This window comes from Sphingobium sp. AS12, assembly GCF_019097845.1.
In the GTDB taxonomy this organism is placed as follows: Bacteria; Pseudomonadota; Alphaproteobacteria; order Sphingomonadales; family Sphingomonadaceae; genus Sphingobium.
The window spans coordinates 111225-223808 of the sequence record NZ_JAHRGM010000035.1; the positions used below are offsets into that span (position 1 = coordinate 111225).

Annotated in this window: 107 protein-coding genes, 4 tRNA genes, 2 pseudogenes and 1 riboswitch (2 of these 114 running past the window's edge); of the genes and pseudogenes, 61 read left to right on the forward strand and 52 right to left on the reverse strand. The window is 63.9% G+C overall.

Annotated elements, in window-relative coordinates:
• The 6 genes from KRZ98_RS13755 to KRZ98_RS13780 form a co-directional block, all read right to left on the reverse strand.
• A protein-coding gene (locus KRZ98_RS13755) for a S41 family peptidase (protein WP_119743568.1) crosses the window boundary here: on the reverse strand, positions 1-1294 show its 5' portion. It extends 53 nt beyond the left edge of the window; 1294 of the gene's 1347 nt are visible here — the first part of the coding sequence; the start codon lies at positions 1292-1294; its stop codon lies off the left edge, out of view.
• 121 nt (positions 1295-1415) lie between these two features.
• Positions 1416-2633, reverse strand: a complete 1218-nt coding sequence (locus KRZ98_RS13760; protein WP_217674393.1) for a murein hydrolase activator EnvC — start codon at positions 2631-2633, stop codon at positions 1416-1418.
• Positions 2634-2655: 22 nt separating this feature from the next.
• Entirely contained in the window at positions 2656-3078 is a 423-nt protein-coding gene (locus KRZ98_RS13765; protein WP_217674054.1) for a 23S rRNA (pseudouridine(1915)-N(3))-methyltransferase RlmH, read from the reverse strand.
• 133 nt (positions 3079-3211) lie between these two features.
• Positions 3212-3601, reverse strand: a complete 390-nt coding sequence (gene rsfS, locus KRZ98_RS13770) for a ribosome silencing factor (RefSeq protein WP_006962280.1) — start codon at positions 3599-3601, stop codon at positions 3212-3214.
• 12 nt (positions 3602-3613) lie between these two features.
• A complete protein-coding gene (locus tag KRZ98_RS13775; protein ID WP_368389834.1) occupies positions 3614-4279 on the reverse strand; it encodes a nicotinate-nucleotide adenylyltransferase in 666 nt (221 codons plus the stop codon).
• Between the two features lie 12 nt (positions 4280-4291).
• Positions 4292-5257: a PQQ-dependent catabolism-associated beta-propeller protein gene (locus KRZ98_RS13780; protein ID WP_217674056.1), complete on the reverse strand. Its 966-nt coding sequence runs from the start codon at positions 5255-5257 to the stop codon at positions 4292-4294.
• A 142-nt stretch (positions 5258-5399) separates the two neighbouring features.
• On the opposite strand from KRZ98_RS13780, the gene pedF reads away from it, so the two are divergent.
• The 4 genes from pedF (at position 5400) to KRZ98_RS13800 (ending at position 9322) form a co-directional block, all read left to right on the forward strand.
• Positions 5400-5825: a cytochrome c-550 PedF gene (pedF, locus tag KRZ98_RS13785; protein ID WP_217674057.1), complete on the forward strand. Its 426-nt coding sequence runs from the start codon at positions 5400-5402 to the stop codon at positions 5823-5825.
• Entirely contained in the window at positions 5815-6684 is an 870-nt protein-coding gene (locus KRZ98_RS13790) for an ABC transporter substrate-binding protein (RefSeq protein ID WP_217674058.1), read from the forward strand. The genes pedF and KRZ98_RS13790 overlap by 11 nt, the downstream gene beginning before the upstream one ends.
• Positions 6685-6783: 99 nt before the next feature.
• Positions 6784-8526 (forward strand): methanol/ethanol family PQQ-dependent dehydrogenase, encoded by a 1743-nt coding sequence (locus KRZ98_RS13795; protein WP_217674059.1) that lies wholly within the window; start codon positions 6784-6786, stop codon positions 8524-8526.
• Between the two features lie 13 nt (positions 8527-8539).
• On the forward strand, positions 8540-9322 hold the full coding sequence (locus KRZ98_RS13800) for a response regulator transcription factor (RefSeq protein ID WP_217674060.1): 783 nt from the start codon (positions 8540-8542) through the stop codon (positions 9320-9322).
• 17 nt (positions 9323-9339) lie between these two features.
• Here KRZ98_RS13800 and KRZ98_RS13805 read toward each other — a convergent pair whose 3' ends face one another.
• From KRZ98_RS13805 to KRZ98_RS13830, 6 genes are all read right to left on the reverse strand, one after another.
• On the reverse strand, positions 9340-11559 hold the full coding sequence (locus KRZ98_RS13805) for a NahK/ErcS family hybrid sensor histidine kinase/response regulator (RefSeq protein ID WP_217674061.1): 2220 nt from the start codon (positions 11557-11559) through the stop codon (positions 9340-9342).
• A complete protein-coding gene (locus KRZ98_RS13810; protein ID WP_217674062.1) occupies positions 11556-12698 on the reverse strand; it encodes an FIST N-terminal domain-containing protein in 1143 nt (380 codons plus the stop codon). Before KRZ98_RS13810 ends, KRZ98_RS13805 begins: the two co-directional genes overlap by 4 nt.
• Before the next feature lie 64 nt (positions 12699-12762).
• The gene (locus KRZ98_RS13815; protein WP_254798497.1) at positions 12763-13113 is read right to left on the reverse strand and encodes a DUF779 domain-containing protein; all 351 of its coding nucleotides are present in this window, start codon (positions 13111-13113) and stop codon (positions 12763-12765) included.
• Between the two features lie 156 nt (positions 13114-13269).
• On the reverse strand, positions 13270-14790 hold the full coding sequence (gene adh, locus KRZ98_RS13820) for an aldehyde dehydrogenase (protein ID WP_217674063.1): 1521 nt from the start codon (positions 14788-14790) through the stop codon (positions 13270-13272).
• A gap of 75 nt (positions 14791-14865) precedes the next feature.
• Positions 14866-15324 (reverse strand): pseudoazurin, encoded by a 459-nt coding sequence (locus KRZ98_RS13825; protein ID WP_217674064.1) that lies wholly within the window; start codon positions 15322-15324, stop codon positions 14866-14868.
• Between the two features lie 78 nt (positions 15325-15402).
• Positions 15403-15945, reverse strand: a complete 543-nt coding sequence (locus tag KRZ98_RS13830; RefSeq protein WP_217674065.1) for a rhodanese-like domain-containing protein — start codon at positions 15943-15945, stop codon at positions 15403-15405.
• An 80-nt stretch (positions 15946-16025) separates the two neighbouring features.
• Between KRZ98_RS13830 and KRZ98_RS13835 the strand changes: the two genes are divergently transcribed.
• Together KRZ98_RS13835 and KRZ98_RS13840 are read left to right on the forward strand one after the other, a co-directional pair.
• Positions 16026-16823: a quinoprotein dehydrogenase-associated SoxYZ-like carrier gene (locus KRZ98_RS13835; RefSeq protein WP_217674066.1), complete on the forward strand. Its 798-nt coding sequence runs from the start codon at positions 16026-16028 to the stop codon at positions 16821-16823.
• Complete coding sequence (locus KRZ98_RS13840; protein ID WP_217674067.1) at positions 16820-17770, forward strand: quinoprotein relay system zinc metallohydrolase 1; 951 nt, start codon at positions 16820-16822, stop codon at positions 17768-17770. The genes KRZ98_RS13835 and KRZ98_RS13840 overlap by 4 nt, the downstream gene beginning before the upstream one ends.
• Here KRZ98_RS13840 and KRZ98_RS13845 read toward each other — a convergent pair.
• The 4 genes from KRZ98_RS13845 to paoA all read right to left on the reverse strand — a co-directional run bounded on the left by KRZ98_RS13845 (position 17754) and on the right by paoA (position 23935).
• Positions 17754-20063 (reverse strand): TonB-dependent receptor, encoded by a 2310-nt coding sequence (locus KRZ98_RS13845; RefSeq protein WP_217674068.1) that lies wholly within the window; start codon positions 20061-20063, stop codon positions 17754-17756. The two genes, KRZ98_RS13840 and KRZ98_RS13845, sit on opposite strands and share 17 nt — an antisense overlap.
• 79 nt (positions 20064-20142) lie before the next feature.
• Entirely contained in the window at positions 20143-22350 is a 2208-nt protein-coding gene (gene paoC / locus KRZ98_RS13850; protein WP_217674069.1) for an aldehyde oxidoreductase molybdenum-binding subunit PaoC, read from the reverse strand.
• Positions 22347-23303, reverse strand: a complete 957-nt coding sequence (locus KRZ98_RS13855) for a xanthine dehydrogenase family protein subunit M (RefSeq protein ID WP_217674070.1) — start codon at positions 23301-23303, stop codon at positions 22347-22349. Before KRZ98_RS13855 ends, paoC begins: the two co-directional genes overlap by 4 nt.
• Positions 23300-23935 carry an aldehyde dehydrogenase iron-sulfur subunit PaoA gene (gene paoA / locus KRZ98_RS13860; protein ID WP_217674071.1) on the reverse strand — a complete coding sequence of 212 codons (636 nt, stop codon included), beginning with the start codon at positions 23933-23935 and terminating at the stop codon, positions 23300-23302. The genes KRZ98_RS13855 and paoA overlap by 4 nt, the downstream gene beginning before the upstream one ends.
• Before the next feature lie 361 nt (positions 23936-24296).
• On the opposite strand from paoA, the gene KRZ98_RS13865 reads away from it, so the two are divergent.
• Together KRZ98_RS13865 and KRZ98_RS13870 are read left to right on the forward strand one after the other, a co-directional pair.
• Positions 24297-24371: transfer RNA gene (locus KRZ98_RS13865), tRNA-Gly, on the forward strand.
• A 507-nt stretch (positions 24372-24878) separates the two neighbouring features.
• Complete coding sequence (locus tag KRZ98_RS13870) at positions 24879-25679, forward strand: LuxR family transcriptional regulator (protein WP_217674072.1); 801 nt, start codon at positions 24879-24881, stop codon at positions 25677-25679.
• 382 nt (positions 25680-26061) lie between these two features.
• Here the strand turns inward: KRZ98_RS13870 and KRZ98_RS13875 are convergent, their stop codons facing one another.
• Complete coding sequence (locus KRZ98_RS13875; RefSeq protein ID WP_217674073.1) at positions 26062-26472, reverse strand: hypothetical protein; 411 nt, start codon at positions 26470-26472, stop codon at positions 26062-26064.
• Positions 26473-26807: 335 nt separating this feature from the next.
• Between KRZ98_RS13875 and KRZ98_RS13880 the strand changes: the two genes are divergently transcribed.
• Positions 26808-27290, forward strand: coding sequence for a PilZ domain-containing protein (locus KRZ98_RS13880; protein WP_254798422.1), 483 nt, complete (start codon positions 26808-26810; stop codon positions 27288-27290).
• Positions 27291-27353: 63 nt separating this feature from the next.
• Here KRZ98_RS13880 and KRZ98_RS13885 read toward each other — a convergent pair whose 3' ends face one another.
• From KRZ98_RS13885 to KRZ98_RS13895, 3 genes are all read right to left on the reverse strand, one after another.
• Positions 27354-27545, reverse strand: coding sequence for a hypothetical protein (locus KRZ98_RS13885; protein ID WP_217674074.1), 192 nt, complete (start codon positions 27543-27545; stop codon positions 27354-27356).
• A 12-nt stretch (positions 27546-27557) separates the two neighbouring features.
• On the reverse strand, positions 27558-27938 hold the full coding sequence (locus KRZ98_RS13890; RefSeq protein WP_217674075.1) for an ArdC-like ssDNA-binding domain-containing protein: 381 nt from the start codon (positions 27936-27938) through the stop codon (positions 27558-27560).
• 648 nt (positions 27939-28586) lie between these two features.
• Positions 28587-28663, reverse strand: a tRNA-Pro gene (locus tag KRZ98_RS13895).
• Positions 28664-28865: 202 nt separating this feature from the next.
• On the opposite strand from KRZ98_RS13895, the gene yajC reads away from it, so the two are divergent.
• From yajC to KRZ98_RS13915, 4 genes are read left to right on the forward strand one after another with little or no spacing between them, the layout of a single operon-like run.
• Positions 28866-29201, forward strand: coding sequence for a preprotein translocase subunit YajC (gene yajC / locus KRZ98_RS13900; protein WP_119743427.1), 336 nt, complete (start codon positions 28866-28868; stop codon positions 29199-29201).
• A gap of 8 nt (positions 29202-29209) precedes the next feature.
• A complete protein-coding gene (gene secD, locus KRZ98_RS13905) occupies positions 29210-30808 on the forward strand; it encodes a protein translocase subunit SecD (protein WP_217674076.1) in 1599 nt (532 codons plus the stop codon).
• Between the two features lie 21 nt (positions 30809-30829).
• The gene (gene secF, locus KRZ98_RS13910) at positions 30830-31813 is read left to right on the forward strand and encodes a protein translocase subunit SecF (RefSeq protein ID WP_217674077.1); all 984 of its coding nucleotides are present in this window, start codon (positions 30830-30832) and stop codon (positions 31811-31813) included.
• Positions 31814-31869: 56 nt separating this feature from the next.
• Complete coding sequence (locus KRZ98_RS13915; protein ID WP_217674396.1) at positions 31870-32211, forward strand: Mth938-like domain-containing protein; 342 nt, start codon at positions 31870-31872, stop codon at positions 32209-32211.
• Here the strand turns inward: KRZ98_RS13915 and KRZ98_RS13920 are convergent.
• Together KRZ98_RS13920 and KRZ98_RS13925 are read right to left on the reverse strand one after the other, a co-directional pair.
• Positions 32208-33785, reverse strand: coding sequence for an amidase (locus tag KRZ98_RS13920; RefSeq protein ID WP_217674078.1), 1578 nt, complete (start codon positions 33783-33785; stop codon positions 32208-32210). The genes KRZ98_RS13915 and KRZ98_RS13920 overlap by 4 nt on opposite strands.
• Positions 33782-34198, reverse strand: coding sequence for a DUF1801 domain-containing protein (locus KRZ98_RS13925; RefSeq protein WP_217674079.1), 417 nt, complete (start codon positions 34196-34198; stop codon positions 33782-33784). The genes KRZ98_RS13920 and KRZ98_RS13925 overlap by 4 nt, the downstream gene beginning before the upstream one ends.
• Before the next feature lie 33 nt (positions 34199-34231).
• Positions 34232-34394, forward strand: a riboswitch (yybP-ykoY riboswitch).
• Positions 34395-34440: 46 nt separating this feature from the next.
• Between KRZ98_RS13925 and KRZ98_RS13930 the strand changes: the two genes are divergently transcribed.
• The 6 genes from KRZ98_RS13930 (at position 34441) to gltB (ending at position 43781) form a co-directional block, all read left to right on the forward strand.
• Positions 34441-35019 carry a TMEM165/GDT1 family protein gene (locus KRZ98_RS13930; protein ID WP_217674080.1) on the forward strand — a complete coding sequence of 193 codons (579 nt, stop codon included), beginning with the start codon at positions 34441-34443 and terminating at the stop codon, positions 35017-35019.
• 76 nt (positions 35020-35095) lie between these two features.
• Positions 35096-36022: a complex I NDUFA9 subunit family protein gene (locus tag KRZ98_RS13935; RefSeq protein ID WP_217674081.1), complete on the forward strand. Its 927-nt coding sequence runs from the start codon at positions 35096-35098 to the stop codon at positions 36020-36022.
• A 46-nt stretch (positions 36023-36068) separates the two neighbouring features.
• Positions 36069-36878: an undecaprenyl-diphosphate phosphatase gene (locus KRZ98_RS13940; RefSeq protein ID WP_217674082.1), complete on the forward strand. Its 810-nt coding sequence runs from the start codon at positions 36069-36071 to the stop codon at positions 36876-36878.
• 165 nt (positions 36879-37043) lie between these two features.
• Positions 37044-38495 (forward strand): NAD(P)-dependent oxidoreductase, encoded by a 1452-nt coding sequence (locus tag KRZ98_RS13945; RefSeq protein ID WP_217674083.1) that lies wholly within the window; start codon positions 37044-37046, stop codon positions 38493-38495.
• Positions 38492-39193, forward strand: a complete 702-nt coding sequence (locus KRZ98_RS13950; protein ID WP_217674084.1) for a hypothetical protein — start codon at positions 38492-38494, stop codon at positions 39191-39193. Before KRZ98_RS13945 ends, KRZ98_RS13950 begins: the two co-directional genes overlap by 4 nt.
• 49 nt (positions 39194-39242) lie before the next feature.
• Positions 39243-43781, forward strand: coding sequence for a glutamate synthase large subunit (gene gltB, locus KRZ98_RS13955; RefSeq protein ID WP_217674085.1), 4539 nt, complete (start codon positions 39243-39245; stop codon positions 43779-43781).
• 4 nt (positions 43782-43785) lie between these two features.
• Here the strand turns inward: gltB and KRZ98_RS13960 are convergent, their stop codons facing one another.
• On the reverse strand, positions 43786-44283 hold the full coding sequence (locus KRZ98_RS13960) for a hypothetical protein (protein ID WP_254798426.1): 498 nt from the start codon (positions 44281-44283) through the stop codon (positions 43786-43788).
• 166 nt (positions 44284-44449) lie between these two features.
• Between KRZ98_RS13960 and KRZ98_RS13965 the strand changes: the two genes are divergently transcribed.
• From KRZ98_RS13965 to KRZ98_RS13980, 4 genes are all read left to right on the forward strand, one after another.
• A tRNA-Leu gene (locus tag KRZ98_RS13965) sits at positions 44450-44536 on the forward strand.
• A 162-nt stretch (positions 44537-44698) separates the two neighbouring features.
• Positions 44699-44938, forward strand: coding sequence for a hypothetical protein (locus tag KRZ98_RS13970; protein WP_217674087.1), 240 nt, complete (start codon positions 44699-44701; stop codon positions 44936-44938).
• Positions 44939-45060: 122 nt separating this feature from the next.
• Positions 45061-45600 carry a glycoside hydrolase family 108 protein gene (locus tag KRZ98_RS13975; RefSeq protein WP_217674088.1) on the forward strand — a complete coding sequence of 180 codons (540 nt, stop codon included), beginning with the start codon at positions 45061-45063 and terminating at the stop codon, positions 45598-45600.
• An 85-nt stretch (positions 45601-45685) separates the two neighbouring features.
• Positions 45686-45949, forward strand: coding sequence for a 3TM-type holin (locus KRZ98_RS13980; protein WP_217674089.1), 264 nt, complete (start codon positions 45686-45688; stop codon positions 45947-45949).
• A gap of 2 nt (positions 45950-45951) precedes the next feature.
• Here the strand turns inward: KRZ98_RS13980 and arsB are convergent, their stop codons facing one another.
• The 4 genes from arsB to KRZ98_RS14000 form a co-directional block, all read right to left on the reverse strand.
• Positions 45952-46983 carry an ACR3 family arsenite efflux transporter gene (gene arsB / locus KRZ98_RS13985; RefSeq protein ID WP_217674090.1) on the reverse strand — a complete coding sequence of 344 codons (1032 nt, stop codon included), beginning with the start codon at positions 46981-46983 and terminating at the stop codon, positions 45952-45954.
• Positions 46983-47393 carry an arsenate reductase (glutaredoxin) gene (arsC, locus tag KRZ98_RS13990; protein WP_217674091.1) on the reverse strand — a complete coding sequence of 137 codons (411 nt, stop codon included), beginning with the start codon at positions 47391-47393 and terminating at the stop codon, positions 46983-46985. Before arsC ends, arsB begins: the two co-directional genes overlap by 1 nt.
• 16 nt (positions 47394-47409) lie before the next feature.
• Positions 47410-47742 carry a helix-turn-helix transcriptional regulator gene (locus tag KRZ98_RS13995; RefSeq protein WP_217674092.1) on the reverse strand — a complete coding sequence of 111 codons (333 nt, stop codon included), beginning with the start codon at positions 47740-47742 and terminating at the stop codon, positions 47410-47412.
• 464 nt (positions 47743-48206) lie between these two features.
• Positions 48207-48761 carry a hypothetical protein gene (locus KRZ98_RS14000; RefSeq protein ID WP_217674093.1) on the reverse strand — a complete coding sequence of 185 codons (555 nt, stop codon included), beginning with the start codon at positions 48759-48761 and terminating at the stop codon, positions 48207-48209.
• Between the two features lie 298 nt (positions 48762-49059).
• Here KRZ98_RS14000 and rpsM point away from each other — a divergent pair, with 298 nt between their 5' ends.
• The 12 genes and pseudogenes from rpsM (at position 49060) to rmuC (ending at position 62102) form a co-directional block, all read left to right on the forward strand.
• Positions 49060-49428: a 30S ribosomal protein S13 gene (gene rpsM / locus KRZ98_RS14005; protein WP_006967373.1), complete on the forward strand. Its 369-nt coding sequence runs from the start codon at positions 49060-49062 to the stop codon at positions 49426-49428.
• A gap of 73 nt (positions 49429-49501) precedes the next feature.
• Complete coding sequence (gene rpsK, locus KRZ98_RS14010) at positions 49502-49891, forward strand: 30S ribosomal protein S11 (protein WP_004208752.1); 390 nt, start codon at positions 49502-49504, stop codon at positions 49889-49891.
• A 119-nt stretch (positions 49892-50010) separates the two neighbouring features.
• Entirely contained in the window at positions 50011-51075 is a 1065-nt protein-coding gene (locus KRZ98_RS14015) for a DNA-directed RNA polymerase subunit alpha (RefSeq protein ID WP_006967377.1), read from the forward strand.
• 204 nt (positions 51076-51279) lie between these two features.
• Positions 51280-51705 carry a 50S ribosomal protein L17 gene (rplQ, locus tag KRZ98_RS14020; RefSeq protein WP_026002152.1) on the forward strand — a complete coding sequence of 142 codons (426 nt, stop codon included), beginning with the start codon at positions 51280-51282 and terminating at the stop codon, positions 51703-51705.
• Between the two features lie 101 nt (positions 51706-51806).
• On the forward strand, positions 51807-53978 hold the full coding sequence (locus KRZ98_RS14025; protein WP_217674094.1) for a prolyl oligopeptidase family protein: 2172 nt from the start codon (positions 51807-51809) through the stop codon (positions 53976-53978).
• Positions 53979-54039: 61 nt separating this feature from the next.
• Complete coding sequence (locus tag KRZ98_RS14030; RefSeq protein ID WP_217674095.1) at positions 54040-54627, forward strand: hypothetical protein; 588 nt, start codon at positions 54040-54042, stop codon at positions 54625-54627.
• 9 nt (positions 54628-54636) lie between these two features.
• Positions 54637-55290 (forward strand): YoaK family protein, encoded by a 654-nt coding sequence (locus tag KRZ98_RS14035; RefSeq protein ID WP_217674096.1) that lies wholly within the window; start codon positions 54637-54639, stop codon positions 55288-55290.
• Positions 55291-55317: 27 nt separating this feature from the next.
• Positions 55318-56550: a TCR/Tet family MFS transporter gene (locus KRZ98_RS14040; RefSeq protein WP_217674097.1), complete on the forward strand. Its 1233-nt coding sequence runs from the start codon at positions 55318-55320 to the stop codon at positions 56548-56550.
• A gap of 80 nt (positions 56551-56630) precedes the next feature.
• Positions 56631-58190 carry a glutamine-hydrolyzing GMP synthase gene (gene guaA / locus KRZ98_RS14045; protein WP_217674098.1) on the forward strand — a complete coding sequence of 520 codons (1560 nt, stop codon included), beginning with the start codon at positions 56631-56633 and terminating at the stop codon, positions 58188-58190.
• A 293-nt stretch (positions 58191-58483) separates the two neighbouring features.
• Positions 58484-58927, forward strand: a pseudogene (locus KRZ98_RS14050) (Arm DNA-binding domain-containing protein); the annotation flags it as partial.
• 536 nt (positions 58928-59463) lie between these two features.
• The gene (locus tag KRZ98_RS14055; protein ID WP_254798503.1) at positions 59464-60618 is read left to right on the forward strand and encodes an aminotransferase; all 1155 of its coding nucleotides are present in this window, start codon (positions 59464-59466) and stop codon (positions 60616-60618) included.
• A 29-nt stretch (positions 60619-60647) separates the two neighbouring features.
• Positions 60648-62102, forward strand: a complete 1455-nt coding sequence (rmuC, locus tag KRZ98_RS14060; protein ID WP_217674100.1) for a DNA recombination protein RmuC — start codon at positions 60648-60650, stop codon at positions 62100-62102.
• Between the two features lie 19 nt (positions 62103-62121).
• On the opposite strand, the gene KRZ98_RS14065 is transcribed toward rmuC, so the two are convergent.
• The 5 genes and pseudogenes from KRZ98_RS14065 to KRZ98_RS14085 form a co-directional block, all read right to left on the reverse strand.
• Positions 62122-62634: a sterol desaturase family protein gene (locus KRZ98_RS14065; protein ID WP_217674101.1), complete on the reverse strand. Its 513-nt coding sequence runs from the start codon at positions 62632-62634 to the stop codon at positions 62122-62124.
• A gap of 44 nt (positions 62635-62678) precedes the next feature.
• Positions 62679-63926, reverse strand: a pseudogene (locus KRZ98_RS14070) (mechanosensitive ion channel family protein).
• A 2-nt stretch (positions 63927-63928) separates the two neighbouring features.
• On the reverse strand, positions 63929-65161 hold the full coding sequence (gene metC, locus KRZ98_RS14075) for a cystathionine beta-lyase (RefSeq protein ID WP_217674102.1): 1233 nt from the start codon (positions 65159-65161) through the stop codon (positions 63929-63931).
• Positions 65158-66003: a sulfurtransferase gene (locus KRZ98_RS14080; protein ID WP_217674103.1), complete on the reverse strand. Its 846-nt coding sequence runs from the start codon at positions 66001-66003 to the stop codon at positions 65158-65160. The genes metC and KRZ98_RS14080 overlap by 4 nt, the downstream gene beginning before the upstream one ends.
• A gap of 62 nt (positions 66004-66065) precedes the next feature.
• Positions 66066-67256, reverse strand: coding sequence for a hypothetical protein (locus tag KRZ98_RS14085; RefSeq protein WP_217674104.1), 1191 nt, complete (start codon positions 67254-67256; stop codon positions 66066-66068).
• An 89-nt stretch (positions 67257-67345) separates the two neighbouring features.
• Here KRZ98_RS14085 and queF point away from each other — a divergent pair, with 89 nt between their 5' ends.
• Both queF and KRZ98_RS14095 read left to right on the forward strand, forming a co-directional pair.
• Positions 67346-67807 carry a preQ(1) synthase gene (queF, locus tag KRZ98_RS14090; protein ID WP_217674105.1) on the forward strand — a complete coding sequence of 154 codons (462 nt, stop codon included), beginning with the start codon at positions 67346-67348 and terminating at the stop codon, positions 67805-67807.
• A gap of 186 nt (positions 67808-67993) precedes the next feature.
• Complete coding sequence (locus tag KRZ98_RS14095; protein ID WP_217674106.1) at positions 67994-70633, forward strand: M1 family metallopeptidase; 2640 nt, start codon at positions 67994-67996, stop codon at positions 70631-70633.
• A gap of 89 nt (positions 70634-70722) precedes the next feature.
• Here the strand turns inward: KRZ98_RS14095 and KRZ98_RS14100 are convergent, their stop codons facing one another.
• Complete coding sequence (locus tag KRZ98_RS14100; protein ID WP_217674397.1) at positions 70723-71775, reverse strand: phytase; 1053 nt, start codon at positions 71773-71775, stop codon at positions 70723-70725.
• Positions 71776-71895: 120 nt separating this feature from the next.
• Between KRZ98_RS14100 and KRZ98_RS14105 the strand changes: the two genes are divergently transcribed.
• Positions 71896-74226, forward strand: a complete 2331-nt coding sequence (locus tag KRZ98_RS14105) for a TonB-dependent siderophore receptor (RefSeq protein WP_217674107.1) — start codon at positions 71896-71898, stop codon at positions 74224-74226.
• Between the two features lie 63 nt (positions 74227-74289).
• On the opposite strand, the gene KRZ98_RS14110 is transcribed toward KRZ98_RS14105, so the two are convergent.
• The 4 genes from KRZ98_RS14110 to hspQ all read right to left on the reverse strand — a co-directional run bounded on the left by KRZ98_RS14110 (position 74290) and on the right by hspQ (position 77838).
• Positions 74290-74472 carry a DUF3606 domain-containing protein gene (locus KRZ98_RS14110; RefSeq protein WP_217674108.1) on the reverse strand — a complete coding sequence of 61 codons (183 nt, stop codon included), beginning with the start codon at positions 74470-74472 and terminating at the stop codon, positions 74290-74292.
• 71 nt (positions 74473-74543) lie between these two features.
• Positions 74544-76511 carry an OPT family oligopeptide transporter gene (locus KRZ98_RS14115; RefSeq protein ID WP_217674109.1) on the reverse strand — a complete coding sequence of 656 codons (1968 nt, stop codon included), beginning with the start codon at positions 76509-76511 and terminating at the stop codon, positions 74544-74546.
• 88 nt (positions 76512-76599) lie between these two features.
• A complete protein-coding gene (locus KRZ98_RS14120; RefSeq protein WP_217674110.1) occupies positions 76600-77370 on the reverse strand; it encodes a GDSL-type esterase/lipase family protein in 771 nt (256 codons plus the stop codon).
• Between the two features lie 96 nt (positions 77371-77466).
• On the reverse strand, positions 77467-77838 hold the full coding sequence (gene hspQ / locus KRZ98_RS14125) for a heat shock protein HspQ (protein WP_217674111.1): 372 nt from the start codon (positions 77836-77838) through the stop codon (positions 77467-77469).
• A 148-nt stretch (positions 77839-77986) separates the two neighbouring features.
• Here hspQ and KRZ98_RS14130 point away from each other — a divergent pair.
• From KRZ98_RS14130 to KRZ98_RS14140, 3 genes are all read left to right on the forward strand, one after another.
• Positions 77987-78076, forward strand: a tRNA-Ser gene (locus tag KRZ98_RS14130).
• Positions 78077-78134: 58 nt separating this feature from the next.
• The gene (locus KRZ98_RS14135) at positions 78135-78788 is read left to right on the forward strand and encodes a glutathione S-transferase (RefSeq protein ID WP_217674112.1); all 654 of its coding nucleotides are present in this window, start codon (positions 78135-78137) and stop codon (positions 78786-78788) included.
• 191 nt (positions 78789-78979) lie between these two features.
• The gene (locus KRZ98_RS14140; RefSeq protein WP_217674113.1) at positions 78980-79240 is read left to right on the forward strand and encodes a hypothetical protein; all 261 of its coding nucleotides are present in this window, start codon (positions 78980-78982) and stop codon (positions 79238-79240) included.
• Positions 79241-79354: 114 nt separating this feature from the next.
• Here KRZ98_RS14140 and KRZ98_RS14145 read toward each other — a convergent pair whose 3' ends face one another.
• Complete coding sequence (locus KRZ98_RS14145; RefSeq protein ID WP_217674114.1) at positions 79355-80056, reverse strand: response regulator; 702 nt, start codon at positions 80054-80056, stop codon at positions 79355-79357.
• Positions 80057-80326: 270 nt separating this feature from the next.
• Between KRZ98_RS14145 and KRZ98_RS14150 the strand changes: the two genes are divergently transcribed.
• On the forward strand, positions 80327-80497 hold the full coding sequence (locus tag KRZ98_RS14150) for a hypothetical protein (protein WP_217674115.1): 171 nt from the start codon (positions 80327-80329) through the stop codon (positions 80495-80497).
• 66 nt (positions 80498-80563) lie between these two features.
• The gene (locus tag KRZ98_RS14155; protein ID WP_217674116.1) at positions 80564-81157 is read left to right on the forward strand and encodes a nitroreductase family protein; all 594 of its coding nucleotides are present in this window, start codon (positions 80564-80566) and stop codon (positions 81155-81157) included.
• A 122-nt stretch (positions 81158-81279) separates the two neighbouring features.
• Here the strand turns inward: KRZ98_RS14155 and KRZ98_RS14160 are convergent, their stop codons facing one another.
• Both KRZ98_RS14160 and folE read right to left on the reverse strand, forming a co-directional pair.
• Positions 81280-82245: an NAD(P)-binding protein gene (locus KRZ98_RS14160; protein ID WP_217674117.1), complete on the reverse strand. Its 966-nt coding sequence runs from the start codon at positions 82243-82245 to the stop codon at positions 81280-81282.
• Between the two features lie 30 nt (positions 82246-82275).
• A complete protein-coding gene (folE, locus tag KRZ98_RS14165; protein ID WP_119750327.1) occupies positions 82276-82893 on the reverse strand; it encodes a GTP cyclohydrolase I FolE in 618 nt (205 codons plus the stop codon).
• A 121-nt stretch (positions 82894-83014) separates the two neighbouring features.
• Between folE and KRZ98_RS14170 the strand changes: the two genes are divergently transcribed.
• The 4 genes from KRZ98_RS14170 to KRZ98_RS14185 are packed head-to-tail and all read left to right on the forward strand — an operon-like array spanning position 83015 to position 86201.
• On the forward strand, positions 83015-83602 hold the full coding sequence (locus KRZ98_RS14170) for a PAS domain-containing protein (RefSeq protein ID WP_254798429.1): 588 nt from the start codon (positions 83015-83017) through the stop codon (positions 83600-83602).
• Between the two features lie 12 nt (positions 83603-83614).
• On the forward strand, positions 83615-84283 hold the full coding sequence (locus KRZ98_RS14175; RefSeq protein WP_217674118.1) for a DUF969 domain-containing protein: 669 nt from the start codon (positions 83615-83617) through the stop codon (positions 84281-84283).
• Entirely contained in the window at positions 84280-85215 is a 936-nt protein-coding gene (locus KRZ98_RS14180; protein WP_217674119.1) for a DUF979 domain-containing protein, read from the forward strand. Before KRZ98_RS14175 ends, KRZ98_RS14180 begins: the two co-directional genes overlap by 4 nt.
• Positions 85212-86201, forward strand: coding sequence for a DUF2891 domain-containing protein (locus KRZ98_RS14185; protein ID WP_217674120.1), 990 nt, complete (start codon positions 85212-85214; stop codon positions 86199-86201). The genes KRZ98_RS14180 and KRZ98_RS14185 overlap by 4 nt, the downstream gene beginning before the upstream one ends.
• Before the next feature lie 75 nt (positions 86202-86276).
• On the opposite strand, the gene dapD is transcribed toward KRZ98_RS14185, so the two are convergent.
• The 4 genes from dapD to KRZ98_RS14205 form a co-directional block, all read right to left on the reverse strand.
• Entirely contained in the window at positions 86277-87113 is an 837-nt protein-coding gene (gene dapD / locus KRZ98_RS14190) for a 2,3,4,5-tetrahydropyridine-2,6-dicarboxylate N-succinyltransferase (protein ID WP_217674121.1), read from the reverse strand.
• A complete protein-coding gene (locus tag KRZ98_RS14195) occupies positions 87110-87781 on the reverse strand; it encodes a pyrimidine 5'-nucleotidase (RefSeq protein WP_217674122.1) in 672 nt (223 codons plus the stop codon). The genes dapD and KRZ98_RS14195 overlap by 4 nt, the downstream gene beginning before the upstream one ends.
• 123 nt (positions 87782-87904) lie before the next feature.
• Complete coding sequence (locus KRZ98_RS14200) at positions 87905-88780, reverse strand: TIGR00730 family Rossman fold protein (protein ID WP_217674123.1); 876 nt, start codon at positions 88778-88780, stop codon at positions 87905-87907.
• Between the two features lie 164 nt (positions 88781-88944).
• Positions 88945-89610 (reverse strand): extensin family protein, encoded by a 666-nt coding sequence (locus KRZ98_RS14205; RefSeq protein WP_217674124.1) that lies wholly within the window; start codon positions 89608-89610, stop codon positions 88945-88947.
• 174 nt (positions 89611-89784) lie between these two features.
• On the opposite strand from KRZ98_RS14205, the gene KRZ98_RS14210 reads away from it, so the two are divergent.
• The 3 genes from KRZ98_RS14210 to KRZ98_RS14220 all read left to right on the forward strand — a co-directional run bounded on the left by KRZ98_RS14210 (position 89785) and on the right by KRZ98_RS14220 (position 93933).
• Positions 89785-90948, forward strand: a complete 1164-nt coding sequence (locus KRZ98_RS14210) for a phosphoserine transaminase (RefSeq protein WP_217674125.1) — start codon at positions 89785-89787, stop codon at positions 90946-90948.
• Positions 90949-91087: 139 nt separating this feature from the next.
• On the forward strand, positions 91088-92668 hold the full coding sequence (serA, locus tag KRZ98_RS14215) for a phosphoglycerate dehydrogenase (RefSeq protein WP_217674126.1): 1581 nt from the start codon (positions 91088-91090) through the stop codon (positions 92666-92668).
• 134 nt (positions 92669-92802) lie between these two features.
• Entirely contained in the window at positions 92803-93933 is a 1131-nt protein-coding gene (locus tag KRZ98_RS14220) for an ATP phosphoribosyltransferase regulatory subunit (protein ID WP_217674127.1), read from the forward strand.
• Here the strand turns inward: KRZ98_RS14220 and KRZ98_RS14225 are convergent.
• The gene (locus tag KRZ98_RS14225; RefSeq protein WP_217674128.1) at positions 93930-94796 is read right to left on the reverse strand and encodes an alpha/beta hydrolase; all 867 of its coding nucleotides are present in this window, start codon (positions 94794-94796) and stop codon (positions 93930-93932) included. The genes KRZ98_RS14220 and KRZ98_RS14225 overlap by 4 nt on opposite strands.
• A gap of 235 nt (positions 94797-95031) precedes the next feature.
• On the opposite strand from KRZ98_RS14225, the gene KRZ98_RS14230 reads away from it, so the two are divergent.
• Both KRZ98_RS14230 and KRZ98_RS14235 read left to right on the forward strand, forming a co-directional pair.
• On the forward strand, positions 95032-96321 hold the full coding sequence (locus tag KRZ98_RS14230; RefSeq protein ID WP_217674129.1) for an adenylosuccinate synthase: 1290 nt from the start codon (positions 95032-95034) through the stop codon (positions 96319-96321).
• 131 nt (positions 96322-96452) lie between these two features.
• A complete protein-coding gene (locus KRZ98_RS14235) occupies positions 96453-96632 on the forward strand; it encodes a hypothetical protein (RefSeq protein ID WP_017181657.1) in 180 nt (59 codons plus the stop codon).
• Here KRZ98_RS14235 and KRZ98_RS14240 read toward each other — a convergent pair.
• Positions 96629-97225, reverse strand: a complete 597-nt coding sequence (locus KRZ98_RS14240) for a Pr6Pr family membrane protein (RefSeq protein WP_217674130.1) — start codon at positions 97223-97225, stop codon at positions 96629-96631. The two genes, KRZ98_RS14235 and KRZ98_RS14240, sit on opposite strands and share 4 nt — an antisense overlap.
• A complete protein-coding gene (locus KRZ98_RS14245; RefSeq protein WP_254798519.1) occupies positions 97222-98460 on the reverse strand; it encodes a dicarboxylate/amino acid:cation symporter in 1239 nt (412 codons plus the stop codon). Before KRZ98_RS14245 ends, KRZ98_RS14240 begins: the two co-directional genes overlap by 4 nt.
• A 214-nt stretch (positions 98461-98674) precedes the next feature.
• Between KRZ98_RS14245 and KRZ98_RS14250 the strand changes: the two genes are divergently transcribed.
• Positions 98675-99559 carry a bestrophin family protein gene (locus KRZ98_RS14250; RefSeq protein WP_217674132.1) on the forward strand — a complete coding sequence of 295 codons (885 nt, stop codon included), beginning with the start codon at positions 98675-98677 and terminating at the stop codon, positions 99557-99559.
• Positions 99560-99658: 99 nt separating this feature from the next.
• Here the strand turns inward: KRZ98_RS14250 and KRZ98_RS14255 are convergent, their stop codons facing one another.
• The 3 genes from KRZ98_RS14255 to KRZ98_RS14265 form a co-directional block, all read right to left on the reverse strand.
• On the reverse strand, positions 99659-100990 hold the full coding sequence (locus KRZ98_RS14255) for a dicarboxylate/amino acid:cation symporter (RefSeq protein WP_217674133.1): 1332 nt from the start codon (positions 100988-100990) through the stop codon (positions 99659-99661).
• Between the two features lie 179 nt (positions 100991-101169).
• Positions 101170-101745, reverse strand: a complete 576-nt coding sequence (pdxH, locus tag KRZ98_RS14260) for a pyridoxamine 5'-phosphate oxidase (RefSeq protein WP_217674134.1) — start codon at positions 101743-101745, stop codon at positions 101170-101172.
• A gap of 86 nt (positions 101746-101831) precedes the next feature.
• Positions 101832-103175, reverse strand: a complete 1344-nt coding sequence (locus KRZ98_RS14265) for a hypothetical protein (protein ID WP_217674135.1) — start codon at positions 103173-103175, stop codon at positions 101832-101834.
• Between the two features lie 180 nt (positions 103176-103355).
• On the opposite strand from KRZ98_RS14265, the gene KRZ98_RS14270 reads away from it, so the two are divergent.
• The 7 genes from KRZ98_RS14270 (at position 103356) to KRZ98_RS14300 (ending at position 110516) form a co-directional block, all read left to right on the forward strand.
• Positions 103356-104261 (forward strand): DnaJ C-terminal domain-containing protein, encoded by a 906-nt coding sequence (locus KRZ98_RS14270; RefSeq protein WP_217674399.1) that lies wholly within the window; start codon positions 103356-103358, stop codon positions 104259-104261.
• A gap of 15 nt (positions 104262-104276) precedes the next feature.
• A complete protein-coding gene (locus KRZ98_RS14275; protein ID WP_217674136.1) occupies positions 104277-105233 on the forward strand; it encodes a YihY/virulence factor BrkB family protein in 957 nt (318 codons plus the stop codon).
• A complete protein-coding gene (gene fabI, locus KRZ98_RS14280; RefSeq protein WP_217674137.1) occupies positions 105230-106036 on the forward strand; it encodes an enoyl-ACP reductase FabI in 807 nt (268 codons plus the stop codon). The genes KRZ98_RS14275 and fabI overlap by 4 nt, the downstream gene beginning before the upstream one ends.
• Positions 106037-106153: 117 nt before the next feature.
• The gene (locus KRZ98_RS24595; protein WP_368389835.1) at positions 106154-106519 is read left to right on the forward strand and encodes an endonuclease domain-containing protein; all 366 of its coding nucleotides are present in this window, start codon (positions 106154-106156) and stop codon (positions 106517-106519) included.
• Positions 106516-107613: a chorismate synthase gene (gene aroC / locus KRZ98_RS14290; protein ID WP_217674139.1), complete on the forward strand. Its 1098-nt coding sequence runs from the start codon at positions 106516-106518 to the stop codon at positions 107611-107613. The genes KRZ98_RS24595 and aroC overlap by 4 nt, the downstream gene beginning before the upstream one ends.
• Before the next feature lie 251 nt (positions 107614-107864).
• Positions 107865-109646 (forward strand): SLC13 family permease, encoded by a 1782-nt coding sequence (locus tag KRZ98_RS14295; RefSeq protein WP_217674140.1) that lies wholly within the window; start codon positions 107865-107867, stop codon positions 109644-109646.
• An 81-nt stretch (positions 109647-109727) separates the two neighbouring features.
• Positions 109728-110516: a PhzF family phenazine biosynthesis protein gene (locus KRZ98_RS14300; protein ID WP_217674141.1), complete on the forward strand. Its 789-nt coding sequence runs from the start codon at positions 109728-109730 to the stop codon at positions 110514-110516.
• On the opposite strand, the gene KRZ98_RS14305 is transcribed toward KRZ98_RS14300, so the two are convergent.
• Positions 110513-111637, reverse strand: coding sequence for a serine hydrolase (locus KRZ98_RS14305; protein WP_217674142.1), 1125 nt, complete (start codon positions 111635-111637; stop codon positions 110513-110515). The genes KRZ98_RS14300 and KRZ98_RS14305 overlap by 4 nt on opposite strands.
• A gap of 38 nt (positions 111638-111675) precedes the next feature.
• Here KRZ98_RS14305 and KRZ98_RS14310 point away from each other — a divergent pair, with 38 nt between their 5' ends.
• Positions 111676-111996, forward strand: coding sequence for a hypothetical protein (locus tag KRZ98_RS14310; protein WP_217674143.1), 321 nt, complete (start codon positions 111676-111678; stop codon positions 111994-111996).
• Between the two features lie 199 nt (positions 111997-112195).
• On the opposite strand, the gene KRZ98_RS14315 is transcribed toward KRZ98_RS14310, so the two are convergent.
• On the reverse strand, positions 112196-112584 hold the 3' portion of the coding sequence (locus KRZ98_RS14315) for a hypothetical protein (protein WP_217674144.1). 328 nt of this gene lie beyond the right edge of the window; 389 of the gene's 717 nt are visible here — the last part of the coding sequence; the start codon falls outside the window, past its right edge; its stop codon occupies positions 112196-112198.

The following is a 112584-nucleotide window of genomic DNA, read 5'->3' on the forward strand; positions in this document are numbered from 1 at the left end:
TGCTGGCCAGGCGGGAAATCGTCTTGAGCGCATAGTCGAGCTGGAAATCCTCCACGCCCTTCTTCTTCAGTTCCTCGGCCGACATGGCGAAGCGCGGATCGTCCTTGGCATCCTCTTCCAACGACTTGTCGTCGGTCTTGATCTCGTTGATCAAATGGCGGCGCAGGTCGCTTTCGCGATATTTGGGACGGTTCTTATAATCCGGGTCGGACAGTTGCGGAACGCGGATGTCGGGCTGGATGCCGCCTTCCTGCACGCTGCGGCCCGACGGCGTATAATAGCGTGCAGTCGTCAGCTTGAGCGCGGTCGTGTTGGACAGCGGCAACATCGTCTGCACGCTGCCCTTGCCGAAGCTGCGTTCGCCCATCACCAGCGCGCGATGCTGGTCCTGCAACGCACCCGCGACGATTTCCGACGCCGACGCCGATCCCGCGTCCACCAGCACGATCACCGGCAGACCCTTAGCGTCGTCGCCTGGCTTGGCATAATAGCGTTCGACATCGCCCTTGGCCCGGCCACGCTGCGACACGATCTCGCCACGCTCCAGAAATGCGTCGCTGACCGACACGGCTTCATCCAGCAGGCCGCCGGGGTTGGACCGCAGGTCCAGCACATAGCCGGTCGGCTTGTGGCCGAGCGACTTGTCGATGCTGCGGATCGCCTGCCGCACGTCGGCTCCGGTATTGGCCGAGAAGCTGACGATGTTGATGACGCCGATCCCGTTCTTCACTTCCCACTTCACGGGCTTCAATTGAATGATCTCGCGGGTCAGCGTCAGGTCGATCGGCTTGTCCCGGCCCGACCGCACGATGGTCAGCTTGAGCGAAGTGCCGGGCGCGCCGCGCATCTTGTCGACTGCCTCGTCCAGCGTGCCGCCGTAGATGAGCTGCCCGTCAATATGGGTGATATAGTCGCCCGCCTTGATCCCCGCGCGCCAGGCTGGCGTATCCTGCGTCGGCGCAATCACCTTGACCGCGCCATCCTCCTGCGTGACCGACAGGCCCAGGCCGCCATAGCTGCCCTCCGTCTGGGTGCGCAGATTCTGGAAATCGCGCGCGTCCAGGAAGCTGCTGTGCGGATCGAGACTGGCCAGCATCCCGTCGATCGCGCCCTTGATCAGCTTTTCATCGTCGACCTTCTCGACATAGTCGCTGCGGACCTTCTGGAACACGTCCATAAATTCGTCGAGCGCCTTGTAGCTCGATGCCTCCCCGTCGGCGAGCGCGGCCGTGGTGGCGGGAATGAGCGCAAGCGCCCCAAGCGCAAGCGCGCCCTGGAGGAAGGTAGATTTCATGGCTGTCCTTGATTCCGGCATCTGCGACCCATCATAAGCCGATTCGCGTCCCGACGCAAAAGCGCGCTTCGACCAATGTTGCGCAGGTTCGATGAGCGTCGGGTTAATGGGCGGGTGATTCTCACCCAAGTCCCACTAGCGGCACGATATCCACCGGCCGCCCGTTACGGCGCAATTCTATCGTGATGGTCGGGCGCCCCGGACCGGTGATCGCGACGGGATCGCCCTGCCGCACGCTGTCGCCCACTTGCGCGGTGACGCGGTGCAGGCCGGTGATCAGCGTGGTCCAGCCTTGGCCATGGTCGATGATCAATATCTGCCCATAGCCGCGATACGGCCCGGCAAAGGCGATTCGTCCGGCAGTCGGCGCGACGGCCTGCGCGCCAGCCTGCGTCACCAGCGTCAGCCCCCGCGACCGCACGCCGCCATCATTCACCTCGCCCATGCCCGTGACGAGCTGGCCGACCACCGGCAGGCGATAGGGTGGCGGGCCGCTCAGCGCGACCGTGCGTTCCGGGGCGGGAGCGCCGGTCTGGTCGGGCCGGGCGGGGCGCAGCAGCGGGCCGGGCAGGGCAGCCAGCTGCTCGCGCAGGTCGCCCGCTTCCTCCAGCCGGTCCATCAGGTCGACAATGTCGCGCGCCCGTTCGCCCAGCGCCAGCGCGCGTTCGCTCTCCAACCCCGCATTGGTACGATAGTCGCGCGCGGCGACCCGCTTCTGCGTCTCCAGTGCGGCGAGCTGCGCCTGCCGTTCCTTGCGCTGTTGCTGGCTGCGGGCCAGCGCGTCCGCGGCCTGTTGCGCCGTCGCGCGCAGCGCCCGGCTGCGCTCCAGTTCCGCGCGCAGCCCCGCCGTGCGCTGGCGGATCACTGGTAGCACCTGGCCCAGCACCGCGCGCATGTGGACCGCATCGGTGACCGAACCGGGCTGGACCAGCGTCAGCGCCAGCGGGCGACGCGCCATCATCTGGAGCGCGGCGGTGAGCCGCACCACCGGCTCCTGCTTAGCCGCCAGCCGCGCCGCCTGCGCCCGCTGCATCCGCGCGACGATGGCAATACGCGCCTGCGCGCCTTCTATGTCGGCTTCGGCCTGCTGGATGCGCGCGGCCATGGCGGCGGCGCGCCTGCGCGCCTGTTCCGCCTCGTCCCGCGCGGCCCCTGCCTGCTGGTCGAGCCGGACGGATCGATCGCGCGCTTCGTCCGACTGGCGACGTGCTGCCTTCAGCGCGGCCTGTTCCTGCTGCAATGTGGTTCCGGCGGTGCCTGGCAGGATGATCGCCCCGTCATCGGCGGCGGGCAGGCGGGATGCGGCCAAGGCTCCAAGGCCCGCTACCATCGCTATCATGATCCTGGCCCGCTTCACCGGGCTATCCTTCGCGATGATAGGGGTGGTTGGCAAGGATGGAGCAGGCCCGCCACAATTGTTCGGCCAGCATCGCGCGCGCCATCATGTGTGGCCAGGTCATGGCGCCAAAGGCGATCAGCAGGTCCGCATTCGCCCGGTCGGCGTCATCGAACCCGTCCGCCGCGCCGATCAGGAAACGACACTCGCGCGTCCCCGCGTCGCGCCAGCCTTCGATCCGCCGGGCAAAGTCCATGGAGGATAGCTGCTTGCCCTTTTCGTCCAGCATCACCGTGACGGTGCCGGACGCCTGCGGGGGCAGCTTGCCGCCCCGATCGGGCATTTCGGTAATCTTGTGCGGCATGGTCAGCCGCTTGACATAGCGGTCGACCAGATCGGCTTCGGGCGACCGCCCGATCTTCCCGCGCGCGATGATGTGGAGGAGCATGGCATATACCCCGTTCGTGCTGAGTAGGGACTGAGCGAAGTCGAAGGCCCGTATCGAAGCATGTGGCGCAATCCTTCGATACGCCACTTCGACAGGCTCAGCGGCTACTCAGGACGAACGGATTGTGATTTCCTTACGCCGTTCCCGCGACGGGTGCGTCGACAAAGCCCCACATCCGTTCCAGATTGTAGAAGCTGCGCACTTCGGGCCGGAACAGATGGACGATCACGTCGCCCGCGTCGATCAGCACCCAGTCGGCGACCGGCAACCCTTCGATGCGGCATGAACGACCTGTGCCTTTTTTGACCCGCTCGGCCAGATGCTGGGCGATCGCCGCGACCTGACGCGACGAACGACCGCTCGCAATCACCATATAATCGGCGATGCTGCTCTTGCCTTCGAGGGGGATGGAAATGGTTTCCTGGGCCTGGTCGTCGTCGAGCGACTGCATGACGAGGGCGTGCAGGGCAGCCACGCTATCGGCCGCTGCGGCCGTATCGTTGGCAATAAGGGGTCTGGTCAAAAAAGCTCCATTCTAGACGATCAGCCGACGCGTGAGCGGGTCCCGCACACGTGCTTGTTCATATTCGCGATGCCAGAGGGGGTTCGCCTGCCGAAACAGGGTCGCCGATCTTGGATCAGGGCGAAAGCGCAATAGCACGAGCGCCGGCGGTCTCCAATTCGTCCAGCCTGCTTTCTGGCAAGCGGGCAGGACGAAGCGCCGCAGCCAGCTCATGGCCACAGAGCCACGGGCGGCGTCATCATAGCCCGGACGGGCGATCACGGCAATGGGCATTTGCCGGGCGATGCCGCGCCAGTCCTTCCACTGGGCAAATTGCGCCAGATTATCGGCCCCCATCAACCAGATGAAGCGATTGCACCTGTAGCGACGGGTCAGCGCGCGCAGCGTATCGGCGGTGTAGCGCGTGCCCAGTTGCGTCTCGATCGCGGTGGCGCGAATCGGGGCGCGGCGCGCGACTTTGCGCGCATGGGCAAGCCGGGCGGGCAGGGGGGCCATGCCTGCGCGGGGCTTCAACGGATTGCCCGGCGACACCAGCCACCAGACTTCATCCAGCCCCAGCGCCTTGGCCGCAAACAGCGAGATGGCGCGATGCCCGCCATGGGCCGGGTTGAAGGAGCCGCCGAGCAGGCCGATGCGTGTCATCATCCCGCCATGCCATCTGGCGCACCGCGCCGCAATCTTGGCCTGAGGTCAGGGTGCCGTCACGATCCCCCAGGGTGCGGCCCCGACTGCGATGGTCGCCACAACCTGCGCGCTGGCCAGGTCGATCACGGATACCGAATCGGACAGCCCGTTGGCGGCATAGGCTTTGGCACCATCGCCGCTGACTGCGACATGCCACACCCGCTTGCCCACCGGCACATAGGCGCGGACGGTGCGGGTCGCGACATCGACCAGCGCGACATGATCGGCCCGGCCCAGCGCGACGATGGCGGTCCTGCCATCGGGCGTGAAGCGGATGCCGCACGGCAGGATGCGGTGCGGCGCGACACCCGGAATCGCAAAACGGATCGTCTCGATCACCGCACGGCTTTTCGTGTCGATAATCTGGACCGTGCCGCCAATTTCCGCCGCGACCCATAATTGCGCGCCGTCGGCGGTAAATTCGACATGGCGGGGGCGCTGGTCGGTCGGCGTTTCGGCCACCATGGCGTGCTTGGCGACATCGATCCAGTTGACGACTCCATCCTCCTCGGATGTCACTGCCACCCATTGTCCGTCCGGGCTTTGCGCCACCCCCTCCGGCTCGCCGCCCACATCGACCTGAAAGGCGACGGTGCGGCTGGCCAGGTCAATGGCGGTCAGCGCGGCATCATCCTCATTCGCGACGAACAGGGTCGCGCCGTCGCGCGAGAGGAAGAATTGCTCCGGGTCCTGCCCCGACGGCAATTCGGCGACCAGCCTGCCCGTGACGCGGTCGATCACCTGCACCGCATGATCAGCGCTGGCGCACAGATAGATGTAGCGGCCATCCTTCGACAGGGTGATTCCGCGCGGACGACCGCCCACGGCCCATGTCGCCGTCACCTGGCCCGACAGCGTATCGACCACCGACACACTGTCGCCCCGCTCGTTGGAGACATAGAGGGTTTCCCCCTGCGCCGCGACCGGCAGCGCCAGCCAGACGGCCCAGACGGCGATGCCGATGCGCTTCATAAACCCTGATCCTCTCGCCTCTTTGTCGGCCATCCTATCGGTCGCCGGGCGTGAGCGGGATTGTACCAATGGCCAATGGGCTGCGCGACCGCCTTGTCCGATATTCCGAGCCAACGAGAATCCGCTTGAGAGGATGAGGCATATGAAATTGGGACGGATCGCGCTGCTGGGTGCCATCGCCACTTTGGGCATGACCGGGGCGAGCGCGCTGCTGGCACATGGCGATGTCACGCCACAGGCAGTCGACACGACCGCGCTGCCCGAAATCGGCGAGGCCTGGCTCGAAAAAAACCCCTATAGCGGCAATGCCAAGGCGATCGAGATCGGCCAGTCGGCCTATGGCCAGAATTGCGCGCGCTGCCACGGCCTCGACGCCGAAAGCGGCGGCATCGCGCCAGACCTGCGCTATCTGGAGGCAGGCGAATCGGGCGACCAATGGTTTGCCGAACGCTATCGCCACGGGTCGAGCCATGACGGCAAGGTCTATATGCCACCCTTTGGCGACGTGCTGGGTCAGAAGGCGGGCTGGGCGATCCGCGCCTGGCTTGAAACCAAACATGAGGGATAGGGCGACGCTCAGCCGCCGCGCTCTGATCGGCGGAGCAGGCGCGGCGCTCGCGCTGGCGGCAGGCCACGGCGGCGCAGCCCCGCTGGCCAAGGTCAAGGCGCTCGGCACATTGCGGGTGGTGGTCTATCAGGACAACCGCCCCTGGTCGTGGGCGGAAGGCGGCAAGATCGTCGGCCTGGACGCCGATCTGGCACAGGCGATTGCGGCCAAGCTGGGCGTGCGCGCCGATGTGGCGCAACTGGTCGCGGACGAAAGCGTCGATGACGACCTGCGCAATGGCGTGTGGAAGGGCGGGCTGCTGGGCTTCATGCCTGGCGACCTGATGCTGCATGTCCCCTTCGACCGCAGCTTCGCGGCCCGCAACGATCAGGTCGCGATCGTCGCGCCCTATTATCGCGAAAGCTTTGCGCTGGCCGGTGTCGGCGGCGCGGTGGCGCTGGAAGGGATGCCGACGGAGTGGCGCGGCCACAAGCTCGCCGCCGAACTGGACTCCATCCCCGACTTTTATCTCATCGGCTCGTTCGGCGGCATATTGGCCAAGGACGTCGTCCATTATCCGACCGGATCGGCGGCGGTTGCGGCGGTGACGGCTGGGCAGGCGGACGCTGTCCTGGCGAGCCGCGCACAGATCGAACATGGGCTGTACCGCGCGGGGGCTGGCCGCGTTACCTTGCGCAAGGGACCGCTGCCCGCCTTCACCTCGCCCGGCTGGGACATCGGCATGGCGGTAAAGGAAAATAGCCGCACGCTGGGCGATGCGGTGGAAGAGATCGTCACCGCCATGGCGGCGAGTGGCGAGATGAAGGCGCTGTTCGCGCGCCACGGCGTCGACTGGACCCCGGCCAACGCTGCGGGCTGAGGGTCCGACCTAAGGTTCAATTGTCGCGCTGCCGCAGCGGCATAGTCTGCACATAAACCGGGGGCGTCCAATGCGCCCGAACACACAGGGAGGATGGTTATGAAGGGACCGATCATGCGGGCGCTGTCGGGCGTCGCGGCGATCACGCTGGCGATGGGGGCCGCGCCGCTGGTTGCACAGGGCGGGCCGACCGATGCGGATCTGATGAACGACGCCAAATCGACCGGCGATGTGCTGACCTATGGCATGGGACCGCAGGCGCACCGTTTCAGCAGCTTGAATGCCATCAACAGCGGCAATGTCGCCAAAATGGTGCCAGCCTTCTCCGCCTCGCTGGGCGGCGAAAAGCAGCGCGGACAGGAAGCGCAGCCGATCGTCTATGACGGCACCATCTATGTGACCGGCAGCTATTCGCGCCTGTTCGCCTTCGACGCGCGCACGGGCGAGGAAAAATGGCAATATGACGCTCGCCTGCCTGACGGGATCATGCCCTGCTGCGACGTGGTCAACCGGGGCGCGGCGATCTATGGCGACAAGATCATCTTTGCGACGCTCGACGCCCGGCTGGTGGCGCTCAACCGCAACACGGGCAAGGTGATCTGGAACAAGCAGATTGCCGACTATAAGGAAGGCTATAGCGCGACCGCCGCACCGCTGATCGTCAACGGCATGGTCATCACCGGCAATTCGGGCGGCGAATTCGGCGTCGTCGGCGCGGTCGATGCGCGCGATGTCAACACCGGCGAGCTGATCTGGCACCGCCCGGTGATCGAGGGCCATATGGGCACGCTCAAGGGCAAGGATAACGGAATTACCGGCAAGCTCAACGCGACCTGGCAGGGCGATTTGTGGAAGAGCGGCGGCGGCGCGACCTGGCTGGGCGGCACCTATGATCCCGACACCAACCTGCTCTTCTTCGGCACCGGCAACCCGGCCCCCTGGAACAGCCATCTGCGTCCCGGCGACAATCTCTACACCGCCTCCACGCTGGCGATCGATCCGGCCACCGGCGTCATCAAATGGCATTATCAGACCACGCCGCATGACGGTTGGGACTTCGACGGTGTCAATGAATTCATCCCGTTCGATGCCACGATCAACGGCAAGCCGATGAAGCTGGGGGCCAAGGCCGACCGCAACGGCTATTTCTTCGTGCTGGACCGCACCAACGGCAAGTTCATCGGCGCGCATAAATTCGTGATGCAGACGACCTGGGCCAATGGCTTCAACAAGAATGGCAAGCCCAACTATATCGTCGAAGGTCGCCCGCCAGCACCCGGCGATGCCAAGGGCAAGCCGGTATTCGCCTCGCCATCCTTCCTAGGCGGCAAGAACTGGATGCCGATGGCCTACAGTCAGGACACCGGCCTCTTCTACATCCCGTCCAACGACTGGGGCATGGACATCTGGAACGAACCGATCGCCTACAAGAAGGGCGCGGCCTATCTCGGCGCTGGCTTCACCATCAAGTCGATCGCCGACGATCATATCGGTGCGTTGCGGGCGATGGACCCCAAGACCGGCAAGATCATGTGGGAATATAAGAACAAAGCACCGCTCTGGGGCGGGGTGCTGACCACTGGCGGCAATCTGGTATTTACCGGCACACCCGAAGGCTTCCTCAAGGCATTCGACGCCAAGACCGGCCAGGAACTCTGGAAATTCCAGACCGGGTCAGGCGTGGTCGGATCGCCGGTCACCTGGGAACAGGATGGCGAACAATATGTCGCCGTCATGTCCGGCTGGGGCGGCGCTGTGCCTTTGTGGGGCGGCGAAGTCGCCAAATCATTCAAGGACATCAATCAGGGCGGCGCGCTCTGGGTGTTCAAGCTGCCGAAATAAGGGAGTTACGGTCATGATTGTCATGGGACGCGGCAGCTATGCAACGCATACTCCGGCACCGCCGCCAGCTATATTGCGGCTTGCCACGTCCCATGACTTGGCCGATCATTCGGGCCGGGGGCAGGATATGGGCCAATATATGGGCGGCGAAGCGATCATGGAGCGGGTGCTGATCGTCGATGATCATCCGCTGGTGCGCGACGGGTTACGCAGCGTGATCGCGATCAGCTTTGACAATATCGAGATATTCGAGGCTGCCAGCCTTGAAGAAGCTATCAACACACTGGAAAAACAAGATAATTTCGATCTCATCCTGCTCGACCTCCACATACCGGACGTGCGGCGGCTCGACGGCCTCAAGCTGCTGCGTGATCGTTTTCCGATCCTGCCGGTGGTGATGGTGTCGGGCGCGTTTGACCGCGCGATCGTGCAGGAGGCGCTGGCCGCAGGCGCGGCGGGGTTCATCCCCAAATCCTTGAAGCGTAGCGCTATCGTCGATGCCCTGCACCGCGTGGTGTCGGGCGAAATCTACCTGCCCGAAACCATGGGCGAGGGCGCCGCGCCTTCCGCCGACGAAGATGACATCACCCGCCGGATCGACAGCCTGACGCCGCAGCAGAAAACCGTGCTGGGCCATCTGGTCAACGGTCGCCTCAACAAGCAGATCGCCCACGACCTCAACGTGTCGATGACCACGATCAAGGCGCATGTGTCGGCGATCCTCCAGAAACTGGGCGTGCTGAGCCGCACCCAGGCGGTGATCAAGGCGAACCGGGTGCATTTCCGCGCCGACTGACCAGCGCGACAGGCGGTCTATTTCAACATTGTCCGCAGCAGCGCGCGCAACTGCGCAGGCTTCACCGGCTTGCTCAGCAGCGGAATGCCGCACGCGTCGAGCCGGACCTTCAGATCCTTGCCGCGATCGGCCGAAATCATGACCGCGGGCACTGGCCCGCCAAAATGGGCGCGCAGCCGGTCGATCACATGGTCGCCGGTCTCACCGTCGTTCAGATGATAGTCGATCAGGATGATGTCGGGCTTCGCGTCGTCGCCGAACAGCGCGGTCGCATCGGCAAAGCCGCCCCCCGCCTGCACCGTACAGCCCCAGCCTGCCAGCAGGGTCGTCATGCCGGTCTGGATCGCCCGTTCATTGTCGATCACCAGCACGTTAAGGCCGCGCATGGTGCGATCACGCCCGACTATGTCCGGCTCGCCGTCGGGATCGGCCACCGGCTCGCCCGCTGGCAGGCTGATCGCAAAGGTCGATCCGCGACCGGGCGCTGAATCGAGCGTAATCGGGTGGCCCAGCATGTCGCTCGCCCGCTTGACGATTGCCAGCCCCAGCCCTTTGCCGCTGGTGCGGGTGTCGAGCCGCCGAAACTCCTCGAATACCAATGCCTGCTTGTCGAGCGCAATGCCGGGGCCGCTGTCCACCACGCTGATGCGCACGCCATCGGGTCCGCTTGTGCATTCCACCCGCACCGACCCCTGCTGGGTATAGCGCAGCGCGTTGGACAGGAAATTTTGCAGGATACGCCGCAGAAGCCTGATGTCGGAGCGCACCCAGACCGGTTCGCTGGTGATCGCCAGCTCCAGCCCGCCCGCCCGCGCCATCGGCGCAAATTCGACGCGCAGCGTGTCGAGCAGTCGGTCGAGCCGGAAATCGCCAATCTCCGGCTGGATCGCGCCTGCGTCCAGGCGGCTGATCTCCAGCAGCGCCTCCAGCAGATTCTCGACCGAATCGAGCGCGGTCGATGTCTGGTTGACCAGCGCGCGGGTCGGCAGCGCCAGCCGCCGGTCGCCCAGCGCCGCAACGAACAGCCGGGCGGCGTTCAAGGGCTGGAGCAGGTCGTGGCTGGCGGCGGCCAGAAAGCTGGTCTTGGACAGGTTCGCCTTTTCCGCCGCCGTCTTGGCGTCACGCAACTGCGCCTCGATCGCCCGCCGTTCGGCGATTTCGCTCTCCAGTTCTGCGGTGCGCTCGGCGACCCGGCGCTCCAGCGTCTCGGCTGTTTCCTGCAAACCCGCCTGCGCGCGCACCATGGCGGTGACGTCGGTAAAGCCGATCACCTGTCCGCCGCGTTCCAGCGCGGTGCTGCGCAGTTCGAAACTGCGTGTCCCCGCATGGACCAGCGCGTGCAGCGGCTCGCCCCCCGGCCGGTCGCCGCGCCAGTCGAGGCAGCCGCCATCGGCCATGCCCAGCCGGTCGCGGCACCAGCGCACCAGCGCGCCATGGCTACCGCCCTCCTGCGCCCAGTCGCCGGGTAGATCGAGCAGATGCTGGAGCGCCTCGTTCCACGCCGCGACCCGGCCCTGCGCGTCGAACAGGCACACGCCTTCGGACAGATTATCGAGCGTCGATTGCAGGATCAGGTTGCGCTCGGCCAGTTCCAGCGCCCGGTTGCGCGCGTCCTGCGCTTTGACCTCGGTAATGTCGGTATAGATGCCGACGATGCCGCCTTCGCTGGTGCGCAGTTCGTTGATCTGGACCCAGCGTCCGTCAGCCAGCGCCTGGACATGGCCACCATCGGCGACGCTGTGGCGGGCCAGCCGGTCGGACACCCAACGGTCGGGGGCGACCAGCGATCCGGGCGTGCGGTGATGCGCGGCGGCCAGGCGCGCCAGTTCGTCAAAGGCCAGCCCTTCGCGGACCTGATCGGCAATTTCGGGCCAGAAACCCAGATAGGCCTCGTTGAACAGGACCAGCCTGTCCTCCGCATCGAACAGGACGAACCCCTCATTGATCGAATCGATCGCGTCGCGCAGCCGGGTCTGCGCCGCGTCGGCGCTGGCATGGGCCTGCGCCAGATCGGCGTTGGCGGTGGCCAGACGACCAAGCGCATCCTCCAGCTCACCCGTCCGCTCCCGCACCATCGCTTCCAGCGTAATCGCGGTCTCGAACATCGAAAAGGCGTTGCCGGCCATGTCGCTCGACCGTTCGACCCGGTCGATCAGCGCGGCATTGATCTTGCGCAGCTTGCGGTTTTCTTCCCGCAACATGTCCAGCTCGCTGTCGGGTTTAGGCGAAACGCTCATCGCCCGATCGCTAGCCCGCTGAAGGTCTGGTTGACGTGCAGCGCATGATATTGCTCACCATAGGTATTAAATCCGATGACGCGATGGCGGCCGTACAGTTCAGACACGGCCCGGCTGATCTGCCGCTGTTCGGCGTCGATCCGGTTCAGCACGCAATCGAACGCGATGATCCGGTCCACCGTGCCGACATGGGCGGCGATGTCGGCGAACATCGCCTCCATCCCTGCGATGCGCTCCACCGGCTCTCCCACGGTCAGCACGATGCCCTCGTCGATCGCGCAGTAGAAGGTCAGGCTGCCGTCCTGGTTCGCGCTCTGGATCGACCGGACATGATAGTCGCCGCCCGCCCGCACCATCGGCGGATGGGCGGCGTAAAAGGCCAGGCCCAGCGCTTCGCCGGCATGGCCCGCCAGCCGCAGATATTCCTGCGCGGCGGGTTCGGCGTTGATTTCGGTGACGATACGGTCCTGCGGGATCGCGCCGGTCACCACCATCTTAGCCGCGCCGGGTCGGTAATGCTGCCCCTTGAACACATGGAGCGGCCGGGGGGTTGAGAGGATGGCGATCACGGCGGCGCGGTGATGGAATCGGCCACCATGCAAGATCGCGGTTTCGCGGAAATCCAGCCCGTCACCCGACGATCCGCCGATCAGCGGCACGTCGCCCAGCGCATCCTGGATCGTCATCGTTAGCAATTCCTCGCGATGGGACAGGCCATCGACCAGGAACAGCGCGACATGATTGACCCGATCACCCAGATGGCGGCTGTCGCGCTCGGCCACCGCCGCGAGTGACCGGACGGCTTCCCGCGCGGCTGTGGGATCAAAGGCGTCGATATCATCGAAACAATGGGACACCATATGGAAGCTGGCGGCAGGAAAGCCGATGACGCTCAGACTATCCTCATCATAGCCTGCCTCGGTCAGTTCGCCCGAACTGGTGCAACCGATGGCGATGACCTGTTCGCCATGGCGGTTGACGGCGCGGGCCAGCGCATCGCGGTCGAAACGGTGCGAGCAAAAGAGCAGCATCCCGGCGAGCGGCGCATCGCCCAGCGCGCCGGCGACCTGCGCCATCGCGTCGGCCGGATCAGGCATGTGGCTCGACGCAAAGACAATATCCGCCGCCTCCATGCTCATCTTGCTCTCTCCCATCGCATCCCCCTTTTTCAGGGGTTATGCACTGTGCTGCGCATTTGTCACGTCAGTCGATGGCGTTGCCCCGCGGCGGATCGCCCGCCGCCTCCAGCAGCGCGTTTTCGCTGTCGGTAAAGATACGGGACCGGACGATGAAGCGCACCCCTTCGGGGCCTTCCAACGACATGCCCGCGCCCCGTCCGGGCACCATGTCGATCGTCACCTGCGTATGACGCCAATAGTCGAACTGGGCCGCGCCGATCCATACGGGAACATCGCCCGCCACATGGCCCAGCAGGACGTCCTGCGCGCCGACCCTGAACTCGCCGCGAGGGAAGCACATCGGCGCGGAACCATCGCAACAGCCGCCCGACTGGTGGAACATTAACGGCCCGTGCTTCGCAGCCAATTGCGCCATCAGCGCCAGCGCTGCGTCGGTCGCCAATATACGGGGCGGAAGCGGTGTCGTCACAGCCAGGCCTTCCATCAAAAAATGGGGCGGACGTCCCCAAAGGACGCCCGCCGGGGACGAAGGCGCTCGAAGGGGAGAGGCAAGCGCCTTCGGTGCGACCCGTTAGAAAAAGCCCAGCGCCTTTGGGCTATAGCTGACCAGCAGATTCTTGGTCTGCTGATAATGATCCAACATCATCTTGTGATTCTCGCGACCAATGCCCGACTGTTTGAACCCGCCAAATGCCGCATGGGCGGGATAGGCGTGGTAACAGTTGGTCCAGACGCGACCGGCGTGAATGCCCCGGCCCATGCGATAGGCGCGGCTGCCGTCGCGGGTCCACACGCCAGCACCCAGCCCATAGAGCGTGTCATTGGCAATGGCGAGCGCTTCGGCTTCATCCTTGAAGGTGGTGACGGCCAGTACCGGGCCGAAAATCTCTTCCTGAAAGATGCGCATCGCGTTGTGGCCCTTCAGGACCGTCGGGGTGACATAATAGCCCTCGCTCAGTTCGCCATCCAGATGGGCGCGCGCGCCGCCGGTCAGCAGTTCAGCCCCTTCGGCCAGACCGATCTCGATATAGGAGAGGATCTTTTCCAGCTGGTCGTTCGACGCCTGCGCGCCGATCATGGTGGCCGGGTCGAGCGGGCTGCCCTGCTTGATCGCCTTCACCCGCGCAATCGCGCGTTCGATGAACTTTTCGTAGATCGACTCCTGGATCAGCGCCCGGCTGGGGCAGGTGCAGACTTCGCCCTGATTGAGCGCGAACATTGCAAAGCCTTCCAGGCATTTGTCGAAATAATCGTCATCCGCATCCATCACGTCGGCAAAGAAGATGTTGGGCGATTTGCCGCCCAGCTCCAGCGTGACGGGAATCAGATTTTCCGACGCATATTGCATGATCAGGCGGCCGGTCGTCGTTTCGCCGGTGAAGGCGATCTTGCTGATCCGCTTGTTGCTGGCCAGCGGCTTGCCCGCCTCCACGCCAAAGCCGTTGACGACGTTCAGCACGCCGGGCGGCAGCAGGTCGCCGATAATGTCCAGCAGCACCAGGATCGACATCGGCGTCTGCTCGGCGGGTTTCAGGACGATGCAATTGCCCGCGGCCAGCGCCGGTGCCAGCTTCCACACAGCCATCAGGATCGGGAAATTCCACGGGATGATCTGGCCGACCACGCCCAGCGGTTCGTGAAAATGATAGGCGATCGTGTCATGATCAATCTCGCTGATCGACCCTTCCTGCGCGCGGACGCAACCGGCGAAATAGCGGAAATGGTCGATGGCGAGGGGAATGTCGGCATGGGTCGTCTCGCGGATCGGCTTGCCATTGTCGATCGTCTCGGCCATCGCGATCAGATCGAGGTTCGCTTCCATCCGGTCGGCGATCTTGAGCAGGATGTTCGACCGGTCGGTCGAGGACGTTTTGCCCCAGCCATCCTTCGCCTTGTGCGCGGCATCCAGCGCCAGCTCGATATCCTCAGCCGTACCGCGCGCGATCGTGCCGACGACTTGCCCCGTCACGGGAGAGATATTCTCGAAATAGCCGCCCTTGACCGGCGCGACCCACTGGCCGCCGATATAATTGTCATATTGGTCACGGATCAGCGTCTTGCCGGTGAACCGCTCCATCGCCTGCTGCAGCATTGCCCTACTCCTATATTGTCGAAATTGGCTGAAAGCATGGCGCGGCGACCGGGGCCGGGCCATTGCACCTTGGGTCTATTTCACTTTGGCAAGCGCCGCCGTCATGCGCTTGGCGGCAAAGGGCGGCAGCTTGACCGCCTTGGCCGCGGTCAGTTCGGCGGCGGACACCTTGCCCACCTGCACCAGCGCGACCATGCCCATCGAATAATGGGGCATACATTTGATGCCATAGAGGCCCGGCTTGGCGACGGTTAGGACCATCTCCTTGTTCACCACACCCTTTACGGGCGTCGCGCCTGCGGGCAGCATATTGGCCATCGTCTCGGCATTATGGCTGGGGTCGCTCGGCTTGAAACGGATCGTGTCTCCGGGCGCTGCCTTCACGAAGGACGGCTCGAACACCATCGCCCCGTCGGCACCCTGATTCTTCATATGGACGACAAATTCCTTCGCCGCGGCGGGCAGCGGCGAGAGGAGCAGGGCGGCAGCGGCAAGGCCACCAGACAGGCGCAGGTCGATCACATCACTCTCCATGGAATCGCACGGCTCGTGGCCGCTGGATTGAGAGGAGAGTGCCGCTGGAGCGTGACGGCGCACAATGGGCCTTTGGTCCTATGGGGCGATGCCGCCATCGGGCTGAACCGGGGCGAGCGGCAGGCCAAGGTCGCGCCAGCCATCGGTTCCCTCCGCCAGCCACCAGATGTTGCTATAGCCCATCGCGCGCAGCCTTCTGGCGGCATTCCAGCCCATCCAGCAATCGGCGCGGCAAAAAAGGATCAGCATCTGCCCGCGCTTTCGCCCGGTCAGCCGGGCCATGCCCTTGGCAAAGGCTTGCGCAATGACAGGATCGGGCTGGCCGCGCCCTGCTTCGGGGAACCAGTGCGCGCCGGGGATGGATACATGGGCGGACGCCAGCCGCCAGCGGCCATCCGGCGCGCGATGGCCACCTTCAGCGGGCAGGACGTCGATAAATATGGCGTCCCGGTTGGACATCAATTGCGCCGCCGCCGCTGGTGCGATTCGCCCGACCCCGGCGGGCGGCTGTCGCACCGGCGCGCGATAATGCGCGATGCGATAGCCTTCGGCATCGAACAACGACTCCTGCGCCAGGCTCGGCGACGCCAGCAGCAAGGCGGCTATGATGAAGCGGCGCATGATCGTCTCCTGGCCCATGACCCAAGGACCAATGGTAGCGCGTCGCGCGCGGGATTAGACCTGTCATAAGGGAGAAGGTCATGCGCAGGCCAACGAGGCTTTGGGTCGCACTCATGCTGATGCTGGCACCTGCCAGTGCCGGGGCCATACCGCCTGCCGATCCGTTGGGTTCACCGATGTGGAGCGCCCATGCCCGCACCCTATTCGGCGATGATCCGGTGCGCTTCGATCCGCGGGTGATCGTCTCCTTTCCGATGATCGCGGAAAACCAGCGCGCCTTTCCGGTCGTCATCGACTCGCGTGGCATTGTGGGGGTCAGGCGGATGATCCTGCTGGCGGATCTTAATCCCATACCCGTCGCGATCGACTATCGCCCCGCCCATGCCGCGCCCTATATCGCGACCCGGATCAAGCTGGACCAGCGCACCCCGGTGCGTGGCGCAGTGCAACTCGACAGCGGACAATGGCTGGTGTCAGGCGGCTGGGTCGATGCCGCTGGCGGGGGATGTTCCGCACCGCCGGTCAGCCGGGTCAAGGGCGACTGGGCCGATCATCTGGGCGAGATACGCGGCGAAGTCTGGCCGATGGCGAACGGCCAACGCCGGGTGCGGCTAAGTTTTCGGCATCCGATGGATACTGGCCTTGTGGAAAATATCGCCACCTATCATCTGGAGGCCTTGTCGGTGATCGACGGGGCCGGCCGTCTGCTGGGGGACATGGACATTTGGGCATCCGTCTCGGAAGATCCCGCAATCACTCTGTTGGTGGACAGCGCAGCAGATGCGACGCTGCGCGTTGCGGCGCGTGATACCAACGGGCGCGACTATCGCGCCGCGCTAACGCCGGCGCGCCAGTCCCCCATGCCAGGTGGACGATGATATTGTCGCGCCGCGCCATGCTGGGCGGAATGGCGAGCCTGGCGGCTGCACCCGCCCGCGCGGCGGACTATGTCATCACGCCAGTGGTGATCGGCGATGGCATCTGGATGGTCCGCGGCGCTGATGAGCCGATCGAGTCCCGTAATGGCGGGGCGATCGCCAATATCGCCATCATCGCAACGCCTGCCGGAACCGTGTTGTGGGAATGCGGCCCATCGCTGCGCTATGCCCGCGCCCTGCGGCAGGTGGCCGAGCGACTGACCGGCGCGCGCATCGTGCGAGTCTATGTCAGCCATCTCCATCCCGATCATGGCATGGGGCTGGCCGCCTTCGACCCGGCCATCGTTGCTGCGCTACCCGGCACGATCGCCGCGCTGGCGGCGCAAGGGCAGGGCTACGCCGATGGGATGTACCGGTTGCTGGGCGACTGGATGCGCGGTACCGACCTGATCCTGCCGGGGCGGGCGATCATGACGGCGCAGGAGGATTTTGGCGGGCGGGCGCTACGCCTGCTTGCGCTCTCGGGCCATAGTAGCGCGGATCTGGCGCTGCTGGACGAGCGGACCGGTATGCTGCTGGGTGGTGATCTGGTGTTTAACGATCGTGCGCCCAGCACGCCGACCGCAGTGCTTCCAGCCTGGCGCGCCAGCCTCGACCAGTTGCAGGTACTGCCCCATGGCGCTCTCCTGCCCGGCCATGGGCCGATCGATCCGGCCGGGATCGCAGCCATAGCCCAGACCGGCGACTGGCTTAACTGGCTGGAGGGCGCATTGACGCAAGCGGTGCGCGATGGGCTCGACATGGTGGAGGCGGGCAATCTGCCGATTCCCGACCGTTTCGCCCAAATGGCCGTTGCCCGCTACGAAATGCAGCGCAGCGTCTCGCACCTTTATCCAGGCCTTGAAGCGTCGCTGCTGCCGCGCATCGACGTCAAAAGCGCGCCCTGACCCCCACTTGCCAGCGGCGCGGCGCACCCGGCCCATAGGCGCAGGGATTGGATGCGTCCGGCACCTCCTCCAGTTCGACTTCGTCGACTTCGCTGAACGTGCCGAAGGTCGCGTAGCGCCTGCCAAGGGCGTTGCGGACCTCGCCGAACAGGCTGACGCCGCGCACCAGATCCACGCTCGCGCGCAGGTTGACGATGGCGTAGCCAGCGAGGCGCGGCGTATCATTCCCCTCGTCCCCGACCAGATATTGGCCGGTTCGCGCAATCACATCGCCGCCGACCGTCCAGCCTCTCCCGGCATAATCCAGATTCAATGTCGCGCTGTGCCGGGCGATGCCGGGCAGGCGGTCGCCGCGTTCGACCGCGATCAAACCGTCCTCGTCGGATGTCGGATTGGCCGGGCTGGAAAGGCTGAGCGGCGCGCGATAGGTCGCGTCGGTGAAGGCATAGCTCAGGCCAGCGCTCAGGCCGCCCCGGCTCGCGCGGAGCGTCGCTTCCACGCCCTGCCGCCTTGTGCTGCCGATATTGCGGAAATAGGCGCGGCCCCGAATTTCCGACGCGACATATTGAATGTCGTTGCGATTGTCCGTGCGCCAGGCCGACAGCAGCCAGTCGATCGCAAAGCCGCCAAGCTGCGCCTTGCCTTTAGCGCCCGCTTCCCAGCTTTTGGCGACCACCTGCTTTAATGGCGGATCAGCGATGAAGAAGTTGGTCAGGCTGCACGGCGCATTTTCGTCGGCGCAGGACAGTTCGGCCGGGGTCGGCACGCGGTTGCTTTGTGCATAGCCTGCGCGCAGCACCAGTGCATCGGACAGGCGATAGTCGAACTCGATGCCGGGATTGACCCTCTCGAACTTGTGTCGACCGTTAAGCGCAGTGCCGATCTGGTCCTGCAACACAACCCGCGCCTGGTTGTAGCGCAGCGCGATTTCGGCGGACAGGCGCGGGTTGATCGGCAGACGGTCCTGCACGAACACACCCCAGTAATCGGTATGGGCGACCAGCCCTACCGGCGCGATCGCGCCGTCGGGCTGGATGATGATCGGTCCCAGCCCTTCGACGCTGCGCTCATCGGTCATTGCGCCCAGCTCGGTGGACGTGTCGAAGCGGGTGCGGCTTGTGTCGTAACTCAAGCCAAGCGCCAGATGATTGTCGCCAGCACCCAAAGCGCGCTGGTCGATCAGCTGCACCAGCGCGCCCATCGCCCGCGTCGCGGTGCGCCCGCGATTAAGGACGCCATAGCCTTCACCGCCCAGCCTGTCGGTGATCGGATCACCGTTCGCGTCGGTCAGAACTGCCTGTTCTTCCTCACCGTCTGCATCGCCCACTGTCTCCAAACAGAGCAGACCCGATTGATCCTCATCCTCGCAGCCTTCAATGTCGGCAGCGTCCCCGTTGACGCTCCGTAGCGTCAGCTTCTGGGCATAGAGCGTCCCTTCGATCCGCGTTCTTTCCGACAGTGCGACCCATGGGTGCAGGCTGACCCGGCCAAAGCGGCTGGCGCTGTTGTCGGGCCAGGTAAACACGGCCCGCCGATCGACCGCGAGCAGTTCCACCGGCGACACGCCATTGCCGGTCAGGTTGGTATCGGCCCCCACCAGTTTCAGGTGCAGGCCGCCGCCAGCCGTGTCGAAGCCAAGATCGAGATAGCCATTATACAGCGTCGATGGCGAAAAGGCGCGCCAGCCATCGTCGCGTGTATATTGGAAGGCAGCAAAGGCGCTGACATCGCCACGCGCGCCTCCGGCCGCGATGCTCGCTTCGGTCATGCCGAACCGGCCGCGCGACAGGCTGGCGTCCAGCCCCGGATCGCTTACGCCTGTCTTGGTATCGATCAGCAGCGCCCCGCCGAGCGCATTGAGACCATAGACCGCGCTTTTGTCGAGCAGGCTGATCCGGGCGATCGCCGCTTCGGGCAGCAAGTCGAACTGCATCGTATCGCCAAAGGGCTGGTTGAAGCGCGCGCCGTCCAGATAGACCGCGATTCCCTGCGCCTGCCCCTGAAGCGGCGAGGCGACGAAGCCGCGATAGACGAGATTGGGCTGCCACGGGTTATTCTGCGCGTCCAGCAGGGTGACGCCCGCAAAGTTGCGGACCAGCGCGCCGAGCAGATCGGGGCTGCCACCTTTGCCGATATCGGCAGCGGACAGCGACAGGCCATCGTCGCTGTCAATGCCGCCGCCTGGCGCAGTGACGATGATCGGCTGGCGCGCCGCCTCCACATCGTCCGCCCGCGCGACCCCGCCACACAGTGCCATCGCGCTGGTTGCCAGCAGCGTTGCGATGCCCTTCATGCCGTCCTCCCTGTATGTTTGGGAAGAAGGCTAGGGGGCGGGCGGACGGTGCTCCATTAGACCTTGGGTCGGTCGCGCGTCAGCTCATTTGCGCTTTCAGCAATTTGTCGATGGTCAGCGGATAGTCGCGCAGCCGCAGCCCGGTGGCGTTGTAAATCGCATTGGCGACCGCCGCGCCCGCACCGCAAATGCCCAGCTCGCCCACGCCCTTGGCCTTCATCGGCGAGCTTTTATCGTCCAACTCGTCGATGAACAGCACATCCTGCTCCGGTATATCGGCATGAACAGGCACCGCATATTCGGCCATGTCATGATTGATGAACAGGCCAAAGCGTGTGTCGACCTCCAGCGCCTCCATCAATGCCGATCCTGCCCCCATGGTCATCGCGCCAATCACCTGGCTGCGCGCGGACTTGGGGTTGAGGATGCGCCCCGCGGCGAACGCGCCGCCCATGCGGCGAATGCGGACCTCGGCCGTGTCGATATCCACCCCGACCTCGCAAAAATGCGCGCCGAACGTCGCCTGGACATAGCGTTTGTCGAGGTCGCCAAACTCGATACTGTCCTGCGCCCACAGCCCCTCGCTTCCCGCCAGAGCGGCGAGCGTCTGCGACTGGTTGCCCATTTTCACCAGCCCGTCGTCAAACTGCGCCTGATCAATCGGATAGCCCGCTTTCTCCGCAAGCTTTGCTCGCAGCGCCATAGCGGCGGCATAGACGCCCGCAGTGGAACTGTTTGCGCCCCATTGCCCGCCAGAGCCAGCCGATGCGGGGAAGCGGCTGTCGCCCAGCCGCACGATGATGTCATCCAGCGACACGCCCAGCATTTCCGCTGCCGTCTGGCCGATGATGGTATAGCTGCCGGTGCCGATGTCGGTCATGTCGGTTTCGACGATGACCTTGCCCGTGGCATCCACCCCTATCCGTGCGCCGGATTTGCCGACCAGATTGTTGCGGAAGGCGCTTGCCACACCCATGCCGACCAGCCAGCGGCCATCGCGGACCTTGCCGGGCTTTGCATTACGCTTGCTCCAGCCGAACCGGTCGGCGCCCGCACGCAGACACTCCACCAGCTTGCGGCTGGAATAGGGGCGCTGCGCCCCGGCTTCGGGATCATATTGCACATCGTTGCGGATACGCAGTTCGACCGGATCGACGCCGCAGGCTTCCGCCAACTCGTCCATCGCCACTTCCAACGCTAACAGGCCGACCGCCTCGCCCGGCGCACGCATGGCATTGCCTTCAGGCAGATCGAGTGTCGCAAGCCGGTGCGCGGTCATCCGGTGCGCGCCACCATAGAGCAGTCGCGTCTGCATCGCAGCCGTCTCGGTGCCGCCACCAGGTAGATCGCCCGACCAGACTTCATGACCTATGGCGTCGATCACCCCATTCTTGTCCGCGCCGATGCGGATCCGCTGGATCGTCGCGGGGCGATGGGTGGTGTTGTTGGGTATCTGGCTGCGGGCGATCGCGACCTTGACCGGCCGCCCGATTTGTTTCGCTCCCAATGCCGCGAGCAGCGCGTCGGCGCGCAGGAACAGCTTGGCCCCGAAGCCACCGCCAATATAGGGCGATACCAGCCGGACATTGGCCTTGGGGATGCCCAGCGTCTTGGCGACTTCCCCCACGCTCCAGGCAATCATCTGGTTCGCGGTCCATAGCGTCAGCTTTTCACCGTTCCATGCCGCCGTGGTGGCGTGCGGTTCCAGCATGGCATGGCTATGGTCGGGGGTGGTGTAGCGCTGGTCGATCCTGACGGCGGCCTTGGCAAAGGCTCCGTCAAAATCGCCAACGGCGCTGTCGGCGGCTCCGCTGAAGCCACCGTCTGGCGGTTTGACGGCGTTATCCTGTTCGGCGGCCAGATCGAACTTTCCGTCCTGCGGCGCATAGTCAATCCGCACCAGCTTAGCGGCGGCGCGCGCATTTTCAAACGTATTGGCGATAACCAATGCCAGCGCCTGATCATAATGCTTGATCGCCGGGCCGCCGAGCAGCGGGGCGGTGTTATAATTGCCCTTGCCCAGTTTCCCGGCATTGGCATGGGTGACGATGCCCAGCACGCCGGGCGCCGCTTCGGCAGCGCGCAGGTCCATGGCCGCGATCGTCCCCTTGGCGATCGCTGATCCGACGATCCAGCCATAGGCGGCATTGGGTGCCGCATCATGCCGTTCATAGGCATAGGGCGCGCTGCCCGTGACCTTGGCCGGGCCATCGATCCGGTCATGGGCGACGCCGATGACCCGACCCTTGTCGATGGGATTTGTGATGGCGGGCGTATCGAATTTCACGACCGGGCCTCCTTGTGGCGATAGAGCGACGCCAATGTCCGTTCGACCAGCGTCTTTTTGAAATCATTATGATGGGTCGTTCGCGCACCGTTCAGCGCTGCTTCCGCTACCGCTTTGGCCCCTGAAGATGCGGCAGCGTCTGCCGCTGGCGTCCGCCATGGCTTGGCCCCGATCCCGCCTAAGGCGAAGCGGCTGCCGCCATCCTTGCCGAACACTGCCGCCACCGACACCAGCGCAAAGGCGTAGGACGCGCGGTCGCGCACCTTGCGATAGACATGGGTGCCGCCGATCGGCTTGGGCAGGGTAACCGACGTGATGATCTCGCCGCTTTTCAGCGCGGTTTCGACATGGGGGGTGTCACCGGGCAACATATGGAAATCGACAATCGGTATGGCACGCGCCACGCCGTCCGCGCCGACTGTATCGACCTGCGCATCCAGCAGCCGCATCGCCACCGCCATGTCGCTGGGATGCTGGGCGATGCAGGCATCGCTCACCCCCAATATCGCCAGGCTGCGACTGATCCCGCCGATCGCGCCGCAGCCGCTACCCGGCTTGCGCTTGTTGCACGGCATGTTGGTGTCATAAAAATAGGGGCAACGGGCGCGCTGGAGCAGATTGCCCGCCGTGGTCGCCTTGTTACGCAATTGCCCCGATGCACCCGCCAGCAGCGCGCGGCTCAGCACGCCATAGTCGCGGCGCACGACCTTGTCGGCGGCGAGATCGGTATTGCGGACCAGTGCGCCGATACGCAGGCCGCCCTCCGGCGTCGGCTCTATCCGATCGAGACCCAGATGATTGACGTCAATCAGATGGGTCGGCGTTTCGATCTGGAGCTTCATCAGGTCGAGCAAATTGGTGCCGCCTGCAATGAAGCGCGCCCCCTGCGTCGAGGCCGCGGTTTTGGCGGCATCCGCGACACTGGTCGCGCGGCTGTAGGTAAAGGACTTCATGCCTTCGTCTCCCCGGCCACATCGTTCATGGCGGCGATGATGTTGGGATAGGCGGCGCAGCGGCAGATATTGCCGCTCATCCGCTCACGCAGTTCGCTGTCGGATAGCGATACCTTGTCCAGATCAGGCGTGACATGGCTGGGGATGCCCGCTGCAATCTCGTCCAGCACCGCGACCGCCGAGCAGATCTGCCCGGGCGTGCAATATCCGCACTGATAGCCGTCATGGGTGATGAAGGCGCGCTGCATCGGGTGAAGCTTGTCGGGCGTGCCCAATCCCTCAATCGTCGTCACCTTGTCACCATCATGCATGACCGCCAGCGTCAGGCAGCTATTGATCCGCCGTCCCTCGACGATGACGGTGCAGGCACCGCACTGGCCCTGGTCGCAGCCTTTCTTGGTTCCGGTCAGATGCAGATGCTCACGCAGCGCGTCGAGCAGGGTGGTGCGAGGGTCAAGCTGCAGATGCACCTCGCGCCCGTTCACGGTCAATTCCACGGGGATCATCCCGGTTCCTTCCTTGGCTGTCGGCCGTGCGGCGGCGGCACCGGCGGGCGCCAGCGCGGGTGCCGCTGCGGCGATCGCCGCGCTACCCTGCAATAGGGAGCGGCGCGTGAGATGATCGGACGGCATGGCGGGTGCTTCCTCCTGTTCGGTCTGTCATACGAAGGGACGCGACAAATGATCCGCCGCTTGGTCGAAATATGGGATCGGATGGCAAGATTAACAGAATGACCCGGCACGCAAAGTTGCAAAATGCCACGCAGGCATTTTTGTACGACGCGAATCACCCAATCGGCCGCAATAGCGGTTTCGCGGCGACGCAGTTGCCACGGCCATCGGGCGCGGTAGGCGCAAAGCCCCGCGAAGCCGCCATCCTTGAAGGGGCCGGAAGGAATTTCACGGTCTTGGCAATTCTCCCCTTGCCCATCCCGAAAAGCGCTGCTAGTTGCCCGCCTCACCCGACGGGGACAGCGTCTCCATCAAGCGCCGAGCGGGCGTAGCTCAGGGGTAGAGCACAACCTTGCCAAGGTTGGGGTCGAGGGTTCGAATCCCTTCGCCCGCTCCAGAAATCATAGAAAAATCAATGGTTTCTGGGGCGCGATGCGATCGAAAAGTTGGAGACAAAGCTCCTTCAATTGGTCCCTGTCTCCACATTGTCTCCACCGAATTTGTAACTGTAGCGGTCCTTGGCGTTGGGTGGCGTAGCTGGGTTGCCGTTGGCATTTCGCACTCGACGATGATTCAAACTGGTGGGCGTTAAGGCTCGCTGCTGCGTTACAAAAGGTAAGAGGCGGGTTTTGGTCAGTGGCTGACTGGCAGTGATCGTATCGGCACCTCATGCCATGGCGAGAAGCGGATGTGCGGCTATCCGAGGCTAGCTGGCAGTGAACCAACCTGAAATCGACCACCTGTGTATCGAGCCTTCGGTCCAGCTGTGTGTAGACACATCAGCATGCACGGTTGGCAATCCCAAATGACCGTCATGCAATTGTCACAATGCGAAAAAGCCATAAACTGTCCGCTCATCTCGTTTCACTGATCGTTGTGAGGACGATCGGGGAGCGCATAGAATGTGAAAGGCGAATCGCGAGACCTGCGGGTTGGGAACGCCCTTGCGGTCGATTATGCTACTATCATGGGTCGTTATCGACGGTTGGATGCCCTTGCCTCTGCGTTAGCAGAAGCATCGGATATGCACATGCTCTACGAATTCCTGGCGAGGATCGCGCGGGAAATGGGTTTCGACTATTTCGCGTTGGCTGAGCACATCGATCTGAGGATGCCACAAGAGCAACCTCTTCAAATCCACAATTATCCGCGCGGCTGGGCCGCCTATTATGTGGACAGGGACCTGGGGCCGCGCGATCCTATCCGACGGGCCAGCCACCGCACCCATCTGGGCTTTGCTTGGCTCACCATTCCACGATTTCTAACACTGACGCCCGCCGATCGCGCGGTACTCGCTGCCGGACAAGCTCATGGGCTTGGCGAAGGTTTTACGGTCCCTTCGCACATCCCTGGCGAAGTCAGTGGATCCTGTACATTTGTCACCCGAGCCGACGAGCCGCTGCCTCGCGATCAGATCTGGACGGCGCAACTCATCGGCGGGCTCGCGTTCGAACGCGGACAACGCCTTTTGGGCCGCACGACCCTGTCTGGGGATTCCGCGATCACGGAGCGCCAACGCGACTGCGTGCTATGGGCCGCCCGTGGAAATACTGACGGGGAGATTGCCGACATATTGGGCATCTCCAAGGAAACCGTGATCCAGCATCTCAAATTCGCGCGCGAACGCTATGGCGGCGGCGGCGGCGGCAAAGGCGGCAGCAAGGGCAACGCTGGAGTAGATGATCGGCAAGCAGCGAATATATGAGGGCAAGAAAGTCGGCACTATTAGCGGGAAGCGCCGACCTCCCCAAAATTCATGGATCGACCTATCTTCCTCTGCCCATGCTGGGCTCCCATATGGAAGGGACATCGGATAATCATCGACCTGATGTCACTATCTATGATATTGAATATTCACGAGGCGGTTCGATGTTCGAATATGGCAATGGTAGCTTGAACAGAATGAGGTCGCGCTGGATGTGCTGCGCGAATCGATGTCTGACGCCGCGATCGCTCTAGGTGAGCAGATGGCCAATGAAGAAGCCGAAGACGAAGGCGCTTGAACTAATCTTCTGCCCTGGGCCAGCGGCCCGCCAGAATGTCTTTGTTTATCTGATTTTGAGCGAGCGCGACCGGAACGATGGCGCTCATCCGCCATGGCCGGGAGAACCGTCGTCGGTTCGGCCATCGAGCGTTCGCTCGTAGAGCTTGGTGGACTGTAGGATGAGGCACATGGCCTGGGCGTATATGGGTATCTGAATCTCGGCCATCTTGCGGGTATCGTCCTGAAACAGAGCGATCTGATTCGCAGGCGGAAACGCACCGGTCTCGTTGGATCGCTGAATCGGTCCAAGCGACGTCACCGTCAGCACCGAGGATCCCGGATCGTCCGCAAGCACCGTTCCATAGCGCGCCGGCCATCTGCTGCGAAGCTGGGGGCCGTCCATCAGCAAGGCGACGACGAAATTGGGGCCGATCCCGCGGACGAGCTCCTGGCAGGGGTCGCTGCGCGCGAGATCCTCGCAGATCAGGGTGGTGACGGAAGCGCCCCCGCGCAAGACCAATACGTCGAGGCTTCGGGACAGGATATTGATATGCTCCCAGGCTCTCTTCCGGCTTGTGCTTCTTGCTCGGCATTCAATGTCCCTTTCGTGGTCCAGACTATCATAGTCTCTGGGCCACTCAGCGGGGGGCAGATCAGAGGGGTGAGCCATTTGCCCCGCTGCCCCGTCGATTACCGGCCACATGCTCTGGACACAGGCTTTGTCGCTGGCAGCCGCCCGGCACGGCACTGCCGAGAATCGAACCGCATAACGCCCGATTCTCAATTGGCCGTTTACGATATCTTAGGCCAATGCGTCCAAATTGCGGTCCCCGGCTATGGAGCCCGCTAATGTCAGTTCGAGCGACCCTATACAGCGACAATCGCGGCGCGCAGCGAATGCAGCTGGATCGCGCTTCGACCCTGCGCGATGACGACGATAGGCCGTTCGACGTCCAGATCGAGGATATCTCGCTCACCGGCTTTCGACTGCAATTGCCTTTCGAAGTCCTGCCCGATCAGGCGATGACTATCGGCGTGCCGGGGGTGGGGATCCGGGCGTTGCAGGTCGTCCGCGTCGAAGGCGCGACCGCCGGTTGTATCTTCGTTCAGCCGCTCAATCCCGCAGAACTCGGCACGATTCTCCGCTTCGACAGTTCCGTCATCCAGGAAAACTTCCAATATCAGGCTGGCCCTGCGAAAGTCGCGCAAAAGGACGATTCGGAATTGTCCGCGGAAGCCGCGGTGCTAAGTCCGCTCCAAAAACTGGCGATTATCGCTGGCGCGGCACTCACCATGTGGCTGCTGATCGTGGCGGCCATTTCTCTCATTTAGGATCGAGGTCGATTAGAGTCCTCCATGAGGAGAAACCCCTCCGACTTCAGTCGGATTCTGGCTTCAGCCCCAAGCTCGGCCAACCGTGACGGAGGATATTATGATTGACGGGCTGTAATATGCCTTGTCACTGCCGTGGTTCACGGTTGCGGGGATGCTGGCAAAGAATGCCTCGGCGGCTTCGATGCGCTCCACCTCCGGCGCAGGCTCCGGCATGATATGGAACCGTTCGGGCAAGCCGTCGATCTGCGCCACGTTGAATGCGGATTAGGTCTTCAGGAAACGGAAGCCCTGTTCCCGACCCTCCCCGCTGACATCGTCATGCACGGTCCTGGTGCGGTCGCCATAATAGGCCACGGTCGCACCATGCTCCCCTTTGCGAACCTGGACGCCCAAGGCTTGCGCCTGTTTGTATGTCATCCATGACGGGCTGACGAAGCCGGACGCCTGCGCCTCGATCCACAAAAGAAGCACGTTGATCCCGCGATAGAGCTGGCTGGTAGCGCGCAAGGGGCGAGCCTGCCCAGACGTGGCCATGTCGCCTCCGCTCCACGGTTTCAGCCAAGGGCGGGTGCCTTGCTCAAGTTCGGCCAAGATGCGGCCAGTGATACGGCTGTGAGGGTCTTGCTTGCCGGTGTTCTGGTTCATTGCTTTTACTCCCTTCCAATCCGCCAGGGGTCATGCCGCGCATGACCCCTGGCGGCACCAGCAGCGTCAGCCGCAACCGGCACCAGCGCCCGCACCGCCGTCAGCCAAGCCCAAGATCACCTATGCGCCGAAGGACACATTCGCGTTCCCGGCGCGGGAAGGGGCGGACCTGCAAGGCATGATTATCCCGAAGGACTGGCCATTCGATGGATGCAAGCGCCGGGAGGCCGTGCGGGACGCCGATATAACACCGCCTCGCGTGGTCAGGAAGATAGGCTGGTCCCACTGCCTGCGATGCGGGAAGCCATTCTTTAGCGAGGATGTTGTCCGGCTCCGACTGTGCGGGAATGAGGGCAACAGCGGGTGCCGGGAGCGCGCGACGAGATTAACTTGATGAGGTTGCGTGGCATAAACGTCGCCACGCTGCGGCATAGCGGTGCGTTCCCCGCCAATCCAACGACCGCACCAGCGGGGGACGCGCCTTCTTCGCCCCTAACGCTGTGCAACGCCTCGTGCCCTTGGGTGCGGGGCGTTGCTGTGAGGGGTGGCGATTCAGCGAGGCAACTGATGGTCTGCTTATCAGTGGCACACTTATGGAAACGGGCAGCTTTCGCTACCCGTGTAACCCATTGCAAATGCTTGGCAATTTGGTCGGGACGAGAGGATTCGAACCTCCGACCCCCACACCCCCAGTGTGATGCGCTACCAGGCTGCGCTACGTCCCGACCGGAGGGCGGCCAATAGAGGCACATTGCGGAAGTTGCAAGGGATTCAATGCGGCTCTTTTGGGCGTGCTGCACATCGCCCTAATCATATTGCCTCCCCGCCTGCATCTGTGGTAGCCGCCGCGGCTTGATCCGTGGGCGTTGTATGCGTCCTGCGGCCGACAGAAACCAAGGCGCGACCTGCTTCAGGAAAGTCCCACCCATGTTCATATCGACAGCCTTTGCCCAGACTGCGGGCGGGCCAGCATCCGGCAGCGGCATATTGGTGCAGATGGCCCCGCTAGTCCTGATCTTCGTGGTATTCTATTTCCTACTGATCCGTCCGCAGCAAAAGCGCATGAAGGCACATAAGGCCAAGATCGACGCGGTGAAGAAGGGCGATCAGGTTATCACCGGTGGCGGCCTGCTGGGCAAGGTCATGCGCGTGGACGAAATTTACGCCGAAGTCGAAATCGCGCCGGGTATGAAGGTGAAGGCGGTCAAGTCGACCCTGACCGACGTGCTCGACCCGACCACCGCCAAGCCCGCGAACGACTGAGCCCAAAGATGCTGAACTTTTCGCGCTGGACGATCTTTGCGATCATCCTGCCACTGGCGATCGGCGTGCTGTGCGCCGTCCCCAGCTTCCTGCCGGATTCGGTCGTCAACCGGCTGCCGGGATTCATGCAGACCCGCGTGAATCTGGGCCTCGACCTGTCGGGTGGCAGCCATTTGCTGCTGGAAGCCAGCACGCAGGATGTCGCCAAGCAGCGGCTGACCAATATGGAGGAGCAGGTTCGCACCGAATTGCGCCGGGCTGATCCCCGGATCGCGATCGGCGACATCTCCAGCCGTGATGGGAAGCTGAGCTTCATGGTGCGCGATCCGTCGCAGGTGGATGCGGCCGTCGAGCGCGTCCGTCCGCTGACGCAAGGGGCGGGCCTCACCGGCCAGCGCGATTTCAATGTCGAGGTGGTCAACAGCTCCACAATCGTCATCACGCCGACCGAGGCGGGCATCAACAATGCGGTCAAGAGCGCGATGGAAGTCGCGACCGAAGTCATCCGCAAGCGCATCGACGAGATGGGCACGCGCGAACCCACGATCCAGCAGCAGGGTGATAATCGCATCGTCGTGCAGGTGCCGGGCCTGCAAGACCCCAAGGCGCTGAAGGATCTGCTGGGCCAGACCGCGAAGCTGGAATTCAAGCTGGTCGATTTCACCGCCAACCCCGCCGAAGTGGCGCAGGGTCGCGCGCCGGTGGGCAGCGAAGTGCTGCCCTATCCCGACAATCCATCGGGCGTGCCGCTGATCGCGGTCAAGCGGCAGGTGATGGTGTCGGGCGAGGATCTGACCGACGCGACGCAGGGCTATGACCAGAGCAACCAGGCGATCGTTAACATTCGCTTCAATGGCTCTGGCGGGCGCAAATTCGGGCAGGTGACGTCGCAGAACGTCAACCGTCCCTTCGCCATCATCCTGGACGGCAAGGTGCTGTCCGCCCCCAATATCAATGAGCCGATCCTGGGCGGCAGCGCGCAGATCAGCGGCAATTTCACCGTCGAAAGCGCCAACCAGCTGGCGATCGCGCTGCGATCGGGCAAGCTGCCGGTGGCGCTGACGGTGGTGGAGGAACGCACGGTCGGTCCGGGGCTGGGCGCCGATTCGATCCGCGCGGGCCTGATCGCGTCGATCATCGCGGTGGTCGCGGTCGCGATCTTCATGTTCGTGAGCTACGGCCGTTTCGGCATGTATGCCAATCTGGCGGTCGCCATCAACGTCGCGGTCATATTGGGCGTGATGGGCATGTTAGGCGCGACCCTGACGCTGCCCGGTATTGCCGGCTTCGTGCTGACCATCGGCACGGCGGTGGACGCCAACGTGCTGATCTACGAGCGCATTCGTGAGGAACGGCGACGCGGGCGCAATGTCGTCCAGTCGATCGAACATGGCTATAAGGAAGCGAGCCGCACGATTTTCGAGGCGAACGTGACCCACGCCATTGCCGGCGGCATCATGCTCGCGCTCGGCTCGGGCCCGGTCAAGGGCTTTGCCATCGTGCTGCTGATCGGCATTGCGACCAGCGTGTTCACCGCCGTCACCTTCACCCGCATGGTCGTCGCCAACTGGGTGCGCCGCACCCGGCCGACTGACATCACCATTTAAGAGGGGCGGGAGGACACACCCATGAAACTTCTGAAACTGGTCCCCGACAATACCAATATCGGCTTCGTCGCGATGCGGAAATGGGCGTTTGCGCTCACCGCCTTGCTGACGGTGCTGGCGGTTAGCGCGACGGCCTATAAGGGTCTCAACATGGGCGTCGATTTTGTCGGCGGCCTGATGATCGAGGCGAAATTTCCGCAGAATGTGGAAACCGACAAGGTCCGCGCGACCATCGGCACGCTGGGCGTGGGCGAAAGCTCGCTCCAGCAGTTCGGCGATCCCAAGACGGTGCAGATCCGACTGCCCTTGCCCGAACAGGGCGGTGCTGGCGCGGCCAATGCCGTGGTCGAAAAGACCCGCAAAGCGATGACCGCGCAATTTCCCGGCGTTACCTTCTCGCGCTACGACACAGTGTCGGGCAAAGTATCGGGTGAGCTGATCCAGAATGGCGTGCTGGCCGTCGTGCTGGCGATCCTGGGCATCGCGGTGTTCAGCTGGTTCCGCTACGAATGGCAGTTCGGCGTCTCCACCTTCGTCGCGATCGTCCATGACGTGCTGATGACGCTGGGCTTTTTTGCGGTGACGCAGCTGGAGTTCGACCTCAACATCGTTGCGGCCGTGCTGACCATCGTGGGCTATTCGATCAACGACAAGATGGTGATCGACGACCGTATCCGCGAAAATATGCGTAAATATCGCAAGATGGACATGAAGGCGCTGATCGACCTTTCCGTCAACGAAACGCTGCCACGCACGGTGATGACGTCGGTGACTATCATGCTGGCGCTGGGCGCCCTGCTGCTGTTTGGCGGCCATGTGCTGCGTGGCTTCACCGCGGCGATGATGCTGGGCATTATCGTGGGCACTTACTCGTCGGTCTATGTCTCCTCCTCGCTGCTGATCTCGCTGGGCCTGACGCCCATGTCGTCGGAGAAGAAGGCGAGCAAGACCAACATCGCCGCGCAGGCGGAACGGGTTGGCCCGCGCGACGGAGCGCAACCCTGAGCGGCGACAAGCGCATCGGCATCGAGCTGCGTCGCGACGATAGCGGCCAGGGTCCGATCGTCACCGGCTTCCAGGGACGCGGCTTTCGGGTACGGGACGATGTGTTTCCGACCGGCCTGCTGCTCAGCCCGGTCCGCGCGATGGCGTGGGACGATGCGCCCGCCATCGACGCGCTGACGCTCGGCGTGCTGGGCGATCTGTTCGACGGCGACCCGCGGCCCGAATTTCTGCTGCTCGGCACCGGCGCGGGATTGCGCCAGCCACCTCGCGCCTTCGTCCGCGCGGTCGAGGCGCTGGGGATCGGCGTAGAGGCGATGGACAGCCGCGCCGCAGCCCGCGCCTGGGGTGTGCTGCGCGCGGAAGAACGGTGGATCGTCGCCGCGCTGCTGCCGCTTTAGCGGCCAATGCCCTCCAGTTCCGGGCCGATATCGACCGTCGCCCGGAAATCGGGCTTCAGCTTCAGGTTCGCCGCCTGCTCATAGGCATAGCCTGCGTCGAGCAATCGCTGCTCCTTATAGGGTGCGCCGATGAAGCTCAAACCCACCGGCAGCCCGCGCACCAGCCCCATCGGCACGGTCAGGTGCGGATAGCCGGCAATCGCCGCCGGGCCGGTCGATCCGCTCGGCCCCTCATATTGATCGCCCCACACCGTGTCGGATGGCCAGGCCGGACCGTAACTGATCGTCACCAGCAGATCGAGCCGGTCGGCGGCCAACATGGCGTCGATCCCTTGCGCCCCCGCCAGCCGCAGCGACTTTTCGCGCGCGGCTGTGTAGGCCGGATCGTCCAGTCCCTTCTTGGCTTGCGACAGGGCGAAAATCTCCTGCCCGAACAGCGGCATTTCCTGCGCCGGGTGCGCCGCGTTGAAGGCGATCAGGTCGGCCAGCGTCCGGCTTTCCACCTGATCCGGTCGGGTGGAGGCGAGATAGGCGTTAAGGTCCGCCTTAAACTCATATTGCAGCACGTCGTAACTGGCGGCCGACATGCCCTCCATCGGCGGTTTCTTCACTTCCACCAATGTCGCGCCCAACCCTTTCAGCACGGCCAGCGCGGCATCATAACGGGCCAGCAAATCCGGCTGCGCCCCGTTGCGCAGCACGCCGATCCGCATTTTGGCAATGGCAGACGGGTCGAGCGCAGCGGCATAATCGCGGGCATGGGCCATGGCGTTGGCCGTCACAGGATCGGTCGGATCGCTGGCGATCAGCGCCGACAGCAGGATGGCGGCATCGCGCACGGTGCGGGTCATCGGCCCTGCTGTATCCTGGCTATGACTGATCGGGACGATATGGCTGCGCGGAATCAGGCCGATGGTCGGTTTCAGCCCGACAAGCCCCATCATTGATGCCGGGCAGATGATCGACCCGTTGGTTTCGCTGCCGATCGCACCGGGCGCGAAACCGGCAGCAACCGCAGCGCCCGATCCGCTGGACGATCCGCAGGTTGTGCGGTCCAGTGCATAGGGATTGCGGGTCAGGCCGCCCATCGCACTCCAGCCGCTCATCGAGCGTTCGGAACGGAAATTGGCCCATTCGGACAGGTTGGTCTTGCCCAATATGATCGCGCCCTTTGCCTTCAAGGCAGCGGCGACTGGCGAATCCCGTCCCGGCGCGTTGCGCGCCAGCGCCAGCGATCCCGCCGTAGTCGACATCCCGGCCGCCTCGATATTATCCTTGAGCAGGATCGGCACGCCATGCAGCGGCCCGCGGATGCGCCCCGCGCGCCGCTCCGTGTCCAGCACCCTTGCCTGTGCGATCGCATCGGGGTTGAGGGCGATGATGCTGTTGAGCCTCGGCCCCTTCCGATCCATCGCCGCAATGCGCTTGAGCAGCGCGCGCACTGTTGCTTCGCTGCTGGTTCGCCCGGCGGCGAGATCGGCGGACAATGTCGTAATCGTCGCATCCTCTACCGCCTGCGCGGCGACCGGTAAGGTCCAGAGCAAGGCGGCAAGGATGCATGCGAAACGGATCATGCAGGATAGGCGCTTTCCATATGGTTCCAGCTTTGAACGATCAGCGCCTCCAGCACCGCCATGTCGATACCCGACAGCCGCTTGATATAGAGGCAGCCCTTGCCGCGCTTGTGCTTGCCTAGCGGCACGCAATCCTCATCCGATATGCCCGCCAGATAAAGGACCAGTTCCGCCTTGCGCGGGGAAAAGGCGATACGGGAAGCGTCGCCTTCACGGCCGCTGTCATAGCGATAATGATAGCGGCCAAAGCCGATGATCGAGGAGCCCCACAGCCTTGGCGGCTCCCCCGACACCGCTTGCATCAGCGCAACGAGCTTTTCCCCATCCTCGCGCCGTTCGGACGGTTCGACCGCGGCGAGGAACACCGCTACGTCGCTATCCGTCTCGATCGTCTTGTTGCTGTCCTTACCCATAGCTTGTCATCCCCACGTACACCGCGTAGAGGCTAGCGCGTCATCTGGGGAGTAGCCAGCCGTTCCAACGCAAAAGGAACGGGCCTTATGTCAACATATTTGGCCGAGAGGCCATGGCATGGGGGACGCAGAACAATCTGCGTAAGGCGAGACCAATGGCATCGGCGCTTTTCTGTCCGGCCGGGCGGGGAGCGACGGTGGCATTGCGTCTATCACTTCCGCCCGGCCCCGGACATTATCTGATGGAAGCCCTTTTCACCTCCGCTGCGCTCGTTGCCCTTGCCGAAATGGGGGACAAGACGCAATTGCTGGCGATGCTGCTGGCGACGCGCTTTCGCAAACCCGTGCCGATCATCCTTGGCATATTGGTCGCGACGATCGCCAATCATTTCCTTGCCGCGCTGCTGGGCCATTCGATCGCGGGCGTGCTGACGCAGGACTGGTTCCGCTATGCCGTGGCCCTGAGCTTCATTGCCATGGCCGCCTGGACGTTGGTGCCTGACAAGATCGACGAGGATGCGCCGTTGAAAGCGCCGTCGAAGGCAGGCGTGTTCGTGACCACATTGGTCGCCTTCTTCCTGGTCGAGATGGGCGACAAGACGCAGGTGGCGACGATCGCGCTGGGCGCACGGTTCGACAATCTGGTCGCGGTGACGATGGGAACGACGCTGGGCATGATACTGGCCAATGTGCCCGCCGTGCTGTTTGGCGAGGCGCTGGCGAAAAAAGTGCCGATGCGCGAGTTGCAGGTCGGGGCGGCCTTGCTGTTCCTGCTGCTGGGGCTGTGGATGATCGCCGATCTGGCGGGCTGGATCGGGTAAATTGGTTGTCAGCGCGACGCGGCTGGGGCAAGGGAATGGGCAGCATATTCCTTCTCAGACGAACGTGGGTCAGGTGATGAAAGACTATCTAGTTACGATATTCGGCGGCGGCGGCTTTGTCGGTCGTCAGGTGGCGCAGGCGCTGCTGGCGCGTGGCGCACGGGTGCGGATCGCGCAGCGTGATCCGTCCACCGCGCTGCGGGTCAAGCCCCTGGGCGGGCTTGGCCAGGTGCAATTCATCGCCGCCGACATCCGTAACCCCGCCAACGTCGCGCGGGCAGTGTCGGGCAGCGATGTCGTCATCAATCTGGTCGGCATTTTGAAGGGCGATTTCGACGCCTTCCACCATCGCGGCGCGGCCAATGTCGCCAAGGCGGCGGCGGATGCTGGCGTGGGCGCACTGGTGCATATGTCGGCGATCGGCGCGGATGCCGATAGCCCGTCGGCCTATGGTCGGTCGAAGGCAGCGGGTGAAGCCGCGGTCAAGGTGGCCTTCCCCACCGCCACCATCATCCGTCCGTCGATCATCTTCGGCGCGGAGGACCAGTTCCTCAATCGCTTTGCGCAGATCATCGCCATGCTGCCGGTCGTGCCGGTCATTGGTGGGGCAACGAAATTCCAGCCTGTCTATGTCGCCGATGTGGCACAGGCGATCGCCAACGCCGCCGAGCAGCCGGGCGTCCATGGCGGCCAGACCTATGAACTGGGCGGGCCGCAGGTGCAGGGCATGACGGATATCAATCAGTGGATCGCTACGGCGACCGGGCGTAACAAGCCGCTGGTCGATGTACCGCACGCCGCGGCGAAACTGTTGGCCATGCTGCCGGGCGGGCCGATCACCAGCGATCAGCTGGCGATGCTGGGGCGCGACAATGTCGTGGCACCGGGGGCCAAAGGGCTGGATGCGCTGGGCGTCGTCGCCACGCCGATGGCCGGGGTCGCCGACAAATGGATGGTCCGCTACCGCAAACATGGCCGCTTCGCCGGTCGGGTGAGCGCCTGACTGTAATGATCCTCCCCTTGCAGGGGAGGGATTAGGAAAGAGGCGCATGGACCTGCATTATCTGACCGTTATCCTCCTAGGTATTGTCGAAGGGCTGACCGAATTTCTGCCGGTATCCTCGACCGGACATCTCATTCTCGCGAGCGAATTGCTGGGCTATGATGCGTCGACCTGGGCGATGTTCAATGTCGTCATCCAGCTGGGCGCAATCCTGGCGGTTGTCGTCCTTTACTGGCGCACCTTCTGGGCGGTCGGCATGGGGCTGTTGCGGCGCGAGCCGGTAAGCTGGCGGTTCCTGCGCAATCTGCTGATCGCCTTCATCCCTTCCGCCATTATCGGCCTAGCGCTCCACGACTATATCGAGATTTTACTGGGCGCGCCGCAGGTCGTCGCCTGGGCCTTGATCGTCGGCGGCGTCGCAATCCTGTTGATCGAGCGGGCGGTCAAGGAACAGCGGTTCCACGGCATCGCCGATATTCCAGCCATCCGGGTGGTGGGCATCGGCCTTGTCCAATGTATCTCCATGATCCCCGGTGTCAGCCGGTCCGGTGCGACGATCATGGGCGCGCTGATGCTGGGCGTGGAGCGGCGCACGGCGGCCGAGTTCAGCTTCTTCCTCGCCATCCCCACCATGCTGGGGGCGACGGCGCTGGAACTGATCAAGAAGGGCGATCAGATCACCAGCGCGGCGGTCGGTTGGGACAGTATCGCACTGGGCTTTGTCGTGTCGTTCATCGTCGCGCTGCTGGTGATCCGCTGGTTCGTCGGACTGGTGTCGAAACATGGATTCGCGCCCTTCGCCTGGTATCGAATCGTTGCCGGAATCGCGGCCTTAGTGTGGCTGGGGACAAGATAGGGCCGAAACGGTCTATTTATAGGGTAAGTTTTTGCGATTGTTTCGCAAATAGATCTTATATGGGTCAATAATTAGTCAGTCATGCTGACCTATAATGCAGAATCCGCGTGACTCCGTGGGTCTTTATGCTATGCGCGCCCTTGCAACTTGAGTCAGGGGCGAGACATGGCCGACAATCCGATGCTGAAATTCGTAGGCAAGGGACAAGCCTATCCCGACAAGCGCGATGCCGATGACCGCGCCGACGATTTTCTGGAAATCAGCCGCAGCTTCATCCTCGACAAGGCGGAAGAACAGGCGTCGCGCTGCTCGCAATGTGGCGTGCCTTATTGTTCAACTCACTGTCCGCTTCACAACCATATTCCCGACTGGCTGCGCCTGACCGCCGAAGGCCGCCTGCGCGAAGCCTATGAGCTGTCGAACCTGACCAGCACCATGCCCGAAATCTGCGGCCGCATCTGCCCGCAGGATCGGCTGTGTGAGGGCAATTGCGTCATCGAATTTTCCGGCCATGGCGCCGTGACCATCGGCAGCGTCGAAAAATTCATCACCGACACCGCCTGGAAGGAAGGCTGGGTCGAACCGCTGGTCGCGGGCAAGCCCACCGGCCAGTCGATCGGCGTCATCGGCGCGGGACCGGCGGGCCTCACCACCGCGGAATATCTGCGCGCTGCGGGGCATGAGGTGCATGTCTATGACCGGCATGATCGCGCTGGCGGATTGCTGACCTATGGCATCCCCGGCTTCAAGCTGGAGAAGGACATCGTCATGCGCCGGGTCCAGCGTCTGAAGGATGGTGGCATCGTCTTTCACGAAAATTTCGAGGTCGGCCGCGACGCGACGCTCGAAGCGCTGCGTGAAAAGCATGAGGCGATCCTGATTGCGACGGGCGTCTACAAGCCCCGCGACATTCGCGCGCCGGGCGTGGGCGCGCCGGGCGTGGTCAAGGCGCTCGATTATCTGACCGCCTCCAACAAGGCGGGCTTTGGCGACGATGTCCCCGAACATGCCGACGGCACGCTGCTGGCGACGGGCAAGAATGTCGTCGTCATCGGCGGTGGCGATACCGCGATGGATTGCGTCCGCACCGCGATCCGTCAGGGTGCCAAAACGGTCAAATGCCTCTACCGTCGCGATCGGGAAAATATGCCAGGATCGCAGCGCGAAGTGGCCAATGCCGAGGAAGAAGGCGTCGAATTCGTCTGGCTGACCGCCCCGATCGCCTTTGAAGGCACCGAGCATGTCACCGGCGTGAAAGTGACGAAGATGCGTCTGGGCGCACCCGACGCATCGGGCCGCCGCGCGCCCGAACCCGATCCGGGCAGCGAACATACGCTGGAGGCGGACCTCGTCATCAAGGCGCTGGGATACGACCCCGAAGAACTGCCCAAGCTGTTCGGCGCGGACGACCTGTCGGTCACCCGCTGGGGCACGTTGCGCGTCGATCACAAGACGATGATGACCAGCGTGGACGGCGTGTTCGCAGCCGGCGACATTGTGCGCGGAGCATCCTTGGTGGTGTGGGCGATCCGCGACGGGCGGGATGTGACCGAGCATATGCACCGCTATTTGAAGGCCAAGGCGAAGGCGGCGGGCGAGAGGGTGCTGGTGGCGTGATGCGCGCTCTGCTGATGTATATGTTGGCCGTTGGCGCGGCAGGCATGGTTGACCCATTGTCTGTCAGGGCAGCGGAGCAGCCATCGGTGGCACCCGGCTCAGCGAAAAATGCGGCGACACAACTTGCCGAGCAATTGGTGGTGCGCATGGCCGCGCTGTCCATTCACCAATATGTTGAGGGTCAGCTCGATACCATATTGGAAAGCGACGTTGTCGCCGCCAAGCTTTTGCCAAGCGGAAGCCCAGCCCGTGCGGGTTTTTTAAGGGCTGCGACCGTCCGAGCACAACAGCGCGTAGAGGCTACGGTTCAGCCCTTGGTCCCTCAATTTTCCGCTGCCTTTTTAGCTAATATGACGCAGGCACAAGTCGATGCGTCCCTGCGTGCTTTTAAAACGTCAACTGGCAAGCGTATTATCGATCGGGTTGTAAGCGAGATGATGCTGTCTGACGGCGACGAGATGGCCGAGATGAGCGATGATGAGGCGCGATCGCTGACCGACAGCGCCGATGTCGCTGCCTTGGTCGCCTTTGAGAAGAGCGGTGCAGACCGAGCACTGGACAGAGCGTTGTCTTCCATTCCTGAGCGTGACGATGATGTAACGGGCGAGATCGACGCATTGCTTCTCGCCATGCTCAAGACATTGAAAACAAATACAGGAACGGCCGTGATTACCGATCCTGCCGGCCCGGTTATTTAACCACTACATCTGCACCAATGCGGCAGAGTGCCGCCTATATCGTTGGAACATGACAATGAACGACTATATGGCCACCGAAGAAGAACGCGCCCGCATTGCCGAAGTCGGCATGTATCATCCAGACCTGGAAGGCGACGCCTGTGGCGTGGGCCTGGTTGCCGCGACCGACGGCCGCCCGTCGCGTCGCGTCGTCGCCTCCGCAATCGATGCGCTGAAGGCCGTGTGGCACCGTGGCGCGGTCGATGCCGATGGCAAGACCGGCGACGGCGCGGGTATCCATGTCGACCTGCCGGTGCGCTTCTTTGACGATGCGATTGCGGACTCCGGCCACAAGCCGCTGCCCAATCGCCTCGCCGTCGGCATGATCTTCCTGCCGCGCACCGATTTGAGCGCGCAGGAAACCTGCCGCACCATCGTCGAGAGCGAGATCATCGACGCGGGCTATACCATCTATGGCTGGCGGCAGGTGCCGGTCGATGTGTCGGTCATCGGTGAAAAGGCGCAGCGCACGCGGCCCGAAATCGAGCAGATCATGATCGCCGGGCCGATGCCTGAAGTGCGCGATCAGGCCGAGTTCGAGAAGGATCTCTATCTGATCCGCCGCCGGATCGAGAAGCAGGTGATCGCCGCGCAGATCAATGATTTCTATATCTGTAGCCTGTCCTGCCGGTCGATCATCTACAAGGGGCTGTTCCTGGCCGAATCGCTGTCGGTATTCTATCCCGATTTGCAGGATGAGCGGTTCGAGAGCCGGGTGGCGATCTTCCACCAGCGTTATTCGACCAACACTTTCCCGCAATGGTGGCTGGCCCAACCATTCCGCACGCTCGCCCATAACGGCGAGATCAACACGATCCGCGGCAATAAGAACTGGATGAAGAGCCACGAGATCAAGATGGCTTCGCTGGCGTTCGGCGAGCAGTCGGAGGATATCAAGCCGGTGATCCCGGCGGGCGCGTCCGATACCGCTGCGCTGGATGCCGTGTTCGAGGCGATCTGCCGGTCGGGCCGCGACGCGCCGACCGCCAAGCTGATGCTGGTCCCGGAAGCCTGGCAGGCCGATAGTGGTGAACTGCCCAAGGCGCATCGCGACATGTATGACTATCTCGCCTCCGTCATGGAGCCGTGGGATGGCCCCGCCGCACTGGCGATGACCGACGGGCGCTGGGTCGTGGCCGGGGTGGATCGCAACGCGCTACGCCCGCTGCGCTACACGCTGACCGGCGACAATCTGCTGATCGTCGGGTCCGAAACCGGCATGGTCGTGGTTCCCGAAACCACCATCGTGCGCAAGGGCCGCATGGGTCCGGGCCAGATGATTGCGATCGATCTGCAGGAAGGCGAAATCTATGACGACGCCGCAATCAAGGACCGGATCGCGGGCGAGCGCCCCTATGGCGAACTAATCAAGGATTTCATGGCGATCGGCGACCTGACCGATGCGCCGACCGCCCTGCCCGGCTGGGATAAGGCGGAACTGACGCGACGGCAGGTCGCGGCCAATCTGACGCTGGAGGATCTGGAACTGATCCTGGCGCCCATGGTCGAGGACGCCAAGGAAGCGATCGGCTCCATGGGTGATGACACGCCGCTGGCGGTCATTTCCGACAAGCCGCGCACGATCAGCCATTTCTTCCGCCAGAATTTCAGCCAGGTCACCAACCCGCCGATCGATCCGTTGCGCGAACGGCATGTGATGAGCCTGAAAACGCGCTTTTCCAACCTGCACAATATCTTGGAGCAGGACGCGCAGAACAGCCATGTGCTGGTGCTGGATTCGCCTGTGCTGACCAGCGCCGAATGGGCGCGGCTGAAGGCGCATTTCGGTCCCGCTGTGGCGGAAATCGACTGCACCTTCCCCGCCACTGGCGGGCAGGAACAGCTGCGCGCGGCAATCGCCCGTATCCGTGAGGAAGCCGAACAGGCGGTGCGTGAGGGGCGGACCGAAATCTTCCTGACCGACGAGGGTGTCGGCGAAACACGCGCCGCGATTGCGGGCGTGCTGGCCGCAGCGGCGGTGCATACGCATCTGGTGCGCAAGGGGCTACGTTCCTATGCGTCGATCAACGTCCGCTGCGCCGAAGCGCTCGACACCCATTATTTCGCGGTGCTGATCGGCGTGGGCGCGACCACGGTGAACGCCTATCTGGCCGAAGCCAGCATCGCTGATCGCCATGCGCGCGGCCTGTTCGGGTCGCTCGATCTGGAGGCCTGTTTCGAGCGTTACCGCGTCGCGATCAACGAAGGCCTGCTCAAGATCATGTCCAAAATGGGCATTGCGGTGATTAGCAGCTATCGCGGCGGCTATAATTTCGAGGCGGTCGGCCTGTCCCGCGCTCTGGTCAACGATCTGTTCCCCGGTATGCCGGCGAAGATTTCGGGCGAGGGCTATGCGTCGCTCCATTACAGCGCGATGCTGCGCCATCAGCAGGCCTATGACGCATCGGTCGTGCGGCTGCCGATCGGCGGCTTCTATCGCCAGCGCAACGGCGGAGAGGCGCACGCTTATTCCGCGCAGTTGATGCACCTGTTGCAGACGGCAGTGGCGACTGACAGCTACTCCACCTATCTGCAATTTTCGCGTGGCGTCCGCGATTTGCCGCCGGTCTATCTGCGCGACCTGATGGAGTTTAATTTCGCGCGCGAAGCCGTGCCGATCGACGAAGTGGAAGCCACCACCGAGATCCGCAAGCGTTTCGTAACGCCCGGCATGTCGCTGGGGGCGCTCAGCCCCGAAGCGCATGAAACGCTGGCGATCGCGATGAACCGCATTGGCGCGAAGGCGGTGTCGGGTGAAGGCGGCGAGGATGCCGCGCGCTTCAAGCCCTATGAAAATGGCGACAACGCCAACAGCGTGATCAAGCAGATCGCGTCGGGCCGTTTCGGCGTCCATGCCGAATATCTGGCATCGGCCGAGGAGATCGAGATCAAGGTCGCGCAGGGTGCCAAGCCCGGCGAGGGCGGACAACTGCCCGGCTTCAAGGTGACCGAATTCATCGCCAAGCTGCGCCATTCTACACCCGGCGTGACGCTGATTTCTCCGCCGCCCCATCATGACATCTATTCGATCGAGGATCTGGCGCAGCTCATCTACGACTGCAAGCAGATCAACCCGCGCGCGCGCGTCTGCGTCAAGCTGGTGAGCCAGGCAGGCATCGGCACGGTCGCGGCGGGCGTGGCGAAGGCCCATGCCGACGTCATCCTGATCGCGGGCCATGTCGGCGGTACCGGGGCCAGCCCGCAGACCAGCATCAAATATGCCGGGACGCCATGGGAAATGGGCCTGTCCGAAGCCAATCAGGTGCTGACCCTCAACGGGTTGCGGCATCGGGTGAAGCTGCGCACTGACGGTGGCCTGAAAACCGGGCGCGACATCGTGATCGCCGCGATCTTGGGCGCGGAAGAATATGGCATCGGCACATTGTCGCTGGTCGCCATGGGCTGCATCATGGTGCGCCAGTGCCACAGCAACACCTGCCCCGTCGGCGTGTGCGTGCAGGATGAGAAGTTGCGTGCCAAATTCACCGGCACGCCGGAGAAGGTCATCAACCTGATGACCTTCATTGCCGAGGAAGTGCGCGAAGTGCTGGCACGGCTGGGCTTCCGCAGCCTGGACGAGGTGATCGGGCGGACCGAGCTGTTGAAGCAGGTCAATCGTGGTGCCGAGCATCTGGACGATCTGGATCTCAACCCGATCCTGGCCAAGGTGGATGCCCCCGACGACCAGCGCCGCTTCAGCCTGAAGCAATGGCGCAACGACGTGCCCGACAGCCTGGACGCACAGATGATGCGCGACGCAAAGGCGGTGTTCGAGCGGGGCGAAAAGATGCAGCTGACCTATACGGTGCGTAATACACACCGCGCGGTCGGCACGCGGCTATCGTCGGCGGTGACTGACAGGTTCGGCATGTCGACCCTGGCCGACGGGCATCTGACCGTGCGGCTGCGCGGGTCCGCGGGCCAGTCGCTGGGTGCGTTCCTGTGCAAGGGGATTACGCTCGAAATCTTCGGCGACGCGAACGACTATGTCGGCAAGGGCCTGTCGGGCGGCATCATCACCGTGCGCACGACCGTCTCCTCGCCGCTGTCGTCCAAGGACAATACGATCATCGGCAACACCGTCCTCTACGGCGCGACCAGCGGCAAGCTGTTCGCGGCAGGACAGGCGGGCGAACGCTTTGCGGTGCGCAATTCGGGCGCGCAAGTGGTGGTCGAGGGCTGCGGCGCCAATGGCTGCGAGTATATGACCGGCGGTATGGCGGTGATCCTCGGCAAGACCGGCGCCAATTTCGGCGCGGGGATGACCGGCGGCATGGCCTTCATCCTGGATGAGGATGGCAGCTTCCCGTCGCGCGCCAATCCTGAAGGGATCGTCTGGCAGCGGTTGGAAAGCGAATATTGGGAGGCGCAGGTCAAGGATCTGATCGCACAGCACGCCAAGGCAACCGATAGCAAATGGTCCGGCACCATATTGGAAGATTGGGATCGCTGGCGGCGCTATATCTGGCAGGTGTGTCCGAAGGAGATGATCAGCCGCCTCGCTCATCCGCTGAGCCATGCGCAGGCGGAGGTCGTCGCCGCCGAATAAGCGGTTAAGGGAGGGAGCTACCCGCTGCCGTTGCGACGGTAGCGGGGCTGGCTTTCCCCTGCGCGGGTTGCAGAACCGGGGGAGGCGTAGCGCCTTCTCCGGCAGCGAAGCGGGCAATCGGTTCAGGCAATTGATGGACCGGCGATGGCGGCTGCGGCGCGAGGTAGCTTACCTCCGCCGCTTCCCCTTGCGTCAGATAGTCGCGCACTACCGGATCGCCCGTGCCATCGATCATGCCGTCGGCGTCCAGGCCCGCCATATCCAAAGCATTGCGCCGTTCAGCCAAGCTGGGACCGCAACCGGTGCAGCGGATTTCGCTGGGACCGTGATCGACCGGATTGACGGCATAATCCGACGCACCGCTGTCACCTGACTCTGCATCGGCAGCGCCCGCGTCGCCGGGCAGCGCGGAGGATTGCGGGCTGGTGACATAGGCACCAAGGCCCAGCCCCATGACCGTCGCGGCGGTCACTGTCATGCCCGACAGCATCCAATGGTGCATGGTCCTGCCTTCCATCCTCTCGCGTGCCGCTAGCCCTTCGGCTCACTGCGTCCTGCCCACCGATCAATCATAACGCAGATGCAGATCGGTTGTTGCATGGCGCAAAAGCCTTTGCTAATGGCCAGCGCCTACCAGATGCCGGTCCTGCCGGTTTCCCTTTGAATGTGCGGCCATGGCGGAATTGGTAGACGCGCAACGTTGAGGTCGTTGTGGGCGAAAGCCCGTGGAAGTTCGAGTCTTCTTGGCCGCACCATTCATTTGCCTGATGCTCAGGATCAGCAAAAATTGATAATCCCCCGCCCCGCAAGGGCCGGGAAAGTCGTGCATGACCGCAGGGCTTGCGGGGTTGTGGCTCGACCGCCTATCTGACGCCACCGCGCGGGATTGACCCGCCCGACGATGAAAGGATGCCGCCATGTCCGCCATAGACTGGGACCAGCCAGCGACCCTGATCGACCTGGACGGCAAAGCGCCGCTGATTGGCACGATCCGCCAGTGCGCCCAGCATTTCGCGATCTTCAAGGCCGAAGCCAAGGCACAGGCGCGCGTGCTGCTGACCCAGCCAGTCCATCGCGAAGGCCGCCGGACGCGCACCTGGCTGCTGGAACCCGATGAAATCGCCCAACTGGTCGAACGGCTGCGCGCGGAGGGCTGATCGATCTGACCAGGATGACATAAGGTGTTCTGAGCATTTGTCTTCAGTTAGATATTTCCCCTGTCCTACAACAAACCATATGGGATAAATGATTCGCCTCATTCCACGCAGGGAGGCGCAGCTTGGATATTCATAGTCTCATCGACGAAGTCATTGCCCGCGAAGGGGGCTATAGCGACCATCCCGCCGATCGTGGCGGCGCAACCAACTGGGGCATAACCCACACGGTGGCGCGCGCCAATGGCTATGCCGGGGATATGCGGGCCTTGCCGCGCGCTACGGCGGTGGCGATCTATCGGCGGCTCTACTGGGATCAGCCGGGCTATGCCTTCGTCGCGGAAACCGCGCCGTCCGTAGCCGCCGAGTTGTTCGATACAGCCGTCAACATGGGCGTTGGCACCACGACCGGCTTTCTCCAGCGCGCGCTTAACGCGCTCAATCGCAACCAGCGCGACTATCCCGATCTGACGCTCGACCGGGCGATCGGCGCGCGGACGCTCTCGGCATTGCGTGCCTTCCGCGCGTTGCGGGGCAAGTCGGGTGAAGTGGTGCTGCTGAAGGCGATAGAGGCGATGCAGGGCGAACGCTATATCGCGCTGGCCGAAAGCCGTCCGGCCAACGAGGCCTTTCTCTACGGCTGGCTTGCCAACCGGATCGGTTAGATGGCCATGAACGCACTGGGAAATTTGCCGTCCAGCGGGGGTGTGATCATCGCCCGAAACAGCCCCTCAGTCAGGATATAGACCGATGACAACCGACACCCCAACCACCGATCCCTGGGCCACCCGCGCGCGGCCCGCCTTCCTCTACGTCATCTATGCGCTGCTGCTCTGGTCACTGCCGATGGGATTGATCGCGGGCTGGCGGCCCGACATTGCGGCGGCGATCACGACGGGGATGCGCGACTATCTCAACGCCCTGCCCGAACCGCTCTATGCGCTGTTTGGCACCGGCTATCTGGGCTACACCGCCGCGCGCGCCTGGGGCAAGGTGAAGGGGGCAGAGCGTTAGCCCTACGCCGCCGCGCCCCGCTCATACCAGCCGCGCGATCGCTTCACGAGGGCGACGATGGTGAGCATCACCGGCACCTCCACCAGCACGCCGACTACGGTGGCGAGGGCCGCGCCGGAGTGCAGTCCGAACAGGCTGATCGCTGCCGCCACCGCCAGTTCGAAGAAATTGGACGCGCCGATCAGCGCGGCCGGTCCCGCAACGCACCAAGCGACGTGCAATCGGCGGCTCAGCCAATAGGCAAGGCCCGCGTTCAGATAGACCTGCAACAGGATCGGCACCGCGATCAGCGCGATGACCAGCGGTTGGGCGACGATCTGCTCGCCCTGAAAGGCGAACAATAGCACCAGCGTGGCAAGCAGGCTGACCAGGCTCACCGGTCCCAGCGCGGCGAGTAGCCGATCGAGCGCTGCCTGCCCGCCCGCCCGCAACCGCGCCCGGCGCATCCACTGGGCGACGACCACAGGCACTACGATATAGAGGCCGACCGACAGCAGCAGCGTATCCCACGGCACGCTGATCGATGCGACACCCAGCAGGAACCCGACGATCGGCGCAAAGGCGAACACCATGATCAGGTCGTTGAGCGCCACCTGGCTCAACGTATAGCCGGGATCGCCATCCAGCAGGTTGGACCAGACAAACACCATCGCGGTGCAGGGCGCTGCGGCCAGCAGGATTAGGCCTGCAATATAGGACGATCCCTGTCCCGCAGGCAGGAAGGGCGCGAACAGATGGCCGATAAAGAAAGTGCCGAGCAACGCCATGGAGAAAGGCTTGACCGCCCAGTTGATGAACAGCGTCAACCCCACGCCGCGCCAGTGCCGCCGCACGCTGCCCAGCGCGGCAAAGTCGATCCGCAGCAGCATCGGTATGATCATCAGCCAGATCAGTGCCGCGACGGGCAGGTTGACGCGGGCGACCTCCGCTCCCGCGATCAGCGCGAAGACGGACGGAAATAGCTGCCCCAGCCCGATCCCCACGACGATGCACAGCGCGACCCAAAGGCTGAGATAGCGTTCGAACAGCGACATCAGGCGGCTCCCACCACGTCGCCATCTTCCTTGACGAAAGGGGTGGGCAGCGGATGGGGCAGCAAGTCCAGCACCGCTTCGGACGGACGACACAGCCGCACGCCCTTGGGCGACACGACCAGCGGGCGGTTGATCAATATCGGGTGCGCCATCATCGCGTCGATCAGCGCCGCGTCGGACAGGCTCTCGTCAGAGAGGCCCAGATCGGCAAAGGGGGTTCCCTTCTGCCGCAACAGGGCGCGGGGACTGATGCCGGCGCGGGCGATGAGTTGTTCCAGCAAGGCCCTCGACGGTGGGGTCAGGAGATATTCCACGACATGCGGCTCGATCCCGGCATGGCGGATCATCGCCAGCGTGTTGCGCGACGTGCCGCAGGCGGGGTTATGATAGATGATGATGTCGGTGGCCAAGGGGGTTTCCTTTGGGTCAGCAGCAGGGGGAAAGTTCAGCAACGATCGGGGCGCACAGGGTGGCGTTGCCCCCGCAGCAATCCCTGAGCAGGAACAGGGTGAGCGCGCCCAGCACGTCCAGGTCTGCGCGGTAATGGACCGACCGGCTATGCCGCTCCGACCGCACAAGACCCGCACGGGACAGGATGGCCAGATGGGACGACATGGTATTTTGCGGCACCCCGACCAGCCGGGCGATCTCGCCCGCGGGCAGGCCATCGGGTTCATGACGCACGAGCAGTCGAAAACTGTCGAGCCGTGTGGACTGGGCAAGGGCGGCCAGAGCAGCGATGGCGGATTCGTTTTCCATATATCCAGATAAATAGATATATAAAATCAATCAAGCCAGTTTCGCGAAACAGCCTCGATGGAGGAGAAACGCAAATGAGAGGGGCCGCCGGGTCAAAGCCCGACGGCCCATCATGTGCATGGTCAGCGGCCGGAAGTGCCGCCCAGGGGAAACGAAGGTCGCGCTATCTCCTCCACGGGGAGACGGCCTGTATGTCGGCGCGCTTTATCTCGCGATGTGGAGGAAGATCGACGGCGTGGCGTCCCTCAGCGGCGCGTTCCCCGAATGGACTTGACCGACCCCATTGCTGAACCATGAGACATCGGATCACCTCCTTTCGCTATGTTGAAGCCCGTTATGGCCGACTTCGACTGCGCTTCGTGCGGCCACGGGATGGAATGTGAATCAGACGGGCTGCATGATCAAGACTTGTATTATTCTTTTTTCGAATCATACTTTCGCGTCCGCGAGTTCGGCCCATGTCGCTATCCGCGACAATCCTCGATCACGCGCGATACTTCCGGCCAGGCGGGGACGATCAGCGGTTCCAGCCCGGCCACCTCGACCGCGAACTCGCCCCGGCTGTAGGCGATCTGATCCAGCGCCGTGTCCGCCGCAGCGCGAACGGCGATGGTTTGCGGCGTCGGTGCATTCGATGCGGTTGTGGGCCAGTTGGTTGCGCCATAGCTGGTCCGTATCTTCATCGTTCCCTGACCCGCGCCGGTGCGGATGATGCTGACCCGGCGTGCAACTCGATCACAGCGGATAGTCAGGCGGGTATCGGCAGGGGTCGGACCGAACAGCGCGATCGACATGGCTGCATCGGATTGCCAGCGCCAGTCGCCCGGCGCAGTTGCGCGATGCTGCCATTCGCTGGCCTGCGGCGCAGCGGGCGTGACAGGCTGGGTCGGCGCGGGAGCCGGGGTTGGCCGGGGCGAGGGCGTAGGCGCTGGATTGCCTTGGCGCGGCGCAGGTCCGACGCAGGAACCAAGCAGGATGAGGAAGGGCGCGGCGAGGGCAAGGTTTGTGGTAAAGCGCATCGCCCACCCATGCCTGCACCGTGCGAGCGGCTCAACCGGAAAAGGATGAGCGGAGAAGGGGCGAGGGCAGGCTGGGCGGCATCAAGGCTTGCCGTTGCCGATATTGACACCACGCACCCGAATCGCTAGGGCGCGGACATCCCGACACGCTGGTGAGCGGCAGTGCTTCGCGCACTGGCCGTCTTTTTTGCGTCCGGGGGTATACATCGGTTGCGCATCCACGCCAAGGACTGCTCAACCCTGACGCTTTGAGATGGGGTGACGCCAATCGCCCCGTGGAGCAGGAGATTTATTGACCATGGCACGTATTGCGGGTGTTAACATCCCGACCAACAAGCGCGTAATCATCGCGCTCACCTACATTCACGGCATCGGCCGCAAGACCGCCGTCGACATCGCCACGAAGCTGGGCATTGACCACAGCCGCCGCGTGCAGGATCTGTCGGACGCCGAAGTGCTGCAGATCCGTGAAACGATCGACGCCGACCTGACCGTCGAGGGTGATCTTCGCCGCAACACCGCGATGAACATCAAGCGCCTGATGGATCTGGCCTGCTATCGCGGCCTGCGTCATCGTAAGGGTCTGCCGGTTCGTGGCCAGCGCACGCACACCAACGCCCGTACCCGCAAGGGCAAGGCCAAGGCGATCGCCGGTAAGAAGAAGTAAGCGCCAGAGGGCGGGCCTGACGGCTTCGCCCTCCCGACTTCTTTTTTCAGTATTTCGAGTAGGATAGAGCAAAATGGCACGCGAACCCCAGCGCATTAAGCGCCGTGAGCGCAAGAACATCTCGGCGGGCGTGGCACATGTCAACGCCAGCTTCAACAACACCATGGTGACCATCACCGATGCCCAGGGCAACGCGATTTCCTGGTCCTCGGCTGGCATGATGGGCTTCAAGGGCAGCCGCAAGTCGACCCCGTACGCCGCTCAGGTGTGCGCGGAAGATGCCGGCCGCAAGGCCGCCGAACATGGCGTCCGTACCCTGGAAGTCGAAGTCAAGGGTCCCGGTTCAGGTCGTGAATCGGCCCTGCGCGCCCTCCAGGCCGTGGGTTTCCACATCACCTCCATCCGCGATGTGACGCCGATCCCGCATAACGGTGTGCGTCCGTCCAAGCGCCGCCGCGTCTAAATTCGGCTGAGCGATATGGCGGGCGGCGGACGCGCCGCCCGTTACCCGTCTGCATCGGCCGCAACGTCCTGTCGGGTCCAGGATCATAAGCGTTTCGGCCACATCCCCAGGGGAATTACATGACTGTCAACATGAAGAACTGGCAGGAATTGAAGAAGCCCAACGCGCTGGAAATCAAGCCAACCAGCGACGGCAAGCGCAAGGCGACTTTCGTCGCCGAGCCACTAGAGCGCGGCTTCGGCCTGACGCTTGGCAACGCGCTGCGCCGGGTTCTTCTTTCCTCGCTTCAGGGCGCGGCGGTCACCTCGATCAAGATCGAGAACGTCCTGCATGAATTCTCGTCGCTCGCCGGCGTGCGTGAAGATGTCACCGACATCGTCCTGAACATCAAGCAGGTCGCGCTGCGGATGGAAGGCGATGGCCCCAAGCGGCTCCAGCTGTCGGCCACCGGTCCGGCTGTGGTCAAGGCTGGCGACATCAGCGTCGTTGGCGACATCGAAGTGATGAACCCGGATCTGGTGATCTGTCACCTCGACCAAGGCGCAACGCTGAACATGGAACTGACCGCTGACGTCGGCAAGGGCTATGTCCCCGCCGTCGCCAACCGTCCTGCAGACGCGCCTATCGGCCTCATTCCGATCGACGCGCTCTACTCGCCGGTCCGTCAGGTCGCCTACAAGGTGGACAACACCCGCGTCGGCCAGGAACTGGACTATGACAAGCTGTCGCTGACCGTCGAAACCGACGGCACCGTCACGCCGGAGGACGCGGTCGCTTTTGCCGCGCGCATCCTGCAGGACCAGCTGCAACTGTTCGTCCATTTCGAGGACGCACTGCCCACCGCCGCGCCGTCGCAGGGTGGCCATGCGGTCGCATCGGCGTCGGAAGGCGAAAGCGACACCAACCAGATCAACCGCTACCTTCTCAAGAAGGTGGACGAGCTGGAACTGTCGGTCCGCAGCGCCAACTGCCTCAAGAACGACAACATCATCTATATCGGCGATCTGGTCCAAAAGACCGAGGCCGAGATGCTGCGCACCCCCAATTTCGGTCGCAAGTCGCTGAACGAAATCAAGGAAGTGCTGTCGTCCATGGGTCTGCGCCTGGGCATGGACATCCCCGGATGGCCGCCTGAGAATATCGAGGAAATGGCCAAGAAGCTCGAACAGGAGCTGCTGGGTTAAGTCGGAGCGAGCCGCGCAGCGCAGCAGCGCGGCGGTTCGCAACGCGAACGCGAACGACCGGCCAGCGGCGCATAGCGCCGACTGACGTCACGGGATTTACTCCCGTGACGGTTGCCGGGAGACAGAATGGGTATCGGCGGTGGCCCTATCACTGCCTGGTCTGGGCTACCTCAAACGGGCCCTTAACGAACGAAGGAATGAAATATGCGTCACAGAATGGGTCAACGTCGCCTCCAGCGCGCCACCGGCCACCGCGTCGCCCTGCTGCGCAACCTTGCCGCCTCGCTGATCAAGCATGAGCAGATCCTGACCACCACGCCTAAGGCGAAGGAACTGCGTCCCTATGTGGAAAAGCTGATCACGCTGGCGAAGAAGGGCGGCCTGTCCAACCGTCGCCTGGCCGACGCCCGCCTGAAGGACGATGCGCAGCTGGCCAAGCTGTTCGAGGTTCTGGCCGAGCGCTACAAGGATCGTAACGGGGGCTATACCCGCGTGATCAAGGCCGGCATCCGCGCGTCGGACGCTGCCCCGATCGCGATCATCGAACTGGTCGACCGCGACGTCAGCGCCAAGGGCCAGGACAGCGGCCCGGTGCAGACCGCCGACGAGGATGAATACGAAGCCGCCTGATTGGTGCGGTCCTCCTGACGGGGACTGGATGCTTTACCGACAGGCCGTGGCTCTTTAGGAGCCACGGCCTGTTCTGTTTGATAAAAAGAGACGGAAAGAGGATGCGCGTCACGGCTCGCTTGTTCCTGCTGCCGCTGCTGCTGGCGGCCAGCCCGGTTCTTGCCGGGCCGGAGGCGGCTGCTATCGACGCGGCCGGACAGGGCTTGCGCTATCCGGCCGCGAAGCGCCTGGATCTGGTCGAAGATCATTTCGGCGTGAAGGTCGCCGATCCCTATCGCTGGCTGGAGAACGACCTGCGCGCCGACCCTGCGGTGCAGGACTGGGTGGCTGAGGAGAATGCGCTAACACGCCGTTATATCGACGGACTGGCGGGCCGAGCGGCGCTCAAGAAGCGGATGCAAGCGTTGCTCTCGCATGGCCGCTACACTGTCCCGCGCAAGGCGGGCGGGCGCTATTTCTACGGCTATAACAAGGGCCTCCAGAACCAGACGCCGCTCTATGTGCGGGAAGGGCTGGACGGGCCGCAGCGTTTGCTGATCGACCCCAATGACTGGGCCAAAGACGGGGCAAGCGCGCTGGCCGAATGGACCCCGTCACCCGACGGCCGCACCCTGGCCTTCGCAGTGCAAGAGGCCGGGAGCGACTGGCGGACGCTGCGACTGCTGGACGTGGACACGGGCAAAGTGCTGGACGACCGGATCGAGTGGGTCAAATTTTCGACCTTGGCCTGGGACGGGCGTGGCGAGGGCTTCTTCTATTCCCGCTATCCCGCGCCGCAGGGAGATACCGCTTTCCGGTCCGCCAATGAGAATCAGCAGCTTTTCTATCATCGCGTCGGCACAGCGCAGGCGCAGGATCGGTTGATCTACGCCACACCCGACCGCCCGAAACTCAGTCATACCGCGCAGGTCACCAATGACGGACGCTGGCTGGTGATCAGCTCGTTCGAGGGGATCGATCCGCGCCGCGAAGTCCATGTCGCGGCGCTGGACGGCGGGCCAATAAAGCCACGCCGACTGGTCAAGGGGCCGGTGCAGGACTGGCGGCTGATCGGCAGCCGGGGATCGACGCTCTATTTCATCACCGACGATCATGCGCCCCGATTGCGTGTGGTGACGCTCGACGCGGCAGAACCACGGCGCAAGCCGCAACTGGTCGTGGCCGAGCGCGCCGATGCACTGGCGGGTGGGTCGCTGGTCGGCAACCGGCTGATCCTGGCCTATATGACGCAGGCCGAAACCATTGCCGAACTGGTCGAACTGGACGGGCGCAAGGTAGGCGACGTGCCCTTGCCCGGCATGGGGACGGCGGCGGGCTTTGGCGGGCGCGATGGCGACCCGGAGACATTTTTCAGCTTTTCGGGCTTCACCACGCCGTCCAGCATATACCGCTTCGATACATCCACCCTGCAAAGTCAGTTGTTCGCGCAGCCCGACCTGCCCTTCAACCCGGACGAATTCGGGGTGGAGCAGATCAGCTATGTGTCCAAGGATGGCACCCGTGTGCCGATGACGGTGATTCGCAAGAAGGCGCTGGCCGACCGGGCGATCGCGGCGCCGACCATCCTTTACGGCTATGGCGGCTTCAACATCAGCCTGACGCCGGGCTATTCGGCGACGCGGCTGGCTTGGCTGGAACAGGGCGCGGTCTATGCCATCGCCAATCTGCGCGGTGGCGGCGAGTTCGGCAAGGCATGGCATGAGGCCGGACGTGGCCCCAACAAGCAAAATGTGTTCGACGATTTCATCGCCGCAGCCGAATATCTCAAGGCCAATGGCTATACCACGCCCGACGGGCTGGCGATCGAGGGCCGCTCCAATGGTGGCCTGCTGGTCGGCGCTGTGGTGAACCAGCGGCCCGACCTCTTCGCCGCCGCGCTGCCTGCCGTGGGCGTGATGGACATGCTGCGCTTTGATCGTTTCACCGCCGGGCGCTACTGGGTCGATGACTATGGATCGCCGGGCCGGGCAGAGGATTTTCCGTTGCTGTACGGCTATTCGCCCTATCACAACATCCTGTCGGGCAAGGATTATCCCGCAATCCTAGTCACCACCGCCGACACCGACGACCGGGTGGTTCCCGCCCACAGTTTCAAATATGCCGCCGCCTTGCAGGCCGCGGATGTCGGCAGCAGACCCCGGTTGCTGCGGGTGGAAAGCCGTGCGGGCCATGGCGCGGGCAAGCCGATCGATAAGCTGATCGACGAATATGCCGACAGCTATGCATTTCTGGCGTCATTCACGGGTTTGCAGATCAAGGCCGATCCGCGATAATCGTTCAGCCGCGCGACAGCCGGACGCGGATAGAGACCGTTTGACCGCAGGAGATAGACGCATGGGCAAAACGCGCTGGATGGCAGGATCGCTGGTGGGGCTGGCGCTGCTGGTGGGCAGCATCGCCCCGGCGCAGGCGCGTCCGCGCTATGATCGTGGCCACGATCGGGGCTGGAGCCATCACCATCGTGATCGTGGCAATGGTTTCGGCTTTGGCGATGCCGTCGGGGTCGCAGCGCTGATCGGCGCGGTGGCGATCGTCGCCTCCTCCATGTCGAAGGACAAGAAGGCAGCGCGCAACAGCGGCGATGCCGCACCACCGCCTGCCAACCGCACTGATTATGGCGCGGATGTCAGACGCGACGATGATTTTTCCGATGTTGCCGCGGCCAATGGCGATCAGGACCAGATGACCGATGCCTGCGCGGTTGCCGCGCGTGATGAGACGCAGGGACAGAGTGGCGGCTATGCCGAGGTGCGGCGCATGGATGAGCCACGCGCAGTGCAAGACGGCTATAACATCGACGGCGAGGTGGAATCCCGCGCCAGCTATCGCGCCCCGACCGGCACCACCCGCCGCTTCACCTGCACGATCAAGGATGGCCGCGTGGCGCAGGTCTATCTGAGTCGCGATGTCGTGATGCAATAGGCCGCAGCGATGCATCGCCATCCTCCGTCGCGCCATGTCCTGGCCTTTGGCCTGGCGGCGCTTGCGGGGATCGTCGATGCCTTGGGTTTGCTCAAGCTGGGCGGGCTGTTCGTGTCCTTCATGAGCGGCAATTCGACCCGGATGGCAGTCGGCATCGCGACCGAGCCGACGCTGGCATGGGCAGCGATCGGGCTGATCGGCGCATTTGTCGGCGGGGTATTTGCTGGCGCGTTGCTGGCGCGGGCCGCCGGGCGGTGGCGCAAGCAGGCCGTGCTGGGACTGGTGCTGGCGCTGTTGACCATGGCGGCATCGCTTGCCGGATCGGCTGGCGACGGCCTGACCCTGCTGATGGCGGCGGCGATGGGCGCGGTGAACAATGTGTTCCAGCGCAATGGCGAGGTGAGCATTGGCGTCACCTATATGACCGGCGCGCTGGTGAAGCTGGGGCAGGCGCTGGCCAGCGCCGTGACCGGTGGCCCCGCTTTTGGCTGGCTGCCCCATTTATTGCTCTGGCTGGGCCTGGTCGCGGGGGCCGTGGCGGGCGCATTGCTGTTTGGGCGCATGGACCTTGGCGCATTATGGGTCGCTTGCGGCTGGTGCGTGCTGTTGCTGGCGTGGAGCCTCTGGCTGGGACCGCTGCCGCGCGCCGATCGCTTGGCATGACCGCTCAACCGCTCTAGGCGGTGTCCCATGCCCGCCACGCTCCTCCCCCGCCGCAACGCGGCCATTGCCTTCATCCTGGTGACGGCGCTGCTCGACGTGATGTCGATGGGAATCATCATCCCGGTGCTGCCGCAACTCATCGAATCGCTGTCCGGCTCCAGCAGCGCGGCTGGGCTGTGGAATGGCGTGTTCGTCGCGCTGTGGGCGGGGATGCAGTTCATCTGTTCGCCGATCATCGGGTCACTCTCTGACCGGTTCGGGCGGCGGCCCGTCATCCTCGTATCGGTATGTGGGCTCGCGCTCGACTATGTGCTGATGGCGCTCGCACCCAATTTATGGTGGCTGGCGCTGGGACGGATATTGGCCGGTGTCACCTCATCCAGTTTCACCTCGGTCTTTGCCTATATGGCCGACATCACCCAACCCGAAGATCGCGCGCGCGGCTATGGCCTGATCGGCGCAGCGTTCAGCGGCGGCTTTGTCGCCGGGCCGCTGCTCGGCGGCATATTGGGCGAAATTTCGTTGCGCGCGCCTTTCTGGGCGGCGGCGGGGCTGTCGGGACTGGCATTCCTATACGGGCTGATCGTCCTGCCCGAATCGTTGCCACGGGATAAGCGTATGACCTTCTCCTGGAGCCGCGCCAATCCGTTCGGCGCGCTCACCCTGCTGCGGTCCCACCCGGAGCTGTCGAGCTTGGCGATCGTCAATTTCCTGCTCTATTTTGCCCATCATCTCTTCTCCGCCGTGTTCGTTCTCTACGCCGGGGATCGTTATGGCTGGGGGGCGTGGCAGGTTGGCAGTCTGCTCGCCATGGTCGGGTTGCTCGACATGGGCGTGCAGGGCTTGCTGGTCGGGCCCGTAGTGAAAAGGCTGGGCGATCGGGCGACGATGGTGACGGGGCTGGCCTTCGGCGCTGTCGGCATCGCCTGCATGGGGCTGGCGCCGACCGGCTGGCTGTTCGTCGCAGCGATGCTGCCCAATGCGCTGTGGGGGCTGGCAATGCCGACGATCCAGTCACTGATGACGCGGCGCGTGTCCGAATCCGAACAGGGCCAGTTGCAGGGCGCGAACAACAGCGTCGGCAGCATTGCGGGAATCGTATCGCCGCTCTTCTTTGGCGGCGTATATGCGCTGTCGGTCGGCGGCAATCCGACGCTGCCCTACATCGGCAGCGCCTTCCTGATCGCGGCGGGCGTGCTGGGCGGGGCAGCGCTGCTGGGGTGGGCAGCAGGCCGCAGGCTGGACGAGGACGCAGCATAGGTCGCGAAAACTGGACATATCGGGGCCGGGCGACTAACCGGGCGCGAATCCCTTCCACCGCTCGACATAAAGGCGATTCGATGACGCTGCCCCTTCAGGATTCCATCCTTATCGTGGACTTCGGCAGCCAGGTGACCCAGCTCATCGCCCGGCGCGTGCGCGAAGCGGGGGTCTATTCCGAAATCGCCCCGTTCAACAGCGCGGAACAGGCTTTTGCCCGGATGCAGCCCAAGGGCGTGATCCTGTCGGGCGGCCCCTCTTCGGTCATGTGGGACGATTCCCCTCGTGCGCCGCAAGCCATTTTCGATGCGGGCGTGCCGGTGCTGGGCATCTGTTATGGCCAGCAGACGATGATGCAGCAGCTGGGCGGTAATGTCGAAGGCGGCGAGAGCGGCGAGTTCGGTCGCGCCTTCATCGAGGTTAAGAAGCCCTGCGCGCTGTTCGACGGCCTGTGGGTGCCCGGCGAAAAGCATCAGGTGTGGATGAGCCATGGCGACAAGGTGACGCAGCTGGCCGACGGGTTCGAGGTCGTCGCGACCAGCGAGGGCGCACCCTTCGCCGTCACTGCCAATGAAGCCAGGCGCTTCTACGCGACCCAGTTCCACCCCGAAGTCGTCCACACCCCCGATGGGGGCAAGCTGCTCGCCAATTTCGTCCGCCATGTCTGCGGCCTCGCGGGCGACTGGACCATGGCGGAATTTCGGGCGACCAAGATCGCCGAAATTCGCGCACAGGTGGGCGAAGGCCGGGTGATTTGCGGCCTGTCGGGTGGCGTTGACAGCGCGGTCGCGGCCGTGCTGATCCACGAGGCGATCGGCGATCAACTGACCTGTGTGTTCGTCGATCATGGCCTGATGCGGCTGGGCGAGGCCGAGCAGGTCGTCACCCTGTTCCGCGAACATTATGGCATCAAACTGGTCCATGTGAATGCCGAGGATCGATTCCTGGGCGGCCTTGCTGGCCTCACGGACCCGGAAAAGAAGCGCAAGTTCATCGGCGGTGAATTTATCGCGGTGTTCGAAGAGGAAGCCGCGAAGATCGGTGGTGCCGATTTCCTGGCACAGGGGACGCTCTATCCCGATGTGATCGAGAGCGTGAGCTTCACCGGCGGACCCAGCGTAACGATCAAGTCGCACCATAATGTCGGTGGGCTGCCCGAACGCATGAACATGAAGCTGGTCGAACCGTTGCGCGAACTGTTCAAGGATGAAGTGCGTGTGCTGGGCCGGGAACTGGGCCTGCCGGAGATTTTCGTGGGCCGTCATCCCTTCCCAGGTCCGGGCCTTGCCATCCGCATCCCTGGCGAAGTGACCAAGGAACGCTGCGACATCTTGCGCAAGGCCGATGCGGTCTATCTGGAAGAAATCCGCAATGCGGGCCTCTATGATGCGATCTGGCAGGCCTTTGCCGTGCTGCTCCCCGTCCGCACCGTGGGCGTCATGGGCGACCTGCGCACGTATGACAGCGTTTGCGCCCTGCGCGCCGTCACCTCGACCGATGGCATGACCGCGGACATCTACCCGTTCGATGCCGCTTTCCTCAGCCGCGTCGCGACCCGGATCATTAACGAGGTCAAGGGTATCAACCGGGTGGTCTATGACTATACATCCAAGCCGCCGGGCACGATCGAGTGGGAATGATTTTGACCCCTCCAGAGGGGGCTGAAACTACGCCATTATGCGACGTAAGTGACTGATAAAAAATAGTTTATTATCACGGACATTCAATAACAATCGGTGGGTAGCCTTCGCATCTGTCGCTCAAGCTGACGGTCCCGGCTGCTCTTGTCTCATCGCAAATTGCTCGATACCGTCAGGGTCAACACAGTCCCTGACGGTATTTTTTTTTCCATAACCACTGGAAAAGCAAAGCTTTTTCGGCCGGGAAGGGTGCGTTTTTGGGCTGACGGTATTTTAGTCGCGGAGGTCCCACAATGCTTACGGATGCAGCACTTAAGAACCTGAAATCAAAAGAGAAAGCATACAAGGTCTCGGACCGGGATGGCATGTATGTAAGGGTCACCACTGGCGGGGCTATTTCGTTCCGCTTGGACTACCGTCTGAATGGGCGGCGAGAGACGGTCACTCTCGGACGATACGGCCCATCGGGCATCTCTCTCGCACGAGCACGGGAGAAGTGCATCGACGCCAAGCGGATGGTCGCGGAAGGGCTGTCACCGTCAATCGAGAAGCAGAGGGAGAAACGCCGGATCAAGGAGGCCAAGAGCTTCGGCGAGTTCGGCGAGAAGTGGTTAAAGTTGGCACCCATGGCCGACAGCACACGGGCGATGCGGCGCTCGATCTTCGAGCGAGAGCTGCTCCCGGTGTGGCGAAATCGCTTGTTGAGTGAAATCACCCCTGGCGATCTGCGCGCGCACCTTCGAATTTCTTCCCTATCACTGTATTACCATGAGAAAGTATCTGAAGCGGGGGTTCCGATAAGCGCCGATTAGGACCCTGTAAATATCCTTTTTCGGTGGGTTTCCAAATGGTTGTGCCGCACATAGGCAGGGGACAGTTTTGACGCCGATCCACAGATCGGCACCGGCAATGCGGTCGATGGACGGTAATTTCGCGGTTGACGCCTTGGTTCGCAGTGACTGCTCCTTGGCCTAATCGGCTCGCGCGCGGTATCGAATGTCTTCGATAGGTGGTTTGTGACAAGAAGCCCAAATTATCAAATAGGTTCAAAAGTTTAGCTTCCTGACGTCCCTGCTAGCGGCAGATGATCACGGAAAATATTTTTCGCGTTATAAATCAGATAGATACATGTGCATGGACAATCGAGTGGGAATGAACCGGATGAAGTGACCGTCCGGGGTACGGTCACCCGGTTCATCGGCGGCGCAAGCCGCCGCAGCGGAGGAGAATAGCGTTGGCAGTCGGGCAATTTGGCCACCCCGTCTATCGGGACATGCCGACCACCATTTTCGAGCATATGTCGGCGCTGGCCCGTGAGACGGGGGCGATCAATCTGGGGCAGGGGTTTCCCGACGCGCCGGGACCGGCGGACATTTTGAACGTGGCGGCCGACGCGCTGCTCAGCCGATCCAACCAATATCCGCCGATGGCTGGCCTGCCCGAACTGCGCACGGCGGTGGCGAGCCATTATGCCGCGCATCAGGGGCTGGCCCTGACCGCGCAGGAGGTCATCGTGACATCCGGCGCGACCGAGGCGATTGCCGCGACCCTACTGGCGCTGGTGCAGCCGGGCGACGAAGTGCTGCTGCTGGCCCCGCTCTACGACGCTTATCTGCCGCTGATCGAGCGGGCGGGCGGCGTGGCGAAGGTCGTGCGGCTGACCCCACCGGAATGGCGGATTACGCCAGCAGCGCTGGAGGCGGCGGCGTCGCCACGCACCCGCTTCCTGCTGATGAACAACCCGGTCAATCCAACCGGCATCGTCCTGCGCGAGGAGGAACTGGCAGTGCTGGCGCGTTTCTGCGTCGATCGCGATCTGATCGCCATATGTGACGAGGTGTGGGAGCATCTGACCTATGACGGGGTGCGCCATCATCCGCTGATGGCGCAACCGGGGATGCGCGAGCGGACAGTTAAAATCGGGTCGGCGGGCAAGATTTTCTCGCTCACCGGCTGGAAGGTCGGCTGGATGTGCGCCGCCCCGCCGATCGGGACTTTGCTGGCGCGGGCGCACCAGTTTCTGACCTTCACAACCCCGCCCAACCTGCAATGGGCGGTAGCCAAAGGGCTGGCCAAGCCGGTAGATTGGTTCGACGCGATGCGCGCGGACTATCAGGCGTCGCGCGACCGGCTGGTGGCGGGATTGACAGAGGCGGGATTTGTTCTGCTGCCCGCCCAAGCGACATGGTTTGTCTGCGTCGATCTGCCCGCCAGTGGCATCGCCATGGATGACGTCGCCTTTTGTGAGCGCATCGTTCATGAGGCCGGGGTGGCGGCGATTCCGATCTCCGCTTTCTATCCCGACGAACCCGTGACCCATCTGGTCCGGCTGTGCTTTTCAAAGGCGGACGAAGTGCTGGATGAAGCGGTGGCGCGGCTGGCCGCGTTTCGCCAACGGGCGGTTGCGGCGGGTGGCGAAGGGCGCTAGGTTCCCTTTTCGTTCCAGAAGGGGTGTTCATGGAAATCCTGCCGATCCTGTTGATTGTCGTTGCGCTGTTGATCGGACTGGCGGTCGGCTGGCTGCTGCGCGGCAAGGCGCTTGGCCCCATGATGGCGGAGAAGGCGGAATTGGCGGGTCGGCTGGACCTGACGACCAGCCAGCGCAACGGTGCGATCAGCGAGCTGGCGGTGGAGAAGGAGCGGGTCGCACAGACGGCAGCTGCAGCGCAGCGGCTGGAGGTGGCGCAGGCGGCGCTCTCGCAGCGGCTCGATGCGGTGCAGGCCGAGCGGGAAGCGGCGTTGCGCGAACTGGCGGCGCTCCAGTCCGACACGCAGGCGCGCGCCGAAGCGTTTGAGGCGCAGATCGCGGCGCTCAAGGATGCAAAGGAGCAATTGTCGGCCCAGTTCAGCGAGATTGGCGGCAAGCTGCTGGGCGAGGCGCAAAAGACCTTCCTCGACCGTGCGGACCAGCGTTTTGCCCAGGCGAACGACAAGAGCGAGGCGCAGCTCAAGACCCTCTTGTCGCCGGTGGAAACGACGCTCAAACGCTATGAGGAAGGGTTGCAGCGGGTCGAGAAGGATCGCGTCGGCAGCTACGCCGAATTGCGCGAGGCAGTGAACCAGGTCCAACTGGGGCAGGGGCAGGTGCGCGACGAGACTGCCAAGCTGGTCAACGCGCTGCGTGCCGCGCCCAAGACGCGGGGGCGCTGGGGTGAGCAGCAGTTCAAGAATCTGATCGAGACGGCCGGCCTGTCGCCTTTCGTCGATTTCAGCGAGGAAGTGTCGGTCACGGTCGAGGATGGCCGGCTCAGGCCCGACTTCATCATCCGCCTGCCTGGCGACCAGCAGATGGTCGTGGACGTCAAATGCTCGCTGGTCGCCTATCTAAATGCCGTCGATCAGGTCGATCCGGCGATCCGCGAGGCGCATATGGCCGACCATGCCCGCGCGATGCGGACCCACGCCGACGCGCTGGGGCGCAAGGCCTATTGGGAGCAGTTCGACAAGGCGCCCGATTTCGTCATCATGTATGTGCCGGGCGATAATTTCGTCACCGCCGCGCTGGAAGCGGACATGGACCTGTGGGAACGGGCCGCCAAGAACCGGGTCATCATCTGCGGCCCGGCGACCTTCCTGCCGCTGGCGCGCACGCTGGCGGGGCATTGGCGACAGGCCAAGTTGCAGGATCAGGCGCGGCAGGTCGGTCAGTTGGGCAAGGAACTCTATGAGCGGCTGGCGGCGGCGGCGGCATCACTCAAGAAGCTGGGCAACCGGCTGCATGGCGCGGTGGGCGATTATAACGCCTTTGTCGGCAGCTTTGAAAGCCGGGTGCTGGTGACCGGACGCAAGTTGCGCGACCTTAATATCGAGACGGGCGGCAAGGAGCTGGAAGAGCTGGCACCGGTCGATGCGCTGGTGCGCGATCCTGCGTCTGCGGAAGCACTGCGGGCCTTGCCGGACGCGGTTGAATAAACAAACGGGGGCGGTGGTGTCAGCGCTTCGCCGCCGCTCCACTTGCTGCCCGCACTCCCGCCCGGTTCCGGCGGGCGAGTTCGCGTTTCAGATCCTCCGGGCGCGGGGCGACGAGGAAGCCGAAGCTGACCGTGCCTTCCTTGGTCTCTACCACATGGTGCAGCCGGTGCGCCTGGACGATGCGCTTCATATAGGGGGATCGGGCGACGTAGCGGTTCTTCACCCGCTGGTGGACGATGATGTCGTGGAAGCCCAAATAGATCGCGCCATAGGCGGCGATCCCCGCGCCGCAGGCGGTGGCCAGATTGCCCCAGCCCCATTGCACGCCGCCCAGCAGCAGGATGATCGAGGGCAAAGCGAAGATCACGAAATAGAGATCATTGGCTTCCCAATTCCCCTTGCGCGGGCGGTGGTGACTGGCGTGCAGGAACCAGCCCGGCCCGTGCATCACCCAGCGGTGCATCACATAAGCAAAGCCTTCCATCGCAGCGACGGTCGCGAGAAAGATAAGGACAGGCAGCAGGATCGACATGGCATCCATATAGGCGGGCAGAGGCGACGGCGCGACCCGTAAAGCTACGGTGTGGCCGAAAGGTCGGGGGCAGGCTGCGGCACGGGCGCGGGTGCGGCGTGGATCACCCGCTGCGGATAGGGGATGATGATGCCATTATCCCTGAACAGGTGCCACAGCCGGTTGAGAATGTCCGACTTCACATTGGTGACGCCGCCTTCCGGGTCGCTGATCCACACCAAAATCTCATGATCGACGCGGCTCTCGCCAAAGCCGATCAGCCAGACATTGGGTTCGGGTTCGCGCAGCACCCGCCGGCAATCGAGCGCGGCTGCCGCATGAGGCTTTGCGCCAGTGTCAGGTCGCAATCATAGCCGACTCCTACAGGGATGCGAACGCGGACGTTGCGGTCGGAATAGGACCAGTTCTCCACCTCCTGCGTCATGAGGTTTTCGTTGGGGATCAGATGTTCCTTGCCGTCGCGGGTGATGACGCTGACGGCGCGGACGCCGATCTTGTTCACCCAGCCGAAACTGTCGCCCACCACGATGACGTCGCCCGGCTTGATCGAGCGGTCCATCAGCAGGATGATTCCGGCGATCAGGTTGCCGAAGGTCTTTTGCAGGCCAAAGCCGATGGCGAGGCCCAGCGCGCCGGAAAAGACCGCGAACGCCGTGAGGTCGATGCCGAGCAGATCGACGCCGACAAAGAAGGCGGCGACGATGACCGCGATGGCCGCGAGCTTTTGCGCCAGCAACTTCTGGGTCGGGTCGAAGCCGTCGGTATGGTCGATCGACCGGCCGATCAGCCGGTTGGCGAGGCGCACGAGGGCGAAGAGGGCAACGCAGGTGGCGGCGATCGACAGCAGGCCAAGCAGGGTGATGCGCCGTTTGCCCAGGCTAATGCCGACCGTGTCGAGCATCGCGCCGACCGGGGCAAGGCCGCCGCTGGTGCCGGACACGATGCTGAGGAATAGCAAGAGCGCCAGCGGCAACACGGCCCAGCGCGGGATCGCCAGCGTCCGCAGCGCATAGACGGCGAGCAGCGCGACCGAGAGGCCAAGCCCGATACCCAGGACAAGATGCCCGACCGAATCATGGGGCCAGAAGGCGGTGGCCACGCCGATCAGCAGCGCCGAGAGCGCATAGCGCAGCATCGCCCGCAACCGCTGGGTGAAGGCGGGGGGCGATGAAGCGGGCCAGCCCAGCGGCGGCCAGATGCAGTAGCAGCGCGAGCGCCAGCGCGATCAGCGGATGGATGATGCCGCTATCGTCCGGCACATGGGCCAGCAACCAGTCGATGCCGGGCATCATCCCTAGCCCCCGTCGCGGACGGCGCGGAAGCGGGCGAGACCGGCGGCGAGATCGGCGATCAGGTCGGCGGGATCTTCCAGCCCGATATGGAGGCGGACGGCCGGACCCTGCGCCTGCCAGACCGTGGCGCTGCGGTAGCGGGCCGGGTCGATGGGGAGGGCCAGGCTTTCAAAGCCGCCCCAGCTGTAGCCGATGCCGAAATGGGCGAGACCGTCGATCAGGGCGGCGCGCGCCGCTTCGTCCCCGCCGTTCAGGATGAAGCTGAACAGGCCGGTCGATCCGCTGAAATCCCGTTGCCAGAAAGCGTGGCCGGGGCAATCGGGCACGGCGGGGTGGAGGACGCGGGCGACCTCCGGCTGGTCCTTGAGCCAATGGGCGATGGCAAGTGCGCTGTCCTGATGCTGCTTCAGCCGCACGCCCAGGGTGCGCAGGCCGCGCGAGGCGAGCCAGGCGTCGTCGGGGCTGACCATCTGGCCCAGCAAATAGGCGGTCTGGCGGATTTTGGTAAACCAATGGTCGGTCGCGGTGACGCTGCCCATCATGACGTCGCTATGGCCGACGATATATTTGGTGCAGGCGAGGATGGAGATGTCGACGCCGTGGGACAGGGCCGGAAAATAGAGCGGGGTAGCCCAGGTATTGTCCGCCAGGGTGACGACGCCGTGCTGGCGGGCCAGCGCGGTGAGGGCGGGGATGTCCTGCACTTCGAAGGTCAGGCTACCGGGGCTTTCGAGGAAGAGGGCGCGGACCCGTTGATCGGCTAACCCGACACTGAGCTGGACAATGTCACAGGGATCGTAAAATATCGTTTCGATGCCGTAATTATGCAGCATTTGCGTGCAGAAATTGCGGGTCGGGTCATAGGCACTGTCGACCATCAGCAATTTGTCGCCGGGCTTCAGCACAGCCATCAACGCGCAGGCGATCGCCGCAACGCCCGACGGGAACAGCATCGTGCCCGCCGCGCCCGGCTCCATTTCGGTGAGCGCGTCGGCCAGGCTCCAGGCGGTCGGCGTCCCCTTGCGCCCGTAGAAGAGCCGTTCATGCGTGCTGCTGCCCGCGGCGCGGCGCAGATGAGCGACGTCATCATAGAGGATGGTCGAGGCGCGCCAGACCGGCGGGCTGACAATCGCGCCAGGCTGGCCGGGCATACCGGTCCATTCGGGCTTGCGCCCTGCCTGCGCCAATTTGGTCAGCGGCTTGCGCTTATCTCGATTGTGATCTGCGTCGCTCATGCCGGGCCGGTCGCCTTGGGCGTGGCGGGATCGAAACCCCATTCGGACCAACTGCCGTCGTACAGGGTGACGTCGCGCTGGCCCAGCAGTTCAAGGCCCGCAAGCAGGATGGCGGCGGTGACGCCGCTGCCGCAGGTGGTGATGACCGGGCGGTCGAGATCGATCCCGGCGTTCGTGACGAGTTGGCGCAAATCCTCGCCCTTCTTCATGCTGTTGTCGGGGTTGAACAGTGCGGAGGAGGGCAGGTTGCGCGATCCGGGGATATGGCCCGACGCCATGCCGGGTCGCGGTTCGGCCTCCTCGCCAGTAAAACGGCCTGCGCCTCGCGCGTCGAGGACTTGGGCTTGGTTGGTGGTGAGGTTGGCGATCAAATCGGCCTTGGTGCGGACCTGGCCGGGCGCGCGGCGGGCGACGGCGTTGCCGGGCGTGGGGGTTACGGGGCCGTTTTGCGTCGCGCGTCCTTCGGCGACCCATTTGGGCAGGCCGCCGTCGAGGATCGCGGCGGATGCGCCAAGGCCATAGAGCCGCGCCATCCACCAGCCGCGTGCGGCACTGTGGACGGGGCTGTTGTCATAGACGATGATGCGACTGTCGGTGTTGATGCCCAGCGCCTGCGCGCGCTGCGTCATCAGCGCGTCGGGCGGGATCATGCCGGGGGTCGGATCGTCGGGATCGTTGAGGCTGGGCAAGTCCATATAGGCCGCGCCGGGGATATGGGCGGCCTCAAATTCGGCGCGCGGGTCGCGCGGGGTGCCGGGCAGGAACAGGCTGGCATCCAATATGCACAGGTCCGGCTTGCCCAGTTCAGCGGCCAGCCAGTCGGTCGAAACGAGAATGTCCATGCGATGCCCTCTGGCCTGATTTTCCTATCTGTAGAACGCGCAGGACAGGCAGGAAAGGGGGATCAGGACGGGACCAGTTCACCCGCGGCGCGGGTGGCGGCGCGGCGATATTGGCGCGGTCCCTGGTCGAGGCGGAAGGGGGCGAGTCTTTCGGCGGGCGGCTCCTGTTCCTGCCCCATTATGAAGGCACGGGCGGTGCGGCCATGGCCCAAAGGTTCGGCCTCCTCTGGTCCCCAGCGATAGCTGGCGTCGAAGGCGGCGAGCGGGATCAGCAGGCTGCGCTGGCCTATCGTCACCGGCACGATCTGGTCGGGCATCAGCCGCAATTCGCCGGTCAGCCGCCTTGTCTCGCCGGGCATGATCGACACGGCGGCATGAAGCGGCAAGCCGCTCTGCTGGGCGAAGAAGCTCTGAAGCAAGGCCTGCTGCTCTGCGCCTGCATTGCCGATAATGCCGCGCACCAGCACATCCTGCGCCGGGGTGTCGCCGCGATTGTGGAGCAGTAGCGTATAGCCGACCGTCATGCCCATCAGCGAATAGCGTGCCTGGGCGAGGTCCAGCGCCATGTCGAGCCAGGGGCGGTCGGGCGCGTCGGGGATGGCGAATACGGGCGCAGGTTCAGGCGTTGGCGCAGGTTTGGGCGGGGCTGGAACGGGGACCGGCGCGGGCGGCGCAATCTCGACGTCGGCTTCGTCCTTCGCGGGCTGGCGACGGCGGCGCAACAGGAGGGCTGCGACGATCGCCAGCAGCGCGAGCGCACCCCCGATGATCCAGGGCCAGGGGGTGGCGTCGGTCGGTGCTGGTGAGAGTGGCGCTTCCTGTGGCGCAGAAGAGGCAGGGGTGGGGGCAGGTTCAGCTACGGGTTGAGCCTGCGGCGCGGTGACCGGGCTGCTTTGATTGTCGGGGGCTGCGCGTTCCGCTTCTGCTGTCGGGCGTGGGGCTGGCCGTGCCGGGGCGGCGCGTGGCGTGGGCGCTGGCGCGGCGCGCTGCGCCGGGGCTTGTGGCGCAGGCTGGGCAGGCGAAGGTGTGGGCGTCGGCCTCACCGTCGGCGCTACCACCGGCGGAGGCGCGGTAGTCGTCGCAGGCGCGCGGAACACGTCCAGTTCCGGGCCTTGCTGGCGGGGATTGGCGGGCTGCGGCGCGGAGGCGGGCGGCAGAGTGAATACCGGTGCGGCCTCCTCCGTCTGCTGGGCATGAACGGGCAGCGCAAGCAGCAATGGCGCGGCGAACAGAAACGAACGATGATACCCCATGGGTCGAGCCAAGGCACAAGAGCGGCTGAACCGCAAGTGAACAATGAGAAGCCGATGACACCAGCCGTGCAATCGCGTAGGGGAGCGGCATGACCGACCCTGCCTTGACCCCGCTCCATCTGGGCCAGACCAGCGCCCTGCCCACCCGCCCGGAAGAGGCGGTGCTGGACTATGTCCCCAACCCCCGGCCCGGCCGCAACTATCTGGTGCGCTTTGCCGTACCGGAATTTACCTCGCTCTGTCCGGTGACCGGCCAGCCCGATTTCGCCCATCTGGTGATCGACTATGCGCCCGGCGACACGATCGTCGAATCCAAGTCGCTGAAACTGTTTCTGGGCTCGTTCCGCAACCACGCCTCCTTTCATGAAGATTGCACCGTGGGCATCGGCGAACGGCTGTTTACCGAGATGAAGCCGGTGTGGCTGCGTATCGGCGGCTATTGGTATCCGCGCGGTGGGATTCCGATCGACGTGTTCTGGCAATCGGGCGCGCCGCCGCAGGATTTGTGGCTGCCCGCGCAGGATGTGCCGGGCTATCGCGGGCGGGGGTAAAATCCCTCCGTGTTGGGTGGCAACGCCATCCTTCCTGTTTGACGAACGCACAACAGGGTTCGACCAGCGACATTGAGATACCATATCATTGCGTGACCGATGCAGCGAAACGGGTTATTCCGCGTTCATCACGGTGCCGGTCCGATCGGACCCAAGCCTGCCTGACGTGTCGGAGTCTGAAACCCTATGTCGCTTGCCAAAATCCTGCCGCTGCTGATCGCAGCCGCGCCCATCGCCCTTGCCACGCCTGCGCTGGCGCAGTCCGGTCCCGCTGCTGGCATCACCACCCAATTGCCGCGCGGTGCCGTGCCCAGCCATTATGCGATCGAGGTGACGCCTGACGCGGCGAACCTCAAATTCACCGGCAAGGTGACGATCGACGTCACCGTCAGCACGGCGATGCCTGCTCTGGTTCTCAACGCCGCAGACCTGACTTTTGGCGATGTCATGCTGACCCCGGCCAAGGGCAAGGCGATCAAGGGCAGCGCCAAGGTGGATACCGATGCGCAGACGGTAACGCTGGACTTCGGCAAGCCGCTGGCGCCGGGCCAATATAAGCTCGCCATCGCCTATGCAGGCGTCATCAACACGCAGGCGAACGGGCTGTTCGCACTCGACTATACCAATAATGAGGGTCAGGCGAAGCGCGCCCTGTTCACCCAGTTCGAGGCACCCGATGCGCGCCGTTTCGTGCCGAGCTGGGACGAGCCAAGCTATAAGGCGACGTTCGATCTGAGCGCGATCATCCCGACGGGCGAACTGGCGGTCGGCAACATGCCGGTCAAGACGACCAAGGATCTGGGCAGTGGCAAGACCCAGGTGACGTTCGGCACGTCCCCAAAAATGTCGTCCTACCTGCTCTTCTTTGGCCTTGGCGAACTGGAGCGCGCGACCAAGATGTCGGGCGCGACCGAAGTGGGCGTGATCACCGGCAAGGGCAATAGCGGCAAGGCGGCGCTGGCGCTGGATGCGTCGGTTAACATCCTGCCCTATTTCAACGATTATTTCGGTACCCCCTATCCGCTGCCCAAGCTGGATAATGTCGCAGGGCCGGGCCAGAGCCAGTTTTTCAGCGCGATGGAAAATTGGGGCGCGATCTTCACCTTCGAGCGCGCGCTGCTGGTCGACCCCCGTTTCACATCCGAAGCGACGAAGCGCCGCATCTACGAAACCGTCGCGCATGAAATGGCGCACCAATGGTTCGGCGATCTGGTCACCATGGCCTGGTGGGACGATCTGTGGCTGAACGAGGGTTTCGCCAGCTGGATGGCGACCAAGGTGACCGACAAGCTGCAACCCTACTGGGAAATGCTGCTGACCCGCGTGGACGGGCGCGAGGCGGCGATGAGCCTCGATTCGCTCGCCACCACCCATGCGGTGGTGCAGAAAATCACCACCGTCGATCAGGTCAATCAGGCATTCGACGCCATCACCTATCAGAAGGGTGAGGCAGTCATCACCATGCTGGAAGGCTTTGCTGGCGAGGATGTATGGAAGAACGGCATCCGCAGCTATATGAAGGCGCACGCCTATGGCAACACGGTGACCGACGACCTGTGGAAGGCGGTCGAGGGCGCGGGGGCCAAGGGGCTGGTGAGCATCGCCCATGATTTTACCAGCCAGCCAGGCATCCCATTGGTGACGGTCGAGAGCGCCCAATGTCAGGGCGGGCAGACGGTGCTGAACCTGAGCCAGGGTGAATATAGCCGCGATGCCAAGGGCAAGACGCCGCTCAAATGGAATGTGCCGGTGATGGCGCAGACCATTGGTGGCGCGCCGCAGCGGCTGATTTTGCAGGGCAAGGGGCAGATGGTGCTACCGGGCTGCGGTGCTTATGTCGTCAATGCCGGGCAGACGGGCTATTATCGCTCGCTCTACCCCGCCGCGAATGTGCAGGCACTGGCGAAGGATTTTACCAAGCTGGCGTCGATCGACCAGACCGGATTGCTAGCGGATAATTTCCAGCTGGGGCTGGGCGGCTATCAGCCGATCGGGCTGGCGCTGGACCTGATCGACGCGGTGCCGGTTTCGGCCAGCCCCGCCGTGCTGGCAGAGGTGCCGGGCTATCTCGACAGTGCCTATGCCATGCTGGAAAGCGACAAGGCGGCACAGGCCAAGGTCGCGGCCTATACGTCGGCAAAGCTGACCCCGGCGCTGAGCGCGATCGGCTATGACGCCAAGTCGGGCGAGGGCGCGCAGGTGCCGGTGCTGCGCTCCGCGCTGGTATCGACGCTGGGCGATATGGGCGACAAGGCGGTGGTGGCGGAGGCCAACCGGCGCTTTGCCGCGCTGGCGAGCGACCCTGCCGCGCTCGACGGGCCGCTGCGCAATGTGTGGCTGGCGATCATCGCGAAGAACGCTGATCAGGCAACCTGGGACAAGCTGCGCGCGATGGCCAAGGGGGCGAAGAGCGATCTGGAAAAGAGCAGCCTGTTCGCGCTGCTGGGCGCGGCGAAGGATGAAGGGCTGGGCGCCAAGGCGCTCGATCTCGCCCTGACCGACGAGCCGGGCAAGACCACCAGCGCGGCGATCATCGCGCAGGTGGGGGCGGAGCATCCGATGCTGGCGGTCGACTACGTGCTGGCGCACCGGGCGCAATATGAGGCGCTGATCGACGTGTCGGCGCGCAGCCAGGCACTGGCGCGGCTGGGCGGCGGATCGGCCGACCCGGCGATGGCGACCAAGCTGGACGCCTATGCGACCCAATATCTGACGCCTGAATCGCGCAAGGTGGTGGATCGTTCGATCGCTGCGATCAAGACGCGGATCGAGACGCGCAGCCGGTTGAAGGCACCGCTGGCGGCCTGGTTTGCGGGGCAAAAGTAAAAGTTGATCGCTCCCCTCCCGCTTGTGGAAGGGGTCGGGGGAGGGCGTGTTACAGCCCCTCCCCTAACCCCTCCCTGAAGGGAGGGGCATTATAAACCCAGCGCCTTCACAATATCGTCCCACGCGACCAGCTTGAAATTCTGCGCCGCTGCCGCGTTGTGGCCGTCCTGCGCGATGAACAGGCCGCCGGGGAATTGCGGGCCGAAATCGCCGAGCATCAGGTCGATGCCGTCGGTTTCTTCCGATCCGCCAATCGTGCCATCGACCACGCGGAAGCGACCGACATAGGCGTCGTCGGAGAGGCGATAGGCGACATAGGCATTGTCGCCCTGACTGGAGACGAGGACATAGCCGTCCTTCTCGCCCATGGGCGCGATGGCGACGCCTTCGGCATCCATGACCAGATTCTTGCCGTCCGCCGCCGCGATCTGCACCGCCGTCGTCGGGCCTGTCGCGCGGGCGTCGAAGCGCCAGAGGCCGACATCTTCCTCTGCGACATAGAGACGTGCCGTGCGGTCATCGACGGCGCAGCCTTCCGACTGGGTGCCCAGTTTCAGGGTGCGGACGATGCGGCCCGTGGGTGTCGCCCCGGACATGTCGAGCGCGACCTGATTGATCGTGCCGTCCTTCAGCACGATGAAGGCGTAGAGACCCGCAGCGTCCGAACCCATGCAGATGCCATAGGCCTCGCCAGCGCCGCCATCGACCTTGCCCAGCGCGGTCAGCTTGGCGGTCGCGGGGTCGAGCCGGAACAGGGCGATCTTCGCACTGATGATGGCGTTGCGGTCGCTGGCGGCGACCAGGATGCCGCGCTGGCCGTTGATGGTCACTCCGTCCTTCAGATCGACATTATTGACCCGGCCCGCGTCCAGAAAGTCGCGCACCTTGCCGTCCAGACCATAGACGTAGAGGCCCGCTTTCTTGTCGGTCCCCACGATCAGGCTGGCGGCCGGGTCAACCGCGTTGCGCCAGATTGCGGGATCGTCCGCCGCATCGGCATTGGTGGTGCCGACCGGGGTGGTTTCGCCGCGCGCAGTTACGGAGGCAGCTGGCGTTGCATTGGCGATGCGAACAGCGACAGGTATTTCGGTTTCAACAGTGGTGCAGGCCGACAATGTAATAAAAGTGAAACAGAAAATCATCGAACTGTAATATTTATTTCGCGATATAGTCACCAACGCCTCCTAGCGGCCCATTCAGACGGGCTAGATACAAGAGATAGTCCGATCGTCAATGTATCTGTTAAATGACAGGGGGACTATATGGTCGCGAATAAGTGGCTGATGCTGGGTTGTGCTTCGCTTGCACTGATGTCGGCACCCGCCGGTGCGCAGGCACCTGCCGCCGCTGATGATGTAGCACGGACGGACGGGCCGATCACCCAGGCCGCCGACATCGTCGTCATCGCCGGGATCGGTTATCGTGACCGCACCGACACGCCCGAACCCGTGCTGAAATATGGCACCGACTATTTCCAGCGCTTCGAGCCGCTGACCGCCGGTGATGCGCTCAAGCGCGTCCCTTCGGTCACCTTCCTGTCCGACGTGATCGAAAGCGACGCGCCGCGCCTGCGCGGTCTGCCGCCGGGCTATACCCAGATTTTGATCAATGGCGAGCGCGTCCCCGGATCGTCCGCCGATCGCAGCTTCTTCCTTGACCGCATCCCCGCCGAGCTGATTTCGAGCGTCGAGATCGTCCGCTCCTCTTCCGCGCGCCGCACTGGTGATGCGGTTGCGGGCACGCTCAACATCAACCTGCGCGACGGCTATGAGCTGAATGGCGGCTATGTCCGCGCGGGCGGGCTTTATTATGACGACAAGGAAATCGAGCCGAGTCTGGGTCTGGTTTGGGGCGGTCAGGTCGGTCCGGGTCGTCTGCTGCTGGGCGCGAATTTGCAGGGGCGGCACAACCCCAAGCAGAAGAAGAGCTTGCGCTATGGCGATTCGCCGGAAAATAACGCCGATTACGCCACCGACGATTTCGACAATCGCGAGGATCAGAGCGATACCCGCGATGGCAAGGATTACAGCTTCAACGGCACCTATGAAATCGACGCGGGCGACACCAATTTCAAGCTGAACGGCTTTTTCGTAAAGACCGACCGCACCGAAACCGAGCGCAGCTTCGAATATGACGACGCCACCGCCATCAACGGCCCGGTGCCGACCGGCAATCTGCTGAGCGACAATGCCAATGTCGCAAAGATCGATCAGGAGAATTTCTCGATCGACGGCAAACTCTCGCACCAGTGGGCGGCGGGCAAGACATCGGTGCGCGTGGGTTATGCCCAGTTCATCGAGGACCGCCAGGAAACCGAATATGAGATCGGTTTTGATGTCGATGAGGGCGACGACCCGGAATTTGAGGGCGCGCTGACCAGCACCGCGATCAAGGATCGGGAATTTTCGGTCAAGCTGGACCATGAAGTGCCCTTGAACGACACGATGAAATTCGTGTTCGGCGGCTTCTATCAGAACAAGAATCGCCGCACCGGCATCTTTGCTGCCGAACAGGAAGGCACGGGCAGCTTTGCATGGGACCAGTTCACCCAGAACCCCACCGATCTTGCCACCGGCTTTGACGATGCCGAAGCGATTGATGGCGGCGACAACCGCATCAAGGAACAGCGGCGCGACGGCTTCGCCCTGATCGAAGGGGATAGCGGCAGCCTGAAATGGGAAGCGGGTCTGCGCTATGAACATACCAAGGTTCGCATCAGTGACTTTACGGTCGCGGCGGCGATCGCCGATCAGGAAAGCGATTATGACGCATTTCTGCCGTCAGCCTCGTTCAAATATTCGCTGACCGACCATGACCGCATCATCGGGTCTGTTGCCCGCACGCTGCGCCGCCCGGAATTCAACTATCTGACGCCAGCCGTGCTGGAAGAGGAAGTGGGCGACAGCGATTTGCTGGGCAATCCGCAACTCGGCCCGGAAACAGCCTGGGGCTTCGATATCGGCTATGAACATCGCATGGGGTCGGGCGGCATTTTCGGCGTCAACTTCTTCTATCGTGACGTCAAGGATCTGATCGAGCTGACCAATACCGGCCAAGAAGGGTCGGAAGGCGAAGGCACATTCGTCTATCAGCCGATGAATGTCGGCAACGGCAAGGTTTGGGGCGTGGAATTCGACCTGTCGACCGATCTGGGCTTTGTCGGCCTGCCCAACACCGGCATTTTCGGCAATCTCTCGCTGCTCGACAGCAAGATCACCGACGTGATCGGCGAACGGCGGTTCAACGACCAGTCGAAATATGTCTATAATTTCGGCTTCATCCAGGATTTCCCGCAGGCAGGCGCGGCATTCGGCGCGACCTATCGCAAGCAGGGCAGCGCCTTTGGCCGGGTGATCGCGGAGGAAGTGACCACCACCTATGGCGCGGATCTGGAAATCTTCGTGGAAAAGCGGATCGGCAAGACCTTCACGATCCGCGCGGTCGGGTCCAACCTGCTGAACGGCGCCAAGCGCGAGACGTTCAACAAGTTCGACAATCTGGCCGACCAGATCGACCGCGATTTCGACGAATATGAGCTGGAAAGCGAAAAGGCCGGACCGGTGTTCCAGATCATGGCGCGCTACGCCTTTTGATCTTCGGTCTGCTTCTGGAAAACGGGGAAGGGGGCTGCGGCGGACGCAGCCCCCTTTTTTACGTCAGGCGGCGGTGTTGAGATAGGCGGCGACGGCATCGACGCTGTCGCCCACCGTATCGACCGCTTCCTCCAGTTCCTCGCGCGAGACGTCGAACCGGCGCGTCCAATAATTGACGGCGTCGGCATCATCCAGGCAGACGTGGCTGGCCTCTGGCGGCCCTGCCCGGCTTTGGTCTTGGTTCATCGTTGCGCCCGTCTGCTGAGTCTTCTTACAGCATCAGCAATGCACAAATGGCGATGTGTGTCCGCTTCCCTTTAGGACAGGGGCGCCGAAGCCCAACGGCGCAGCTTGGCGTAGAGGCCGCCGATCACCAGCGCGAAGATGAGGATGGAGAGCGGCACCGCCCAATGGCTTTCCCCGACCAGCGCCAGCGGAGCGTCGCTGTCGGTCGCTGCGACGATCCCGGCGAAGGCGACGCCGAACAGGCTTTCGCCCACGATGAAGCCGGTGGCCATCAGCACGCCCATCCGCTCGGCAAATTCGGGGTGCGACTGGCGCAGCGCCCAGCGGTTGTAGAGATGGCCGATCACCGCGCCGACCGGGATCAGCAGGGTGAGCGCCATCGGCAGATAGATGCCCATGCCGACCGCCAGCGGCGGCAGGCGCAGCTTGCCCGCCTTGCCCAGCAGTTCATCGACCAGCACCACGACCGCGCCGATGCCAGCACCGATGCCGATCAGCCCCCAGTCGAGATCGCCGCCCAGCACGCCCTTGGCCAGCGCAGAGATGAGCGCGGCCTGCGGGGCGGGCAGGGCGTTGGGTCCGGCACCCGGCGCGCCAGCAAAACCGAAGGCGCTATTGAGCAGGTCCAGCACCGGCGGGATCACCAGCGCGCCGAACAGCACGCCCAGGATCAGCGCGATCTGCTGCTTCCACGGGGTCGCACCGACCAGCTGGCCGGTTTTAAGGTCCTGGAGATTGTCGTTGGAAATGGTGGCGATGCCGAACACGATGGCGGTGGTGAACAGCGCATAGGCGACCAGTGCCTGACTGCGATCCGGGTCGCCGCCCGATCCGTAAATCGCCGCCAGCATGAGCGACGCGCCCAGTACGGCGAGGATGCCGACGCCCGAAATCGGGCTGTTCGACGCGCCGATCAGGCCCGCCATATAGCCGCAGACCGATGCGATGACGATGCCCGCAACCAGCACATAGGCGAGCGTCAGCGCGATCACCGGAATGGGATTGGCTGCGATCGGGCCGCCCTGTGCGAAAATCCAGAGCAGCACGCCGATCGGCAGCATCGACGCGACGATGGTGCCGCCAACAATGCCGATCGGCAGATCGCGCTCGGTCAGTTCGAGCAGACCCGCATTGCCCGCCTTGCGCGTGGCGTTGGCGACGAGGGCCGAGCGGATGCCGCTGACGATCGGGCCGAGAATTTTGAGCAGGGTCCAGATTGCCGCGACGCCGATCGTGCCTGCGCCGATGAAGCGCGCCTTCATGCGGAAGGTGGTGCCGACCAGCTCAGCCAGGTCAGCCCCCGCAGGGACCGGCGTGGTCAGATAGGGGACGATGCCGACCCAGCTGATCAGCAGGCCCACGAACATCGCAACGCCAACCGACAGGCCGACCAGATGACCCACGCCGATCAGCGCCATGGAGAAGCTGGTCGACATCGACGTCGCGCCCGCGCCTAATTTGAAGAAGGTGGCGGCTTCCTCGGCCAGCAGCTTGGTCTTGGCGATAATGGAGAAGGCGGCGGCGGCGAGCGCGCTCAGCAGGATGGCGGACAGGCCGCGCTTATTCTCTTCTTCGCCCAGGCGCGATCCCGCCCCGACTTTCAGCACTTCGGCGGCAGCGACGCCTTCGGGATAGGGCAGGTCGGATCCGGTAACGAGCGCGCGGCGCAGCGGCACCGAATACATGACCCCCAATATGCCGCCCAGCGCGATGGTGCAGGCGGAAAGCCAGTAGGGGAAGCCCTGCCACCAGCCGATGATGACGAGGCCGGGCAGCACGAAGATGATCGCGGACAAGGTGCCCGCTGCCGATGCGATGGTCTGGACGATATTATTTTCCAGAATCGTGCCGGTGGCAAACAGCCGCAGCACCGCCATGGAGATGACCGCGGCGGGAATCGAGGTCGCGAAGGTCAGGCCGATCTTGAGGCCCAGATAGACGTTGGCGGCGGTGAAGATCAGGGTGATGAGCGCGCCGAGGATGACCCCGCGCAGCGTCAGTTCGGCCATCGCGCTGGCCTGTGCCTTCTCCATTGTCACCCTGAATCCCCTTGGCTTGGCGCTTGTCGTTGGAACTTGTAATAATGTTGCTTGGTTTTGGATCAATCGGAAAGTGCGATCGGGCGGTTTATGACGCCTTTCTTGTCGCGCCCGCACCAGGCGCGACGCGATCGAGCCAATTGTCGATCAGCTGTGTCCAGCGCTGATAGCCCCGTGGGTTCATGTGCAGCCCGTCGGGGCGAAAAAGCGACGCGTCGGGCAGGCCGTCGCGCGCCAGCAGCACGCTGCCGACATCAAGATAGGTGAAGCGATCCGCCCCGGCGCGCTCGGCAATCGCCTGGTTGACCGCCGCCATTTTGGGCCACAGCGTCCAGCGGATCGGGCTGGGCTTCAAAGACAGGAAAGCGATCGGCGCGCGGGGATAATCGGTGCGCAGCCGCTTGAGCAGGGTCAATATATCGTCGGCCACCTTGTCGGGACTCGCGCCTGCGGCCAGATCATTTTCGCCGACATAGATGACGATCGTGCGAGGCTGGATCGGCGGCAGCAGGCGGCGATAATGGCGCAGCACATCGGGCGTGCTGGCCCCGCCAAAGCCGCGATTGACGGTGGGAATGTCGGTAAAGCTGGCCGCTATGTCCCACAGGCGGATGCTGCTACTGCCCAGGAACAGGGTCGCGCCGTCCACTGGCGGGCTGGCGGCATTGGCTTTGGCAAAGGCCTCAATTTCCCGTGCGAAGGGGAAGGCCGGGTCGGCATTGGGCGGCCGGTCCTGCGCCTGCGCGCCGCCCACGCCGGGCAGCGCGAGCGCCAGCAGCAGGGCTGCGATCGCCCTAGTGGGGTGGAATTGAAATTCGCCTGCTTTTGCGGCAGGTGCCGGATCGAATTTCAATTCCATAAACCCCACTAGAGTCAGATACTTCTAGTGACCCTTTTGAATCTGAAGTCCGCTCAGACCTTTACTCAAAATGTGGCAGACTTCAGATTCGGGTCACTAGTGGCGATGGAGCGGGCGCAGGCGATATTTGCCGTCCGCATAGGCACCGAACATGCCGGTAATGGCGGGATGATCGACCGGCTCGTCGCTGTCGTCGGTGACCAGATTCTGCTGGCTGACATAGGCGACATAGCTGGATTCGCCATTTTCGGCGAGCAGATGGTAGAAGGGCTGTTCCTTGTCCGGTCGCGCATGTTCGGGGATGGCGTCATACCATTCCTCGCTATTGGCGAACACCGGATCGATATCGAACACGACGCCGCGAAAGCCGAACAGGCGGTGTTTGACGACGTCGCCAATGCTGAAGCGGGCATGGACAATCGGCGGGGCGGTGACGCCAGTGCCGAAAATCTGAATCGTGTCTCTCATATGTCCAATTTAGGACTGTTCGCCTGTCACACAAGAAAAATACCGACAAGGCTGCTTGGCAAGGCGGGAATCATTCGCTAATGGCCGCGCTCGACCCGGTTGGGACGGGCTTTTCCTATGCGAAAAGCCGCATGTCCCGGCCTTCTGCGGAGAGGTGGCAGAGTGGTCGAATGCACCGCACTCGAAATGCGGCGTGCCGGTGACGGTACCCAGGGTTCGAATCCCTGCCTCTCCGCCAGTTTCCTATCAAGCCATTGCTGCAAGGGGAATATTGCACGATAGGGATGATGGTCCCCATGTCGTCGCTCCCCATCCTCTACAGCTTCCGCCGCTGCCCCTATGCGATCCGCGCGCGGCTGGCTTTGCTGGTGAGCGGGCAGGCGGTCCTGCTGCGCGAAGTCGTGTTGCGCGACAAGCCGGATGCGCTGCGGCAGGCATCGCCCAAGGCGACAGTGCCGGTGCTGGTGTTGCCCGACGGGCAGGTGATCGATCAGAGTCTGGACATCATGCGCTGGGCGCTGGGCCGGTCCGACCCGGAGGGGTGGCTGATGCGCGACGATGCCGGACTGGTCGCGGCCAATGACGGCCCGTTCAAGGCGCATCTGGACCGCACCAAATATCCCGACCGCCATGGCAGCGATCCGGCGGTCCATCGCGCCGTGGCGCTTGACTGGTTGCATAGGCTCGACCGGCGATTGGGCGGCAGCGACCAGCTATGCGGTGCGACGCGGGGGCTGGCCGACATGGCGATTGTCCCCTTCGTTCGCCAGTTTGCGTCGATCGACCCGGCCTGGTTTACGGCGCAGGCGCTGCCCCATTTGCGCCGCTGGCTCGACGGCCATTTGCAAAGCCCCCTGTTCGCCGCCGCCATGCTGCGCATCGCGCCTTGGCGCGAAGGCGACGCGCCGGTGGTTTTTGCGCCCGCAAAGGAAGCGCCCGGCGATTTCTGACTTTTACGCGAAATATTTGCAGATAATTCGGATAAAACCCTAACTGCTGGCAAAATATTCAGCACGCTTTAATAAAATGCCGTAAAAAACCTCGTTTTTCCGGGATTTTTTCAAACTGGCACGCCTCCTGCAAAGCTGTTGGCATGATCCAAAACGGATCGCCAATCATTGTTCAGGGAAGGACATTTATCATGAAGACCATCGCTTTCGCCGCCGCCGTTGTCGCCGCCACCCTCGCCGTTTCGGCTGCCAGCACACCGGCTTTCGCTGAGGCGCATGGCAGCTTTGGCAAGGCCAAGGTGACCTATGACGCCAAGACCGACCGCTATTGCTTCCGCGAAACCGTGACCGGTTCGCTGGTCCCCGTGACCCAGTGCCAGTCGAAGGCCGAATGGGCGCGCAACGGCCTGACCATCAGCCGCAAGTCGAGCGTCCAACTGGCCCAGCGCTGATGCTATCGCAGGCACCCGCTCCCGGGGAGCGGGCCCTGCCCGTAATGGAGACGGGTGGCCGGTCCTGCCAGACCGGCCTGACCCGATTCCGGCGACCATCGCCTCCGATACCCATTATGCCCCAATATCCGTCAGTTTCAGGCGATAGCCGATCCCCGGTTCGTTGCAGATGATCTGCGGTCGTTGCGGGTCTGCCTCCAGCTTCTGTCGCAGGGTGCGGACCAAAACGCGCAGATATTCGACATGATGGGCATATTCGTTGGGCCAGACCTGATCCATGATCTGCTTGTGGGTGATCACCCGGCCGGGAAAGCGGGCCAACTGGGCCAGCACCCCATATTCCTTGGGCGTCAGATGGATTTCCTGTCCGTCGCGCGTCACGACATGGGCCAGCAGGTCGATGACGATATTACCGGCCTGCAACTGCGCCGCGCCGCCTTCGCGGGCCACCCGGTTGCGCAGCGCCACCCGCACCCGCGCCAGCAGTTCATCGGTGTCGAACGGCTTGGTCAGATAATCGTCCGCGCCAAGATCGAGCGCCGCGACCTTCTCGTCCGTGCCGTCGCGCGCCGACAGGATGATCAGTGTCGTGTCCGTCTCCTTCTTGATTAGCGGCACCAGTTCCAGCCCATCGCGATCGGGCAGGCCGAGATCCAGGAGGGTTATCGCAGGACGCACCCGGCGCAACGCCTCCATCCCCTCCCGCGCGGTCGCGGCTTCCACCGTGTCATAATCCGCGCGGGTCAACGCGGCCTGGACCAGGCGGCGGATCTGCGGTTCGTCGTCGATGATGAGCAGGCAGTGGCGCAGGGTCATGGATGGTTTCCGTCAACGGGGGGATCGGACAGGATGAGCGGCTGGGGCAGTGTCAGGGTGAAGCAGGCACCAACCGGATCGGTCAAGGCCGGATCTGTCATTGTGCGTGCTGCAACGCTCATGCCTATGACTTGGGGGAACGCCTCGACGATGGCATGGCCGCGGCGCACCTCTGCACAAAAGCATTTCTGTCCTGCTCCCCAGCATTGCTTGAGCGACGTTTGTCTATAGGATCGATAGATAAGCTGCATGAGTCGGCGCGGAGGATGCATGATCGAACGGCAGGGACAGGATGGGCGCTTTGCCCGGTTGCGGGCGCGACTGGCGCAGGCGCTGTTGCGCGAACCCACTGTGGTTCTGCTGGAACGGGACGCTGACGCCTTCATGTTGGGGCGCGGTCAGGGCGACCGGACCGGCCAACCGTTTGAAGCGATCCGCTGACCCCTTCGCAACCGCAATATCCACCCTATATTGCGCCGGTCTTTCACGTTCATGCAAGGAGCCTTCATGGCCACGAACCCCCGCATCGTGACCCGCGCGGTCGATCCGCTGTTTCTGGAACGCTGGTCGCCACGCGCTTTTGACAGCTCGCCAATCCCGCAGGCGGACCTTGACACGCTGTTCGATGCGGCCCGCTGGGCGCCGTCGGCATTTAATTATCAGCCCTGGCGGTTTCTCTATGCCCATCGCGACAGCGCGGACTGGAGCCGGTTTCTGGGCGTCCTGCTGCCATTCAACCAGAGCTGGGTGCAACATGCCGGCGCGCTGGTCTATGTCCTGTCCGACACGCTGACTGCCGCGCCGGGATCGGATGATTTCAAGCCGTCGCACAGCCACAGTTTCGATGCAGGCGCTGCCTGGGCCTTGCTGGCGCTGCAGGCGACCCGGCTGGGCTATCATACCCATGCGATGAGCGGGGTCGATTTCGACGCCGCCCGCACCGAACTGGCCGTGCCGGGCCGTTTCCGTATCGAGGCGGCAGTGGCGATCGGGCGGATGGGCGACAAGTCGGTGCTGCCCGAAGCCTTGCAGGCGCGCGAAGTGCCAAGCGATCGCAAGGATATCGGAGCGTTCGCCCGACCGGGCAATTTCGTGGATTAAGTTTTTTTGAGAATGTGCCTTTGCACATTCTGCCGCACCGGCCCGCTCCCCCACCCGGCCACCCACAATATACTGCCGTTGGGTGGCCGGGTGAGGGAGCGGGCCGGTGCGGTTCTAAAACCTCAACCGGACTCGGCGAGCGGGAGCGTCATATCCTGCGCGACCCGTGCGCCGAGCATCCGGCCGGACAGCCAGGCCAGTTCCACGCGCGGCCCCAGCAGCCAGTCGCCGCACGCGCCCAGCCGGATATGATCGTTCCAAAGCGCGCCATTGTCGGTGCCGCGCGTCATGGCAAAGCGCCAGCGATGCGCGGTCAGGTGCGCCACGGGCGGTAATCCTGCGCCACCAGTCATTTGCCCCAGCGCATCGAGCAGCAGCGGACCGATGACGTGCGGACTTTCTTCCAGACGCGCCGCCGACCAGGCACCATTGGCCTGCACAACCCAGGCTTCCGGGCCGTCGCGGCCCGGCTTTGCGCTGTTGCGCGCCGCCCATGACAGGATGCCGCCGCCGCTGACATGATCGACCGGCAGGTCGACCGGCTCATCAAAGGCGATCATTGCGGTCCAGCAGGGTTGCGAGCGGGCCGTCATCGCCACCCGCGCCATCGCCAGATCATGCAGGCCCAATATGGATGCGGCCTGTTCGGACGGCAGCGCGACGATCGCGGCGTCAAACGGCCCTTCCATGCCCGTATCCAGCCGCACCCACCAGCCCGCCGAGTCGCGTTGCAGGCCATGGACATGATGCTGGAAATCGACCTGATGGGCTGTCGCCATATGGCGGATCGGCGCATTCATGGCCGGGTTGCCGATCCAGGCGTCGGCGCCGGCTTCGGGCCAGGGGACGACGACCCCGGCCGCAGCCCAGGCATCGACCTGATCACGGAACAGCGGATCGCGCACGGTAAAATATTGCGCGCCATGGTCGAAACTGGCGGTGCCAGCGGAGGTTTCCACCCGCCGGGTCGACATGCGCCCGCCCGGCCCGCGCCCCTTGTCGAACAGGCGCACGGCAACGCCGTCCTCCGCCAGCCGGTCGGCGCAGGCCAGCCCTGCCATGCCCGCGCCTATGATCGCCAGCGTCACCCTGTCATGCCCCGTTTCAATAGCCCACCGTCAATAGCCCATCAGCGCGAGCAGTTCGCGGCGGCTGGCACGATCGTCCAGGAAACAGCCGAGCAGGCGGCTGGTGACCATGGCAACGCCGGGGGTGCGCACGCCCCGGCCTGTCATGCAGCCATGCTGCGCCTCTATCACCACGGCAACGCCATGGGGCTGAAGATGATCCTGAATGCTCTGCGCGACTTCCGCGGTCAGCCGTTCCTGCACCTGCAACCGCCGGGCAAAGCCGTGCAGCACGCGGGCGAGTTTGGATATGCCTACCACCCGGTCGCGCGGCAGATAGGCGATCGACGCCTTGCCGGTGATCGGCGCCATATGATGTTCGCAATGCGACTGGAACGGAATATCCTTCAGCAGCACGATCTCGTCATAACCGCCCACTTCCTGAAATGTGCGGGACAGATGGCGACCGGGATCTTCCTCATAGCCGGTACAATAGTCGCGCCATGCCCGGCCGACCCGTGCCGGCGTATCGCGCAAGCCTTCGCGTTCCGGGTCGTCCCCGGCCCAGCGAATAAGCGTGCGCACCGCGTCCTGCACGGCCTGCGGCACGAGTGGGCGTCCTTCGTCGTCGAAGGCATAATCGCCAAGATCGCCGGGAATGAAATTCATGGCCTTTCCCTTTCGTTCATCAGGGGCCTGATGCAGCCTGCTTGCGGCAGGCAGGGCATTTGGGGCAACATGCCCAAAGGGGCATCGCATCCGCCGATCGCCTGCCAGTCTGTGAGTGACCATGTCCTTGTCCGAAATGATCGCCAACAGCGCGATCGCCGCCGTGATCAGCAACCCGCGCCTGCCCGACAATCCGATTGTCGAATGCAACGAAGCGTTCATCGCGCTGACCGGCTATACGCGGGATGAGATTGTCGGGCGCAATTGCCGCTTCCTGTCCGGGCCGGACACCGAACCCTGGCTGACCGAAACGATCCGCACCGGCGTGCGCGAACGGCGGCCGGTGCTGGTGGAGATCTTGAATTACCGCAAGGACGGCACGCCGTTCCGCAACGCGGTGATGGTCGCGCCGATCTTTGGCGTGGATGGCGGACTGGACTATTTTCTGGGGTCACAAATGGCGGTGGAAACCCCGGACGCTGCCGGGGCGGAGCGATCGTCCGGCGCGCGTGAACGGATCGCCGCGCTGACATCGCGCCAGCGCGATGTGCTGATCGCGATGGCGGCGGGCAAGCTCAACAAGCAGATCGCCTGGGATCTGGGCCTGACCGAACGCACCGTGAAGATGCACCGCGCAGCGATGCTGAAAGCGCTTGGGGTGCGGACCGGGGCGGAGGGGATCAGGCTGGCGATCGAGGCTGGCTATTAAGGCGCTCAACTAATGTGGGTGCTGCTGGGCATTGCGGTGATCGTTGCGGGTTTCGTACTGCGCTTCAACCCGCTGCTCGTCATCCTGGCGTCAGCGGTCGTCACGGGGATCGCCGCGGGGCTTGATCCGGTCGTCCTCCTCGCCGCCTTTGGCAAGGCGTTTAACGAGGCGCGCTATGTCAGCATAATCTGGATCGTGCTGCCGGTGGTCGGCCTGCTGGAGGCGTTCGGGTTGCAGGAGCGGGCGCGCGGGCTGATCGGGCGGATGCGCGGAGCGACGGTGGGCCGGTTCCTGACCGGCTATCTGCTGGTGCGGCAGGGGCTTGCGGCGGTGGGCCTCACATCGGTGGCGGGTCACGCGCAGACCGTGCGCCCGCTGGTCGCGCCGATCGCGGAGGCTGCCGCTGAACGGCAGGCGGGCGATCTGGACGATGCCGAGCGCGAGAAGGTCAAGGCTATGGCGGCGGCGACCGACAATGTCGGGCTGTTCTTTGGCGAGGATATCTTTCTCGCCATCGGATCGATCCTGCTGATCAAGGGATTGCTGGAGCAATATGGCATCAACCTTGAACCGCTCCAGCTGTCGGTCTGGGCGATCCCGACCGCGATCGCCGCCTTGCTGATCCACGGGTTCAGGTTGTGGCGGCTCGATCGTCGCCTGAACCGGGCGGATCGGCCATGATCACGCTCCACTGGGTCTATGCGCTGGCCGGCGCGATTTTCGCTGCCTTCGCCATTCTGGGCGTGGCCGACAAAAGCAATAAGCGCGCCCGGCGCACCGCTGCCTTCTGGGCGCTACTGGCCTTGTCGATGTGGGCCGGGGATGCGCTGGGCGACCTTGGAAATGGCGTGTTGGTGCTGGGTCTGGTGGGACTGGCTGCATCCGGGCTGGGGCGGGGCAGCGGCGCGGTGGCGGATGCTGTGCGACAGGAACGGGCAGGGCGTTTTGGCAACGGGCTTTTCGCCATCGCGCTGGTCATTCCGGTGACCGCGCTGGTCGGCACGCTGCTGTTCAAGGAGATGCCCGGCTGGGTCGATGGCAAGCAGGCGACGCTCATTGCGCTGGCGCTGGGCGTGCTGATCGCGCTGGTCATGGGGTGCCTGTGGCTGCGCGCGTCGCCGGTCGTGCCGTTGCAACAGGGGCGGCGGCTGATGGATCAGGTCGGCTGGGCAGCGATCCTGCCGCAGATGCTCGCCAGCCTGGGCGCAGTATTCGCGCTCGCCGGGGTGGGTGACGCGGTCGGGGGGCTGGTCAGCCAGGCGATCCCGCAGGGCAGCCTATTGGGCGCAGTGATCGCCTATGGCCTTGGCATGGCGCTCTTCACCATCGTCATGGGCAATGCCTTTGCCGCCTTTCCGGTGATGACCGCCGCGATCGGCGTGCCTTTGCTGATCCGCACCTATCATGGCGATCCCGCGATCGTCTGCGCCATCGGGATGCTGGCGGGCTTCTGCGGCACGCTGCTGACGCCGATGGCGGCCAATTTCAACCTCGTCCCTGCCGCCCTGCTGGAACTCAAGGACAAACATGGCGTCATTAGGCAGCAGGTCGGCACCGCCCTGCCACTGCTCGCCGTCAACATCGCGCTCATCTACTGGCTGGCTTTCCCATGACGCACCTGACCCCCGACATGGCCAATGGCTTTGCCACGCTCACCCTGTCCCATCTGGGGCGGCGTTACCCCTACAAGATGGATCTGGTGCTGGCCGGGCCACAGGATGCGCGCGAACCGGCCGATCATCACCCGATCTTCCACGGCAGTTTCGACTGGCATAGCTGCGTCCATGGCTGGTGGCAGGTGATGCGGCTGCTGCGCCTTTACCCGGACATGCCACAGGCCGCTGCGATCCGGGCGCAGGCCGACGCGATGCTGGTGCCGGACATGGTGGCGGGCGAACTCGCCTTTCTCGCGCGGCCCACCGCGAGCGGTTTCGAGCGCCCCTATGGCTGGGCGTGGGCGCTGGCGCTGCATGGCGAACTGGCGCGGCATGATGCGCCCTGGGCAGCGGCGGTTGAGCCGCTGGCACTGGCGTTCGCGGCGCGCTTCCATGCGTTTCTGCCCAAGCTCACCTATCCATTGCGGGTCGGCACCCATTTCAACATTGCCTTTGCGCTGGTGCTGGCGCTCGAATGGGTCGAGACTCGCGATCCCGCGCTGGTGGCGTTGATCCGCGACCGGGCGCTGCACTGGTTCGGCAAGGATCGCGCCTGTCAGGCGTGGGAGCCGGGCGGCGACGAATTTCTCTCGCCCGCTCTTTGTGAGGCGCTGCTGATGAGCCGCCTGCTGCCGCGCGCCGATTTCGCCGACTGGTTCCACGCCTTCCTGCCCCATCTGGCGCAGGGCGAACCGGCGACCTTGTTCACCCCCGCCACTGTGTCGGATCGAAGCGACGGCAAGATCGCCCATCTCGATGGCTTGAACCTCAGCCGCGCCTGGTGCTGGCGCGCGATTGCCGTGGCGCTGGGACCGGACGACCCGGTTGCGCAGCTGGCGATCGACGCGGCGCAGCGCCACATCGCCGCCAGCCTGCACCATGTCGCAGGCGACTATATGGGCGAACATTGGCTGGCGACGTTCGCGCTTCTGGCGCTGGAATGATCCTCCCCGGCACGGAGAGGTGGCAGCCCGCAGGGCTGACGGAGGGGGCTATCGAGGCGACGCCCCCCGTACCAATCAGTCGCGCAGCAGATCGTTGATCCCGGTCTTGGACCGTGTCTGGGCGTCCACCCGCTTGACGATGACCGCGCAATAGAGGCTGGGGCCGGGGGTGCCGTCGGACAGGGGCTTGCCGGGCAGGCTGCCGGGGACGATCACCGAATAGGGCGGCACTTCGCCCATGAATATTTCGCCGGTCGCGCGGTCGATGATCTTGGTCGACTGGCCGATGAACACGCCCATCGACAGGACCGATCCCTTGCCGATGCGGACGCCTTCTACGACTTCGGACCGCGCGCCGATGAAGCAGTCATCCTCGATGATGACCGGGTCGGCCTGCAACGGTTCCAGCACGCCACCAATACCGACGCCGCCCGATAGATGGACATTCTTGCCGATCTGGGCGCAACTGCCCACCGTCACCCAGGCGTCGACCATCGTGCCTTCATCGACAAACGCGCCTATATTGACGAAGCTGGGCATCAGGATCGCATTCTTGGCGATATGCGCGCCTGCGCGGGCGAACGCACCCGGCACGGCGCGGAAACCGGCGGCGCGGAACTCCGCCTCGCCCCAGCCGGCGAACTTGCTCGGCACCTTGTCCCACCAATAACCGCCACCAGGGCCGTTTTCGATCAGCGCATTGTCGTTAAGGCGGAACGACAGCAGCACGGCCTTCTTGAGCCACTGGTTGACCTGCCAGCCGCCGTCCACCGGCTCGGCAACGCGGGCCTTGCCACTGTCGAGCAGCGCCAGCGCTTCATTGACGGCGTCGCGCACCGGCCCTTGCGTGGTCAGGCTCACATTGGCCCGGTCCTCCCAGGCGGCGTCGATTGTGGTTTGCAGGTCGGTCATGCGCTTTCCCCAAGGATGCTGGCCAGAAAAGGCCTCAGATGGTCAGTCTCAAAATCGATGAAATCAGGATGATGGTCATGTTTGCCCGCTTCGGAGCCATTATTGACCCAGATCGTCGCCATGCCGATCGCCTTGGCGGGCCGCAAATTGCGGGCCATATCCTCGAAAAAGGCGGCGCGGGTCGGATCGACATCATGGACCCGACAGAGTTCGGCATAGCCCGACGGGTCGGGCTTGGGCACATATTGGCAGGCGTGAATGTCGTGGATCTGCTCGAACAGGTCGGAAAGGCCCAGTCTCTCCAGCACGCGCCCCGCATAGGCCGCATCGCCATTGGTAAAGATCAGGCGGCGGCCCGGCAAAGCGGCAATATGGGCGTTGAGATCGGCATCGACGTCCAGCCGGTCCATCGAAATGTCATGGACATAATCGAGGAATTCGCGCGGCTCGATACCATGATGGTGCATAAGCCCCGAAAGGGTGGTGCCATGCTCCATGAAATAACGCTTCTGGGTTTCGCGGGCCGCCATCGAGTCGCATCCCAGCAGCCCCTGGATAAACTCGCCCATCTTCACGTCGATCAGCGCGAACAGGTCCGCCTTCGCCGGATAGAGCGTATTGTCCAGATCGAAGATCCAGGTGTCGACATGGGCCAGATCGCCAAGCATGGCCGCGCCCTAGAGCGATGCGGGGATGAGGGCAAGGCCTCTAACCTTCTCCCCTTGGGGGAGGAGGATACGTAGCCTTGGCCCAACGGGCCCAGGCGAAGTTGGAAGAGGGGGATGTGTCGCTCAACACCCCAGCGGCTCGCTATCATGATAGAAGGCCTGCACCGCCTGCCACGCTTCCTCGGCGCTTTCGACCCAGGTGATGAGGTTGAGGTCAGCGGGGGAAATCACGCCCTCATCGGCCAGCGCCTCGAAATCGACGACGCGGTTCCAGAAGCTCTTGCCGAACAGCAGGATCGGGATCGGCTTCATCTTGCCGGTCTGTATCAGGGTCAGCAGCTCGAACATTTCATCGAACGTGCCAAAGCCGCCGGGGAATACCGCCAGCGCTCGCGCGCGCAGCAGGAAGTGCATCTTGCGCAGCGCAAAATAATGGAACTGGAAACTCAGCTCCGGGGTGACGAAGCGGTTGGGCGCCTGTTCGTGGGGCAGGACGATGTTCATGCCGATCGTGGTCTGGCCGACATCGGCCGCGCCGCGATTGGCCGCCTCCATGATCGAGGGGCCACCGCCTGAACAGACGACGAAGTGGCGGCATCCCGCCTCATTCACCGGATATTGCGCCGCGATACCCGCCAGCTTGCGGGCTTCGTCATAATAATGCGCCTTCTTGCCCAGATTTTCGGCAATCCGCTTCTGTTCCGGCGTGGTGGCGGCGTCGATCCGCGCCTGCACCTGATCGGGTTCGGGGATCCGCGCGGAGCCATAGAAAACGAAGGTCGATTCGATTCGCGCCTCGTCCATCAGCAATTGCGGCTTCAACAGTTCCAGCTGGAAGCGGACCGGGCGCAAATCTTCGCGCAGCAGAAATTCGGTATCCTGAAAGGCCAGCCGATAGGCGCTGCTGCTGGTCTGTGGTGTGTCGATCGCCTTGCGGGCGTCTGCCGCCTCCTGCCGTGCGGGGCGGAATTTGGGTTCTTCAATGTCTTTCTTTGTCATTCGCACCAACTTAGTGCGCGACAATGACAAAGCCAAGTCTGCTACGTTTAGGCAGAAGGAGGCGGCCATTCAGGGCAAGTGTTCCCGCGCAGGCGGGAACCCAGTCCCACGCTCTGAACTGGGTCCCCGCCTGCGCGGGAACACGTCCTTAAGAGGGCTGGTTTTCAGCGGCAAAACCCTCCCTTGCCACCCATGTCGAAATGAAAATGGTCGTGATGGGCCGCGTTATAATCGGGGCTGAGGACGGTGTTGAACCGCTTGCAGGCGCTGGCGTGGACGATTTTCAGGAACTGGCGTGTCTCGCGGTCGCCGCTCCAGCCCTGTTCAACGCTGATCTTGCGGCCGTCGGCGAGGACGAAGGCGGCGATGTCGATCGCGTTGCTATGGGCATGTTCGGACAATTTGCCGCTGCCCGCGATCGGGCGGCAATTATAGGTGCCGAATGTCTCGATCCGCACAATCTCCGTCCCCAATATGGTGCGCGCGGCAGGCTGCACGCCATAACGCGCCCAGGCCGCGAAATTGGCCGCCAGCTGGCAGGTCATCGCGCCAAGGTTGGTCGCAGGCACGCCAAAGTCGATCAGCTTGACGCTCCCCACCGCGCTGCATCCGCCGCCAAATGTCCGGTCGGGCAGCGGGGTATAGGCGATCGCCTGCGCATTGAGTTTTGCCAGACACTGGCGCACTTCCATCGGTGGCGGCGCTGCCGGACGGACGGGCTTGGAGACTCGCGCTACCCGCCCGCGCGGCACCAGATCGCCACCGCACGCGCTCAGCATCATCGCCATCGTCACGGCCAGCGCCGCGCCGCGAAACATCCTCATCGTCATCGCCCGCTCTATCAGGAGCCAGCCATGGTAGCAGGGCAAATCTTGCGGATGGTTAACGGCCCCATCGGTTCGTCCCGTTTTTGCAACCGCCTTGACAGGTCTGCCGAAATCTTTAGGGCGGCCGACGGGCCACGCGGTCCCAACGCCGCGCTGCTCTCTGTAAGGAGAAGCTACATGACTGATTTGACTGCCGTTGACGCCACCGTTGCGCCTGCCGTAAAGCCCGCAACCCTTCCGGCCCGTCCCTTTTTCTCGTCCGGTCCCTGTGCCAAGCCGCCCGGCTGGAGCGCCGCTGCGCTCGCCACCGACTCGCTTGGCCGTTCGCACCGGTCCAAGATCGGCAAGACCCGCCTGGCCTACTGCATCGACCTGATGCGCGAGCTGCTGAACCTGCCTGACACCCACCGTATCGGCATCGTCCCCGGCTCCGACACCGGCGCGTTTGAAATGGCGATGTGGACGATGCTGGGCGCGCGCCCGGTCACGACCATCGCCTGGGAAAGCTTCGGCGAAGGCTGGGTGACGGATGCGGCCAAGCAACTGAAGCTCGACCCCACCGTGATCCGCGCCGACTATGGCCAGCTGCCCGATCTGTCGGCGGTCGATTTCAGCAACGATGTGCTGTTCACCTGGAACGGCACGACGTCGGGCGTCCGCGTGCCGAACGCTGATTTCATCCCCGCAGACCGCGAAGGCCTGACCTTCGCCGACGCGACCAGCGCGGTGTTCGCCTATGCCATCGACTGGGCCAAGATCGACGTCGCCACCTTCTCCTGGCAGAAGGTGCTGGGCGGTGAGGGCGGCCATGGCGTGCTGATCCTCGGCCCCCGCGCGGTCGAACGGCTCGAAAGCTACACCCCCGCCTGGCCGCTGCCCAAGGTTTTCCGGCTCGTTTCCAAGGGCAAGCTGACCGAAGGCGTGTTCAAGGGCGAGACGATCAACACCCCCTCCATGCTGGCGGTCGAGGACGCGATCTTCGCACTGGAATGGGGCAAGTCGATCGGCGGTGCCGCTGGCCTGATCGCCCGCAGCGACGCCAATGCTGCTGCTCTGGACAGAATCGTGGCGGAGCGCGACTGGCTCGGCCATCTCGCGGTTGACGAAGCCTCGCGCTCGAAAACCAGCGTTTGCCTGACCGTCGCGGGGGCCGACGAAGCCTTTATCAAGGCCTTCGCTGGCCTGCTGGAGAAGGAAGGCGCGGCACTCGACATTGCCGGCTATCGCGACGCCCCCGCCGGGCTTCGCATCTGGTGCGGCGCGACCGTCGACACCGCCGACATAGAAGCGCTCGGTCCCTGGCTCGACTGGGCCTACGCGACCGTGAAGGCCGCCGCTTAACATATTGTCTGTTCCCGTTCGCCCTGAGCGAAGTCGAAGGGCTCGGCCGACCGAAAGGGAGGCCACTTCGCTTCGCTCAGTGGATGGCTTCGACTTCGCTCAGCCCGAACGGCTTTCTTATTCCAGAAGGATCAAATCCATGCCCAAAGTCCTTATTTCCGACCAGATGGACCCCCGCGCCGCCGCGATCTTCCGGGAGCGTGGCGTCGAAGTCGATGTCATCACCGGCAAGACCCCCGAAGAGTTGAAGGCGATGATCGGCCAATATGACGGCCTCGCCATTCGCAGCTCGACCAAGGTGACCAAGGACATCCTCGACGCCGCCACCAACCTCAAGGTCATTGGCCGCGCCGGTATCGGCGTCGACAATGTCGACATCCCCTACGCCTCCGCCAAGGGCGTGATCGTCATGAACACCCCGTTCGGCAACTCGATCACCACCGCCGAACATGCCATCGCGCTGATCTTCGCGCTGGCGCGCCAGATTCCCGAAGCCAATGCCCAGACCCAGCAGGGCCTGTGGCCCAAAAACGGCTTCATGGGCGTGGAAGTCACCGGCAAGGTGCTGGGCCTCATTGGTGCGGGCAATATCGGCTCGATCGTCGCCAGCCGCGCGCTGGGTCTGAAAATGAAGGTCGTCGCCTTCGACCCGTTCCTGACGCCCGAACGCGCCGTCGAAATGGGCGTGGAAAAGGCCGATCTCGACACGTTGCTGGCCAAGGCCGACTTCATCACCCTGCACACGCCGCTGACCGACCAGACCCGCAATATCCTGAGCCGCGAAAATCTGGCCAAGACCAAGAAGGGCGTGCGCATCGTCAACTGCGCACGCGGCGGGTTGATCGACGAAGCCGCGCTGAAGGATGCGCTCGATTCGGGCCAGGTCGCGGGTGCCGCGCTTGACGTGTTCCAGACCGAACCGGCCAAGGAATCGCCCTTGTTCGGCACCCCCAACTTCATCTGCACTCCCCATCTGGGCGCGTCGACCGACGAAGCGCAGGTCAATGTCGCGTTGCAGGTCGCCGATCAGCTGTCCGACTATCTGCTCGACGGCGGCATCACCAATGCGCTGAACGTGCCCAGCCTGTCGGCGGAGGAAGCCCCCAAGCTCAAGCCCTATATGGCGATTGCCGAGAAGCTGGGCAGCCTGGTCGGCCAGCTGGAAGGCGACCAGATCACCGGCGTCGCGGTAGAGGTAGAGGGCCATGCCGCCGAACTGAACCAGAAGCCGATCACCGCCGCCGTGCTGGCAGGACTGATGCGCGTCTATTCGGACACGGTGAACATGGTCAACGCCCCCTTCCTGGCCAAGGAACGCGGCCTCGACGTGCGCGAAGTGCGTCATGATCGCGAAGGCGACTATCAGACGCTGGTGCGCGTCACCGTCACCACCGAAAGCGGCCAGCGTTCGGTCGCCGGCACCTTGTTCGGCCACGCAAGCCCGCGTCTGGTCGAACTGTTCGGCATCAAGGTGGAGGCCGACCTAGACGGCACCATGCTCTACATCGTCAACCAGGACGCGCCCGGTTTCATCGGTCGTCTGGGGTCGACACTGGGCGCCGCCGACGTCAATATCGGCACCTTCCACCTTGGTCGTCGCAACCAGGGCGGCGAAGCCGTGCTGCTGCTGTCGGTTGACGGCACCGTTACCGAACCGCTCCGCTGGGAAATCTGCAACCTGACCGGCGTGAAGCAGGTCAAGGTGCTGCGTTTCGCGTGAGGGCTGACCCCTAACCCGTTCGTCCTGAGCCTGTCGAAGGACTGTTCTTTTTAAAAGGACAGGGCTTCGACAGGCTCAGCCCGAACGGTGGTTGGGGGTGGCCTAGCGCCTATTTTCCGGTAAAGGCGCAAGCCATGACCATGATCCCGCCCGGCCTTCTTCCCGAAGGATTATCCGACCGCCTGCCACCGCAGGCCGAAGCCTCCGCCCGGCTTGCCCGCCGCGTGCTGGATACGGTTGCGACCCATGGTTATGAGCGGGTCATGCCACCGCTTGCGGAATTTGAGGATACGCTGACCCAGCGGCTTAAATCCATGCGCGCGCAGGATCTGGTCCGTGCGGTCGATCCGGTGTCGCAGCGCAGCCTGGCGCTGCGCCCGGACATGACGGCGCAGGTCGGCCGCATCGCCGCGACGCGCCTGGCCACCGCGCCGCGCCCGCTGCGCCTCTCCTATGCCGGTCCGGTGATCCGCCTGAAAGCAAACCAGTTGCGCCCCGAACGGGAGAAGTTGCAGGTCGGGGCCGAACTGATCGGGTCGGACAGCGTCGCCGCCGCAGTGGAGATCGTCAATGTCGCGATCGAGGCGTTGCAGGCGGCGGGCGTTAGTGGTCTCACCATCGACTTCACCCTGCCCGACCTGATCGACATGCTGGCCGCCGGGCCGCTGCCCTTGGCTGCGGACGAACTGGAAGCGGTGCGCACCGAACTGGATGCCAAGGATGCAGGCGCGCTCGTGGCGCTTGGCCCGCAAGCCGCCGCCTATCTCCCGCTGATCGAGGCGACCGGCCCGTTCCACGCCGCGATGGAGCGACTCGACGCCTTCAACGCGCAGCTGGGCGGCGCGATCGACAGCCGCATCGCGGGCCTGCGCGCCATCGCCAAACCGATTGGCTGGGACATTACCCTGACGCTCGACCCGACAGAACGGCACGGCTTTGAATATCAGAACTGGTTCGGCTTCTCGATCTTTGCCGAAGGCTTCATCGGCGAAATCGGCCGGGGCGGCAGCTACGCCATTTTGCGCGCTGACGGGCAGGATGAACCCGCCATCGGCTTCTCGCTCTATCCCGACCCGCTGATCGACGCGGGTTTTGGTGACGAGGCACCCAAACGCCTGTTCCTGCCGCTGGGTGCCGACGCAATTCGCGCCGCCGCCTTGCGCGCCGAGGGCTGGCACACCGTCGCCGCGCTGGTGGGCGATGAGGATGGCGCGACCCTGCGCTGCTCGCACTGGCTCGATGGCGCGGAACTGCGCGCTTTCTAACGGAATATCCGCGCCAGCCAGTTGTCCACGATCGCCGTCCCCGGATAGCCGGGGTCACCCATCTGCCGGTTGATCTGCATATGGCCGCGCAGCCCGCGACCCTCCAGCGCCTGTATCTCCACCGGCGTGCCTGCGCGTTTCAAGGCAGTGGCCAGGGCCTCCGATTGCGCCGCGCCATCGTCCCGGTCGACATGCAGGATCAGGAAGGCCGGAGCGTTGGGCCGGGCGGCATGGCGGGTCGGCGACAGCGCCTGCTGCCGCGCGGGATCGGTGCCGAACGCCTGTTCATAGGTGCCCTTCATGAACCGGCCCGATTGCGCCATCTGCGCCGCCACATCATAGGCCGCGCCGTCCAGCGGGATGATCCCGCGCACGGCATCGGGCGGCAGGCCAGCCTTGGCGAAATAGCGCATGTCCGTCCCCACCAGCGCGACCAGATGCGCGCCCGCGCTATGCCCCATCAGCACGATCCGGCCCGGATCGACCCCCAATGTCGCCGCCCCCTTGCGCAGGAAGGCGACCGCATCGGCCACATCCTGCGCCTGCTGTTCCACTGTGGCCCCTGGAACCAGGCGATAGTCGATCGACGCAAATGCATAACCAAGCTGTTGATAATGAAGGGATTTATACCGGCCGGTGGCATTGTCCTTACTGCCCCGCTTCCACCCGCCGCCATGGACGAAAATCACCAACGGTTTCACTATGTTCGGCTGACTGTCGGCTTTGCCCGGCCAGAAATCGAGCGTCTGCGCCGGATCGCTGCCATAGGCCATCACTTGCTCTCCAGCCTGCTCCCGTAGCGGAGCGCCGTCGGCGGGGGACAAGAGCGACAGGCACAGGGCAAGGATCAGCGCTATCCGCACCACACATCTCCACAGACGACGGATAATCAGGATTGCGCGCCTGCATCATCTCGTAAAGCCGTTGCCCTGTATCAAAGTGTAATCGCTCCCCGCCTTGACGCGCCCGCCCCGCGCCGCTAACCCGCGCCCGCACCGGGTGCCCCATACTCTGTCGGGCGCCCAATCGATCCTACCGGCATGTCGAGTCCCGTCGAAGGGCATGGCCGGTCCGCGCGGCGGGCGGAGATCTGTATCCATGGCAAATGTAACCGTGATCGGCGCCCAATGGGGTGACGAGGGCAAGGGCAAGATCGTCGACTGGCTGTCGGAGCGCGCCGATGTCGTTGCCCGTTTCCAGGGCGGCCATAATGCGGGCCACACGTTGGTCGTTGGCGAGAAAGTCTATAAACTCTCGCTGCTGCCATCGGGCATCGTGCGCGGCACGCTGTCGGTGATCGGCAATGGCGTGGTGCTGGACCCGTGGCATTTCCGCGATGAAGTCGCCAAGCTGACCGGGCAGGGCGTGTCGATCACGCCCGACAATCTCCAGATCGCCGAAACCTGCCCGCTGATCCTGCCCTTCCACCGCGACCTTGATGGCCTGCGCGAGGATGCGAGCGGTGCTGGCAAGATCGGCACCACCCGGCGCGGCATTGGCCCGGCCTATGAGGACAAGGTTGGCCGCCGTGCTATCCGCGTGTGCGACCTTGCCCATCTCGACGATCTTGGGCCCCAGCTCGATCGCCTGACCGCCCATCATGACGCGCTGCGCGCCGGTTTTGGCGAACCGCCGATCGATCGTGCCGCGCTGATGGCGGAACTGACCGAGATTGCCGACTTCATCCTGCCCTTCGTTAAGCCGGTGTGGCTGACGCTCAACCGTGCCAAGGCGGCGGGCAAGCGCATCTTGTTCGAAGGCGCGCAGGGCACCCTGCTCGACATCGATCATGGCACCTATCCCTTCGTCACCTCGTCCAACACGGTCGCGGGCACGGCGGCGAGCGGCACCGGCCTTGGCCCCAATGCGGCAGGCTTCGTGCTGGGCATCGTCAAGGCCTATACCACCCGCGTCGGCTCCGGCCCGTTCCCCACCGAACTGGAGGACGCCACCGGCCAGCGGCTGGGCGAACGCGGCCATGAATTTGGCACTGTCACAGGGCGCAAGCGCCGCTGCGGCTGGTTCGACGCCGTGCTGGTGCGCCAGTCGATCGCGGTGTCGGGCGTCACCGGCATCGCGCTGACCAAGCTCGACGTGCTGGACGGGTTCGACACGCTCAATATCTGCGTCGGCTACAAGATTGGCGACCAGACCTACGACTATCTGCCCGCCCATGCGCAGGATCAGGCGAAGGCACAGCCGATCTACGAAACGATCGAAGGCTGGCACGACACCACTGCCGGCGCACGCAGCTGGGCGGACCTTCCCGCGCAGGCGATCAAATATATCCGCCGGATCGAGGAACTGATCGGCTGCCCGGTCACGCTCGTATCCACCAGCCCGGAGCGCGAGGATACCATCCTGGTGCGCGATCCCTTCGCGGATTAAGGTTATAGGGTTCAGGCATAGCCTGAACTGTTCCGCACCGGCCCGCTCCCCCACCCGGCCGCCCAATCAGGATATTCTGTGGGTGGCCGGGTGGGGGAGCGGGCCGGTGCGGTCTTTCCGAAGGAAAATAAATGGCCGAGAAATTCGAACGGCATAGGCAGCCCTGGACTCAGGATGAAATCCAGAAGCTGCACCTGCTGGCGAAGAAGGGTATGGGCCTCAAGGCTATCGCCAAGGCGCTGACCCGGACCGAGGAATCGACCAAGGCCCGTGCCAAGGAAGACGGTCTGAACATCGCCAAACTGCGTTAACGGCGCTGCGCCATGCGCCGATCGATCCAGACCAGCGCATGGCCCGCCGCGACGAAGCCTATCGCGATCAGCACCGCATTGACCAGCACCGTGCCGATGCCGAGCTTCGCGACGTCGATGAACGGATAGGCATAGCGTCCCTCCGCCATGCCGCGCAGCAAAGCATAGGGCAAATAGAGCGCGGGAAACAGCGTCCATCCCCATGCATCGCGCCATCGCAACTGGCCTCGCACCGCAAAGGCGATCCACCACAAGGGGACCAGCACGGGCGTCACCTTGTGCAGCAGCGTATCGGCGAGCAGCGCACCGCCGCTCAAAGTCAACAGTCCGCGCAGCAGCAAGCCATAGATGATCCCGACCAACAGGATCGCCAGCATGACGCCTGCAAATCGGCGCGGATGCGGTCGCCCACCGATCGCAGCCCAGCCAAAGGCCAGCGCGACGAGCAGATTGGTCAGCACCGTGAAGTAGCGCAGCAATGTCCAGAGCGTGCCCGCAACCGACCCGGTCTGATCGAGCGTCGCTGCGAATTGCACGACCAGCCCGGCCATTGCGACAAGGGCCACGATCGCCGCCGCTATCCTTGCCGTCATGCCCGATCCTCCTCACCTGCCGCGATCACCGTCGCCGCGACCAGATCGCCGGTTACGTTCAGCGCGGTGCGGCACATGTCGAGCAGCCGGTCGACGCCGAGCACCAGCCCGATCCCTTCAGGGGGGATGCCGACCATGCCCAGTATCATCGCCACCACGGGCAGCGATCCCGCCGGCACGCCCGCTGTACCGATGCCGCCCAAAATGCACATCATCATCACCATGACCTGTTGGGCGATGCTGAGGTCGATGCTGAAAAACTGGGCGAGGAAGATCACCGTGATCCCCTCGAACATCGCCGTGCCATTCTGGTTGGCGGTCGCGCCGATGGTCAGGACGAAGCGGGCGATGCGGCGGGGCAGGCGCAACTCCTCTTCCGCCACGCGCAAGGCGGTGGGCAGGGTCGCGTTGGAGGATGCGGTGGCAAAGGCCATGACCGTCGCCTCCTGCACCGAGGCGAAGAAGCGCCAAGGCGATCGTTTGGCTATGAAGGCGATCAGCAGCGAATAGACGCCAAACATCTGGATCGCCAGCGCCAGCAGCACCACGCCGACATAGGCGGACAGACGGATCAGCAAGTCCCAGCCGAAATGCGCGGCCAGGTTGAACATGAAGCAGGCGATGGCAATCGGGGCCAGGCGAATGACCAGCCCCATCAGCCGCATCGTCACCGCCAGCACGCCTTCCATCGCGCTTAGCAGCAATTGGGTCTGCGGCGTGCGCACCAGCATCAGCCCGATGCCGAAAAACAGGGCAAAGACCATCACCGCCAATATGTCGTTGCCCGCCATGGCCGCGACGATATTGTCGGGGACGATTGCGATGAAGGCGGCCATCCCCTGCGGCGCGTCACTGCCCCGGCTCACTATCGCCTGCGCGCCCGGTCCTGCCTCGCTCAGCATCGCCCGTGCCATGGCCGGGTCGATCCCTGCGCCCGGCCGCAACAGGTCGACCACCAGCAGGCTGACCGCCACAGCAATCGCCGACACGACCAGTGTATAGACTAATGTGCGCAGCCCCACGCGGCGCAGGGCGCGAATCTCCCCCATCTCGGCAATCCCGACGATCAGCGCCGACACCAGCAGCGGGATGACCAGCATGAACAGCAGGCGCAGGAAAATCTGGCCGATCGGCCCAGTGACATAGGTGGTGACATGATCGACCCAGCGCGCATCCGGCGCGGTCATATAGACGGCAAGGCCGACCACCAGCCCGATGACGAACCCGGCCAGCATCTGCCACTGGAGCGATACCGCCGCAGTCCTTGTGCCGGTTTCAGCGCTTGGTTCGGGGCTTGTGCCGGTCAATCGCCTGTCCTCATGTTACCGTAGCTGTCCAACGGTCCGGCACGGCTGCAAGTTGCACCAAAAGCCAGTCATTTCGCTATAGCATCGAGGGAGCTTTTCCGCGCCTCTTGCGTTGGCGCGGTCCTATCCTTTGGAGACCCGCATGATCGTCGATCCCGTACCCAGTCTGCGCCGCATGGCGACGGAAGTGTGGAAGCCGCTGACGTTATTGTTCGTGTGGGACTGTGCCGTCACGATCACCTATTATGTGCTGCCGTTCAAGGCGCCCGAACTGCCACTGACCATCTTCGGCACCGCGCTGGCTTTGTTCCTGGGGTTCCGGTCCAATTCGGCCTATCAGCGCTGGTGGGAAGGGCGCACCCTGTGGGGGGCGATGATCAACGCGTCGCGCAGCCTGGCGCGCGCGACCCGCAATTTCCTGCCCGATCCCGAAGGACGCGATTTGAAGCGCGAAATCGTCAAGCGCCAGATCGCCTATGTCAACGCGCTGCGCTGCCAGTTGCGGCGGCTGCCGATCGATGACGATGTCACCCGATTTCTGGAGGAAAAGGACAAGGGGCTGGCGCTGGCCCGCACCAATGCGGCCAACGGCCTGCTCGACAGCACCGGGCGGCGTATCGACATCGCCCGGCGTGAAGGGTGGATCGACACGATCCAGCAGACCCAGATGGAGGCGGTGCTGGTCGACATCGCCAATGCGCAGGGCGGGATGGAGCGTCTCAAAAATACGCCGCTGCCGGTGCAATATCGCTATCTGCCGACTATCTTCACCCATCTTTTCTGCCTCTTCCTGCCGATCGGGCTGGTCGAGACTCTGGGGCTGGCGACGCCTTTGGGGTCAACCGTGGCGGGCCTCATGTTCCTGGCGGTGTTGCGGATCGGCGACGATCTGGTCGATCCCTTCGCCAACACGGTCCATGACGTATCGCTCAACGCCATGTGCCGCACGATCGAGATCGACCTGCTCCAGTCCATCGGCGACCCCGCACCGGAACCGCTGAGGCCCGCGCGCGGGGTGTTGTGGTAGAGAAACTCGGAAATATCCGTTCGCTTCGAGCGAAGTCGAGAAGCCGTTAGGCGAGCGCTTCTCGTTTCTCGACTTCGCTCGAAACGAACGGAGGAAATATTACCCCTTCCGCTCGTCATCCACCATGTCGGGGGCCAGCTCCAGCCCGGCGCGGCCATGCGCGACGGTATGCGCCGGTGCCTTTGGATGCGGCACGTCGATCGGCTCCTCGACCTCCAGCATCCCTTCCCATTTGGTGATGACCGACGTGGCGATGGCGTTGCCCAGCACGTTGGTGGCGGTGCGGCCCATGTCCATGAAATGATCGACCGCCAGGATGAAGGCGACGCCCTCGACCGGCAGGTCGAACTGGCCCAGCGTGGCCGCGACCACGACAAGGCTGGCGCGCGGCACGGCGGCGATGCCCTTGCTGGTCACCATCAGCACCAGCAGGATCGTGATCTGGGTCGCGATCGGCAGGTCGATGCCATAGGCCTGCGCGATGAAGATGGTCGCGAAGGTCGAATACATCATCGACCCGTCCAGGTTGAAGCTGTAGCCCAGCGGCAGCACGAAGCTGTAGATGCGCCGCGGCACGCCGAAGCGGTCGAGTTGCTCCAGCATCTTGGGATAGGCGGCTTCAGACGAGGCAGTGGAGAAGGCGATCAATATCGGTTCGCGGACATAGCGGATCAGCGTGAACATCCGCTTGCCCAGGAATATCGATCCCGCCGCGAACAGCAGCAGCCAGAGCGCCCCCAGCGCAATATAGAATTCACCGATCAGCTCACCAAAGGTGACCAGCACGCCCAGCCCCTCGGTCGTCACGACCGACGCCAGCGCCCCGAACACGGCGAAAGGCGCGACGCGCATGACATAGCCTGTCACCTGCAACATCAGTTCGACCATCGATTCGATGACGGTGACGACCGGCTTGCCCTTCTCCCCGATCGCGGTCAGCGCGACGCCGACGAACAGCGAGAATACGACGATCTGAAGGATCGAATTGTCCGCCATCGCGCCGACCATGGAGGTCGGAAAGACATGGAGGATGAAGTCGCGGAAATTGAGCGCTTCGGTATTCACGCCCGATTCAGCGCCCGACCGGACCAGGTTCAGCCCTTCGCCCGGCGCAAAGAAATTGACGAAGATCAGGCCCAAGGTCAGCGAAATCAGGCTGGCGATCACGAACCAGGCGAGCGCCCGCCCGCCGATCCGCCCCAGCGCCGCGCTGTCGCCCATATGGGCGATTCCCGCGACCAGCGTTGAGAAAACCAGCGGCGCGATGATCATCTTGATCAGGTGGAGAAATATGTCGGCCAGCAGGTGGAAATAGCCAGCCACATCCTTGGCCAGCGTCTTGTCGCTGCCAACCCACAGATTGGCTGCGAAGCCTACAATCACCCCCAGGACCATGCCGGTGAGAATGAAGGCCGTCAGTCTGTTACGCATCCGTGTCCCTCTAGGCCGCAGGAGCCAAAGCTCCGCGCTTCTTTTACGTCTGTCAGGCCGACACCTAACAGGCCCATGGGCCACCGGCAATCGGCGCGCGTCAGGGGGGCATCAGCATAGACGAACAAGCGCACGCTTTCCGCGCCTCGCTTCGTCCGAAATGGTGGCGTCAGAAGCGCTTAAGGGTAGAGCAGGCCTTCGCTCCAGCCATCGCCCGCGCGGGTGAACAGCCGTCGTTCATGCAGGCGATGTTCGCGATCCTGCCAGAATTCGATCCGCTGCGGCGTTACGCAAAAGCCCGACCAGTGCGGTGGGCGTGGCACCGGCCCACCCTCGAACCGCGCCCGTTCAGCTTCATACCGGTCCATGAATGTCTGGCGGTCGGGCAGGGGGCGGGACTGGTCGGATGCCCAGGCACCCAGCTGGCTGTCGCGGCTGCGGGTCGCAAAATAGGCATCGGCGGTCGCATCATCGACCGGGCCGACCGGGCCTTCGATCCTGATCTGCCGCCGCGCCGATTTCCAGTGGAACAGCAAGGCAGCATGGGGATTGGCCAGCAACTCGCCCGCCTTGCGCCCCTCGAAATTGGTGTAAAAGACAAAGCCGTCCGGGCCGTGCCCTTTCAGCAGCACCATCCGCACCGACGGATGGCCGTCGGCATCGGCTGTGGCGAGCGCCATGGCGTTGCTGTCGTTGATTTCACTCTCGCGCGCCTGGGCGTACCAGTCGTCGAACAGGGCAAAGGGATCGGTCATGCCCGGTCTTTAGGGGCGGGACGCGGCCCTGTCGATACGGGCTGACCGAAGGGGAGGGGGTGCCGGCGCGACACCCCCTCACATCCTCAGAAGCGGAAGCCCAGACCCGCCGACCAGCTGGTATAGTCGCCAGCCTTGATCAGGTTGAAGTTCAGCCGGATGAGGTCGCGGGCGTTGCGGGCCGATTCTTCGCGACCCCTGATGCCCAGCGACAGGGTCATTTCGTGGAATGTGTTATAATAAAGCTTGTCGCCGCTATAGTTGGTCAGCGCATAGCTGGCCCGCACCGACGTATTGCGTCCGAACCCGCGGAACTTGAGCGGCAGGTCATAGGCCAGCCCGTTGCGGAATGCCCAGTTCTTCAGGCCCGGATTGACATTATAGCCGGTAAATCCGGTGCTCATCGTCGATGTGTAGCCGATCATATTGCCGATGATCAGCCGACCCCGACCCAGGCCGTCCAGCACATAGCGGCTGGCCACCGTGGTGGAGATCATATGGCCGAGCGAACCGAGCTGATCCGACCCGGTGATGCCGTAGCCGATCCGCGGTTCGAGCGACCAGCGCTGCGCGATCAGCGGAAATTCGACGCCGACGCCGAACTGGGCAGTCGCGGCGCGCGCGCCGTTCACTTCGGAATAGCTGACCGGCAGGTCGAATTTCAGCAGAGCGCGGCCGCCTTCGCTCAGGCGGAAACTGCGCGCAATCCGGCCGTCCACGCGCATGAAGTCATAGCGGCCGCCATCCGACGAACCGCCGCTATAATTGGCGCCGACGATCCACGGGTCGCCCGCCGTGTTGGTGCCGCCATTGGCTGCCTGTTCGATCGCCGAATCGCCCGACGACAGGTCCAGGCTGGAGCGGATCAGGCCGCTCTGCACCGAACCGGGGTTGCCCGCGAGCGGATCGACCGGCGAATAGCGCGCCAGCGATTTGAGCAGCAGGCGCACGAGCCGCTCGGCTTCGGCGCTGTCGACTTCGTCCAGATATTCGTTGAACAGGTCGTAGGAAGACTGGCGCGTCACCCCGTTAAAGCGGTTCTGGTAGGTTTCGCCTTCCGCATCGAGCGCAGGGATGGAGATGCGGAATACCGAGCTGTTGGCGTCGTAAAAGCCGTAGATGGGTAGGCCGCGAAAATCGATGACGCCGCTGACCGGCAGCAGATCATTATATTGCGCGCCATAACGCTCGCGCAAACGCTGCGGATTCATGAAATCCTGGCCGTCATTGGCGATGTCCAGGCCATAGCTGTCGGTTCGGGTAAGGCCGCCTGGCAGACCCAGCGTCACGCCGATGCGGAACAGGCTTTCCAGCTGGTCGAGCTGCTGCGGCGTTGGCGGTGGCGGGCCGACCTGCGCCTGCGCGCTGGTCGCGATCGAGCCGAGCATCGACAGGGCGGCCACGGCACCCCATGCAAATTTCTGAAACATGATTTAACCCCCAAAATACTCGCATTCCCCACGCGAGACAGGCGGCGGCTAGCAATTGGTGGGACGGGGCGCATACCCCATCAGGGTTATGGGGGGCTTGGCGCGCATCCATTGCTTGAATGTCGCGCGATCCTCCGCCACATAGTCGCCAAGTGATGCTTTTTCGCAACAGGTAAGATGATGGCCGATCCCTATTCCACATTGGGCGTCGCGCGCGGCGCGACCGACGCGGAGATCAAGTCCGCCTATCGCAAGCTGGCCAAGGAATTGCATCCCGACAAGAATCGGGACAATCCGAAGGCTGCGGAGAAATTTTCCGCCGCGACCAACGCCTATGATCTACTGTCCGACAAGGACAAGCGCGCCCGTTTCGACCGGGGGGAAATTGACGCGGATGGCAATCCGACCGCGCCCTTCGGTTTTGGCGGCGGTGGTGGTGGCGGTTTTCGCGGCCAGCCGGGCGGTTTTGAGACCGGCGGCGCTGATTTCGGCGATATTTTCGAAGGATTGTTCGGCGGTGCGGGGCGTCGCGCGGGCGGCGGCTTTGGCCGTCAGGCACCGCAACCGCGGGGTGCCAACGTCGCCTACCGGCTGGCGGTGCAATTTGCCGACGCGGCCATATTGGCGCCGCAGCGGATCACCTTGCAGGATGGCAAGACCATCGACCTGAAGCTGCCAGCCGGGGTCGAAAACGGCACGCAGATGCGCCTGTCGGGCAAGGGGCAGCAGGGACCGGGCGGCGCGGGCGACGCGATCGTTACGATCGAGCTGCGCCCGCACCCCTTCTTCAACCGCGACGGCGACAATGTGCGGCTCGACCTGCCGATCACGCTGGACGAAGCGGTCAGGGGCGGCAAGGTCAAGGTGCCGACCGTCGATGGCCCGGTGATGCTGGGCGTGCCCGCCGGCACCGCGTCGGGCAAGACGCTGCGGCTGCGCGGCAAGGGCTTTACCGGCAAGGACGGCACGCGCGGCGACCAGCTCGTCACCCTGATGGTCGACGTCCCCGCCGATGATCCGGCGATCCAGGCGCTGGTGGAAAATTGGCAGGACCGGCGGGCGGTTCGCGCCCATCTGGGCGTCTAGGGCGTTATCGGGCGAATGCCCATGCCTTCGCCCCTCTCCCCTGAATCCCGTCGCCACCGGATGGCGGGTCATATCCACCGCCAAATCAACCGCGTCCGCCCCGGATCGCACCCGTTCGAGATTTTCAAGCGGGTCGCGGTCGGCACCTATAGCGACGGGTTCATCCATGCCGGGAACCTTGCCTATCTCTCGCTGATGACGCTGTTCCCCTTCTTCATCGTCGCAGCGGCAGTGGCCAGCATCTTTGGCCGGACGCAGGACGGGGTGCAGGCGGTCAACGCCTTCCTGACCACCGTGCCGAGCGGAGTGGCGGAGGTCGTGCGCCAGCCGATCAACGATGTGCTGGCCGCCCGCTCCGGCCCCCTGCTGTGGCTGGGCGCGCTGGTCGGCCTGTGGACCGTGGGCAGCCTGATTGAAACGATCCGCGACATTCTCCGCCGCGCCTACGGCACCAAAAGCACCAAGCCCTTCTGGCGATACCGGCTGGGCGCGGTTGGCATCACCCTCGTCAGCGTCGTCGCGGTGATGTTCGCTTTCTCGTTGCAGGTTGTGATCACCGGCATCGACCAGTTTCTGCAACAGATATTGCCCTGGGCCGACGATGCGATCGCGCTGGTGGCGTCGGCCAAGCTGGTGCCGATGGGCATCGTCTGCATCGCGCTCTGGTCCTTGTTCGTGTCGCTGACGCCGACCCTGTACAAGGATCGCCGCTTTCCCAAATGGCCCGGCGCCGTCGCCACATCGCTCTGGTGGTATGCAACCACCTTGCTGCTGCCGCCCACCCTGTCGCTGCTGGGCGGATATGACCGCACCTATGGCAGTCTGGCGGGCGTCATGATCACGCTCATTTTTTTCTTTCTCGTCGGGCTTGGCGTGGTAATTGGCGCGGAACTGAATGCGGCGCTGGCGGAATTTCCCGAAGAGGAAGAGGCCGCAGAGCCGGACACCCAAGGGAATGGAACGACGATATGAACGGCTTGATGGCAGGAAAGCGTGGCCTCATCATGGGCCTGGCCAATGACAAGTCGCTGGCCTGGGGCATTGCGAAAGCGCTGCATGAACAGGGCGCGGAACTGGCTTTCTCCTATCAGGGCGACGCGCTGGCCAAGCGGGTCCGGCCATTGGCAGAGCAGGTCGGATCAGACTTTCTGATCGACTGCGACGTCACCGACATGGACAAGCTGGACGCTGCCTTTGCGGAGATTGAGGCGCGCTGGGGCGGGCTGGATTTCGTGGTTCATGCGATCGGCTTTTCCGACAAGAATGAGCTGCGCGGCCTCTATGTCGACACCAGCCTGGAAAATTTCCTGCTGACCATGAACGTGTCCGCTTACAGTTTCGTGGCAGTCACCCGCCGCGCGCGCGCGCTGATGCCCAATGGCGGCAGCATCCTGACGCTGAGCTATTATGGCGCGGAAAAGGTCATCCCCCATTATAACGTCATGGGCGTGGCCAAGGCGGCGCTGGAAACCAGCGTCAAATATCTGGCGATGGATCTGGGACCAGAAAATATCCGCGTGAACGCCATCTCCGCCGGGCCGATCAAGACGCTCGCCGCCAGCGGCATCGGCGATTTCCGGTACATCCTCAAATGGAACGAGCTGAATTCGCCGCTGCGCCGCAACGTCACGATCGAGGATGTGGGCGGCGCGGGCCTTTACCTCCTGTCCGATCTGGCGTCGGGAGTGACCGGCGAAATCCACCATGTCGATGCCGGCTATAACGTCATCGGCATGAAGGCCGAGGACGCCCCGGATATCGCGCTGGATAAGTGACAACTGACCCTCTCCCTTCAGGGGAGAGGGAGGGGCCCGCCGCGAAGCGGTGGGAGGGTGAGGGGAATGAAGCGATCTGATCCTGCAACGCCAGACTCGCTGAAGCGGGTTCGCGCAATGCCGACCGAGCCGGAGAGGCGGCTCTGGGTCAGATTGCGCAGCCGTCAGCTTGCAGGCCTAAAATTCCGGCGACAGGTCTGGCTGGTCGATTATATCGCGGATTTCTATTGCGCCGATCTCAGTCTGGTCATCGAAGTTGACGGCGATGACCATGCCGTTAGGGAAGCAGCCGACCGGCATCGGTCGGAACGACTGGCACGAGAAGGCTTCCGCATCGTCCGTTTCGCCAATGCGGATGTGTTGAGCAATATCGATGGGGTGTTGGAGACAATATTGATGACGGCGCGCCAAAACCCCTCACCCTCCCACCCGGCTGCGCCGGGCGGGGCCCTCCCTCTCCCCCCAGGGGAGAGGGGAATATGAGTTTCAACACATTCGGTCGTATGTTCCGCTTCACCACCTGGGGCGAGAGCCATGGTCCTGCGATCGGCGCGGTCGTCGATGGCTGCCCTCCGGGGCTGGACCTGAGCGAAGCCGATATCCAGCCCTGGCTCGACCTGCGCAAGCCCGGCACGTCCAAATTCACCACCCAGCGGCGCGAAGCGGATGAGGTCCGCATCCTGTCGGGCGTGTTTGAAGGGCGGACCACCGGCACCCCAATCAGCCTGATGATCGAAAATACCGACCAGCGATCGAAAGATTATTCGGACGTCGCCAAGGCCTATCGCCCCGGCCATGCCGACTATGCCTATGACGCCAAATATGGGTTCCGCGACTATCGCGGCGGCGGGCGGTCGTCCGCGCGCGAGACGGCGAGCCGGGTGGCGGCGGGCGCGGTCGCCCGTGCGGTGATCCCCGAAGTCGATATTTTCGCCTATGTCAGCGCCATTGGCGGCGATGCCATCGACTATGACAATTTCGATCCGGCGCTGATCGGACAAAATCCCTTCTTCTGCCCGGATGCGCAGGCGGCGGTGCGCTGGGAAAAGCTGGTCGACGAAGCCCGACTCGACGGCTCGTCGCTGGGCGCGGTGGTCGAATGTATTGCGTCGGGCGTTCCGGCGGGCTGGGGCGCGCCGCTCTATGCCAAGCTGGACAGCGAACTGGCCAGCGCGATGATGAGCATCAACGCGGTCAAGGGTGTCGAGATTGGCGACGGGTTTGCCGCCGCCAGCCTGCGCGGCGAGCAGAATGCCGATCCGATGCGGCCTGCTTTGGACGGGGGCAATGACGGCCCCATCTTCCTCGCCAACCATGCCGGTGGCATCGCCGGCGGCATTTCCACCGGTCAGCCGGTCAAGGTCCGTGTTGCGTTCAAGCCGACCAGCTCGATCCTGATCCCGGTCGAAACCGTCACGCGCGAAGGCGCGGCGTCGGACATCATCACCAAGGGCCGCCATGACCCCTGCGTCGGCATTCGCGGGGTGCCGGTGGTCGAAGCGATGATGGCGCTGGTGCTGGCCGACCAGAAACTGCTCCACCGCGCCCAATGCGGCGAACGCCCCGAAACCGACTGACGCGCCAAAGCGAAGCGATCCTGCGCCGAAAATGCGAGACGACTCGGCAAATTTAGGATAGGCTCTGTCCCAGGCCCGCCACAGGGCCAGCGGCAGAGCGTAAGCCTGGGGAACGTCACCACGCATGGCGCGGACATGACGACAAAACGTCCCCATACCGCCGCGATACGGGCCAGCCATGCAACCATGGCTGGCCCATTTCGTTTGGCCTTGTTGAGGCGCGACCGACGCGATCAGGGGGGAAACGGGCCATGCACTTCATCACCGCGCTGCTGGGCGTGTATCGCGCGGAAATCGGTCTGTTCATCCTGGCACTTATGTTCATCGCCTTCGTGCGCGAACGCTATTCGCCCACGGTGATCGCGGTGGTAGGCGCCTGCGCCTTTGCCCTGCTCGGCCTGCTCGACGAAAAATCGCTCTTCTCCGTCTTTTCCAACAGCGCGCCGCTGACCGTCGGGGCGATGTTCGTGCTGTCGGGTGCGCTGATCCGCACCGGTGTGATCAATCGCGTTGCCGACATCATCATGGCGCGCGCCAAAAAGCATCCCCGGCTGGCTTTGGCTGAAGTCGCGCTTGGCGCGGCTGTGCTGTCGGCATTCCTCAACAATACGCCCGTCGTCGTGTTGCTGATCCCGATCATGTTCAAACTGGCGCAGGCAACCGGCTATCCGGTCAAGAAATTGCTCATCCCGATGAACACGATCGCGGTGCTGGGCGGTTGCCTCACCTTGATCGGCACATCGACCAACCTCATCGTCGCGGGCATCGCCGCTGAACAGGGGATGGAATCCTTCGGTATCTTTGACATCACCCCTTACGCCCTTGCGGGTGCGGCGGCGGGCATCGTCGCGCTGCTGTGCCTGTCCTTCCTGCTGCCCAGCGATCCGCCCGCGATCAGCGGAGAAACCGGCGGCACGGTGCAGGATTATCTCACCGAACTGGTGGTGCCGCAGGATAGCGAACTGATCGGGCGCGAGATTGGCGCGCTGGGCCTCTTCAGCCCCTCGGTCGTCTTGCTCGGCCTCAAGCGCGGCGGCGAGATACGACGGCGCGAGATATTGACAGAAGAATTGCGCTCCGGCGACCGGCTGATCGTCCGCGCCGACGGCACCGCCATCATGACGCTGCGCGAATCAGGCGGGTTCGATCTGGGCGTGGCCGCCGATTCCAGCACATCGGCGCGCGAAGGCACAGTGATCGAAGCGATGGTCGCCCCCAGCCACCCTTCCATCGGGGAGCGGTTGCTGGACATTCCCTTCCTCCATGCCCTGCGCGTCCGCATCATCGGCATCCACCGGTCGCGCCATCTGCCCGGCCCTGCGCTGGCCGAAGCGCGGGTGCGCGGCGCGGACCGGCTGTTGATCGCGGGTAGCGACGACGCAATCCGCTCGCTCAAGGACAATCCCCACCTGATCGGTGTCGACATCAGCCGCACCCGCGCCTTCCGCCGGAACAAGGCGTGGATCGCCATGGCGGCGATGGCGGCGGTCGTGCTGCTGTCGGCGCTCGACATGATCGGCATCGGCATGGCGGCCTTCATCGCCGTCGGCATCATCCTCGTGACCCGCTGCATCGACCCGGAAGAAGCCTGGGCGGCGATCGACGGCGACGTATTGATCCTGATCTTTGCGATGCTGGCGGTCGGTCTTGGGCTGGAACGGGCGGGCAGCGTGGCGCTGATGGTCGGCTGGATCACCCCGCTGCTGACGGTCGTGCCGGTCTGGTCCCTGGTATTCGTCATCTATTTCTTCGCGCTCATATTGTCCGAACTGCTCAGCAACAATGCGGTGGCGGCACTGCTCACGCCGATCACCATCGCGCTGGCACAGCAATTGGGGGTCGATCCGCGCCCGCTTGTCATCGCCCTTATGATCGGCGCATCAGCCTGCTTCGCCACCCCGATCGGCTACCAGACCAATGCGCTGGTCTATGCGGCAGGCGACTATCGCTTCGCCGATTTCGTGCGGATCGGCGTGCCGATCAACATCATCGTCGGGCTGGCGGTGTGCAGCGCGCTGGTATTGTTGGGCTAGGCGGCCAATCGCGCACGGGCGGCCCTGTTCGCCCGCCCGCGCGCCCGGCATCACGGCGCTCTATCCATCAAGGAACCCGCCATGCCCATCCTGCCCTTCACCCAGGTCGATGCCTTTGCCGACGCGCCATTCACCGGCAATCCCGCCGCCGTCATGCCGCTCGACCAGTGGCTCGACGATGCGACGCTTCAGGGGATAGCGGCGGAGAACAACCTCTCCGAAACCGCCTTCACGATTCCGACGCCGGATGACCCGGATGCGGACTATGCGCTGCGCTGGTTCACCCCGACGGTGGAGGTCAAATTGTGCGGCCACGCCACGCTCGCCAGCGGGCATGTGCTGATCGGCGATCGGGACACGATCCGTTTCCGCACCCGCCATGCCGGTATATTGACGGTCGTGCGGGCCGGGGCGGGCTATGAACTGTCGCTGCCCGCATGGGAGACGCAGGCCAAGCCGTTGCCCGATCTGGCGGCGGGGATGGGCGGCGATGTGCTGGAAACGCGCTGGCGCGACGGTGGCTATGCCATGTTCGTCTATCGCGACGCCGCCGCGATCCGCGCCCTGACGCCCGATTTCGCCGCGCTCCGCCCGGCAGGCGACCTGCTGCTGATGGCGACCGCGCCTGGGGACGATAGCGACATCATCAGCCGGGTTTTCGTGCCCGGCGGCGGGGTCGATGAAGATCCCGTCACCGGATCGGCCCATTGTTTGTTCACCCCCTATTGGGCGGCGCGGCTGGGCAAGACGGCTATCAGCGCGGTGCAGGCCTCTGCCCGCGGCGGACGCTTGGGCTGCACGCTGGCGGGCGACCGGGTGATCCTGACCGGCGGGTGCCGGACGGTGATCGAAGGGCGCTTCCTGCTTTAGCCCGGAAACAATCCGATCAGCCGGGCGAGCGCCGTCTTGACCGCGACCCGCTGTTCCTTGTGCGGCGACATGCCGATCCGCACGATGGTCAGCCGCTGCGACGGGGAAACCAGTATATATTGCCCATTATGACCCACGCAGCCGAACAGGCTTGTGGGGGCCTGTCCCGGCATCAGCGCGCTCTCGCTGCCTTCCCGGTTGAGCCACAGATGCGCGCCATAGGCCGGGTTGCGCGCCGATGGCGTGGTCATGATGTCGATCCATTTTTCGGGCAATATCTGGTGCCCGGTCGGGCTGCGGCCATGGCGGCGCAGCAATTCGCCAAAGCGGCCATAATCGCGCGCGGTCATGTGCAGGATGCTGCCGCCGATCATCGTGCCTGCCGCGTCATATTCCGGGGTCAGGCTGGGCAACTGGCCCGGCGCCTTCAGCCTGCCGTCGATGAACATCTGCATCGCTCGCCGCCTTGCATCGGGATCATCGCTGTTGGTCAGCATCCGCGTCATCAGGTCGGTCAGGATCATGGTGCTGCCGGTCGAGTAGGAAAAGGTCGATCCGGGGGCATGGGCCAGCGGCTTGGCCTCGGCAAAGCCGCTCATATCCTGTGCGCCGTCGCCAAACAGCATCCGCACCGTGTCGCCAGCGGGCTGCGGATCGCCATCCTCGACATGGTCCAGCCCCGACGTCATCGTCAGCAACTGGCGCAGCGTAATCCGCCCGCGCGGGTCGCCCGGCTGGCGCCACGCATCGACCGGCACGGGTGCGTCGAGCGCCAGCCGCCCGTCCGACACCATCAGCCCGACCAGCACCGCCGTCACGCTCTTGGCGATCGACCAGGACAGCAATTTCGTGTCCGGGCCGAAACCGGACGCATAGCGTTCCGCAATGACCTGCCCGTCGCGCATCACCAGCAAGGCGCGCGTGTCGCCCATGTCGTTATCGTCGAACAGCGGGTCGATCGCGGCGCGCAGCGCGGCCTCGTCCACCACCGCGTCGCGCGATACGCGATAGAGCGGCTGCGGATCGGCCGCGCGCACGCTCCAAAGCCCGCCCGCGCCGACCAGCGCGGCCAGGGCCACGCCCAGGCCAAGCCGCTTTACGCTGTTCCATTCCCTCTTCATAAGCCGCGGCCTTAGCCATCCTCAACCGAGTCGGGAATATGCCGGGTCGCCGGTCGATCATTTATCTTGCCCTTGCGCTCTGTCTGTCGCTGCTCGTTGCGCTTGGCTGGCACTGGAACAGCCTGCGCGATCAGGCCCGGCTGGGCGCTGCCTATGGCGCGCGGCTGACCTGTTCCTGTCGCTATGTCGAAGGGCGCGCCATGGGCAGTTGCACCGATGACAAGGAACCGGGCATGGCCCTGGTCCGGCTGACCGATCGGCCAGAGGACAAGGCTGTCGATGCCAGCGTCCCGCTCATGGCCACCCGCACCGCCCGTTTCCGCCCCGGCTGGGGCTGCCTGCTCGACCCTGTGGAATGAAGCGGACGTTTTTTGAAGGTCCGGCAGTGATCAGAAGCGACTTTAAAGCCCCTCCCCTTTAGGGGAGGGGTTGGGGTGGGGCGGTGCCTCTCAGGTCATGTCTTGCGGCGAAGCCCCACCCCTGACCTCTCCCCTGAAGGGGAGGGGAGGATGACTGGAAGCGACCAGTTTTTGCCGTTTAGTATATGCTGCGACACTTTCAAAAGCTGACGCTCACAGTTGGGGCAAGGCTGGCGTCCCGCCGCGCAGCAAACTTCCATGCCGTGACGGCGATACTAGCAGTTAGGACCAACGTTGCAGCGGCAACGACGGCACCACACAACGCTAGAGCAATCGCTTCACCGACGTTCGTAGCGGACGACATGCTAGGCACGAGTTTGTTTACGCTACTAGCTGCGAACAACACCAATATCAGCGACCAACGATAGCCCTTCGTTGCCTTGACGATCCGCATCGGGCTTACCAACCGCGTCGAAATCGCCTGCGCTATCGGCCAAGCGGGCAGGAAAGCTACAAATAGCAAGCCTGCAAGAAACAACGCGATAACGGTCGAAATGGTCAGGCCGTCGTGAGCGCCAGCGCCAGATG

Coding starts and splice junctions, on each gene's coding strand:
- KRZ98_RS13760 (WP_217674393.1), bottom strand. CDS start 2,633: ATGATAGCGATGGTAGCGGGCCTTGGAGCCTTGGCCGCATCCCGCCTG.
- KRZ98_RS13765 (WP_217674054.1), bottom strand. CDS start 3,078: ATGCTCCTCCACATCATCGCGCGCGGGAAGATCGGGCGGTCGCCCGAA.
- KRZ98_RS13780 (WP_217674056.1), bottom strand. CDS start 5,257: ATGAAGCGCATCGGCATCGCCGTCTGGGCCGTCTGGCTGGCGCTGCCG.
- pedF (WP_217674057.1), top strand. CDS start 5,400: ATGAAATTGGGACGGATCGCGCTGCTGGGTGCCATCGCCACTTTGGGC.
- KRZ98_RS13790 (WP_217674058.1), top strand. CDS start 5,815: ATGAGGGATAGGGCGACGCTCAGCCGCCGCGCTCTGATCGGCGGAGCA.
- KRZ98_RS13795 (WP_217674059.1), top strand. CDS start 6,784: ATGAAGGGACCGATCATGCGGGCGCTGTCGGGCGTCGCGGCGATCACG.
- KRZ98_RS13800 (WP_217674060.1), top strand. CDS start 8,540: ATGATTGTCATGGGACGCGGCAGCTATGCAACGCATACTCCGGCACCG.
- KRZ98_RS13805 (WP_217674061.1), bottom strand. CDS start 11,559: ATGAGCGTTTCGCCTAAACCCGACAGCGAGCTGGACATGTTGCGGGAA.
- KRZ98_RS13810 (WP_217674062.1), bottom strand. CDS start 12,698: ATGAGCATGGAGGCGGCGGATATTGTCTTTGCGTCGAGCCACATGCCT.
- KRZ98_RS13815 (WP_254798497.1), bottom strand. CDS start 13,113: ATGGCGCAATTGGCTGCGAAGCACGGGCCGTTAATGTTCCACCAGTCG.
- adh (WP_217674063.1), bottom strand. CDS start 14,790: ATGCTGCAGCAGGCGATGGAGCGGTTCACCGGCAAGACGCTGATCCGT.
- KRZ98_RS13825 (WP_217674064.1), bottom strand. CDS start 15,324: ATGGAGAGTGATGTGATCGACCTGCGCCTGTCTGGTGGCCTTGCCGCT.
- KRZ98_RS13830 (WP_217674065.1), bottom strand. CDS start 15,945: ATGCGCCGCTTCATCATAGCCGCCTTGCTGCTGGCGTCGCCGAGCCTG.
- KRZ98_RS13835 (WP_217674066.1), top strand. CDS start 16,026: ATGCGCAGGCCAACGAGGCTTTGGGTCGCACTCATGCTGATGCTGGCA.
- KRZ98_RS13840 (WP_217674067.1), top strand. CDS start 16,820: ATGATATTGTCGCGCCGCGCCATGCTGGGCGGAATGGCGAGCCTGGCG.
- KRZ98_RS13845 (WP_217674068.1), bottom strand. CDS start 20,063: ATGAAGGGCATCGCAACGCTGCTGGCAACCAGCGCGATGGCACTGTGT.
- KRZ98_RS13855 (WP_217674070.1), bottom strand. CDS start 23,303: ATGAAGTCCTTTACCTACAGCCGCGCGACCAGTGTCGCGGATGCCGCC.
- paoA (WP_217674071.1), bottom strand. CDS start 23,935: ATGCCGTCCGATCATCTCACGCGCCGCTCCCTATTGCAGGGTAGCGCG.
- KRZ98_RS13880 (WP_254798422.1), top strand. CDS start 26,808: ATGTCAGTTCGAGCGACCCTATACAGCGACAATCGCGGCGCGCAGCGA.
- KRZ98_RS13890 (WP_217674075.1), bottom strand. CDS start 27,938: ATGAACCAGAACACCGGCAAGCAAGACCCTCACAGCCGTATCACTGGC.
- yajC (WP_119743427.1), top strand. CDS start 28,866: ATGTTCATATCGACAGCCTTTGCCCAGACTGCGGGCGGGCCAGCATCC.
- secD (WP_217674076.1), top strand. CDS start 29,210: ATGCTGAACTTTTCGCGCTGGACGATCTTTGCGATCATCCTGCCACTG.
- secF (WP_217674077.1), top strand. CDS start 30,830: ATGAAACTTCTGAAACTGGTCCCCGACAATACCAATATCGGCTTCGTC.
- KRZ98_RS13920 (WP_217674078.1), bottom strand. CDS start 33,785: ATGATCCGTTTCGCATGCATCCTTGCCGCCTTGCTCTGGACCTTACCG.
- KRZ98_RS13925 (WP_217674079.1), bottom strand. CDS start 34,198: ATGGGTAAGGACAGCAACAAGACGATCGAGACGGATAGCGACGTAGCG.
- KRZ98_RS13930 (WP_217674080.1), top strand. CDS start 34,441: ATGGAAGCCCTTTTCACCTCCGCTGCGCTCGTTGCCCTTGCCGAAATG.
- KRZ98_RS13935 (WP_217674081.1), top strand. CDS start 35,096: ATGAAAGACTATCTAGTTACGATATTCGGCGGCGGCGGCTTTGTCGGT.
- KRZ98_RS13940 (WP_217674082.1), top strand. CDS start 36,069: ATGGACCTGCATTATCTGACCGTTATCCTCCTAGGTATTGTCGAAGGG.
- KRZ98_RS13945 (WP_217674083.1), top strand. CDS start 37,044: ATGGCCGACAATCCGATGCTGAAATTCGTAGGCAAGGGACAAGCCTAT.
- gltB (WP_217674085.1), top strand. CDS start 39,243: ATGACAATGAACGACTATATGGCCACCGAAGAAGAACGCGCCCGCATT.
- KRZ98_RS13960 (WP_254798426.1), bottom strand. CDS start 44,283: ATGCACCATTGGATGCTGTCGGGCATGACAGTGACCGCCGCGACGGTC.
- KRZ98_RS13970 (WP_217674087.1), top strand. CDS start 44,699: ATGTCCGCCATAGACTGGGACCAGCCAGCGACCCTGATCGACCTGGAC.
- KRZ98_RS13980 (WP_217674089.1), top strand. CDS start 45,686: ATGACAACCGACACCCCAACCACCGATCCCTGGGCCACCCGCGCGCGG.
- arsB (WP_217674090.1), bottom strand. CDS start 46,983: ATGTCGCTGTTCGAACGCTATCTCAGCCTTTGGGTCGCGCTGTGCATC.
- KRZ98_RS13995 (WP_217674092.1), bottom strand. CDS start 47,742: ATGGAAAACGAATCCGCCATCGCTGCTCTGGCCGCCCTTGCCCAGTCC.
- KRZ98_RS14000 (WP_217674093.1), bottom strand. CDS start 48,761: ATGCGCTTTACCACAAACCTTGCCCTCGCCGCGCCCTTCCTCATCCTG.
- rpsM (WP_006967373.1), top strand. CDS start 49,060: ATGGCACGTATTGCGGGTGTTAACATCCCGACCAACAAGCGCGTAATC.
- rpsK (WP_004208752.1), top strand. CDS start 49,502: ATGGCACGCGAACCCCAGCGCATTAAGCGCCGTGAGCGCAAGAACATC.
- KRZ98_RS14015 (WP_006967377.1), top strand. CDS start 50,011: ATGACTGTCAACATGAAGAACTGGCAGGAATTGAAGAAGCCCAACGCG.
- rplQ (WP_026002152.1), top strand. CDS start 51,280: ATGCGTCACAGAATGGGTCAACGTCGCCTCCAGCGCGCCACCGGCCAC.
- KRZ98_RS14025 (WP_217674094.1), top strand. CDS start 51,807: ATGCGCGTCACGGCTCGCTTGTTCCTGCTGCCGCTGCTGCTGGCGGCC.
- KRZ98_RS14030 (WP_217674095.1), top strand. CDS start 54,040: ATGGGCAAAACGCGCTGGATGGCAGGATCGCTGGTGGGGCTGGCGCTG.
- KRZ98_RS14035 (WP_217674096.1), top strand. CDS start 54,637: ATGCATCGCCATCCTCCGTCGCGCCATGTCCTGGCCTTTGGCCTGGCG.
- KRZ98_RS14040 (WP_217674097.1), top strand. CDS start 55,318: ATGCCCGCCACGCTCCTCCCCCGCCGCAACGCGGCCATTGCCTTCATC.
- guaA (WP_217674098.1), top strand. CDS start 56,631: ATGACGCTGCCCCTTCAGGATTCCATCCTTATCGTGGACTTCGGCAGC.
- KRZ98_RS14055 (WP_254798503.1), top strand. CDS start 59,464: ATGCCGACCACCATTTTCGAGCATATGTCGGCGCTGGCCCGTGAGACG.
- rmuC (WP_217674100.1), top strand. CDS start 60,648: ATGGAAATCCTGCCGATCCTGTTGATTGTCGTTGCGCTGTTGATCGGA.
- KRZ98_RS14065 (WP_217674101.1), bottom strand. CDS start 62,634: ATGTCGATCCTGCTGCCTGTCCTTATCTTTCTCGCGACCGTCGCTGCG.
- metC (WP_217674102.1), bottom strand. CDS start 65,161: ATGAGCGACGCAGATCACAATCGAGATAAGCGCAAGCCGCTGACCAAA.
- KRZ98_RS14080 (WP_217674103.1), bottom strand. CDS start 66,003: ATGGACATTCTCGTTTCGACCGACTGGCTGGCCGCTGAACTGGGCAAG.
- KRZ98_RS14085 (WP_217674104.1), bottom strand. CDS start 67,256: ATGGGGTATCATCGTTCGTTTCTGTTCGCCGCGCCATTGCTGCTTGCG.
- queF (WP_217674105.1), top strand. CDS start 67,346: ATGACCGACCCTGCCTTGACCCCGCTCCATCTGGGCCAGACCAGCGCC.
- KRZ98_RS14095 (WP_217674106.1), top strand. CDS start 67,994: ATGTCGCTTGCCAAAATCCTGCCGCTGCTGATCGCAGCCGCGCCCATC.
- KRZ98_RS14100 (WP_217674397.1), bottom strand. CDS start 71,775: ATGATTTTCTGTTTCACTTTTATTACATTGTCGGCCTGCACCACTGTT.
- KRZ98_RS14105 (WP_217674107.1), top strand. CDS start 71,896: ATGGTCGCGAATAAGTGGCTGATGCTGGGTTGTGCTTCGCTTGCACTG.
- KRZ98_RS14110 (WP_217674108.1), bottom strand. CDS start 74,472: ATGAACCAAGACCAAAGCCGGGCAGGGCCGCCAGAGGCCAGCCACGTC.
- KRZ98_RS14120 (WP_217674110.1), bottom strand. CDS start 77,370: ATGGAATTGAAATTCGATCCGGCACCTGCCGCAAAAGCAGGCGAATTT.
- hspQ (WP_217674111.1), bottom strand. CDS start 77,838: ATGAGAGACACGATTCAGATTTTCGGCACTGGCGTCACCGCCCCGCCG.
- KRZ98_RS14135 (WP_217674112.1), top strand. CDS start 78,135: ATGTCGTCGCTCCCCATCCTCTACAGCTTCCGCCGCTGCCCCTATGCG.
- KRZ98_RS14140 (WP_217674113.1), top strand. CDS start 78,980: ATGAAGACCATCGCTTTCGCCGCCGCCGTTGTCGCCGCCACCCTCGCC.
- KRZ98_RS14145 (WP_217674114.1), bottom strand. CDS start 80,056: ATGACCCTGCGCCACTGCCTGCTCATCATCGACGACGAACCGCAGATC.
- KRZ98_RS14150 (WP_217674115.1), top strand. CDS start 80,327: ATGATCGAACGGCAGGGACAGGATGGGCGCTTTGCCCGGTTGCGGGCG.
- KRZ98_RS14155 (WP_217674116.1), top strand. CDS start 80,564: ATGGCCACGAACCCCCGCATCGTGACCCGCGCGGTCGATCCGCTGTTT.
- folE (WP_119750327.1), bottom strand. CDS start 82,893: ATGAATTTCATTCCCGGCGATCTTGGCGATTATGCCTTCGACGACGAA.
- KRZ98_RS14170 (WP_254798429.1), top strand. CDS start 83,015: ATGTCCTTGTCCGAAATGATCGCCAACAGCGCGATCGCCGCCGTGATC.
- KRZ98_RS14175 (WP_217674118.1), top strand. CDS start 83,615: ATGTGGGTGCTGCTGGGCATTGCGGTGATCGTTGCGGGTTTCGTACTG.
- KRZ98_RS14180 (WP_217674119.1), top strand. CDS start 84,280: ATGATCACGCTCCACTGGGTCTATGCGCTGGCCGGCGCGATTTTCGCT.
- KRZ98_RS14185 (WP_217674120.1), top strand. CDS start 85,212: ATGACGCACCTGACCCCCGACATGGCCAATGGCTTTGCCACGCTCACC.
- dapD (WP_217674121.1), bottom strand. CDS start 87,113: ATGACCGACCTGCAAACCACAATCGACGCCGCCTGGGAGGACCGGGCC.
- KRZ98_RS14195 (WP_217674122.1), bottom strand. CDS start 87,781: ATGCTTGGCGATCTGGCCCATGTCGACACCTGGATCTTCGATCTGGAC.
- KRZ98_RS14200 (WP_217674123.1), bottom strand. CDS start 88,780: ATGACAAAGAAAGACATTGAAGAACCCAAATTCCGCCCCGCACGGCAG.
- KRZ98_RS14205 (WP_217674124.1), bottom strand. CDS start 89,610: ATGACGATGAGGATGTTTCGCGGCGCGGCGCTGGCCGTGACGATGGCG.
- KRZ98_RS14210 (WP_217674125.1), top strand. CDS start 89,785: ATGACTGATTTGACTGCCGTTGACGCCACCGTTGCGCCTGCCGTAAAG.
- serA (WP_217674126.1), top strand. CDS start 91,088: ATGCCCAAAGTCCTTATTTCCGACCAGATGGACCCCCGCGCCGCCGCG.
- KRZ98_RS14220 (WP_217674127.1), top strand. CDS start 92,803: ATGACCATGATCCCGCCCGGCCTTCTTCCCGAAGGATTATCCGACCGC.
- KRZ98_RS14230 (WP_217674129.1), top strand. CDS start 95,032: ATGGCAAATGTAACCGTGATCGGCGCCCAATGGGGTGACGAGGGCAAG.
- KRZ98_RS14235 (WP_017181657.1), top strand. CDS start 96,453: ATGGCCGAGAAATTCGAACGGCATAGGCAGCCCTGGACTCAGGATGAA.
- KRZ98_RS14240 (WP_217674130.1), bottom strand. CDS start 97,225: ATGACGGCAAGGATAGCGGCGGCGATCGTGGCCCTTGTCGCAATGGCC.
- KRZ98_RS14245 (WP_254798519.1), bottom strand. CDS start 98,460: ATGCTGGCCGGGTTCGTCATCGGGCTGGTGGTCGGCCTTGCCGTCTAT.
- KRZ98_RS14250 (WP_217674132.1), top strand. CDS start 98,675: ATGATCGTCGATCCCGTACCCAGTCTGCGCCGCATGGCGACGGAAGTG.
- KRZ98_RS14255 (WP_217674133.1), bottom strand. CDS start 100,990: ATGCGTAACAGACTGACGGCCTTCATTCTCACCGGCATGGTCCTGGGG.
- pdxH (WP_217674134.1), bottom strand. CDS start 101,745: ATGACCGATCCCTTTGCCCTGTTCGACGACTGGTACGCCCAGGCGCGC.
- KRZ98_RS14265 (WP_217674135.1), bottom strand. CDS start 103,175: ATGTTTCAGAAATTTGCATGGGGTGCCGTGGCCGCCCTGTCGATGCTC.
- KRZ98_RS14270 (WP_217674399.1), top strand. CDS start 103,356: ATGGCCGATCCCTATTCCACATTGGGCGTCGCGCGCGGCGCGACCGAC.
- KRZ98_RS14275 (WP_217674136.1), top strand. CDS start 104,277: ATGCCCATGCCTTCGCCCCTCTCCCCTGAATCCCGTCGCCACCGGATG.
- fabI (WP_217674137.1), top strand. CDS start 105,230: ATGAACGGCTTGATGGCAGGAAAGCGTGGCCTCATCATGGGCCTGGCC.
- KRZ98_RS24595 (WP_368389835.1), top strand. CDS start 106,154: ATGCCGACCGAGCCGGAGAGGCGGCTCTGGGTCAGATTGCGCAGCCGT.
- aroC (WP_217674139.1), top strand. CDS start 106,516: ATGAGTTTCAACACATTCGGTCGTATGTTCCGCTTCACCACCTGGGGC.
- KRZ98_RS14295 (WP_217674140.1), top strand. CDS start 107,865: ATGCACTTCATCACCGCGCTGCTGGGCGTGTATCGCGCGGAAATCGGT.
- KRZ98_RS14300 (WP_217674141.1), top strand. CDS start 109,728: ATGCCCATCCTGCCCTTCACCCAGGTCGATGCCTTTGCCGACGCGCCA.
- KRZ98_RS14305 (WP_217674142.1), bottom strand. CDS start 111,637: ATGAAGAGGGAATGGAACAGCGTAAAGCGGCTTGGCCTGGGCGTGGCC.
- KRZ98_RS14310 (WP_217674143.1), top strand. CDS start 111,676: ATGCCGGGTCGCCGGTCGATCATTTATCTTGCCCTTGCGCTCTGTCTG.